Annotated in this window: 103 protein-coding genes, 1 tRNA gene and 1 riboswitch (2 of these 105 cut by a window edge); of the genes, 65 read left to right on the forward strand and 39 right to left on the reverse strand. The window is 67.0% G+C overall.

Annotated elements, in window-relative coordinates; translation table 11 throughout:
- The 3 genes from AB4Z37_RS10310 to AB4Z37_RS10320 all read left to right on the forward strand — a co-directional run.
- Positions 1-618 carry the 3' portion of an acyl-CoA dehydrogenase family protein gene (locus AB4Z37_RS10310; protein ID WP_441516633.1) on the forward strand. The gene continues 567 nt to the left of window position 1, outside the view, so 618 of the gene's 1,185 nt are visible here — the last part of the coding sequence; its start codon lies beyond the left edge, outside the window; it ends in the stop codon at positions 616-618.
- 63 nt (positions 619-681) lie between these two features.
- Positions 682-1,821, forward strand: a complete 1,140-nt coding sequence (locus AB4Z37_RS10315; RefSeq protein ID WP_441516634.1) for an acyl-CoA dehydrogenase family protein — start codon at positions 682-684, stop codon at positions 1,819-1,821.
- 247 nt (positions 1,822-2,068) lie between these two features.
- Entirely contained in the window at positions 2,069-4,186 is a 2,118-nt protein-coding gene (locus AB4Z37_RS10320) for a PAS domain S-box protein (protein ID WP_441516635.1), read from the forward strand.
- 275 nt (positions 4,187-4,461) lie between these two features.
- Here the strand turns inward: AB4Z37_RS10320 and AB4Z37_RS10325 are convergent, their stop codons facing one another.
- The 10 genes from AB4Z37_RS10325 to AB4Z37_RS10370 form a co-directional block, all read right to left on the reverse strand.
- Entirely contained in the window at positions 4,462-5,520 is a 1,059-nt protein-coding gene (locus AB4Z37_RS10325) for an amino acid ABC transporter substrate-binding protein (protein ID WP_441516636.1), read from the reverse strand.
- Between the two features lie 40 nt (positions 5,521-5,560).
- Positions 5,561-6,172, reverse strand: coding sequence for a L,D-transpeptidase (locus AB4Z37_RS10330; protein WP_441516637.1), 612 nt, complete (start codon positions 6,170-6,172; stop codon positions 5,561-5,563).
- 160 nt (positions 6,173-6,332) lie between these two features.
- Entirely contained in the window at positions 6,333-6,476 is a 144-nt protein-coding gene (locus AB4Z37_RS10335; RefSeq protein WP_441516764.1) for a DUF2474 domain-containing protein, read from the reverse strand.
- Positions 6,477-6,478: 2 nt separating this feature from the next.
- Positions 6,479-7,483 (reverse strand): cytochrome d ubiquinol oxidase subunit II, encoded by a 1,005-nt coding sequence (gene cydB / locus AB4Z37_RS10340; RefSeq protein ID WP_441516638.1) that lies wholly within the window; start codon positions 7,481-7,483, stop codon positions 6,479-6,481.
- Positions 7,483-8,895 carry a cytochrome ubiquinol oxidase subunit I gene (locus AB4Z37_RS10345; RefSeq protein WP_441516639.1) on the reverse strand — a complete coding sequence of 471 codons (1,413 nt, stop codon included), beginning with the start codon at positions 8,893-8,895 and terminating at the stop codon, positions 7,483-7,485. Before AB4Z37_RS10345 ends, cydB begins: the two co-directional genes overlap by 1 nt.
- A gap of 163 nt (positions 8,896-9,058) precedes the next feature.
- The gene (locus tag AB4Z37_RS10350) at positions 9,059-9,670 is read right to left on the reverse strand and encodes a sigma-70 family RNA polymerase sigma factor (RefSeq protein ID WP_441516640.1); all 612 of its coding nucleotides are present in this window, start codon (positions 9,668-9,670) and stop codon (positions 9,059-9,061) included.
- A 177-nt stretch (positions 9,671-9,847) separates the two neighbouring features.
- A complete protein-coding gene (locus AB4Z37_RS10355) occupies positions 9,848-10,582 on the reverse strand; it encodes a response regulator (protein WP_441516641.1) in 735 nt (244 codons plus the stop codon).
- 1 nt (position 10,583) lies between these two features.
- Positions 10,584-12,329 (reverse strand): DUF3369 domain-containing protein, encoded by a 1,746-nt coding sequence (locus tag AB4Z37_RS10360; protein ID WP_441516642.1) that lies wholly within the window; start codon positions 12,327-12,329, stop codon positions 10,584-10,586.
- The gene (locus tag AB4Z37_RS10365) at positions 12,299-14,341 is read right to left on the reverse strand and encodes a sensor histidine kinase (RefSeq protein WP_441516765.1); all 2,043 of its coding nucleotides are present in this window, start codon (positions 14,339-14,341) and stop codon (positions 12,299-12,301) included. Before AB4Z37_RS10365 ends, AB4Z37_RS10360 begins: the two co-directional genes overlap by 31 nt.
- A gap of 72 nt (positions 14,342-14,413) precedes the next feature.
- The gene (locus tag AB4Z37_RS10370; RefSeq protein WP_441516766.1) at positions 14,414-15,376 is read right to left on the reverse strand and encodes a TRAP transporter substrate-binding protein; all 963 of its coding nucleotides are present in this window, start codon (positions 15,374-15,376) and stop codon (positions 14,414-14,416) included.
- A 273-nt stretch (positions 15,377-15,649) separates the two neighbouring features.
- On the opposite strand from AB4Z37_RS10370, the gene ugpB reads away from it, so the two are divergent.
- The gene (ugpB, locus tag AB4Z37_RS10375) at positions 15,650-17,002 is read left to right on the forward strand and encodes a sn-glycerol-3-phosphate ABC transporter substrate-binding protein UgpB (RefSeq protein ID WP_441516643.1); all 1,353 of its coding nucleotides are present in this window, start codon (positions 15,650-15,652) and stop codon (positions 17,000-17,002) included.
- 13 nt (positions 17,003-17,015) lie between these two features.
- On the opposite strand, the gene AB4Z37_RS10380 is transcribed toward ugpB, so the two are convergent.
- From AB4Z37_RS10380 to exbB, 3 genes are read right to left on the reverse strand one after another with little or no spacing between them, the layout of a single operon-like run.
- Positions 17,016-17,807, reverse strand: a complete 792-nt coding sequence (locus AB4Z37_RS10380; protein ID WP_441516644.1) for a TonB family protein — start codon at positions 17,805-17,807, stop codon at positions 17,016-17,018.
- A complete protein-coding gene (gene exbD, locus AB4Z37_RS10385; RefSeq protein WP_441516645.1) occupies positions 17,804-18,241 on the reverse strand; it encodes a TonB system transport protein ExbD in 438 nt (145 codons plus the stop codon). Before exbD ends, AB4Z37_RS10380 begins: the two co-directional genes overlap by 4 nt.
- A 3-nt stretch (positions 18,242-18,244) precedes the next feature.
- On the reverse strand, positions 18,245-19,006 hold the full coding sequence (gene exbB, locus AB4Z37_RS10390) for a tonB-system energizer ExbB (protein ID WP_441516767.1): 762 nt from the start codon (positions 19,004-19,006) through the stop codon (positions 18,245-18,247).
- 511 nt (positions 19,007-19,517) lie between these two features.
- Between exbB and AB4Z37_RS10395 the strand changes: the two genes are divergently transcribed.
- Genes AB4Z37_RS10395 through AB4Z37_RS10430 form a run of 8 tightly spaced genes read left to right on the forward strand, consistent with a single transcriptional unit; the run spans position 19,518 to position 27,611 of the window.
- Positions 19,518-21,137: an ABC transporter substrate-binding protein gene (locus AB4Z37_RS10395; protein ID WP_441516646.1), complete on the forward strand. Its 1,620-nt coding sequence runs from the start codon at positions 19,518-19,520 to the stop codon at positions 21,135-21,137.
- 19 nt (positions 21,138-21,156) lie between these two features.
- A complete protein-coding gene (locus tag AB4Z37_RS10400; protein ID WP_441516647.1) occupies positions 21,157-22,170 on the forward strand; it encodes an ABC transporter permease in 1,014 nt (337 codons plus the stop codon).
- Positions 22,167-23,066 (forward strand): ABC transporter permease, encoded by a 900-nt coding sequence (locus tag AB4Z37_RS10405; RefSeq protein ID WP_441516648.1) that lies wholly within the window; start codon positions 22,167-22,169, stop codon positions 23,064-23,066. Before AB4Z37_RS10400 ends, AB4Z37_RS10405 begins: the two co-directional genes overlap by 4 nt.
- Before the next feature lie 3 nt (positions 23,067-23,069).
- Positions 23,070-24,800 (forward strand): dipeptide ABC transporter ATP-binding protein, encoded by a 1,731-nt coding sequence (locus AB4Z37_RS10410; RefSeq protein WP_441516649.1) that lies wholly within the window; start codon positions 23,070-23,072, stop codon positions 24,798-24,800.
- A 44-nt stretch (positions 24,801-24,844) separates the two neighbouring features.
- The gene (locus tag AB4Z37_RS10415) at positions 24,845-25,027 is read left to right on the forward strand and encodes a DUF4089 domain-containing protein (RefSeq protein ID WP_441516650.1); all 183 of its coding nucleotides are present in this window, start codon (positions 24,845-24,847) and stop codon (positions 25,025-25,027) included.
- Positions 25,028-25,031: 4 nt separating this feature from the next.
- On the forward strand, positions 25,032-26,438 hold the full coding sequence (locus AB4Z37_RS10420; protein WP_441516651.1) for an AtzE family amidohydrolase: 1,407 nt from the start codon (positions 25,032-25,034) through the stop codon (positions 26,436-26,438).
- Positions 26,439-26,453: 15 nt separating this feature from the next.
- The gene (gene hpxZ / locus AB4Z37_RS10425; RefSeq protein ID WP_441516652.1) at positions 26,454-26,858 is read left to right on the forward strand and encodes an oxalurate catabolism protein HpxZ; all 405 of its coding nucleotides are present in this window, start codon (positions 26,454-26,456) and stop codon (positions 26,856-26,858) included.
- 18 nt (positions 26,859-26,876) lie between these two features.
- Positions 26,877-27,611, forward strand: coding sequence for a GntR family transcriptional regulator (locus tag AB4Z37_RS10430; RefSeq protein ID WP_441516653.1), 735 nt, complete (start codon positions 26,877-26,879; stop codon positions 27,609-27,611).
- A 247-nt stretch (positions 27,612-27,858) separates the two neighbouring features.
- Here AB4Z37_RS10430 and atzF read toward each other — a convergent pair whose 3' ends face one another.
- Both atzF and AB4Z37_RS10440 read right to left on the reverse strand, forming a co-directional pair.
- A complete protein-coding gene (atzF, locus tag AB4Z37_RS10435; protein ID WP_441516654.1) occupies positions 27,859-29,670 on the reverse strand; it encodes an allophanate hydrolase in 1,812 nt (603 codons plus the stop codon).
- 18 nt (positions 29,671-29,688) lie between these two features.
- Entirely contained in the window at positions 29,689-30,393 is a 705-nt protein-coding gene (locus tag AB4Z37_RS10440; protein ID WP_441516655.1) for a cysteine hydrolase family protein, read from the reverse strand.
- 364 nt (positions 30,394-30,757) lie between these two features.
- Between AB4Z37_RS10440 and AB4Z37_RS10445 the strand changes: the two genes are divergently transcribed.
- The 9 genes from AB4Z37_RS10445 (at position 30,758) to AB4Z37_RS10485 (ending at position 40,579) form a co-directional block, all read left to right on the forward strand.
- Positions 30,758-32,614, forward strand: a complete 1,857-nt coding sequence (locus AB4Z37_RS10445) for a feruloyl-CoA synthase (RefSeq protein WP_441516656.1) — start codon at positions 30,758-30,760, stop codon at positions 32,612-32,614.
- A gap of 201 nt (positions 32,615-32,815) precedes the next feature.
- Positions 32,816-34,045: an aminotransferase class I/II-fold pyridoxal phosphate-dependent enzyme gene (locus AB4Z37_RS10450; protein WP_441516657.1), complete on the forward strand. Its 1,230-nt coding sequence runs from the start codon at positions 32,816-32,818 to the stop codon at positions 34,043-34,045.
- 281 nt (positions 34,046-34,326) lie between these two features.
- Entirely contained in the window at positions 34,327-35,535 is a 1,209-nt protein-coding gene (locus AB4Z37_RS10455; RefSeq protein ID WP_441516658.1) for an ABC transporter substrate-binding protein, read from the forward strand.
- 145 nt (positions 35,536-35,680) lie between these two features.
- Positions 35,681-36,553, forward strand: a complete 873-nt coding sequence (locus AB4Z37_RS10460) for a branched-chain amino acid ABC transporter permease (RefSeq protein ID WP_441516659.1) — start codon at positions 35,681-35,683, stop codon at positions 36,551-36,553.
- A gap of 1 nt (position 36,554) precedes the next feature.
- On the forward strand, positions 36,555-37,577 hold the full coding sequence (locus AB4Z37_RS10465; RefSeq protein WP_441516660.1) for a branched-chain amino acid ABC transporter permease: 1,023 nt from the start codon (positions 36,555-36,557) through the stop codon (positions 37,575-37,577).
- Between the two features lie 7 nt (positions 37,578-37,584).
- Complete coding sequence (locus tag AB4Z37_RS10470) at positions 37,585-38,352, forward strand: ABC transporter ATP-binding protein (RefSeq protein ID WP_441516768.1); 768 nt, start codon at positions 37,585-37,587, stop codon at positions 38,350-38,352.
- A complete protein-coding gene (locus tag AB4Z37_RS10475; protein WP_441516661.1) occupies positions 38,349-39,059 on the forward strand; it encodes an ABC transporter ATP-binding protein in 711 nt (236 codons plus the stop codon). Before AB4Z37_RS10470 ends, AB4Z37_RS10475 begins: the two co-directional genes overlap by 4 nt.
- Positions 39,060-39,197: 138 nt before the next feature.
- Positions 39,198-40,277: an NAD(P)H-dependent flavin oxidoreductase gene (locus AB4Z37_RS10480; RefSeq protein WP_441516662.1), complete on the forward strand. Its 1,080-nt coding sequence runs from the start codon at positions 39,198-39,200 to the stop codon at positions 40,275-40,277.
- Positions 40,278-40,348: 71 nt separating this feature from the next.
- Positions 40,349-40,579, forward strand: coding sequence for a hypothetical protein (locus AB4Z37_RS10485; protein WP_441516663.1), 231 nt, complete (start codon positions 40,349-40,351; stop codon positions 40,577-40,579).
- Positions 40,580-40,667: 88 nt separating this feature from the next.
- On the opposite strand, the gene AB4Z37_RS10490 is transcribed toward AB4Z37_RS10485, so the two are convergent.
- Both AB4Z37_RS10490 and AB4Z37_RS10495 read right to left on the reverse strand, forming a co-directional pair.
- Complete coding sequence (locus tag AB4Z37_RS10490) at positions 40,668-41,195, reverse strand: hypothetical protein (protein WP_441516664.1); 528 nt, start codon at positions 41,193-41,195, stop codon at positions 40,668-40,670.
- A 15-nt stretch (positions 41,196-41,210) separates the two neighbouring features.
- Positions 41,211-42,134, reverse strand: coding sequence for a helix-turn-helix transcriptional regulator (locus AB4Z37_RS10495; protein ID WP_441516665.1), 924 nt, complete (start codon positions 42,132-42,134; stop codon positions 41,211-41,213).
- A gap of 243 nt (positions 42,135-42,377) precedes the next feature.
- Here AB4Z37_RS10495 and AB4Z37_RS10500 point away from each other — a divergent pair, with 243 nt between their 5' ends.
- From AB4Z37_RS10500 to boxA, 6 genes are all read left to right on the forward strand, one after another.
- Entirely contained in the window at positions 42,378-43,913 is a 1,536-nt protein-coding gene (locus AB4Z37_RS10500) for a benzoate-CoA ligase family protein (RefSeq protein ID WP_441516666.1), read from the forward strand.
- 229 nt (positions 43,914-44,142) lie between these two features.
- Positions 44,143-44,964, forward strand: a complete 822-nt coding sequence (locus tag AB4Z37_RS10505; RefSeq protein ID WP_441516667.1) for an alpha/beta fold hydrolase — start codon at positions 44,143-44,145, stop codon at positions 44,962-44,964.
- 53 nt (positions 44,965-45,017) lie between these two features.
- Entirely contained in the window at positions 45,018-45,500 is a 483-nt protein-coding gene (locus tag AB4Z37_RS10510) for a DUF309 domain-containing protein (RefSeq protein ID WP_441516668.1), read from the forward strand.
- A 119-nt stretch (positions 45,501-45,619) separates the two neighbouring features.
- Positions 45,620-47,311, forward strand: coding sequence for a 2,3-epoxybenzoyl-CoA dihydrolase (gene boxC / locus AB4Z37_RS10515; protein ID WP_441516669.1), 1,692 nt, complete (start codon positions 45,620-45,622; stop codon positions 47,309-47,311).
- Between the two features lie 46 nt (positions 47,312-47,357).
- Positions 47,358-48,809, forward strand: a complete 1,452-nt coding sequence (boxB, locus tag AB4Z37_RS10520; RefSeq protein WP_441516670.1) for a benzoyl-CoA 2,3-epoxidase subunit BoxB — start codon at positions 47,358-47,360, stop codon at positions 48,807-48,809.
- 152 nt (positions 48,810-48,961) lie between these two features.
- Positions 48,962-50,158, forward strand: a complete 1,197-nt coding sequence (gene boxA / locus AB4Z37_RS10525; protein WP_441516671.1) for a benzoyl-CoA 2,3-epoxidase subunit BoxA — start codon at positions 48,962-48,964, stop codon at positions 50,156-50,158.
- Positions 50,159-50,348: 190 nt separating this feature from the next.
- On the opposite strand, the gene AB4Z37_RS10530 is transcribed toward boxA, so the two are convergent.
- Together AB4Z37_RS10530 and AB4Z37_RS10535 are read right to left on the reverse strand one after the other, a co-directional pair.
- Positions 50,349-51,155, reverse strand: a complete 807-nt coding sequence (locus tag AB4Z37_RS10530) for an SDR family oxidoreductase (protein WP_441516672.1) — start codon at positions 51,153-51,155, stop codon at positions 50,349-50,351.
- Positions 51,156-51,254: 99 nt separating this feature from the next.
- Complete coding sequence (locus tag AB4Z37_RS10535) at positions 51,255-52,310, reverse strand: polysaccharide deacetylase family protein (protein ID WP_441516673.1); 1,056 nt, start codon at positions 52,308-52,310, stop codon at positions 51,255-51,257.
- Between the two features lie 288 nt (positions 52,311-52,598).
- Between AB4Z37_RS10535 and AB4Z37_RS10540 the strand changes: the two genes are divergently transcribed.
- The 10 genes from AB4Z37_RS10540 to phoB all read left to right on the forward strand — a co-directional run bounded on the left by AB4Z37_RS10540 (position 52,599) and on the right by phoB (position 62,507).
- Positions 52,599-53,996, forward strand: coding sequence for an OmpA family protein (locus AB4Z37_RS10540; protein WP_441516674.1), 1,398 nt, complete (start codon positions 52,599-52,601; stop codon positions 53,994-53,996).
- 3 nt (positions 53,997-53,999) lie between these two features.
- Complete coding sequence (locus AB4Z37_RS10545; RefSeq protein ID WP_441516675.1) at positions 54,000-54,296, forward strand: hypothetical protein; 297 nt, start codon at positions 54,000-54,002, stop codon at positions 54,294-54,296.
- A gap of 314 nt (positions 54,297-54,610) precedes the next feature.
- Positions 54,611-55,666, forward strand: coding sequence for a lysylphosphatidylglycerol synthase domain-containing protein (locus AB4Z37_RS10550; protein ID WP_441516676.1), 1,056 nt, complete (start codon positions 54,611-54,613; stop codon positions 55,664-55,666).
- Positions 55,667-55,742: 76 nt separating this feature from the next.
- Entirely contained in the window at positions 55,743-57,011 is a 1,269-nt protein-coding gene (locus AB4Z37_RS10555; RefSeq protein ID WP_441516769.1) for an ATP-binding protein, read from the forward strand.
- A gap of 139 nt (positions 57,012-57,150) precedes the next feature.
- Positions 57,151-58,197 carry a phosphate ABC transporter substrate-binding protein PstS gene (gene pstS / locus AB4Z37_RS10560; protein ID WP_441516677.1) on the forward strand — a complete coding sequence of 349 codons (1,047 nt, stop codon included), beginning with the start codon at positions 57,151-57,153 and terminating at the stop codon, positions 58,195-58,197.
- 159 nt (positions 58,198-58,356) lie between these two features.
- A complete protein-coding gene (pstC, locus tag AB4Z37_RS10565) occupies positions 58,357-59,352 on the forward strand; it encodes a phosphate ABC transporter permease subunit PstC (RefSeq protein WP_441516770.1) in 996 nt (331 codons plus the stop codon).
- Positions 59,352-60,233, forward strand: coding sequence for a phosphate ABC transporter permease PstA (pstA, locus tag AB4Z37_RS10570; protein WP_441516678.1), 882 nt, complete (start codon positions 59,352-59,354; stop codon positions 60,231-60,233). The genes pstC and pstA overlap by 1 nt, the downstream gene beginning before the upstream one ends.
- Before the next feature lie 32 nt (positions 60,234-60,265).
- Complete coding sequence (pstB, locus tag AB4Z37_RS10575; RefSeq protein WP_441516771.1) at positions 60,266-61,042, forward strand: phosphate ABC transporter ATP-binding protein PstB; 777 nt, start codon at positions 60,266-60,268, stop codon at positions 61,040-61,042.
- A 25-nt stretch (positions 61,043-61,067) separates the two neighbouring features.
- Positions 61,068-61,784 (forward strand): phosphate signaling complex protein PhoU, encoded by a 717-nt coding sequence (gene phoU / locus AB4Z37_RS10580; protein WP_441516679.1) that lies wholly within the window; start codon positions 61,068-61,070, stop codon positions 61,782-61,784.
- 21 nt (positions 61,785-61,805) lie between these two features.
- Entirely contained in the window at positions 61,806-62,507 is a 702-nt protein-coding gene (gene phoB, locus AB4Z37_RS10585) for a phosphate regulon transcriptional regulator PhoB (RefSeq protein ID WP_441516680.1), read from the forward strand.
- Positions 62,508-62,636: 129 nt separating this feature from the next.
- Here phoB and AB4Z37_RS10590 read toward each other — a convergent pair whose 3' ends face one another.
- Positions 62,637-63,140 carry a GcrA family cell cycle regulator gene (locus AB4Z37_RS10590; protein ID WP_441516681.1) on the reverse strand — a complete coding sequence of 168 codons (504 nt, stop codon included), beginning with the start codon at positions 63,138-63,140 and terminating at the stop codon, positions 62,637-62,639.
- A gap of 465 nt (positions 63,141-63,605) precedes the next feature.
- Between AB4Z37_RS10590 and AB4Z37_RS10595 the strand changes: the two genes are divergently transcribed.
- The 3 genes from AB4Z37_RS10595 (at position 63,606) to AB4Z37_RS10605 (ending at position 66,917) form a co-directional block, all read left to right on the forward strand.
- Positions 63,606-64,808, forward strand: coding sequence for an aspartate aminotransferase family protein (locus AB4Z37_RS10595; RefSeq protein WP_441516682.1), 1,203 nt, complete (start codon positions 63,606-63,608; stop codon positions 64,806-64,808).
- Positions 64,808-65,746, forward strand: coding sequence for an ornithine carbamoyltransferase (argF, locus tag AB4Z37_RS10600; protein ID WP_441516683.1), 939 nt, complete (start codon positions 64,808-64,810; stop codon positions 65,744-65,746). The genes AB4Z37_RS10595 and argF overlap by 1 nt, the downstream gene beginning before the upstream one ends.
- Before the next feature lie 196 nt (positions 65,747-65,942).
- On the forward strand, positions 65,943-66,917 hold the full coding sequence (locus tag AB4Z37_RS10605; RefSeq protein ID WP_441516684.1) for an Hsp33 family molecular chaperone: 975 nt from the start codon (positions 65,943-65,945) through the stop codon (positions 66,915-66,917).
- Positions 66,918-66,919: 2 nt separating this feature from the next.
- On the opposite strand, the gene apaG is transcribed toward AB4Z37_RS10605, so the two are convergent.
- On the reverse strand, positions 66,920-67,312 hold the full coding sequence (gene apaG / locus AB4Z37_RS10610; protein WP_441516685.1) for a Co2+/Mg2+ efflux protein ApaG: 393 nt from the start codon (positions 67,310-67,312) through the stop codon (positions 66,920-66,922).
- A 243-nt stretch (positions 67,313-67,555) separates the two neighbouring features.
- Here apaG and AB4Z37_RS10615 point away from each other — a divergent pair, with 243 nt between their 5' ends.
- Genes AB4Z37_RS10615 through AB4Z37_RS10625 form a run of 3 tightly spaced genes read left to right on the forward strand, consistent with a single transcriptional unit; the run spans position 67,556 to position 70,709 of the window.
- Positions 67,556-68,881 (forward strand): OpgC family protein, encoded by a 1,326-nt coding sequence (locus AB4Z37_RS10615; RefSeq protein ID WP_441516686.1) that lies wholly within the window; start codon positions 67,556-67,558, stop codon positions 68,879-68,881.
- A 17-nt stretch (positions 68,882-68,898) separates the two neighbouring features.
- Positions 68,899-69,771 (forward strand): SGNH/GDSL hydrolase family protein, encoded by an 873-nt coding sequence (locus AB4Z37_RS10620; RefSeq protein ID WP_441516687.1) that lies wholly within the window; start codon positions 68,899-68,901, stop codon positions 69,769-69,771.
- Positions 69,771-70,709, forward strand: coding sequence for an SGNH/GDSL hydrolase family protein (locus tag AB4Z37_RS10625; RefSeq protein ID WP_441516688.1), 939 nt, complete (start codon positions 69,771-69,773; stop codon positions 70,707-70,709). Before AB4Z37_RS10620 ends, AB4Z37_RS10625 begins: the two co-directional genes overlap by 1 nt.
- A gap of 227 nt (positions 70,710-70,936) precedes the next feature.
- Here AB4Z37_RS10625 and AB4Z37_RS10630 read toward each other — a convergent pair whose 3' ends face one another.
- On the reverse strand, positions 70,937-72,154 hold the full coding sequence (locus tag AB4Z37_RS10630) for an O-succinylhomoserine sulfhydrylase (protein ID WP_441516689.1): 1,218 nt from the start codon (positions 72,152-72,154) through the stop codon (positions 70,937-70,939).
- Between the two features lie 68 nt (positions 72,155-72,222).
- A riboswitch (SAM riboswitch) is annotated at positions 72,223-72,302 on the reverse strand.
- 157 nt (positions 72,303-72,459) lie between these two features.
- On the opposite strand from AB4Z37_RS10630, the gene AB4Z37_RS10635 reads away from it, so the two are divergent.
- On the forward strand, positions 72,460-73,569 hold the full coding sequence (locus tag AB4Z37_RS10635; RefSeq protein ID WP_441516690.1) for a 2'-deoxycytidine 5'-triphosphate deaminase: 1,110 nt from the start codon (positions 72,460-72,462) through the stop codon (positions 73,567-73,569).
- Between the two features lie 51 nt (positions 73,570-73,620).
- Here the strand turns inward: AB4Z37_RS10635 and AB4Z37_RS10640 are convergent, their stop codons facing one another.
- Positions 73,621-74,556, reverse strand: coding sequence for a LysR family transcriptional regulator (locus AB4Z37_RS10640; RefSeq protein WP_441516691.1), 936 nt, complete (start codon positions 74,554-74,556; stop codon positions 73,621-73,623).
- Positions 74,557-74,649: 93 nt separating this feature from the next.
- Between AB4Z37_RS10640 and AB4Z37_RS10645 the strand changes: the two genes are divergently transcribed.
- The 3 genes from AB4Z37_RS10645 to AB4Z37_RS10655 all read left to right on the forward strand — a co-directional run bounded on the left by AB4Z37_RS10645 (position 74,650) and on the right by AB4Z37_RS10655 (position 77,546).
- Entirely contained in the window at positions 74,650-75,825 is a 1,176-nt protein-coding gene (locus AB4Z37_RS10645; protein ID WP_441516692.1) for a muconate/chloromuconate family cycloisomerase, read from the forward strand.
- A 3-nt stretch (positions 75,826-75,828) separates the two neighbouring features.
- Positions 75,829-76,119 carry a muconolactone Delta-isomerase gene (gene catC, locus AB4Z37_RS10650; protein WP_441516693.1) on the forward strand — a complete coding sequence of 97 codons (291 nt, stop codon included), beginning with the start codon at positions 75,829-75,831 and terminating at the stop codon, positions 76,117-76,119.
- Between the two features lie 68 nt (positions 76,120-76,187).
- Positions 76,188-77,546 (forward strand): MFS transporter, encoded by a 1,359-nt coding sequence (locus AB4Z37_RS10655; protein WP_441516694.1) that lies wholly within the window; start codon positions 76,188-76,190, stop codon positions 77,544-77,546.
- 156 nt (positions 77,547-77,702) lie between these two features.
- On the opposite strand, the gene AB4Z37_RS10660 is transcribed toward AB4Z37_RS10655, so the two are convergent.
- The gene (locus AB4Z37_RS10660; protein ID WP_441516695.1) at positions 77,703-78,917 is read right to left on the reverse strand and encodes an EAL domain-containing protein; all 1,215 of its coding nucleotides are present in this window, start codon (positions 78,915-78,917) and stop codon (positions 77,703-77,705) included.
- Positions 78,918-79,206: 289 nt separating this feature from the next.
- Between AB4Z37_RS10660 and AB4Z37_RS10665 the strand changes: the two genes are divergently transcribed.
- Positions 79,207-79,281: transfer RNA gene (locus AB4Z37_RS10665), tRNA-Gly, on the forward strand.
- Positions 79,282-79,378: 97 nt separating this feature from the next.
- Here the strand turns inward: AB4Z37_RS10665 and AB4Z37_RS10670 are convergent.
- The 5 genes from AB4Z37_RS10670 to AB4Z37_RS10690 form a co-directional block, all read right to left on the reverse strand.
- Positions 79,379-80,416: a branched-chain amino acid ABC transporter permease gene (locus AB4Z37_RS10670; protein ID WP_441516696.1), complete on the reverse strand. Its 1,038-nt coding sequence runs from the start codon at positions 80,414-80,416 to the stop codon at positions 79,379-79,381.
- A gap of 10 nt (positions 80,417-80,426) precedes the next feature.
- Positions 80,427-81,293: a branched-chain amino acid ABC transporter permease gene (locus AB4Z37_RS10675; protein WP_441516697.1), complete on the reverse strand. Its 867-nt coding sequence runs from the start codon at positions 81,291-81,293 to the stop codon at positions 80,427-80,429.
- Positions 81,294-81,298: 5 nt separating this feature from the next.
- On the reverse strand, positions 81,299-82,006 hold the full coding sequence (locus tag AB4Z37_RS10680; protein WP_441516698.1) for an ABC transporter ATP-binding protein: 708 nt from the start codon (positions 82,004-82,006) through the stop codon (positions 81,299-81,301).
- A 10-nt stretch (positions 82,007-82,016) separates the two neighbouring features.
- Positions 82,017-82,724 carry an ABC transporter ATP-binding protein gene (locus AB4Z37_RS10685; RefSeq protein ID WP_441516699.1) on the reverse strand — a complete coding sequence of 236 codons (708 nt, stop codon included), beginning with the start codon at positions 82,722-82,724 and terminating at the stop codon, positions 82,017-82,019.
- Between the two features lie 178 nt (positions 82,725-82,902).
- Positions 82,903-84,195 carry an ABC transporter substrate-binding protein gene (locus AB4Z37_RS10690; protein WP_441516700.1) on the reverse strand — a complete coding sequence of 431 codons (1,293 nt, stop codon included), beginning with the start codon at positions 84,193-84,195 and terminating at the stop codon, positions 82,903-82,905.
- A gap of 616 nt (positions 84,196-84,811) precedes the next feature.
- On the opposite strand from AB4Z37_RS10690, the gene AB4Z37_RS10695 reads away from it, so the two are divergent.
- From AB4Z37_RS10695 to AB4Z37_RS10705, 3 genes are all read left to right on the forward strand, one after another.
- Positions 84,812-85,750 carry an ABC transporter ATP-binding protein gene (locus tag AB4Z37_RS10695; RefSeq protein ID WP_441516701.1) on the forward strand — a complete coding sequence of 313 codons (939 nt, stop codon included), beginning with the start codon at positions 84,812-84,814 and terminating at the stop codon, positions 85,748-85,750.
- A 52-nt stretch (positions 85,751-85,802) separates the two neighbouring features.
- On the forward strand, positions 85,803-86,564 hold the full coding sequence (locus AB4Z37_RS10700) for an ABC transporter permease (protein WP_441516702.1): 762 nt from the start codon (positions 85,803-85,805) through the stop codon (positions 86,562-86,564).
- A gap of 276 nt (positions 86,565-86,840) precedes the next feature.
- A complete protein-coding gene (locus AB4Z37_RS10705; RefSeq protein ID WP_441516703.1) occupies positions 86,841-88,013 on the forward strand; it encodes an NADH:flavin oxidoreductase/NADH oxidase in 1,173 nt (390 codons plus the stop codon).
- Here AB4Z37_RS10705 and AB4Z37_RS10710 read toward each other — a convergent pair.
- From AB4Z37_RS10710 to AB4Z37_RS10725, 4 genes are all read right to left on the reverse strand, one after another.
- On the reverse strand, positions 88,010-89,302 hold the full coding sequence (locus tag AB4Z37_RS10710) for an MFS transporter (protein WP_441516704.1): 1,293 nt from the start codon (positions 89,300-89,302) through the stop codon (positions 88,010-88,012). The genes AB4Z37_RS10705 and AB4Z37_RS10710 overlap by 4 nt on opposite strands.
- 121 nt (positions 89,303-89,423) lie before the next feature.
- Positions 89,424-91,082, reverse strand: coding sequence for an FAD-binding dehydrogenase (locus AB4Z37_RS10715; protein WP_441516705.1), 1,659 nt, complete (start codon positions 91,080-91,082; stop codon positions 89,424-89,426).
- A 104-nt stretch (positions 91,083-91,186) separates the two neighbouring features.
- Positions 91,187-92,836: an alkaline phosphatase D family protein gene (locus AB4Z37_RS10720; protein ID WP_441516706.1), complete on the reverse strand. Its 1,650-nt coding sequence runs from the start codon at positions 92,834-92,836 to the stop codon at positions 91,187-91,189.
- A gap of 317 nt (positions 92,837-93,153) precedes the next feature.
- On the reverse strand, positions 93,154-93,840 hold the full coding sequence (locus AB4Z37_RS10725) for a Crp/Fnr family transcriptional regulator (protein ID WP_441516707.1): 687 nt from the start codon (positions 93,838-93,840) through the stop codon (positions 93,154-93,156).
- 316 nt (positions 93,841-94,156) lie between these two features.
- Between AB4Z37_RS10725 and AB4Z37_RS10730 the strand changes: the two genes are divergently transcribed.
- The 5 genes from AB4Z37_RS10730 to AB4Z37_RS10750 all read left to right on the forward strand — a co-directional run bounded on the left by AB4Z37_RS10730 (position 94,157) and on the right by AB4Z37_RS10750 (position 98,349).
- The gene (locus AB4Z37_RS10730) at positions 94,157-94,627 is read left to right on the forward strand and encodes a hypothetical protein (protein ID WP_441516708.1); all 471 of its coding nucleotides are present in this window, start codon (positions 94,157-94,159) and stop codon (positions 94,625-94,627) included.
- 104 nt (positions 94,628-94,731) lie between these two features.
- Positions 94,732-94,911 (forward strand): hypothetical protein, encoded by a 180-nt coding sequence (locus AB4Z37_RS10735; RefSeq protein WP_441516709.1) that lies wholly within the window; start codon positions 94,732-94,734, stop codon positions 94,909-94,911.
- A gap of 18 nt (positions 94,912-94,929) precedes the next feature.
- The gene (locus AB4Z37_RS10740; RefSeq protein ID WP_441516710.1) at positions 94,930-95,523 is read left to right on the forward strand and encodes an SCO family protein; all 594 of its coding nucleotides are present in this window, start codon (positions 94,930-94,932) and stop codon (positions 95,521-95,523) included.
- 74 nt (positions 95,524-95,597) lie between these two features.
- Positions 95,598-96,596 carry a transporter substrate-binding domain-containing protein gene (locus AB4Z37_RS10745; protein WP_441516772.1) on the forward strand — a complete coding sequence of 333 codons (999 nt, stop codon included), beginning with the start codon at positions 95,598-95,600 and terminating at the stop codon, positions 96,594-96,596.
- A 115-nt stretch (positions 96,597-96,711) separates the two neighbouring features.
- Complete coding sequence (locus tag AB4Z37_RS10750; RefSeq protein ID WP_441516711.1) at positions 96,712-98,349, forward strand: lysine--tRNA ligase; 1,638 nt, start codon at positions 96,712-96,714, stop codon at positions 98,347-98,349.
- Positions 98,350-98,523: 174 nt separating this feature from the next.
- Here AB4Z37_RS10750 and AB4Z37_RS10755 read toward each other — a convergent pair whose 3' ends face one another.
- Positions 98,524-100,440: a glycosyltransferase family 4 protein gene (locus AB4Z37_RS10755; protein ID WP_441516712.1), complete on the reverse strand. Its 1,917-nt coding sequence runs from the start codon at positions 100,438-100,440 to the stop codon at positions 98,524-98,526.
- A gap of 197 nt (positions 100,441-100,637) precedes the next feature.
- On the opposite strand from AB4Z37_RS10755, the gene AB4Z37_RS10760 reads away from it, so the two are divergent.
- Positions 100,638-101,276 (forward strand): acetyltransferase, encoded by a 639-nt coding sequence (locus tag AB4Z37_RS10760; RefSeq protein ID WP_441516713.1) that lies wholly within the window; start codon positions 100,638-100,640, stop codon positions 101,274-101,276.
- Positions 101,273-102,424, forward strand: a complete 1,152-nt coding sequence (locus AB4Z37_RS10765) for a DegT/DnrJ/EryC1/StrS family aminotransferase (protein WP_441516714.1) — start codon at positions 101,273-101,275, stop codon at positions 102,422-102,424. The genes AB4Z37_RS10760 and AB4Z37_RS10765 overlap by 4 nt, the downstream gene beginning before the upstream one ends.
- A 72-nt stretch (positions 102,425-102,496) precedes the next feature.
- Here AB4Z37_RS10765 and AB4Z37_RS10770 read toward each other — a convergent pair whose 3' ends face one another.
- On the reverse strand, positions 102,497-103,126 hold the full coding sequence (locus AB4Z37_RS10770) for a S24 family peptidase (protein ID WP_441516715.1): 630 nt from the start codon (positions 103,124-103,126) through the stop codon (positions 102,497-102,499).
- A 380-nt stretch (positions 103,127-103,506) separates the two neighbouring features.
- On the opposite strand from AB4Z37_RS10770, the gene AB4Z37_RS10775 reads away from it, so the two are divergent.
- Together AB4Z37_RS10775 and AB4Z37_RS10780 are read left to right on the forward strand one after the other, a co-directional pair.
- Positions 103,507-103,851 carry a DUF952 domain-containing protein gene (locus tag AB4Z37_RS10775; RefSeq protein WP_441516716.1) on the forward strand — a complete coding sequence of 115 codons (345 nt, stop codon included), beginning with the start codon at positions 103,507-103,509 and terminating at the stop codon, positions 103,849-103,851.
- Positions 103,848-104,939, forward strand: a complete 1,092-nt coding sequence (locus AB4Z37_RS10780) for a quinone-dependent dihydroorotate dehydrogenase (RefSeq protein ID WP_441516717.1) — start codon at positions 103,848-103,850, stop codon at positions 104,937-104,939. The genes AB4Z37_RS10775 and AB4Z37_RS10780 overlap by 4 nt, the downstream gene beginning before the upstream one ends.
- Here the strand turns inward: AB4Z37_RS10780 and AB4Z37_RS10785 are convergent.
- Together AB4Z37_RS10785 and AB4Z37_RS10790 are read right to left on the reverse strand one after the other, a co-directional pair.
- Entirely contained in the window at positions 104,914-106,290 is a 1,377-nt protein-coding gene (locus AB4Z37_RS10785; RefSeq protein ID WP_441516718.1) for an MATE family efflux transporter, read from the reverse strand. The genes AB4Z37_RS10780 and AB4Z37_RS10785 overlap by 26 nt on opposite strands.
- Positions 106,291-106,376: 86 nt before the next feature.
- A complete protein-coding gene (locus tag AB4Z37_RS10790) occupies positions 106,377-106,697 on the reverse strand; it encodes a DUF6460 domain-containing protein (RefSeq protein WP_441516773.1) in 321 nt (106 codons plus the stop codon).
- A 268-nt stretch (positions 106,698-106,965) separates the two neighbouring features.
- Between AB4Z37_RS10790 and ltnD the strand changes: the two genes are divergently transcribed.
- Genes ltnD through otnC form a run of 4 tightly spaced genes read left to right on the forward strand, consistent with a single transcriptional unit; the run spans position 106,966 to position 110,640 of the window.
- Entirely contained in the window at positions 106,966-107,895 is a 930-nt protein-coding gene (gene ltnD, locus AB4Z37_RS10795) for an L-threonate dehydrogenase (RefSeq protein ID WP_441516719.1), read from the forward strand.
- A 32-nt stretch (positions 107,896-107,927) separates the two neighbouring features.
- Positions 107,928-108,701, forward strand: coding sequence for a 2-oxo-tetronate isomerase (gene otnI / locus AB4Z37_RS10800; RefSeq protein ID WP_441516720.1), 774 nt, complete (start codon positions 107,928-107,930; stop codon positions 108,699-108,701).
- A 3-nt stretch (positions 108,702-108,704) separates the two neighbouring features.
- A complete protein-coding gene (otnK, locus tag AB4Z37_RS10805; protein ID WP_441516721.1) occupies positions 108,705-109,973 on the forward strand; it encodes a 3-oxo-tetronate kinase in 1,269 nt (422 codons plus the stop codon).
- Positions 109,974-110,001: 28 nt separating this feature from the next.
- Entirely contained in the window at positions 110,002-110,640 is a 639-nt protein-coding gene (gene otnC / locus AB4Z37_RS10810; protein WP_441516722.1) for a 3-oxo-tetronate 4-phosphate decarboxylase, read from the forward strand.
- A 36-nt stretch (positions 110,641-110,676) separates the two neighbouring features.
- Here the strand turns inward: otnC and AB4Z37_RS10815 are convergent, their stop codons facing one another.
- Together AB4Z37_RS10815 and AB4Z37_RS10820 are read right to left on the reverse strand one after the other, a co-directional pair.
- Positions 110,677-110,940: a hypothetical protein gene (locus AB4Z37_RS10815; RefSeq protein WP_441516723.1), complete on the reverse strand. Its 264-nt coding sequence runs from the start codon at positions 110,938-110,940 to the stop codon at positions 110,677-110,679.
- Positions 110,941-111,009: 69 nt separating this feature from the next.
- On the reverse strand, positions 111,010-111,555 hold the full coding sequence (locus tag AB4Z37_RS10820) for a hypothetical protein (protein ID WP_441516724.1): 546 nt from the start codon (positions 111,553-111,555) through the stop codon (positions 111,010-111,012).
- Between the two features lie 254 nt (positions 111,556-111,809).
- Here AB4Z37_RS10820 and AB4Z37_RS10825 point away from each other — a divergent pair, with 254 nt between their 5' ends.
- Positions 111,810-111,827 carry the 5' end (the start) of a hypothetical protein gene (locus AB4Z37_RS10825; protein ID WP_441516725.1) on the forward strand. 183 nt of this gene lie beyond the right edge of the window, so the window shows 18 of its 201 coding nt (coding positions 1-18); it begins with the start codon at positions 111,810-111,812; its stop codon lies off the right edge, out of view.

Consider the following 111,827-nt stretch of genomic DNA (forward strand, 5'->3'; position numbering starts at 1 on the left):
ATCAGCTTCATCCTGTTCGACATGCGCTCAGCGGGCGTGTCGACCAAGCCGATCCTGCTGATCTCCGGCAAGTCGCCGTTCTGCGAGACCTTCTTCGACAATGTGCGGGTGCCGCAGGCCAATGTGCTCGGCACCATCAACCGCGGCTGGGATGTCGCGAAATACCTGCTGCAGCACGAGCGTGCCATGATCAGCGGCATGGGCGAGCGCGGTGGCGGCCGGCCGCTCGGCCAGGTGGCGGCGGATTCGCTCGGCGCCGACGACCAGGGCCGCCTGGAGGACGCGGTGCTGCGCGGCCAGATCGCGACCTTCGAGATCGACGAGGCGGCGCTCGCCTGCGCCGCCGAGCGTGCGGTCGATCTCGCCAAGGCCGGGCAGGCGCATCCGGCGTTCTCGTCGGCGATGAAATACTACGGCACCGAGCTCAACAAACGCCGCCATGAGCTGCTGATGGCCGCCGGCGGCAGCGACGCACTGGAGTGGGAGAGCGAGCGCTCCCAGGACGGCGCCAAGGCGCGGGCGTGGCTGCGCACCAAGGCCAACTCGATCGAGGGCGGCACCAGCGAGGTGATGCTCGGCATCGTCGCCAAGCGCATCCTCGACCTGCCGGGGGCGTGAGGCGGTTCGCCGTCCTCATGCCGTCGTCCTTCAGCTGACCTCTTTCAACACGGAATTCCTGCCATGGCCCTCGTCCTCAACGAAGAACAAACCATGCTGCGTGACAGCGCGCGCGGTCTGATCGGTGAAAATGCACCAGTGTCCCATCTCCGCCAGCTGCGCGACAGCCGCGACGCGGTCGGCTTCTCGCGCGACCTCTGGCGCACCTTTGCCGAGATGGGCTTTTCCGGCCTGCTGGTGCCGGAGGAGTTCGGCGGCTCCGGGCTCGGCTGTGTCGAGGCCGGCATCATCATGGAGGAGATCGGGCGCACGCTGGCGCCGTCGCCGTTCCTGTCGACCGCGGTGCTCGCGGCATCGGCGCTCAAGCGCGCCGGCTCGGCGGCGCAAAAGTCCGAACATCTCGGCCGCATCGCCCGGGGCGAACTCGTTGCCTCGCTCGCGGTCGATGAAGGCGTCAAGCATCGTCCGCGGCACACCGCGCTGCAGGCGACGCGCTCGGGCAACGGTTTCCGCCTCAACGGCGCCAAGGGTTTCGTGGTCGACGGCCATGTCGCCGATCTTCTGATCGTCGCGGGGCGCACGGCGGGTGCGCCGGGCGAGGCCGGTGGCCTGACGCTGTTCCTGGTCGATCCCAAGAGCAAGGGCATCGCGGTCGAGCGCACGGTGATGGTGGACGCGCACAACGCCGCGCGCATCACGTTCGATAATGTCGATGTCACGGCGGACGGGGTGCTCGGCGAGGTCGATCAGGGCGGCACGCTGCTCGAGGGCGTGCTCAATGTCGGCCGCGGCGCGGTGGCGTCGGAGATGCTGGGAGCGGCCGAGGAGGCGTTCGGCCGCACGGTCGGGTATCTCAAGGAGCGCAAACAGTTCGGCAAGCTGATCGGCGAGTTCCAGGCGCTGCAGCACCGTGCGGCGCATCTTTACTGCGAGATCGAGCTCACCCGTGCCACCGTGCTCAAGGCGCTGCAATTGCTGGACGCTGATGTCGACACCGCCGCGGCCGCGGTCGCGGTCGCCAAGGCCAAGGCTGGAACCACCGGCACGCTGGCCGTGCAGGAGGCGGTCCAGATGCATGGCGGCATGGGCATGACCGACCAGTTCGACATCGGATTTTTTATGAAGCGGATGCGCGTTTGTCAGGAACTTTTTGGCGATTCAAACTTTCATGCTGATCAGTTGGCGCGCCTGAAGCGATACTGACCAGTATTAATGCGCGCCGAAGCGGCGGGGACTTCGGTAACGTGTTGAATTGGCGTGAATTTATTTGCCGGGGCGGCGTTGCGTCGCTCCGGGGGACGCGACAGGCGATGGAGCGCGGATTGTCCCGCGCCGACGCTCCTTCGACGAAAGTCGCAGACGTCTTCTCGTTTTCATTCCTAAATACCCTTCCGGGCCTTTCATCGGGCCTGCCGATGTCAGGATCCTGCATTCCCAGATCTCCAACATCATGACGGGCATCATGAACCCGGCGGAGCAGTCGCTGCGCTTCAACCAGGACCTGTTCCCCATCGGCGGTGGCCGCATGGGCGCGGCGATTCGGACCTTTGCGTGGTCCAAGACCCCGCTCGGCGCCGTCGCGCTGTGGCCGCAGAGCCTGCGGACCGCGGTCGACATCGTGGTGCACTCGCCGGTGCCGATGTGCCTGCTGTGGGGCCGGACCGGCGTGATGCTCTACAACGATGCCTACATTCCGGTCGCTGGCAGCCGCCATCCCGTAATTCTCGGCCGCTCGGTGTTCGAGACGTGGCCCGAGGTCGCCGACTTCAACCGGCGGGTGATGGATGCGGGCTTCGAAGGGCGGGCGATCTCGTTTCGCGACCAGCATCTCGTGCTCCATCGCAACGGCCGGCCGGAAGATGTCTGGCTCAATCTCGACTACAACCCGGTGCGCGACGAGGATGGCCGGCCGTTCGGCGTGCTCGCGGTCGTCGGCGACACCACGCGCCAGGTGCAGGCGACGCGTGACCTGCGCTCGCGCGAGGAAGAGCTGGCCCGGCGCAACTCCAAGCTGACGCTCAAGGTCGAGGCGCGGACCCGCGAACGCGATCATCTCTGGAACGTGTCGCAGGATCTGATGCTCGTGGCCGATCAGAGCGGCATCTGCCTCAGCGTCAATCCGGCCTGGACCGCGACGCTCGGCTGGCTGGAACGCGAACTGGTTGGCCACGGGCCGGAATGGCTGGAGCACCCCGATGACGGCGTGCGGACCCGTGCGGAGCTGGCGCGGCTGGTCGATATCGGCGTGACGCCGCGGTTCGAGAACCGGCTGCGCCACAAGGATGGATCCTATCGCTGGATCTCCTGGACCGCGGTGCGTGACCAGGGATTGATCTATGCCGTCGGCCGCGACGTCACCGCGGAGAAGCAGGCGCAGGAGGCGCTGCAAGCCACCGAAAATCAGCTGCGGCAGTCGCAGAAGATGGAAGCCGTGGGGCAGCTCACCGGCGGCATCGCCCATGACTTCAACAACCTGCTCACCGGCATCATCGGCGGCCTCGACATCGTCAAGCGGCGGCTCGCCGTCGGCCGCAATGGCGACGTCGGCCGCTTCATCGACGCCGCGGTAGCCTCGGCCAATCGCGCCGCCGGATTGACCAATCGCCTGCTGGCGTTCTCGCGGCGCCAGACGCTCGATCTCAAGCCGCTCGATCTCGGGCGGCTGCTCGGCGCGCTGCAGGATCAGCTGACGCGCACCATGGGCGAGCGTATCGCGATCAATCTCCGGATCGCCGACGATCTGTGGATCGCCGAGGGCGACGCCAACCAGATCGAGACGGCGCTGTTCAACCTCGCCATCAACGCACGCGACGCCATGCCGGAAGGCGGCCTGCTGACGGTCGAGATGGCGAATGTCACCGTCGATCCGCTCGCCGCGCGGCCGGAGGGCGGGCTGGCGCCCGGCGACTATGTCGTGATGCGGGTCCGTGATACCGGCGTCGGCATGACGCCGGACGTGGTGACGCGCGCGTTCGATCCGTTCTTCACCACCAAGCCGATGGGGCAGGGCACCGGCCTCGGCCTGTCGATGGTCTATGGCTACGCCAAGCAGGCGCGCGGCCATGTCCAGCTCGACAGCACCGAGGGCGAGGGCACGACGGTGGCGCTCTATGTGCCGCGCTACAGTGGCGACGGGCCGATCATCGTGCCGGCGGATGTCGATGTGCCATTGCCGGTGCAGGAGACCGTGCTGGTGGTCGAGGACGATCCGGCGGTGCGGCTGATGGTGATCGAGGCGCTGCGCGAACTCGGCTACACCACCATCGAGGCCGCCGACGACAGGGCGGCGCTGCCGGTGCTGGAGTCGGAGCAGCAGATCGATCTGCTGGTCACCGATGTCGGTTTGCCCGGCCTCAATGGCCGTCAGATCGCGGATTTCGCCCGCCTGCAGCGCAAGAACCTGCGCGTGCTGTTCATCACCGGCTATGCCGAGGATGCCACGATGCGCGACGGTTTCCTCGAGCCCGGCATGGAAATCCTGGCGAAGCCGTTCTCGATGGACGTTCTCACCAGCCGGCTGAAGCGGATGGCGTCAGCTGTCGTCGCGCCGTCGCCGACCCGTCACTAAACTGCTGTTCAGGCCGTCGTCCTTCGAGGGCCATGCTTCGCACCGCGAGTCGCGTTTGCCCGACTTGCGGCTTTCAAAGAACGCCCGGCTGAAGCCGGGGCGATGCATCTCTGGATGACGGATTATGGCTACGGCGGGTAGCCCGGGTGAGCACCGCGACACCCGGGGTCTTAATCACCCGGCCCCGGATTCGCTTATCCGGGCTGCAGGGCCGCAACAACTCGCCCCACCGAAAGCTTCACAAGCTGTCAGGGTAACGTCATCGCGCTTCTACGCTAGCGGATCGGCGGCGCGTACTGGATGCCGCCGGCGTTCCAGAGCTGGTTGAGGCCGCGCGGAATGCCGAGCTTGGAGCCGACGCCGAGGTTGCGGTCGTAGACCTCGCCATAATTGCCGACCAGGCGGATGATCCGCGCCGCCCAGTCGTTGGTCAGGCCGATCTGCTCGCCGGAATTGCCGTCGGTACCGACCAGCCGCTTGACGTCGGGCTTGGCCGACTGCAGCGCCTGGTCGATGTTCTTCGAGGCGACGCCGAGCTCCTCGGCGTTCAGCATCGCGAAGTGGGTCCACTTGACGATCTCGAGCCAGCCGTCGTCGCCCTGGCGCACCACCGGGCCGAGCGGCTCCTTGGAAATGACGTCGGGCAGAATGACATGATCGGCAGGCTTGGCGAAGTTCGCGCGTTCCGAATGCAGCTGCGACACGTCACTGGTGAACACGTCGCACTGGCCGCTCTCATAGGCCTTCACCAGGTCGGCCAGCACCGTGAACTTCACCTCTTCGTATTTGAGGTTGTTGGCGCGGAAATAGTCGGCGAGGTTGGTCTGGGTGGTGGTGCCGGCCTGCACGCAGATCTTGGCGCCGCCGAGGTCGAGCGCCGATTCGACGCTGCGGGTGGTCTTGTGCAGCATGAAGCCCTGGCCGTCGTAATAGGTGACGCCGGTGAAGTTCAGGCCGAATTCGGTCTCGCGCGACATGGTCCAGGTCGAGTTGCGCGACAGCACGTCGATCTTGCCGGCCTTCAGTTCGTTGAAGCGCTCGCTGGCGTTGAGCGGCACGAACTTCACCTTGCTGGTGTCGTTGAAGATCGCCGCGGCCAGCGCCCGGCAGAAGTCGACGTCGAAGCCGCTCCAGCTGCCCTTGTCATCGCTGATCGAGAAGCCGGTGAGACCGGTGCTGACGCCGCAGACCAGCTGGCCGCGATCCTTGATGGTGTTCAGCGTCTGCGCCTGCGCGCCGGCCGCGCCGGCGAGGACGGCCGCCGCCGCGAGGCATCCGGACGCCAGAGTCGCCAGCAGGGATGATTTGAAAAGGACCGGTTTGGAACGGATCATGGCACTCTCTCGTCGAAACGGCTGATGATGAAATGAAAGGTTACAGCTCCGGCCGTTGCCGGACCACGACCTTGGTGCCGACCGGCACGCGGTCGAACAGGTCGGAGACGTCGGCGTTGACCAGACGGAAGCAGCCTGATGACACGGCGCTGCCGATGGTCTGCGGCTGGTTGGTGCCGTGAATGCGATAGACCGTCTCGCCGAGATAGAGCGCGCGCGCGCCCATCGGGTTGCCCGGGCCGCCGGCCATGAAGCGCGGCAGGTAGGGCTGGCGCTGGATCATCTCCGCCGGCGGCGTCCAGTCCGGCCACTCCGCCTTGCGCGAGATGCGCAGCAGTCCCTGCCACTGGAAGCCTTCGCGGCCGACGCCGATGCCATAGCGCAGCGCACGGCCGTTGCCCTGCACCAGGTACAGGTAGCGCTCCGAGGTCTGGATGATGATGGTGCCCGGCGGCTCGGTGGTGCGGTAGAGCACGAGCTGGCGCTGGTACTGCGGCGGCAGTCCCTCATCGGAGGGAATATAGCCGGGCTGATCGTCGATGTTCATGTCCTGGGTCTGCGAGAAGCTGTGCGACGAGGGAAGCAGCAGCGCGAGGCCGGCGAGCTGGAGACACAGGAGCAGGCGGGCCAGGGCGGTTGTCGTCTTGGACATTCAGGCCTCTCGGAATGAATGGAGCAGAGCTGGTGAAGCGCCATCAAAGCCCACGCGCCGCGGGCTGGCAAGCGGCCGCGGTGGCCGCGCGTGATGACTGTCAGCGCGTGATCGCATGGCGTTCATAAAAGATTCATGAAGGCGGGCGGGCCGATGCCCGTCAATGCGGCGCAAGCCACAAGCGCAGGACAAAGGCGACGGCCGCGACGGTCCCCACGCCCGACAGCCACAGCGCGGCGAACCACAGCAGACGGCGGCTGAGCGGCATGGCCTCCGGCATGCGGCGCGGGGGCGGCCTGTCCATCATCAGTGGTAGCCGGTGCCGGGTTCCACCTTGCCGCGGAACACCCAGTAGGCGAAGGCCGTGTAAGCCAGGATGATCGGCACCATGATCGCCACGCCGACCAGCATCAGGCTCTGGCTGTTCGGCGGCGCCGCCGCCTGCCAGATGGTGATGCTCTGCGGCACCACGTAGGGGTACATGCTGACGCCGAGGCCCGCGTAGCACAGTGCGAACAGGACGAGTGACAGGAAGAAGGGCCGCAGGTCCTGGCGGCGCTCGAGGCTGCGCACCAGCACCACCGTGACGGCGGCGACGGCGAGCGGAACCGGTGCGGTGAGAACGATGTTGGGCCAGGCGAACCAGCGCCGCCAGTACTCGGCTTCGAGGAACGGGGTCGCCGCGCTGACCAGCACAATGGCGAGCAGGGTTGCGATCAGGAAGCGCCAGCTCAGCGTATAGGCCCGTTCTCGCAGTTCGCCGGTGGTCTTCATGATCAGCCAGGTCGCGCCGAGCAGGCCGTAGCCGGCGACGAGGGCGATGCCGGTGAGGACGCTGAACGGCGTCAGCCAGTCCCACCAGCCGCCGCCATAGACGCGGCCCGTGACCTTGACGCCCTGCAGGACGGCGCCGAGCGCGATACCCTGGGCGAGGGTCGCCAGCAGCGAGCCGCCGGCGAAGGCGATGTCCCAGAGATTGCGCTCGCGCGTGGTGCGCCAGCGGAATTCGAACGCGACGCCACGGAACACGAGGCCCAGCAGCATGGCGATGATCGGCGTGTAGAGCGCCGGCATCAGCACCGCATAGGCCAGCGGAAACGCGGCGAACAGCCCGCCGCCACCGAGCACCAGCCAGGTCTCGTTGCCGTCCCACACCGGCGCGACCGAGTTCATCATCACGTCGCGGTCCTGCTTGGCCGGAAACAGCGGAAACAGCAGGCCGAGCCCGAGATCGAAGCCGTCCATCACCACATAGGCGAACACCGCAAAGGCGATGATGAAGGCCCAGATGACAGTGAGATCGATCGGCATCAGCGCGGCTCCCGGTGCGACGTGGCGGCGGCGACGGCGGGGGTGAGGCCGGCCGCGCGGGCCGGCATGTCGGCGCTCGGACCCTCCTCGCCATGATGCGGCGGGGCGGCCATCAGCCGCAGGATGTAGACGGCGCCGGCGGCGAACACGGTGAAGTAGACGACGACGAACGCGATCAGCGAGGAGCCGACCGCCGGTGCGGCCAGCGGCGACACCGCATCGATGGTACGCAATAGTCCGTAGACCACGAACGGCTGGCGGCCGACCTCGGTGGTCACCCAGCCCGCCAGCACCGCGATGAAGCCGGCCGGCCCCATCAGCAGTGCCAGCCAGTGCAGCGCCCGCCACTGAAACAGCGTGCCGCGCCAGCGCGCGATCAGGCTGAGCAGGCCAAGGCCCAGCATCAGGAAGCCGATGCCGACCATGATGCGGAACGACCAGAACACCACCGGCACAAAGGGCCAGTTCTCCCGTGGCACGGTGTCGAGGCCGGCGAGCGCTGCATCCGGCGCATGCTTGAGGATCAGCGACGACGCCTTCGGGATCTCCAGCGCGTAATCCACCGTCGCGCGCTGCTGGCTCGGCCAGCCGAACAGGATCAGCGGCGCGCCGTGCGGATGGCTCTGGAAGTGGCCTTCCATCGCCATCACCTTGGCGGGCTGATGGGCGAGCGTATTGAGGCCGTGCTGGTCGCCGGCGAAGATCTGGATCGGCGCCACCAGCGCCGCCATCCACATCGCCATCGAGAACATCACCCGTGGGCCGTCCCTGACACTGTCGCGCAGCAGGTGGAAGGCGCCGACCGCGCCGACCACGAACGCGGTGGTGAGGTAGGCGGCGAGCACCATGTGCACCAGGCGATAGGGGAACGAGGGATTGAAGATCACCTGCCACCAGTCGGCGGCGATGAACTGGCCGTCGGCGTTGACGGCGTGGCCGGTGGGAGTCTGCATCCAGGAGTTGGCGGACAGGATCCAGAACGCCGAGATCAACGTGCCGATCGCCACCATCAGGGTGGCGACGAAATGCAGCGTGCGCCCGACCCGCTTCAGCCCGAACAGCATCACGCCGAGAAAGCCGGCCTCGAGGAAGAACGCGGTCAGCACCTCATAGGCCATCAGCGGGCCGATCACCGGACCGGTCTTGTCGGAGAAGGTCGCCCAGTTGGTGCCAAACTGGTACGACATCACGACGCCGGACACCACGCCCATGCCGAAGGCGACGGCGAAGATCTTCAGCCAGTAGTGGAACAGGTTGATGAAGACTTCCCGGCCGGTCCACAGCCACAGCGCCTCCAGCACCGCGAGATAGCTCGCAAGCCCGATCGAGAACGCTGGAAAGATGATGTGGAAGGAGACGGTGAATGCGAACTGCGCCCGGGCGAGCACGACGGCATCCAGTCCTTCAAGCATGGCGACAACCCGTCACAATGAATGCGCTGGAGATGTACCACGGCGCCGGCGTGATGGGTATAGGACGGGATGTCCACCCGGAGCGGGGCGATGGATGCGCACGCCAACGTGACTGGAACCGGCGCGGTTCGCCGACCGGGGTGTTGCGACGCCGCGCGGCCGTTCAGGCCGCGAGGCTGTTGATGCCCTCGCGCCGCAGCAGGTCGGCCAGCGCCTTGCGGGCATAGAACATGCGGGTCTTCACGGTGGCCTGCGGAATGCCGATGATGGCGCCGGCTTCTTCCACCGACTTCTCATGATAGTAGACGAGGTCGATGACCTCGCGGTGCGCGGCCGACAGCTTGCTCATGCAGGCGCGCAGCACGGCGCTGGTGCGGGCGCGATCGAACGCGGCTTCCGGATCGTCGTTGCCGTCGGCGATCTGCAGCACCTCGTCCTGGTCGATGTCCTCGAAGCGGCGCTGGCGCAGCGCGGTCAGCGCCTTGAAGCGGGCGATCGACAGGATCCAGGTCGAGACCTGCGAGCGCTGCTCGAACTGGCCGGCGGTGCGCCATACGTCGAGAAACACCTGGCTGACGAGATCCTCGGCGATCGAAGCATCGCGCACGATGCGCAGGATGAAACGGTAGGTTCGCAGGTGGTGGCGGGCGTAGAGGATGTGCATCGCGCTCTTTTCGCCGCTGGCGATGCTCTCGATCAGCATCTCGTCCGAGGTGGCCTGCGCGGCGAGAATCCCCCTGCCGGCTGCGCTGGTGATGGCGATTGCGGTCTGCATGATCGGCTCCCTCTCGCGCTTCGGTGCGCGTCGTTGGGAACATTGATAGGGGGGCGCCGTTTCACGCCGTTTCCTTGCCAAGGGGAAAATGGTTTCGTGCCCCGGCCTTTTTGTTTCGTCGTCGCCGCCGCGACGAAACAATCGCGGAAAAACATCAATGATTTCAATGAGAGTTGTTCAGGCCTTGTCGTCGGCCGGGGAAAACACATAGCCGCCGCCCCGGATGGTGCGGATCACGCTCGGGCGGGTCGGATCGGGCTCGATCTTGCGCCGGATCCGCATGATGCGCAGGTCCACGGCGCGGTCGAACGCCTCGCTGTCGCGGGCATTGGCGAGCTCCAGCAGCCGCTCGCGGGACAGCACCCGCTTGGGGTTGGCCGCGAACACCTTGAGCAATCCGAACTCCGAGGCGGTCAGCGGGTGCTCGTTGCCGTCGTCGTCGCGCAGCGCCTGGGCGTCGAGGTCGAGCCATTTGGTTCCGAACCGGACCAGCGCGTCCTTGGCCCTGGCCGTTTCCGCAGGGGCCGCGGCGGCCTTGGCCGGCGTGCTCCGCCTCAGCACCGAGCGGATGCGCGCCATCAGTTCGCGCAGCTCGCAGGGTTTTGCCAGATAGTCGTCGGCGCCGAGCTCGAGGCCGACGACGCGGTCGATCGGGCTCGCGGTCGCGGTCAGCATGATCACGGGCACGTCGCTGCGGCTCTTGAGGTCGCGGATGATCGACAAGCCGTCCTCTTCCGGCATGTTGAGGTCGAGCACCACGAGATCGGGCATGCCGGTCGCGATGGCGCCGCGCAGGCTCTTGCCGCCGTCGCACAGCGTCACGCCGAAGCCATGCATCTTCAGGTAGTCGCCGACCATTTCGCGCGCCGGCGCTTCATCGTCGACAATGATGATGTGGGGGGGCTGGCTCATGTCAGTTCGACTTCACGCAGGGCAGGAGGATGGAGAAGGTCGAGCCCTGGCCGGGGCCCGCGCTGTGCGCGGCGACGGAGCCGCCATGCATATCGACGATGCGCTTGACGATGGAGAGGCCGAGGCCGGTCGAGCTTTCGCCGGCGGTGGGCTTGGCCGACAGCCGCTGGAAGCGGCCGAACAGCCGCGCGATGTCCTCCGGTGACAGCCCGGCGCCCTCGTCGTTGACGCGGATGGCGAGCGCGTCGCGGTCCTGATCGACCGCGAGCGCGATCCGTCCGCCGATCGGCGAATACTTGATGGCGTTGCTGACGAGATTGTCGATCGCCTCGCGCATGCGGTCGGAATCGCACATCGCCATCTGGTTGGCCGGCGCCGACACCGTCAGGGTCTGCTGCTTGTTGAGCGCGAGCGGCTGGTTGGCCTCGGCGACCTCGGCGACGAGGTGGGCGATGTCGACCGGCTCGCGGCGGATGGTGATGTCGAAGGCGTCGGCCATGGCGTCGGAGATCAGGTGATCGACCATCACGGTGAGGCGGCGGGTGGCATCGCGGATGTGATCGACCTGGGCAGCGATGTGCTCCTTGGCGGAGTCCACCCCCAGCAACTCGCTCAGCATCTCGGTGCGACCGAGGATGACGCCGAGCGGGTTCTTGAGGTCGTGGGCGACCGTGCCCAGCACCTCGTTCTTGAAGGCGTTGGCGCGCTGCAGCCGCAACCACTGCGACGACAGCCGCCGGTTGGCGGTCATCAGCGCCCGCGTCCGTTCGCTGACGCGGTCCTCGAGCTGGGAATTGGCGTCCTGCAGCTGCTGATAGAGGATGACGTTGTCGAAGGCGATTGACAGCCGGCTGCCGAAGATCTCGACCAGCGAGCGGTCGGTGTCGGACAATTCCTTGGCCGACTCCAGCAGCACCACCACCTCGCGGCCGCTGCCGGTGCGGACATAGAGCACGGTGCGGTGGTCGGCGAAGTCGTGCTTGCGGCGCTGGAACGCGGCCTCCACCATCCGCCGCAGCTCGACGTCGAGCGGCTGCGGCTCGCCGTGGCCGGTGAAGCGGCTGTAGCAGCCAGAGCCCGCCAGCACCGAAAAGGATTCGCCGACGTCGCTGCCGTCGCGCAGCACCAGGATGCCGGCACAGTCGACATTGAGCAGCGAGGCGATCTGGGTGAGGACGCCTTCGGCGAGGCGCTGCATCGAGCGGAAATCGAACAGCGTCGAGGCGGCGTCGATGATGATTTCCAGGCCGCGGCGGGTCTGCACCATGCGCTCGAGCTGCTGGTAGCTGCGCAGCGCCGCCGTCAGCGAGGTGAACAGCTTGTCGGCGGTCAGCTCGGTCTTGGCCTTGTAGTCGTTGATGTCGTAGTCGACGATGACACGGCGCTCCGGCGCCTGGCCGGGCTGGCCGGTGCGCAGGATGATGCGCACCGTTTCGTTCTGCAGGTCGCTGCGGATGAATTCCACGAGATCGAGGCCGGCGGAGTCTGTCTCCATGATGACGTCGAGCAGCACCGCGGCGATGTCGCCGTGGGCCTTCATCAGCTCGCGGCCCTCGGCCGCCGAGTAGGCGGACAGGATTTCGAGCCCCTGGCCGTTGAGGCTGTAATCGCTGAGCGCGAAGCGCGTGCCCTCGTGCACCGCATGATCGTCGTCGATCACTGCGATCTTCCACCGGCGGCCGGTGTCGGCCACCGGCGGATGGTCGGAATCGTCGATCAGATGGAGGACATCGTCCTGGTCGGCCATTGCCTGGTCCCGCGTTCCGTTGTGCTGGTGATGGGTCCCGAGCCGTTTGCGGCGTTTCTCGGGAGGATGATGCGAAAGGTCGTGCCGTGTCCCGTCTTGGACTCGAGGCGGATGCGGCCGCCGAGCTGCTGGATCACGAGGTTGTAGACGATGTGCAGGCCAAGGCCGGTGCCGCCCTCGCTGCGCCGCGTGGTGAAGAACGGATCGAAAGCCTGGCGCTGCACCTCGGTGGTCATGCCGATGCCGTCATCGGCAAAGGTCAGCTCGACATCGTCGGCGCCGCGCGGCGCCGCGGTGATGCGGATGGTGCCCGCGCGGCCATCGGGGAAGGCGTGGTTGGCCGCATTGAGGAACAGGTTGGTGAGCACCTGGCCGTAGGAGCCGGGGTAGCTGTTCAGGGCGAGATTGTCCGGCACCTCGATGACGACGGTGATCGGCGCCTTCTTCAGCACCGGCCGCAGGCTGGCGATGATCTGGTCGGTGGCCTCGCGCAGGTCGAACTCGCGCTGCTCGGCATGGGAGCGGTCGACCGCGACCTGCTTGAACGACTGGATCAGCTCGCCGGCGCGCTGCAGGTTGCCGACCAGTTGCTGGGCGGCGTCGCGCGACTGACGGACGAATTCGTCGAGCTGCGAGCGCCGCAGCGGCGTGTTGGCGGCGAGGTCATCGGCGAACGCCTCGCTGCGCCGGGCGAAGCTGGAGGCGACGGTAAGGCTGATGCCGATCGGGTTGTTGACCTCGTGCGCCACGCCGGCGACGAGGCCGCCGAGCGCGGCAAGGCGCTCGGCGTCGATCAGGTTCTGCTGGGTCGCGCTGAGTTCAGCGAGGGCGCTTTCGGCGCGCTCCTTGGCGGCGCGCAACTCCTCCTCGGCGGCGCGCTTGGCGATGGCGTTCTCTCTGAACACCTCGACCGAGCGGGCCATGGCGCCGACTTCGTCGGTCGCCTTCGTGCCCTGCACCTCGCGGTCGAGGTCGCCCGAGGTGATGGCCTGCATCGATGTCATGATCTGCTGCAGCGGCAGGCGGATGCTGAGCGCGATGATGATGCCGGCGACGATGATCAGCGCGAGGAACAACAGCGAGATCGACAGTACCTTGCGCGAGATGTCGGCCAGCGTCTTGTCGAATTTTTCCTGAGCCAGCTGCTCGCGCTGGCGCATCTTCACCGACAGGCCGTCGATCGCGGCAATGGTTTCGGCCTGGCTGGCGTCGATCGAGTTGCGCAACAGCGCGGTGCGCGTGGCGAACTGGTCGCTCAGCTTGCCGAGGCCCTCGCGCAGCGCCTCGGTGCGCTGCTTCAGCCGCTGCAGCGCGATGCGCTGCAGGTCGTTCTCGGCAAGATCGCTCATCACCGGGATGGTGCGCTCGATGGTCTCGGTGTTGCGGCGCGCCTCCTCGACCGACTCGGAGGCGAGCGACAGATAGTAGGCATTGGCGGCGACCAGCATCGCGGTGAAGGCTTCGCGCGATTTGCCGAGCGCCGGCCAGATCAGCGCCTCGCGCCGGCCGGTCGCGCCCTCGATGATCGAGTACAGCCCGGCCATGTCGCGGGCCGGCGTCAGCACCTGCTCCTCATAAGTCTTGGCGATGGTCGCCTGCACCGAGCGCAGCTCGCCGAAACCGTCGAGGAAGGATTCGGTCACCCGCTCGAGTTCGGCCACCGAGCCCGACAGCATCGGGTCGGTGGAGGCGCGGCTCTTCAGCGTGCCGAGCACCGCCTCGCGCAGCAGCAGGATCTCCGCGAACAGGTCCGGGCTCGGCTGGTTGATGTAGCGATGGATCAGGTTCTGCAGCCGGCCGGTCTCGCTCTCCAGCAGAGCCAGCACCTTGTCGGATTTGCGCACCTGCCGCACGTCGTCCCAGGCCGAATCCAGCACCTTGGCGCCGCTCCAGATCAGGCCGGCGAGCACCAGCACGACGGCGGAGTTGAGCGCGGCGATCGACAGGATGCGCCAGCGGATCGGGACCGCGCGGACCAGGTCGACGATGCCGAAGCGGCTGCGCGCGGCCAGCGTGTCCGTGTCGCTGGCCGGCTGTACCGCTTTGGGGATCGAGGGGGCGGTCGGCAACGTCGGACCCTCTGGCTACTGCACCTTGCGAATGCGCTGGATGAGATTGGCCATCGCCGGGTCGTTCAGGGCCAGCTGGTGGATGCCGGCCATCGCCGCCTCGAACGGCGCGCGGTCGAACTCGGTGATGATGGAGACGCCGGCGGCCTCGGCCTGCTGGCGCGATTTGTCCTCGAGCTCCTTCCACTTCTTCCGCATGAAGATGCTGGCCTCCCGGGCCGCCTGGCGGAACATGGCCTGGCCATCCGGGCTCAGGCTGTCCCAGGCCTTCTTCGACATCACCAGCACCTCCGGGCTCATGGTGTGCTCGGTCAGCGTATAGTAGCCGGCATATTTATAGTGGTCGGTGGTGACATAAGACGGCCAGTTGTTCTCTGCGCCATCGATCAGCTTGGTGGCGAGGCCGGTGCGGACCTGCCCATAGGGCAGCTCGACCGGTTCGGCGCCCAGCGCCTTGATCATGCTGACCATCAGCGGCGATTGCTGCACGCGGATCCGCAGTCCCTTCATGTCGGCAAGCGTGCGCACCGGCCGTACGCTGTTGTAGATCGAGCGCGCCCCGGAATCGAAGAAGGCGAKGCCGATGAAGCCATAGGGCTCGAAGCTCGCCAGAATCTCCTGGCCGATCGGGCCGTCCAGCACCTTGTTGAGGTGATCGACCGAGCGGAACAGAAACGGCAGCGCCAGCACGTTGACGGCAGGAACGAAACTGCCGATCGGTGCCACGTTTGTCCGGTTGAGGTCGATGGCGCCGACGCGGGTCTGTTCGATGGTCTCCTTCTCCTCGCCGAGCTGGTTGGAGTGGAAGACCCGGATCACATAGTCGCCATGGCTGCGCTCGGCGACGAGCTGGCCCATGTAGCGCAGCGCCTGGACGGTCGGATAGTCCTCGGCCTGGGTATCGGCGGCGCGGAATTCCCGGGCTCCGGCCGGTCCGGTCAGCACTGCGGCGGCGGCCGTCAACAGCAGCGCGGCCAGCGACTTGCGGAGGGATCGGAGCAGCGACAACGCATCACCTCTGGTGCAATATCAATTTCGAGAAAGACTGTTAGTGTCCTGATCGCTTCGCAGGTTCGTGCAAAGCTTGTTGGAAATGCTACGAACTTGCGAGGTGGGACACTAGCTGATCTTAGCAGAAAGCGTCCGGAACTGGCTATCTGGCGCTCCCGGGGGGCGGGAGACGGCGGTCTGATGGCATAAATGCCCTGCCGAGGGGTAAATGTCCTGTGACCGGCCGGTGTTCTGGCGGCAATGGGCGGAGGCGCGGCAGTGAGGATCAGAACGGGGCGCAACGGACTGCTGGGGCTCTTGGCCTCGCTCGTCCTGTGGGCCGTACTGACGCAGGGCCCGGCCCGCGCCGCCACCGATATCGTCTGGTGGCACGCCATGCAGGGTGAACTCGGCCGCCAGATCGACAAGCTCGCCGACGATTTTAATCGAACCCAGTCGGACTACCGGATCGTTCCGGTGTTCAAGGGCAGCTACACCGAGACCGTCACCGCGGCGATCTTCGCATTCCGTTCGCGCACCCAGCCTGCGATCGTGCAGGTCAACGAGATCGCCACCGCGACCATGATGGCGGCCAAGGGCGCGACCTACCCGGTGTACGAGCTGATGCGGGACGAGGCCGAGCCGTTCTTTCCCATGGCCTATCTGCCCGCGGTCGCCAGCTACTACACCGATCTCGACGGCAACATGCTGTCGTTTCCGTTCAATGCCTCGACGCCGATCCTGTATTACAACAAGGACCTGTTCCGTGCGGCCGGGTTGGACCCGAACGTGCCGCCCAAGACCTGGCCGGAACTCGGCGCGACCGCACAGCGCCTGCGCGCCGCCGGCGTGGCCTGTGGCTTCACCACCCATTGGCCGTCCTGGGTCAATGTCGAGAATTTTTCAGCGCTACACAACATTGCGATTGCCACCCGCGCCAACGGCATGGGCGGCCTCGACGCCGTACTCACCTTCAACAACCTGCTGATGGTTCACCACATCGCACAGCTCGCGGAGTGGCAGAAGACCAAGGTCTATGACTACAGCGGCCGCGGCACCACGGCGGAGCCGCGCTTCCAGCGCGGCGAGTGCGGCATCTTCCTGGGGTCGTCGGCGACACGCGCCGACATTGTCGCCAACGCCAGGTTCGAGGTCGGCTACGGCATGCTGCCCTACTGGCCGGATGTGCCGGGCGCGCCGCAGAACTCGATCATCGGCGGCGCTACGCTGTGGGTGCTGAAGGACCGGCCGCGCGCGGAATACAAGGGCGTGGCGCGATTCTTCACCTATCTGTCACGGCCCGAGGTGCAGGCCGCCTGGCACCAGCACACCGGCTACCTGCCGATCACCCGCGCCGCCTACGATTTGACCCGCAATCAGGGCTTCTACGAACGCAACCCCGGCACCGCGATCTCGATCGAGCAGATCACGCTGAAGCCGCCGACGCAGAATTCCAGGGGGCTGCGGCTGGGCTCGTTCGTGCTGATCCGCGATGTCATCGAGGAAGAGCTCGAGCAGGCGTTCGCCGGCAAGAAGAGCGCGCAGAGTGCGCTCGACAACGCGGTGGAGCGCGGCAACAAGCTGCTGCGCCAGTTCGAGCGCGCCAATCCCTGAGGCGCGCCGGCGCTCAGTGCAGCTCGTAGGAGAACGGCACGTTGAAGGTCATCGAGCTGTCCCGCATCTCCGGCGGGAAGGCGGGCAACGGCTCGGCCCGACGGATCAGCGCCATGGTATCGGCGTCCAGCGCCGGATGACCGGACGAGCGGCTGATCCGGCTGCTGAGCACGCGGCCGCTGCGGGTCATGGTGAAGCTCAGCGTTGCGACGCCGGTCTCGCCCTTGGCGCGGGAGACGGTTGAATACTGCTTGAAGCGCTGCAGGTGCGCGGCGAGCATCGATCGGTAGGACGCAGCGGCCGCCGCCGCGGCGGCGCCGGTCGCAGCGGCGTTCTGCACCGGGGCGATACGCTCAGCGCGCGGCGGGGCGGTGGTGCGTGGCGCCGGCGGGCTTTCGCTGCGTTTCTTCACGTCAGGCCGCGGCCTGGCCTTCGGCTTCACCGGTTCGGGGGTCGGCTTCGCCTTCTGTTCCGGCGGTGCGGCGACCACGGCTTGAGGCTGCTGCGGCGTCGGTGCGATCAGGTCGGGAGCCGGCTCGGGCGCGGTCTCCTGCGCGGGCGCGTCCGCCTGCTGCATGGTCGGTCCGGGCGCAAGATCCTGCTCCTGCGGCTGCGGCGCAGCCGACACCGGCGCCATGTCGATCAGCACGGCGGGAATGGTCGCGCCCGGCGACGGTTGGCTCGCCTGCCAGCCGACGATCGCGGCGAAGGCGCCGGCATGCGCCGCAACCACCACCAGTGCCGCCGGCGCCCAGCGGAGCAGCTCCCGGCGGGGCGAGGAGGTGTCGAGCGCGAACGCGGTCATCGCGGGCCATCCCGGCCGTCGAGCCCGACCAGCGCGATCTTCAGGTAGCCGCAATCGCGCAGCAGGTTCATCACCGTCATCAGGTCGCCGTAGCTGACCGCCTTGTCGGCGCGCAGGAAGATGCGCTCGTCCTTCCTGCCGGCGGTCGCGGCATCGAGCGCGCCGGACAGACCCTCGCGCGGTGTCGCGGTTTCGCCGACCGCGAGCGTCAGATCGGGCTTCACGGTCACGAACACCGGCTTGTCCGGGCGCGGCTGCTGTTCGGCGGTCGAGGCCGGCAGGTCGACGCCGACATCGACGGTGGCGAGCGGCGCCGCCACCATGAAGATGATCAGCAGCACCAGGATGACGTCGATGAAGGGCGTGACGTTGATGTCGTGGGTTTCCACCAGTTCGTCATCGCCGGCACGCCGGCCGCCCAGCCTCACGCCCATGATCTACTCCGCGGCGCGGGCGATGTGAGGCAGGCGGCGGCTCTGGTCGCGGCTCAGCAGCAGCAGCACCTGCGCGGAAGCGTCGCCCAGCAGCGCACGGTAAGTCGCCGTGACGCGGGCGAGGTGATTGTAGATCACGACCGCCGGAATTGCCGCGATCAGGCCCATCGCGGTGGCGAGCAGCGCTTCGGCAATGCCCGGCGCCACCACCGCGAGGTTGGTGGTGTTGGCTTCCGAGATGCCGATGAACGAGTTCATGATGCCCCACACCGTGCCGAACAGCCCGACGAACGGCGCGGTGGCGCCGATGGTGGCGAGCACGCCGGTGCCGCGGTTGATCTGGCGGACCATGGCGTTCTCGACGCGCTCAAGCCGCAATGCGACGCGCTCCTTGAGGCCGTCGTCGAAGATGTTGCCCGACAGCGCGCTCTCGCGTGCGGCGGACTGGACGATCCGGGCCACCGCATCCTCGCCGTCGCCGCAGGCGCGCGCGGCATCCGGCAGCGTGGTATCGGTGTCGAGCGCGACAAGGCGCAGCTTCGCGCGACGGCTGGCGCGCATCAGCTCCAGCGTCTTGACCAGCCAGACGGTCCAGGTGACCAGGGAGGCGAAGGCGAGGCCGACCATGACCGCCTTCACCACGATATCGGCGTTGAGGAACATACCCCAGGGCGACAGGTCGCGCGGCAGCAGGCCGGTGGCCGTTGCTGCGCTCGCCTGCGTCGTGGCGAGTGCGACGAGCGCGCCTGCGAGGCTCGCCGGCATGGTGCGGCCGGTGGTCCGGCGCGAGCGGATGGCCGCATTGGCGCGGCAGGGCTGGTCCTGGTGCGTCATGATGGGGATTGGTCCGAGACCTCGTGATCGTCTCAAGGTGGTGGGCCGGCGAACTCTGCGCTGCGCAGATCACGCGTCGCCGGATGGATCGCGATGGCCGCGGCCGTCGCTGGCGTGATCCCCTTGTAGTCGCAGCGCCGTTGTCGCGGCAATTCACCGAGGCCTGATGAGTGGTTCGATTTGACCTATTCTTATTCTAAAGCCTTGAGCCGCTTGGCTTCTGCTGCGTGATCGGGGCACCGCGGATGATTTTGAAGGCGGAAGCGGTGTCTGCCGATATTTTAGGCATTTGCCGCGCGCTGTATGCAACGCCTCGGACGCGGCGGTGCGCTGCGATTTTGAAATAACGGAAGTAGATCAATCGATTAAACGCGGTCCCCGCTGTCGTGCCGCCTTGGCATAGTCCTTGCGAAGTCATCTCCGTCAGCCAGCGGAGACCTCCATGAAGCGTCGTGATTTCCTGAAAACTGCCTCGGGCCTGGCCGCAGGGGCGCTGGTGTCCGGGCCCGCGGTGTGGTCGAGCGCGCAGGCGCAGAGCCGTCAGGAGACGCTGCTGGTGGTGTCCGAGAGCGGGCCCAACAACCTCGACATCCATGGTGTCGGCACCAACGTGCCCGGCTACGAGGTGTCGTGGAATTGCTACGACCGGCTGATCAGCCACGAGATGAAGAGCGGTCCGGGCGGTGTGCCCTATTACGACCGCGACAAGTTCAAGCCCGAGCTCGCCGAGGACATGACCGTTGGCGACATGTCGGTGACCTTCAAGCTGAAGAAGAATGCGACCTTCCATGACGGCACGCCGGTGACGGCGAAGGACGTCAAGTGGTCGCTCGACCGTGCCGTCAGCGTCGGCGGCTTTCCCACCTTCCAGATGAGCGCGGGCTCGCTGACCAAGCCGGAGCAGTTCGTCGTGGTCGACGACCGCACCGTGCGCGTCGACTTCCTGACGCGGGACAAGCTCACCATCCCCGATCTCGCTGTCATCGTGCCCTGCGTGGTCAACTCGGAGCTGGTGAAGAAGAACGCCACCGAGAAGGATCCCTGGGGCCTCGAATTCACCAAGCAGCAGACCGCCGGCTCCGGCGCCTACCGCGTGACCAAGTGGACGGCCGGCACCGAAGTGGTGATGGAGCGCAACGACAACTGGGTCGGCGGCCCGCTGCCGAAGATCAAGCGCGTGATCTGGCGCATGGTGCCGCAGGCCGGCAACCGCCGCGCGCTGCTGGAGCGCGGCGACGCCGACATCTCCTATGAGCTGCCCTATCGCGACTTCGCCGAGCTCAAGCAGGCCGGCAAGCTCGAAATCGTGTCGCTGCCATTCAGCAACGGCATCCAGTACATCGGCATGAATGTCACGAGACCGCCGTTCGACAATCCCAAGGTGCGCCAGGCGCTGGCCTGTGCCATGCCGTACCAGAAGATCGTCGACGCAGTGCTGTTCGGCCTCGCCAATCCGATGTTCGGCGCAGCCGCCGACAAGCCGACCGAGGTCGCCTGGCCGCAGCCGACCAAATACGTCACCGACATCGCGAAAGCGCGGGCGCTGCTGGCGGAGGCGGGCTATCCCAACGGCTTCGAGACCACGCTGTCATTCGACCTCGGCTTTGCCGTGGTCAACGAGCCGCTGTGCGTGCTGGTGCAGGAGAGCCTCGCGCAGATCGGCATCAAGACGACGATCAACAAGATCCCCGGCGCCAACTGGCGCACCGAGCTCAACAAGAAGGAGATGCCGCTTTACACCAACGTGTTCTCGGGCTGGCTCGATTACCCCGAGTACTTCTTCTATTGGTGCTATCACGGCAACAATTCCGTCTTCAACACCATGAGCTACAAGTCGCCGCAGATGGACAAGCTCATCGATGGCGCCCGCGCCGCCGCGGCCGTCGGCGACACCGCGGCCTATGACGCCGATGTCAAAGGCTTCGTCGATCTCGCCTTCACCGACATGCCGCGCATTCCGCTCTATCAGCCCTATGTCAACGTCGCGATGCAGAAGAACATCTCCGGCTACCAGTACTGGTTCCACCGCCGGCTCGACTACCGCACACTCGTGAAGGCGTAAGGACAGGCGAGGCAGCACCATGCTCGGCCTGATCGGCAAGCGGTTGATGTTCGCGATCCCCAGCCTGATCGGCGTCGTGATCGTGACTTTCCTGCTGACGCGAGCGCTGCCGGGTGACCCGGCGGCGTACTTCGCCGGCCCCGCCGCGACCAAGGAGGCGGTTGAGCAGATCCGCAAGAAGCTCGGCCTCGACAAGCCGCTGATCCAGCAGTTCATCGGCTACACCGCCGATCTCGCCCACGGCGACCTCGGCACCTCGCTGACCACTGGGCAGCCGGTCGCCACCGAGATCCGCAACCGCCTGCCGGCCTCCGCCGAGCTGACGCTGCTCGGCCTCGTGCTGGCGGTCGCGATCGCGCTTCCGCTCGGCATCGCCGCCGCGGCGCGGCCGGGCTCGCTGGTCGATCATGTCTGCCGCATCACCACCACGGCCGGGGTGTCGCTGCCGGTATTCTTCACCGGCCTGGTGCTGGTCTATGTCTTCTATTTCAGGCTCGGCTGGGCGCCGGCGCCGCTCGGACGGCTCGACGTCTACGCCACCGCGCCGCCGGCGGTGACGGGATTCTACATCATCGACAACCTGCTCGTGCGCGACTTCGAAGCCTTCCGCTCCGCGCTCGGCCAGCTCATCCTGCCGGCGGCGACGCTCGCGATCTTCTCGCTGGCGCCGATCGCGCGGATCACGCGGGCGGCGATGCTGGCCGTGCTGGCGTCCGATTTCGTCCGCACCGCGCGGGCGAGCGGGCTCGCGCCGCGCACGGTGATCGTCACCTACGCATTCCGCAACGCCATGCTGCCGGTCATCACCACGCTGAGCATGGTGTTCTCGTTCCTGCTCGGCGCCAATGTGCTGGTGGAGAAGGTGTTCGCCTGGCCGGGCATCGGCTCCTATGCGGTCGAGGCGCTGATCGCCTCCGACTTCGCGCCGGTGCAGGGCTTCGTGCTGACGATGGCGATCATGTACGTGCTGCTCAATCTCGTGATCGACATTCTCTACGGCGTCATCGACCCGCGTGTGAGGCTTGAGGGATGAGCGTCGCTGCCCCCGCTTCCGATATCTCCGCTTCGGCCCGCCCGTCGCGGTTCGCCGCAACATTGCAGCATGCCCGCTACGTGTTGTCGGAAAACCCGGTCACCGCTTTCGCCTTCGCGCTGCTGCTCGGCATCGTGCTGGCGGCGCTGATCGGGCCCTGGCTGGCGCCGTATGATCCGCTCGCCAGCGATACCGCGGCGGCGCTGAGGCCACCCTCGGCGGCGCACTGGTTCGGCACCGACCAGCTCGGCCGCGATATTCTCAGCCGCGTCGTGGTCGCGACCCGGCTCGACCTGTTCATCGCGGTCGCCTCGGTGGTGCTGGTGTTCCTGATGGGCGGACTCGCCGGGGTCGCCGCCGGCTATTTCGGCGGCTGGACCGACCGTATTGTAGGCCGCATCGCCGACACCATCATGGCGTTTCCACTGTTCGTGCTGGCGATGGGCATCGTCGCCGCGCTCGGCAACACCGTGCAGAACATCGTCATCGCCACCGCGATCGTGAACTTTCCGCTCTATGCGCGCGTTGCGCGTGCCGAGGCCAATGTTCACCGCGACGCCGGCTTCGTGCAGGCGGCGCGGTTGTCGGGCAATGGCGAGATGCGCATCCTGCTCGGCCACATCCTGCCCAACATCATGCCGATCATGATCGTGCAGATGTCGCTGACCATGGGCTATGCCATCCTCAATGCCGCCGGCCTGTCGTTCATCGGCCTTGGCGTGCGGCCGCCGACCGCCGAGTGGGGCATCATGGTCGCCGAGGGCGCCGCCTTCATGGTGTCCGGCGAATGGTGGATCGCGCTGTTTCCCGGTCTCGCGCTGATGATCGCGGTGTTCTGCTTCAACCTGCTCGGCGACGGCCTGCGCGACATCGTCGATCCGCAGCGGAGGACCTGATTCATGGCTGCGCTTCCGCTGCTCGATGTCCGCGACCTGACGGTCGAATTCGCCACCCGGCGCGGCCCGGTGCGGGCGGTGCAGAGCGTCGACATCGCGGTGGCCAAGGGCGAGACGCTCGCCATTGTCGGCGAGTCCGGCTCCGGCAAGTCGGTGACTTCCTATGCGGTGATGCGCATCCTCGACCGTGCCGGCCGCATCGCCGATGGCGCCATCCGCTTTTCCGGCATCGACATCGGTTCCGCATCGGAGGCGCAGATGCGCGACCTGCGCGGCCGCGAGATCTCGATGATCTTCCAGAACCCGCGCGCCGCGCTCAACCCGATCCGCAAGGTCGGCGAGCAGATCGAGGACGTGCTGCGCCAGCACGCCCAGGCGTCGAGTGCCGAGCGTGCCGAGAAGGCGATCGCGGCGCTGGAGCAGGTGCGCATCGCGCGGCCGCGCGAGCGCTACCATGCCTACCCCTTCGAATTGTCCGGCGGCATGTGCCAGCGCGTCGTCATCGCGCTGGCGCTGGCCTGCAACCCGCAGCTCCTGATCGCCGACGAGCCGACCACCGGCCTCGACGTCACCACCCAGAAGGCGGTGATGGACCTGATCGTCGATCTGACGCGCCAGCGCGGCCTCTCGACCATCCTCATCACCCATGACCTCGGCCTCGCCGCCGCCTATTGCGACCGTGTGGTGGTGATGGAGAAGGGGCGGGTGGTGGAGACGGCGGTCGCCGCCGACGTGTTCGCCCGGCCGGCCCATCCCTACACCCGCAAGCTGATGCGGGCGACGCCGCGGCTCGGTGTCGGCCTGCGCGATCTCCTGCCTGAGGACGAAACCTTGCCGGCTGCCGCGGCGACCGTGGCGGCGAGCGGGCCTGTGGTGGTGACGCCGCCCCTGCTGCTGGTCGACAAGCTGGTCAAGGACTATCCACGCCAGGGCGCCTCGGCCTCGCTCGGCCGGCTGTTCGGCAAGCGGCCGCCGGTCGAGCCGGACCGCTTCCGCGCGGTCGACGGCATCAGCTTCACGGTCGGACGTGGCGAGAGCGTCGGCCTTGTCGGCGAATCCGGCTGCGGCAAGTCGACGACCTCGATGATGGTGATGCGGCTGCTCGACCAGACCTCCGGACGCATCGCCTTCGATGGTGAGGAGATCGGCAACCTGCTGCCGAAGGCGTTTGCGCGCTCAGCGTTGCGCCGCCGCATCCAGATGGTGTTCCAGGATGCGACCGACAGCCTCAATCCGCGCTTCTCCGCGGCGCGCGCCATCGCCGATCCGATCCTGCGGATGGGGGAGCCGATGAGCCGCGATGCTCTGCGGGGGCGCTGCGAGGAACTGGCAACCCAGGTCGGTCTGCCGGTGGCGCTGCTCGACCGCTTTCCACACCAGCTCTCCGGCGGCCAGAAGGCGCGTGTCGGCATCGCCCGCGCGATCGCGCTCAAGCCGGACTTGATCATTCTCGACGAGCCGACCGCCGCGCTCGACGTCTCGGTGCAGGCGGTGGTGCTCAACCTGCTGCAGGACCTCAAGCAGTCACTCGGCATGAGCTACCTGTTCGTCTCCCATGACCTCAATGTGGTGCGGCTGTTGTGCGATCGTGTCATAGTCATGCGTGCGGGGCGGATCGTGGAGCAGGGGCCGGCCGAGGCGGTGCTGGCGGCGCCGCAGGCCGACTACACCCGCGAGCTGCTGGCGGCGATCCCACATCCGCCGGCGGCCGAACCGATGATGGTGGTGCAATGACGGTGATGCAATGACGGTAGTGCAATGACAGTGGCAGGTGCCTCATGACGCCCGATCAGCTCGACGCCTACATCGCGGCGGCATCCGCCGCGCTCGACCTTCCCGTCGCCGAGGAGTGGAAACCTGCGGTGCGCGCCAACCTCGCGGTGACCCTGCGCTTCGCACGGCTCGTCGACGACATGCCGCTGCCTGACGAGGCCGAGCCGGCCGATTTGTTCAGGGCCTGACGCCGTGACCGACAGCAATCTCAGGAATGGCTGGGCGTCGGCCGGCGAGATCGCCGCCGCCGTCGCAGCCGGCCGGCTCACCGCGCGCCAGGCGATCGAGACTGCGCTGGGGCGCATCGCTGCGCATAACGGCGTGCTCAATGCCTTCACCGATGTGGTCGCCGAGCGTGCGCTCGCCCGCGCCGATGCGGTCGATGCCGCGCTCGCCCGCGGCGAGGCCGCAGGTCCACTCGCCGGGGTGCCGTTCGCGGTGAAGAACCTGTTCGACGTGCAGGCGCTGCCGACCCGCGCCGGCTCGAAAATCAACCGCGATCGCGTCCCGGCGCCGCGCGATGCCACGCTGATCGAGCGGCTGGAGGCGGCCGGCGCGGTGCTCGTCGGCGCGCTCAACATGGGCGAATACGCCTATGACTTCACCGGCGAGAACATCCATGACGGCCCCTCACGCAACCCACATGATCCGACACGGATGACCGGCGGCTCGTCCGGCGGCTCCGGCGGCGCAGTGGCCGGCGGCCTCGTGCCGCTGTCGCTGGGCTCGGACACCAATGGCTCGATCCGGGTGCCGTCGTCGTTCTGCGGCCTGTTCGGCCTGAAGCCGACCTACGGCCGGCTGTCGCGGGCGCGCTCGTTCCCGTTCGTGTCGAGCTTCGACCATCTCGGCCCGCTGACGCGCAGCACGCGCGACCTCGCGCTGGCGTATGATGCGATGCAGGGAGCGGATGCGGACGATCCGGCGTGCGCCGCCACGTCCGTCGAGCCGGTCACGGCACAACTTGCCCGCGGCCTGGATGGGCTGCGGATCGCGGTCGCCGGCGGTCATTTCCGCACCGCGCTGTTTCCGGAGGCGATCGAGGCGGTGGCGCGGGTGACGCGGGCGCTCGGCGTCACGCGCGAGGTCGAACTGCCGGAAGCGGCGCGTGCCCGTGCGGCGGCGTATGTGATTTCCACGGTCGAGGGCGCGTCGCTGCATCTCGACCGGCTGCGCCACCGGCCTGCGGATTTCGATCCCGCGGTGCGTGACCGCCTGATCGCCGGCGCCTTGGTGCCGGGGCCGTTCGTCGAGCGGGCGCAGAAATTTCGCCGCTGGTACCGCGACCAGGTGCTGGCGCTGTTCCGTGACGTCGACGTCATCATCGCGCCGGCGACGCCCTGCGTCGCGCCGCAGCTCGGCCAGGTCAACTTCGTCCTCGACGGCGTCGAGTTGCCGGTGCGCGCCAATATCGGCATCCACACCCAGCCGATCTCGTTCATCGGCCTGCCGGTGGTGGCGGTGCCCTTGCCGCTGTCGCCGCTGCCGATCGGGGTGCAGATCATCGCCGCGCCGTGGCGGGAAGACATCGCGCTACGCGTCGCCCATGCGCTCGAACAACAGGGCGTGGCGGTGGCGCCGCGACCCGCACAATTCTAGGAGAGGAATGCGTTCATGGACGTTGATCTGCCTGACGTGGTCGCCGAGGTGAAGGCGGCGTTCGCGCGTTACGAGGCCGCGCTGGTGTCGAACGACGTCGCGACCCTCGACGCGCTGTTCCGCGACGATCCGCGCACGCTGCGCTACGGAATCGGCGAAAACCTCTACGGTTATGCCGCGATCAGGGCATTCCGCGCCGGCCGTTCGCCGGCGGGGCTTGCGCGCGACCTCAGCCGCACCGTGATCACCACCTATGGCCGCGACATGGCGGTCGCCTCCACGCTGTTTCACCGCACCTCCGCGCCGGATAGGGTCGGGCGGCAGATGCAGACCTGGGTGCGCTTCGCTGACGGCTGGCACATCGTCGCCGCCCATGTCAGCGTGATCGACCGGCCACTGCACGAGCAGGCCAAGGACTGATTAAGGACTGATTGCGGCATGGCGTTCGACGACATCATGGTGGGGGCGCGCGCGGGTGTTGGCGCAAGCGGCGGCGATGCGGCGCGCGGTGAACGTGTGGTGCCAGGCATCGGCAAGGTGACGTTGGCGGAGGAGCTGCGGCTGCAGCTCGCCGACGACATCGTGCGCGGCGCACTGCTGCCGGGCGCGGCGCTCGACGAGAGCGATCTGGCGCGGCGCTTCAAGGTGTCGCGCACGCCGGTGCGCGAAGCGCTGCGGCAGCTGGTCGCGAGCGGCCTCGTCGAATCGCGCGCCCACCGTGGCGCGGTGGTGGCGCGGCCGGGCGTCGAGCGGCTCAACAGCATGTTCGAGGCGATGGCGGAGCTCGAGGCGCTGTGCGCCGGGCTCGCGGCGGAGCGGATGTCACCGGCCGAGCGCCACGGGCTCGAGGCGCTGCACGAGCAGTTGCGACTGCTGAGCTACGCCGGCGATCCGCAACGCTTCCATCATGTCAACGAGCAGTTTCACAACGCGATCTATGCCGGATCGCGCAACACCTACATCGCCGAGATGACGCTGGCGACGCGGGTGCGGGTGCAGCCGTTCCGCCGCGCCCAGTTCCGCAACCTCGGCCGGTTGGCAAAGTCCCAGGCCGAGCACGATCGCGTCTTGGTCGCGATCATGCGCGGCGACCGTACCGGCGCCGCGGCGGCGATGCGCGAGCATATCGACCTCGTGCGCGGCGAGTATGAGATCTACGCGGATTCGGTGTGAGGCAGGCGCTTGCCGTTAGCCGCGGTGGCAAGCGCGATCACAGATCGCGGCTGACGGTTTAGCTTCGACGTCTCGACACCCACTGCGTCGTTGCCGGACTTGATCCGGCAATCCAGCTTGCTCACCGCACAACGCAAGCTTTTGAAGCTGGATCACCGGGTTTCGGCGCTTACGCGCCGGCCCGGTGATGACGCCGGAGTGCAGAGCAGGCGCTTTCCGCCTGGTCTCATCCTCTTGGGTTGGCCTCTCACCCCGATGCGGTCGCCTGCGCCGTTGTGAACGCGCGCCAGCCGCCGTAGTGCGAGATGTCGCGGGCGCCGCTGAGCGCAGCGGGCTCGACCAGGAAGCCCTTCACCAGGCGGCCGTCGGCGAGGCGGATCGAGCCGATGCCGAGCGGCGGCGGGATCGCCGCGACGAAGGTGCCGAACGCCGCCGCCGACATCATGTAGATCTCCAGAGCGATGGCCGCGCCGCCGCCGGCCTCGACTCGGAGCAGGCCGGGTTTCGGCGGCGTCGTGCCGGCAAGGGCATAGAGCTTGTAGTCCGGCGCGGTCGCGGTCGTCTCCGCGAGCGTGGCGCCGAGTGCGGTGAGCTCGCCGTTCAGTGGCATGCCGGAGAGATGGGCGCCGACGACTGCAATGGCGATGCCGTCCTGACGGGCCGTGTGCGCCCGCAGCGGCGGCTGCGGCAGCGCGTTGGCGCCGACGGCGAGTTGAGTGTCGGCATGGAAGACGCGGGCGATCGCCGCGAGCGCGGCGTCATGGCCGGCGGGGGCGAGCAGCGTCACGCCGAACGGAATGCTGTCGTCGCGCATCGCGGCGGGCACGGCGATGCCGCAGAGGTCGAGCAGGTTGACGAAGTTGGTGTAGGTGCCGAGCCGGCTGTTGAGCGTGATCGGATCGGCCAGCACCTGCGCGGTGGTGTAGGCGGTCGGTGCGGTCGGCAGCAGCAGTGCGTCGATGCCGGCGAAGGTGGTGCGGGCGACGGCGCGCAGCGCCTCGAGGCGGTAGAATGCGGCGAACGCGTCCGCAGCCGTGGGGCGGGCGCCCGCCAGCGTGATCTCGCGCGTCACCGGGTGGATGGCGTCGGGATCCGAGGCCAGCAGGTCGCGAATGACAAGGTAGCGTTCGGCGACCCAGGGACCTTCGTAGAGCAGGCGGGCGGTCTCATAGAATGGCTCGAGGTCGATCTCGACCGTCGTCGCGCCGAGTCGCACCAGGCGTTCGTGGGCTGCCTGATAGCCCGCCTCCGATGCCCGATCGCCAAAGAACACCAGTTGTTCTGTGCGCGGCACGCCGATTCGCAGGCCCTTGGGCAGGCCGCCGACGGCGCCGAGAGGGTGGTTACGGGAAAACGGATCGGCGGCATCAGGGCCGGCCATCACGGAGAGCGCGGTCACCGCGTCGTCGGTGGTGAGTGCGAAGATCGAGACGCAATCGAGGGTGCGGCAGGCCGGCACCACGCCGGCGGTCGAGATCATGCCGACGCTGGGCTTGAGGCCGACGATGTTGTTGAGCATCGCCGGCACGCGGCCGGAGCCGGCGGTGTCGGTGCCGAGCGCGAGCGGCACGAGGCCGGCGGCGACCGCGACCGCCGAGCCGGAGCTCGAGCCGCCGGGCACGAGGTCGGCATGGACCGGGTTTTTCGGAATGCCGTAGGGCGAGCGCACGCCGACGAGGCCGGTCGCGAACTGGTCGAGGTTGGTCTTGCCGATGACGATCGCGCCGGCGGCGCGCAGCTTCGCCACCGCGGTGGCGTCACGCGTCGGCGTATAGGCGAACGCCGGGCAGGCGGCGGTCGTCGGCAGGCCGGCGACGTCGATATTGTCTTTGATGGCGACCGGCACGCCATAGAGCGGCAGTGTCGCGGCGTCCCGCGTGGCGAGCGCGCGGGCCTCCGCGACCGCCTCCGCCTCGTCGCGCAGGCTGATGAACACAGCGGGATCGCCATGGCCGCGGATGCGGGCGAAGGTGCGCGCCACGGTGTCGGCGGGCGTCGTGGTTCCGGAGCGGTGGGCGGCAACGATCTGGTCGATGGTCTCGATCACGTGGAAGTCCATGATCATCGCAAGGGAACGTCAGGTGCGGACGGGCTGCGGTGCGCCCATCGCGGCGAGCGCGGCTGCCGAGCTGCTGACCCAGCCGAAGATGCCGCCCTGCGCCTTGATCATCTGCAGGCCGGCCTCGTGAAATGCAGGGAAGTAGGAGGCGCAGCAGTCGGCGAGCACGATGCAGCGATAGCCGCGGTCGTTGGCCTCGCGCACGGTGGTGTTGACGCAGACCTCGGTGGTGACGCCGCCGACCAGCAGCGTGTCGATGCCGCGCCGGGTGAGCACCTCGCCGAGCGGCGTGGCGTAGAACGCGCCCTTGCCCGGCTTGTCGATCACGATCTCGCCGGCGGCAGGCGCGAGCGCCGGCACGATGTCGTGGCCGGCCTCGCCGCGAATGAGGATGCGACCCATCGGGCCGGGGTCACCGATGCGCAGCCGTGGAGCGCCGCGCGCCACCTTGGCTGGTGGTGCGTCGGACAGGTCAGGCAGGTGGCCCTCGCGGGTGTGCACCACGGAGAGGCCAGCCTTGCGGGCCGCCGCGAGCAGCGCCGCGCAGGGGGCGACCGCGCTCTGCAGCCGCGACACGTCGTTGCCGAGCGTCTCGCCGAAGCCGCCGGGTTCGAGGAAGTCGCGCTGCATGTCGATGAGCAGGAGGGCGGTCGTCGCCCATCGCACATCGATGGGCTCCGGCTCGGCGGCCAGCCGGCTTGTCGTCGGCAGTGTCTGCGTCACGGGCGGCTCCTGCGTGGCACGGTCGGCGCTGGCGCCGGCGAATGTCGCGTCATCGTGCGAAGCAAGCGGTGTGCCATTGTGTACAACGCTGCCGGCTGCGTTGATGACGCTGATTTTGAAGGAAAAACAGATTGTTAGGTCTGGGGCGCCGGTCGCTCCGGCTGCTGCGGATCAGGTCGGTTGCCCGTTTTAGCGGCAGAGCGGATGTAGTCTCAGGAATAATATTGCATCAATTTAAAGCATTATATTGCATAAATGGACTGATCTCGCGTAAGCAAGACGCAAGCGCCGCCGGGCCCTCAAGTCCGTATCAGCGATGGCGCGCCAAGAGAATTCTAGGGGTGGAATTGAAGGGGAGGGACGCATGGCTGCCGCCGACGCAACCCCGCGCCTGCAAGGCGCCGATCTGTTTGCCGCGCCGCAGACACGGCTCGAACGCCGCGCCGACGGCAGCATCCTCCTGACCTCGCCGGTGCCGCTCGCGCCGGCGGCGCGCTGCGTCGGCGACTGGCTGGAGGACTGGGCGCGGCGGCGGCCGGACCGCGTCTTCCTTGCCGAGCGCGCCGATCCGGCACAGCCCTGGTGCACGCTGAGCTATGGCGATGCGTTGCGGCAGGTGCAGGCGATCGCCTCCTGGATCCTGGCGCAGCGGCTGTCGGCCGAACGGCCGCTCGCCATCCTCTCCGACAACAGCATCGCGCATGCGCTGTTCGCGCTGGCGGCGATGCATGTCGGGGTGCCGGCGGCGGCGATCTCGCCGGCCTATTCGCTGGTGTCGAAAGACTTCGACAAGCTCAAGGACATGATCCGCCTGCTCGACCCCGGCGCGATCTATGTCGCCGATACCGCAGCCTTCGCGCCGGCGCTCGCCGCCATCGCGCCGCTGCACACCGCGGTCGTGGTGGCCGGCGCACCGCGCGATGCGATGGGCGTGCGGGCCTTTGCCGATGTCGCGGCGACGCCGCCGAGCGGCGACGTGGCGCGGGCGTTCGCGCAGATCGGGCCCGACACCATCGCCAAATTCCTGTTCACCTCGGGCTCGACCGGCGCGCCCAAGGCGGTAATCAACACCCAGCGCATGCTGACCACCAGCCAGGCGGCCAAAGCCCAGCTCTGGCCGTTCCTCAACGACGTCGATCTCGTGCTGCTGGACTGGTTGCCCTGGAGCCACACCTTCGGCGCCAACCACAACTTCAACATGGCGCTGCGCAACGGCGGCACGCTCTACATCGACGGCGGCAAGCCGCTGCCCAACCTGTTCGCCACCTCGCTCGCCAACCTGCGCAGCGTGATCCCGACGGTGTATTTCAACGTGCCGCGCGGTTTCGACATGCTGATCGCGGCGCTGCGCGACGACGAGGCGCTGCGCCGCCGCTTCTTCGGCGAGGTCAGGGCGGTGTTCTACGCCGGCGCGGCGCTGCCACAGAATCTCTGGGAAGCGCTGGAGGCGCTGTCGATCGCGACCGTTGGCCATGCGGTGCCGATGGTGTCCGCCTGGGGTTCGACAGAGACCTCGCCGCTCGCCACCGACTGCCATTTCCAGGCGGCGCGCTCCGGCAACATCGGCGTGCCGATCCCGGGTACGCAGATCAAGCTGGTGCCGTCGGGCGACAAGCTCGAGGTGCGGGTGCGCGGTCCCAACGTCACGCCCGGCTACTGGAAAGCGCCGGACATCACCGCGCAGGCGTTCGATGAAGAGCGCTTCTATCGCATCGGCGACGCGGTGCGGCTCGCCGATCCGGACCGTCCGGAACGTGGCTTGTTCTTCGACGGTCGCGTGAGCGAGGACTTCAAGCTGACCTCGGGCACCTGGGTCAATGTCGGTACGCTGCGCCTCGCCGGCATCGCGGCGCTGGCGCCGCTCGCGCAGGATATCGTGGTGTGCGGCCATGGCCGCGACGACGTGCGCTTCCTGGTCTTCCCCAATATTGCGGCCTGCCGGGCGCTGACCGGCCTCGGCGACGCCAGCACCGTGGCCGACGTCCTGGCGCATGACGCGGTGTGTGCGGCGGTGAGGCAGGGCCTGTCGGCCCTGAAGGCGCAGGGCGGCGGCTCCTCGACCTTCGCAACCCACGCCCTGCTGCTGCACGAGCCGCCCTCGGTCGACGGCGGGGAGATCACCGACAAGGGTTACATCAACCAGCGTGCCGTGCTGAGCCGGCGCGCCGACCGGGTGCAACGCCTGGTCGAGGACGGCGGACCGGACTGCATCAGCCTGTAGGCTGCGGCGGTGTCGCCGACCGGATGTTCATTACATTAACCTTACGGCGCGCCCGCCGCGCCGGGTGCTGGAATGCGCCTTCGGATTGCTCTCGGGCGCCCCTGCGACATTCACCGCTTGTCAACGGCATGATCGCTGTGATCAATAGGCGCCATTCGACTCCCGGGGGCGACAGGGGCGAGCGTGCGAGAATTCTCAGAGATGGCCGAGTGGCTCGGCCGCCAGAATCTGTTTGACGACGAATGCGTCGAGTCCCTGCCAGATCCGGCGTTTCGGGCCGAGGGCAGGCACCTCGTCTCCTTCAGCACCAACAACTACCTGTCGATCGCATCGAGCCCGCGCATGGTAGCTGCTGCCCGGCGGGGGCTGGAGCGCTATGGCGTCGGCAACTGCGAGTCGCGGCTGCTCGGCGGCAACCTCGCCGTCTATGACGAGCTCGAGCGCAAGCTCGCGGCCTGCAAGAGCAAGGACGCGGCCGTGCTGTTCGCCACCGGCTATCTGACGAATATCGGTGTGCTCTCGACTATTCCACAAACGTCGAAATACGCGCGCATCTACGGGTTTTCCGGCGTGCGCGAATACACCTACGCTTATTTCTGCGATGAGCTGAATCACGTCAGCATCCGCGAGGGCGTGCGGATGTCCGGGGCGGCGCGGGCGACCTACCGCCATCTCGACCTCAATCATCTCGAGATGCTGCTCAAGAAGTCCACCGCAACCACCAAGATCATCGTCACCGACGGGGTGTTCAGCCAGGACGGCGACATCGCGCCGCTGCCCGATCTGCTGCAACTGGCCGAACGCTACGACGCCACGCTGTATGTCGACGATGCCCATGGCACCGGCGTGCTCGGCGAGCATGGTGGCGGCATCGCCGAGCATTTCGGCGTCAGCAGCGAGCGCCTGATCTACATGGGCACGCTGAGCAAGGCCTATGGCGGCATCGGCGGGTTCATCGCCACGGAGACGTCGATCGCGAAGGCGCTTCGTCTTGCCTGTTCGGCCTACGGCTTCACCTCGACATTGCCGCCGGACCAGGCCGTCGCGCTCTGTGAAGCCATCGACATGGTGGTCGACGAGCCCGAGCGTCGCGCCCGGTTGTGGGACAACCAGCGCTACTTCGTCGAGCGGATGTCCGAGCTGTCCTATCCGCTGGTGTCGACGGAAACCCCGATCGTGCCGATCCTGGTCGGCCACGAAGATGCGGCGTCCGCCCTGGCGCAGGCGCTCGCGGCGTCGAACATCTATGTCGACGCCGTGCGCTTTCCGGCCGTGCCGCTGCGCAAGGCGCGCCTGCGGGTTCAGCTCAACGCCGGGCATACCCACGGGGACATCGACCGGCTGGTCGATGCCCTGCGCGCCCATGAGCATCATCTGGAAGCCATGCTGGCGGCTCCCGTGCGGGCGACCGAGGACGTCGCCAATCCCTGACACAGGTCCGCACTGTCGCGGCCTCCGTGATGACCCGGACGATGTCCGCGGCCTGCGGCGTCTTGTCGCGCCGCGGTCATCGATGCTGCGTCGTGCACGGGCAAGATTTGTTTACCTGAATTATATTTCTTGATTTTGATAACTTCCGCGAATTATGATGCATCCTCACAATCATAAGAAGATGCGGCACCGCCTTTGACGGAGCCGGCGCGCGGACGTTGCTCCGCGGACCGCCGGGCCGTCGGTGCCAGCACAATCAAAAAACCGAGGGAGTAACGCTGATGTCCGATCGTAAAACGCTGCTGCGTGTGACCCGTCGCGGCTTGCTGTCCGGAGCTGCGGGGGCGGCGACGCTTGCGGTGGCACCGCGCCTGATGACCCCGGCCATTGCCCAGGCGGCGCCGTTCAAGGTCGGCCTGATGCTGCCTTACACCGGCACATTCGCGAAGCTCGGCCAGTTCATCGACGATGGCTTCCGTCTCTATGTCGAGCAGAAGGGCGGCAAGCTCGGCGGCCGCGAGATCAGCTTCGTGCAGATTGACGACGAGTCCAAGCCGGAAGCTGCGACCGACAACGTCAATCGCCTGATCGGCCGCGACAAGGTCGACCTGGTCGTCGGCACCGTGCACTCGGGCGTCGCAATGGCCATGGTCAAGGTCGCGCGCGACACCAACACGCTGCTGATCATTCCCAATGCCGGCGCCAACGATGCCACCGGCCCGGCCTGCGCGCCCAACATCTTCCGCTCGTCGTTCTCGAACTGGCAGACCACCTACCCAGCCGGCAAGGTGATGGTCGATGCCGGCCTCAAGAATGTCGTTACCATCACCTGGCGCTATACCGCCGGGCAGGAGATGATCGGCGCGTTCGCCGAGAACTTCACCAAGAACGGCGGCAAGATCGTCGAGCAGCTGACGCTGCCGTTCCCGGAGGTCGAATTCCAGGCACTGATCACCCAGATCGCGTCGCTGAAGCCCGACGCGGTGTTCAGCTTCTTCGCCGGCGGCGGTGCGGTGAAGTTCGTCAAGGACTATGCGGCGGCGGGCCTCAACAAGACCATCCCGCTGTATGGCGCCGGCTTTCTCACCGACGGCACGCTGGAGGCGCAGGGCGCGGCCGCGAACGGCATCCGCACCACGCTGCATTACGCCGACAACCTCGACAATCCCGCCAACATCGCCTTTCTCAAGGCGTTCAAGGCCAAGACGAGTAAGGACGGCGACATCTATGCGGTGCAGGGCTATGACGCCGCGGCCATGCTCGACGTCGGGCTCACCGCGGTGAAGGGCGATGCGTCCGCGCGCGACACGCTGGTCAAGGCGATCGCGGCAGCCAAGATCGATTCGCCGCGCGGGCCGCTGAGCTTCAACAAGGCGCACAACCCGGTCCAGAACATCTACCTGCGCGAAGTCCGCAACGGCCGCAACGAGCTGGTATCGATCGCCCAGGCCGATGTCGACGACCCGGCGCGCGGCTGCAAGCTGACGTGAGGCGCCGATAACTCAACACGGTGCGATGGCTCTGGGAGTCCGGGCGTCTCGCCACCCACCGCCGTCATGCCCGGATCAAGTCCGGCAATGACGCAGTCGGTGGAGATGCGTTTCCGCGCTCGATAGCGCTTACAGGATCGTCCTGATGGATCTCGTCACCTTCGGCGTGCAGCTGCTCAATGCCCTGCAATACGGCATGGTGCTGTTCCTGGTTGCGAGCGGGCTGACGCTGGTGTTCGGCATCCTCGGTGTGATCAACCTCGCGCATGGCGCGTTCTACATGCTGGGCGCTTATCTCGCGTACTGGATCGCGGCCTACAGCGGCAGCTTTTGGCTGGCGCTGGTCGGCGGCGTCGCCATCGCCTTTGTCGTGGGCCTCGTGCTGGAAGCGGTGTTCGTGCGACGGCTGTACGGCCGCGATCACCTCGCGCAGGTGCTGCTGAGCTTCGGCCTCATCCTGATGCTGGACGAGGTGCGGCTGATCCTGTTCGGCAAGGATGTGCATGCGGTGGCGCCGCCGCCGATCCTCGCCGGCGCCATTCATCTCACCGACAACCTGTCCTATCCGGTCTATCGCCTCGCGATCTGCGGCTTCTGCCTGCTGGTGGCGGCCGCCATCTTCGTGGTGATCCGCTACACCAGGATTGGCATGGTGGTGCGGGCAGGCGCCGAGAACCGCGAGATGGCGCGCGTGCTCGGCATCCCCTTCGACACGGTGAACCGCTATGTGTTCGCGGTCGGCATCGCGCTCGCTGCGCTTGGCGGCATCGTGGTGTCGCCGATCTCGACGGTGTTTCCCGGCATGGGCGATGGCATGCTGATCCTGTCGTTCGTCGTGGTGGTGCTGGGCGGCATCGGCTCGGTCGCGGGGGCGGCGGTCGGCGCGCTGCTGATCGGCCTCACCGACACCTTCGGCAAGGTGTTCTTCCCCGGCATTTCCAGCATCATGATCTACCTGCTGATGGCGGCGGTGCTGCTGTGGCGGCCGAACGGCATCCTCGGGCGGCGGGAGGTCTGAGATGGATCGCGCGCTGCGCTTCATCGTCATCGCCGTCCTGCTGCTCGCGGCGGTGGCGCTGCCCTTCATGGTGCCGACTTACTATGTGCAGTTCGCCAGCAAGGTGATGATCATGGGCCTGCTGGCGCTGGCGCTGAACCTCGTGGTCGGCCATGGCGGCATGGTCAGCCTGTGCCATGCGGCGTTCTTTGGCGTTGCCGGCTACATGCTGGCGCTGGCGACGCCGAAATACGATCCGGCGTCGCTGTGGCTGACGCTGCCGCTCGCGGTCGGCGCGTCGGCGCTGGTCGCGCTGGTGATCGGCGCGCTGGCGCTGCGCACCCGCGGCGTCTACTTCATCATGGTGACGCTCGCCTTCGGCGAGATGCTGTTCTACCTGTTCCACGACACCAGCTTCGCCGGCGGCTCCGACGGCGCCTATGTCAACACCAAGCCGGAGATCGCGATCGCCGGCCAGGTACTGCTCGACCTGGAGAAGCCGATCACCTTCTATCTCGTGGTGCTCGGCGTGCTGCTCGCGGCGCTGGCGCTCCTCGACATGCTGGTCGGCTCGCCGTTCGGCCGGGCGCTGGCGGCAGCGCGTGACAACGAGCGGCGGGCGCGCTCGCTCGGCTTCCCGGTGTTCCGGGTGCGCCTGATCGCATTCGTGATCTCCGGCGCGCTCGCCGGCGTCGCCGGCTATTTCGCCGCGGCGCAGTTCGGTTTCGTCGCGCCGCAGATGCTGGGCTGGCACCAGTCGGCGACCGTGCTGGTGATGGTGCTGCTCGGCGGCTTGCATTCGGTGGCGGGGCCGCTGCTCGGCGCGCTGGTGCTGATGGGCCTCGAGGAGGTGCTCAAGGCGGTCACGGTCTACTGGAAACTGGTCGAAGGGCTGATCGTGGTGATCATCGTGCTGGCGCTGCCGAACGGCGTGCGCCAGTTGCTGACCCTGACCTTCGGGCCGCCCGTGGAAGTGACGCCGCCGGTGCGTGCTGACGTGCCGGCTAAGCCCAAGGCTCCAGCGACGGAGGCCGGCCATGGCTGAAGGTCGAATGGCCGAGCCTGTCGCGGCCGCCGCGCTCAGCGCGCGCGGGGTGTGGAAACGGTTCGGCGGACTGAGTGCCGTCGCCGACGTTTCGCTCGATGTCCATGCCGGCGAGATCCATGCGGTGATCGGGCCGAACGGCGCCGGCAAGTCGACACTGATCAACCTGTTGTCGGGCGACCTCTCGCTCAGTGCCGGCACCATCGCGCTCGGCGGCGCCGAGATCGGCCGCCTGCCGCCGGACCGCCGGGCGCGTGCCGGGCTCGGGCGCTCTTATCAGAAGACCACCATTTTTGCGGATTTCACCGTGCACGAGAATGTGCGCCTCGCCGCCCAGGCGCAAGCGGCACAGCCGCTGCGGATGCGCGGCGGCACCAGGGCGGATCCGGTGGTCAACGATCGCGTCGCCGATGCGCTCGCCCGCACCGAGCTTGCGGCGCGCGCGGATGTGGTGGCGCGGCTGCTCAGCCATGGCGAGCAGCGCCAGCTCGAGATCGCGATGGTGCTGGCGACCGATCCCAGCGTCATCCTGCTCGACGAGCCGCTGGCCGGCATGGGCCAGTCGGAGGCGCGCCGCGTGGTCGACCTGATCGCGTCGCTGAGGAGCGGCCGCGCGGTGCTGATCGTCGAGCACGACATGGACGCGGTGTTCGAGCTCGCCGACCGTCTCACGGTCATGGCCGACGGACGCGTGATCGCCAGCGGCCGGCCGGCGGACGTGCGCAAGGATGCCGCGGTGCGCGCCGCCTATCTCGGCGAGGAGGATGACGCATGACGGCGCTCCTGACCATCGAGCGGCTGGAGGCATTTTACGGCGCGAGCCAGATCCTGCACGGCATCGATCTGTCGGTCGCGCGCGGCGAGCAGGTCGCGTTGATCGGCCGCAATGGCATGGGCAAGACTACGCTGTTGCGCACGCTGATGGGCCTCGTCGCCGACTGCCGCGGCCGCATCGCGGTCGCCGGCCGCGACATTCGCGGTCTCGCCCCGGAGCGCATCGCGCGCGCCGGCGTAGCGCTGGTGCCGGAGGGGCGCGGCGTGTTCGGCTCGCTGTCGGTGGTCGAGAACCTGGTGATGGCGGCACGGCCCGCGGTCGACGGCCGGCGCCACTGGACGCTGGAGCGGATCTTTTCACTGTTTCCCCGCCTTGCCGAGCGGCGTGACCATGGCGGCCACCAGCTCTCCGGCGGCGAGCAGCAGATGCTGACCATCGGCCGCGCGCTGATGACCAATCCCGACCTCGTGCTGATCGACGAGGCAACCGAGGGTCTCGCGCCGCTGGTGGCGCGCGAGATCTGGCGCACGCTTGGCGTGATCCGCGACGAGGGCGTCGCGACGGTGGTGGTCGACAAGGATTTCCGCAGCCTGGCGCGGATCGTCGACCGCGCGGTGCTGCTGTCGAAGGGCCGCGTGGTGTTCGACGGCGCGCCGGCGGAGCTTGCCGCGCAGCGCGGCTTGCTGGAGCATCATCTCGGCGTGTGAGCGCGCGCTATCGGGGTGGCGAGCGATCGGTGGTCGCGATAACCGTCATCTGTTCAATTCATGCCCCGGCCATCCGCCAGGGGTGTATCGTGGACCACGCGCCGGCGACCGGTGCGTGCCAGCAGATAGGCGATAGTCATGACCGCTCTCCATCACGCCCGTGCCCGGGCTGAAGCCTTCGCCCATTCCCTCGGTCTGCGTGTGCCGATCCTGCTCGGGCCGATGGCCGGCGCCTGTCCGCCGTCGCTGTCGATCGCGGTCGGCAATGCCGGAGGTCTCGGCAGTGCCGGCGTGTTGCTGATGAAGCCTGAGGCGATCAAGGCGTGGGCGGCGGAGGTGCGCAGCGGCACCAACGGTGCCTTTAATCTCAACCTCTGGATTCCCGATCCGGCGCCGCGCCGCGATGCTGCGGCCGAAGCAGCCGTGCGCGAGTTCCTGAAGGGCTTTGGCCCGGAGGTGAAGCCGGAGGCTGCGGATGCGACGCCGCCGGATTTCGCTGCGCAGTGCGAGGCGATGCTGGAGGCGGCACCCGCCTTCATCTCCTCGGTGATGGGGCTCTATCCGCCGGAGTTCGTCGCGCGAATGAAGGCCAAGGGCATCAAGTGGATCGCCAACATCTCCTCGGTGACCGAGGCGAAGGCGGCGGAAGCGGCCGGCGCCGATATCATCGCGGCGCAGGGCATGGAGGCCGGCGGCCATCGTGGCGCGTTCGATGCGGCCACCGCCGAGGCCAACATGATCGGCCTGTTCTCGCTGCTGCCGGCGGTGGTCGATGCGGTCAAGCTGCCGGTGGTCGCGACCGGCGGCATTGGCGATGCCCGGGGTGTCGCGGCCGCGCTGCTGCTCGGAGCGTCTGCCGTGCAGATCGGCTCCGGCTTTCTGCGGTGTCCGGAGGCGAAGATTGCGCCCGCGTGGGCCGATGCGCTCGGCCGCACCCTGCCGGAGCAGACCAGGATCTCGCGGGTGTTCTCCGGCCGGCCCGGCCGCTCCATCGCCACCGCCTATGTCCAGGCCGCCACCGCGCCGGGGGCACCCAGCCCTGCGCCCTATCCGGTGCAGCGCGGGTTGACCCAGGCGATGCGCGATGCCGCGGTGAAGGCTGACAACATCGACGGCATCCAGGCCTGGGCCGGGCAGTCGAGTGCGATGGCCCGGGCCGTGCCAGCCGCCGAAGTGGTCCGTGACCTCTGGGAGGGCGCCAGCGCCCTGCTGGGCTGAACGTCCTCAAATCCGCCACAGCACGGGCGCACGGCAGGCATCAGCCTCTGTCCTTCATGGAACGATCCGCCATGCGCCTGCTGCTCGGAACTGTCATCTGTATCGCGCTCGCCACGTGTGCCGGTGCGACGGAACAGGGCGGCAGCAGCGCCGCGCCGGCCTCGCTGTCGGAAGCCTATTCACAGACCCAGGCGGCTGGCGTGCCGAATGCCCATGTTCGCACGGCGCCCACGCCGTCGTCCGGCTCCGACCGGCCCTGGACCGGCATGCATGTCGGGGTCGATGTCGGCGCCGCGAAGTAAGCAATCACCGGGACGAGCCCGGCCACGACGGAGAAGGATGGAAAGCACGATCGTTCAATTTGGCTTGATGTCTTTTTCAGCCAGACAATCAGGATGACGGACAACAACCTCGATCCGTCTCAATCCTGCTCGGGTCGTCGACGATCCTGATCGCTGCGTCATCGGCACCCCGGATGTCCTGTGCCAGCGGCGCCGGCCACTGCACCACCAGCGTGCCGATCAGGTCTTCGAGACCGCTCTCTTCGCGCACGTCATAGAACACCGGCGCATCGGCATGGGCGATGAAGCTGTGCAGCAGATGCGCGGCATCATAGTCGTAGACGATGTCGCCGGGCGCGATGCCGGGGCGGCGCATGGCGAAGCGGCGATACGCCGTCAGCCGCGCCTTGCCGTCAGGCAGCGCCATGAACGACAGCACGCAGCGGTCGTGGGCGATGCGCGGGCCGTCCTGCATGCGGTCGTACATGTGCAAGACGCCGGCGCGATCGAGATCGGCGATCGAACGGAAGTCGTCGCAGGCGTGCTCGGGATGCAGGTCGTTGCGGATGGCGGTGACGGTGGTGGCGTCGACGCCGCGGTCGCGCAGGAGATCGGCCAGGGTGCAGGCCGGTGTCATCGCGCCGCTGTCATCTCACGACGCCGCGCGTGCGAAGTCGTGGCTGTCCTGCGCCAGCACCGGCGTGACCGCGTCGACGAGGCGCGTCGCGGCGTCCTTGACGCTGAGGCCCGCGGTGTCGACGCAGGCGGCGGCGCGGGCGTAGAGCGGCTCGCGGCTGAGCAGGATGGTGCGCAACTCCTGCATCGCCGAGCGATCGTCGGCCATCGGCCGGAGGTCGCCCTGGCGCCGCACGCGGGCCATATGCTCCTCGGGCTCGGCCTTCAGCCAGATCGTGTAGTACGACGACAGGATGAGGTCGAAGGTCAGCGGCTCGGAGACGATGCCGCCGCCGGTGGCGAGCACGATCGGCGCCTTGCGCGCCAGCAGCTGGCCGAGCGCGGCCTGCTCCATGCGGCGGAAGCCTTCCTGGCCGTAGAGCGCGATGATCTCGGCGACGGACAGGCCGTTCTGCCGCTCGATCTCCTTGTTGAGCTCGACGAAGTTCCAGCCGATCCGCTCTGCCAAGAGCTTGCCGAGCGTCGACTTGCCGGCGCCGCGCAGCCCGATCAAGGCGATGCCGGCGAAGGCCACCTTGCGCTGCGCCAGTGGCGCGGCGCTCTGGCCGGACAGCACATCCTTGGCATGGGCGACCTGCTGCGGCGTCGCCTTGCGGATCAGGTCGCGGATCACCGGCCAGTCCGGTGAGGTTTCGCCGGACGGGATCAGGTCCTCGAGCGGCGTCGCCATCGCCTGCGCCACCCGGCGCAGCAGCACGATCGACACATTGCCTTTGCCGCTTTCCAGCTGGGCGATGTAGCGTTCGGAAATGCCGGAGACGCGGGCCAGCACCTTGCGCGACATGCCGCGCAGCCCGCGCATGGTGCGAACGCGCTGGCCAAGCTCCTGGAGAAAGCCGTCTTCCTGGTCGTCCTGCCGGGTGTCGGGGTGGTCGGTCATGGCCGGACGGTCAGTCTCCAGAGCCGGGATTCGATGAGGTTGCGAACCTGAAACATAGTGCCGCGCAAGATTGACAGCAAGCGTGTGAAGTGTATTTATATGAATTATAATTCAAAAAACGCAGGGAGGGTGCGCTGTGGCCATCGGCGGCGAGATCACGCGGACGACTACGCGAAATATAATTCATAGTTCGCCGAGATATGCACAGGCCTGCCATGGCGCGCGCGGAGGAGAGCGCCAGCGATGAGCGACAGCTACAACGCGGTGACCTACCTGCTCGACCGTAACGTCGCCGAGGGCCGCGGCGCCAAGGTGGTGTTCACCGATCCCACGTCCGAGATCACCTATGCCGGCCTGCAGACCCAGACCCGGCGGCTCGCCAATGTGCTGAAGCGCCTCGGCGTGCGCCGCGAGGAGCGGGTGGCGATGATCATGCTGGACACGATCGACTTTCCCGTCGTGTTCCTGGGCGCGATCCGCGCTGGCGTCGTGCCGGTGCCGCTGAATACGCTGCTCACGTCAGCGCAATATGCCTACGTGCTGGCCGACTGCCGGGCGCGGGTGCTGTTCATCTCCGAGGCGCTGCTGCCGGTGGTGGCCGGCATCCTGCCGCAACTGCCCGATCTCGCGCATGTCGTGGTGTCCGGCGCCGATGCGCATGGCCATCAGCGCCTCGCCGACCTGCTGGCGCAGGAAAGCGATCAGTTCGAGACGGTGGCGACCCATCGCGACGAGCCGGCGTTCTGGCTCTACTCCTCGGGCTCGACCGGCATGCCCAAGGGCGTGCGCCATCTCCACGGCAACCTGCAGGCCACGGCAGAGACCTATGCGCAGCAGGTGCTCGGCATCCGCGAGAGCGATGTCGGGCTGTCGGCGGCGAAGCTGTTCTTTGCCTACGGGCTCGGCAATGCGTTGACCTTCCCGATGTCGGTGGGTGCGTCCACCATCCTCAATCCAGAGCGGCCGACGCCGGCGGTGATGTTCGACCTCATTCGCCGCCATGACCCCAGCATCTTCTTCGGCGTGCCGACGCTGTTTGCGGCGATGCTGAACGACGACGCCAACAAGACCGCGCCACGCACCGCGCGGTTGCGGGTCTGCACCTCCGCCGGCGAGGCGCTGCCGGAGCAGGTCGGACAGAACTGGACCGAGCGCTTCGGCGTCGAGATCCTCGACGGGGTCGGCTCGACCGAGCTGCTGCACATCTTTCTGTCCAACGCGCCAGGCGACGTGAAATACGGCACCTCGGGCCGGCCGGTGCCGGGCTATGCGGTGCGTCTGGTCAATGACGCCGGCCAGGAGGTCGCCGACGGCGAGGTAGGCGAGCTCGTCGTCAACGCGCCATCCGCCGGCGAAGGCTACTGGAACCAGCGCAGCAAGAGCCGCCAGACCTTCGAGGGCAACTGGACGCGCACCGGCGACAAGTATGTCCGCGACGGCGAGGGTCGCTACACCTACTGCGGCCGTGCCGACGACATGTTCAAGGTCTCGGGCATCTGGGTGTCGCCGTTCGAGGTCGAGAGCGCGCTGATCTCCCACCCCTCGGTGCTGGAGGCAGCGGTGGTGCCGGCGTCCGACGGGGAAGGGCTGCTGAAGCCGAAGGCGTTCGTGGTGCTGAAGGCCGGCGCCGGCACGGACGGCCTGCACGAGGCGCTGAAGGAGCACGTCAAGCAGAAGATCGGCCCGTGGAAGTATCCGCGCTGGATCGAGGTGGTGGAGAACCTGCCCAAGACCGCGACCGGCAAGATCCAGCGGTTCAAGCTGCGTGAGGAGACCTGAATAGATTCATGAATGCATGGCGCCGTCACTCCTCATGGTGAGGAGCGGCCAACGGCTGCGTCTCGAACCATGAGGCCTGTGTCTGGGCGGCGCGGGCCTCCATCCTTCGAGACGGTTGCGGAGCCTGTCATCGGGCCGCGCTTCGCGCGGATCCGTTGGCAGCCTCCTCAGGATGAGGAGGGATGGCGCGCAATGGAATGTGAAGCAAGACAATGGAACGGAGACCATCATGACCGTGCTGCAGCCATCGGGACGCCTGACCATCGGAGCGAGCGAGCTCGAATACCGCATGGTCGGGCCGGCGCCCGACGTCGCGCCGACGCTGGTGCTGCTGCACGAAGGGCTCGGCTCCGTCGGGCTGTGGGGCGATTTTCCTGATCGCCTTGCGGCGGCGACTGGCGTCGGGGTGTTCGTTTATTCGCGCGCCGGCTACGGCGCGTCGAGCCCGGTGGCGCTGCCGCGGCCGCTCGACTACATGCACCGCGAGGCGCTCGACGTGCTGCCGAAGGTGCTCGATGCCATCGGCTTCCGCCGCGGGCTGCTGGTCGGCCATTCCGACGGCGCATCGATCGCGGCGATCTACGCCGGCAGTGTGCAGGATCACCGCGTGCGCGGGCTCGGCCTGATCGCGCCGCATTTCATCGTCGAGGCCATCTCGGTGGCGTCGATCGCTGAAATCAAGACCGACTATGAGCAGACTGAGCTGCGCGCCAAGCTGGCGCGCTGGCACAGCGATGTTGATAACGCGTTCTATGGCTGGAACGGCGCCTGGCTCGATCCGGCGTTCCGCGCCTGGGACATCTCCGAGGTGCTGGCCTATGTCCGTGTGCCGATCCTGATCGTGCAGGGCGCGGGCGACCACTACGGCACGCTGCGCCAGATCGAGATCGCACAGGAGGAGTGCTACTGCCCGGTCGACGTCGAGATCATTCCCGGCGCCGCGCACAGTCCGCATCGCGAGGCCGCCGAGGTGACGCTCAGTGCGGTCGCCGGGTTCGTCGACCGCATCCTGCAGGTGCATGGCGAGGGTGCGCGCGAGCGCGTGGCGTAGGTTCGCCAGACACGAGGACAACGATCATCGGAACGACCGACCAGGCCTCGGACATGTTCGCGCTGCCGCGCTGGGCCCATGTGCCTGGCGTCGGCGCGGCCGCGGATCGCGACGCGCTCGATCCGGTCAAGGCGCATGTGCCGGCATCGTTCATTCGCCATGTGCCGGCCACGCACCCGGCGCTGTGCCATGGCTTGCGGCTCAACGATGCCTGCTACTTTTGGGAAGCCCACGAGATCCTCGAGGCGGTGTGGCGGGCGGCGCCGAAGGGCGGGCGCGATCGCGTCGCGCTGCGCGCCTGCATCCAGGTCGCCAACGCCAACCTCAAGGCGAAAATGGGCCGGCTCGCCGCCGCCCGCCGCTTGTTCGCCGATGCCGGGGCGGAGTTCGCTGAGCTTGCGGTGCGGGAGGGCGGTGCCACGGATGCCGGCAGTTTTGCAGCGACGTGTCCGGTGACCGTCCTGGTCGGCGACCTGCGGCGCGCCGGTCTTGCCGGGGCGCCTGACCTGGTCCGGCTGGTCCGGGCATCAATATGAATAAAAATGCATGTTTTGAGTGCTTGGCGCTGGACGAGCGGCATAATATGCATTATTATGCATAATAACCCTCAAGAGGGTTCACGCAAACACCACACGACAACAGGGTAGGTTGGCTCATGGCAGGTGAGGACAGCAAACTCGCCAATGGCGCGACGTTCATCGATTTTCAGACCGATCCGTCGCGCTACCGGCACTGGAAGCTCGACGTCGCCGGCGATGTCGCCACGCTGACCATGGATGTCGACGAGAACGGCGGTCTGTTCGAAGGCTACCTGCTCAAGCTCAATTCCTACGACCTCGGCGTCGACATCGAGCTCGCCGACGCCGTACAGCGGCTGCGCTTCGAGCACCCTGAAGTGAAGGCGGTGGTGCTGCGCTCGGGCAAGAACCGGGTGTTCTGCGCCGGCGCCAACATCCGCATGCTCGCTGGATCGACCCACGCCCACAAGGTCAATTTCTGCAAGTTCACCAACGAGACCCGTAACGGCATCGAGGATTCCAGCGCCAACTCCGGCCAGCGCTTCATCTGCGTGGTCAACGGCACCGCCGCGGGCGGCGGTTATGAGCTGGCGCTCGCCGCCGATCATATCGTGCTCGCCGACGACGGCTCGGCCGCCGTGGCGCTGCCCGAGGTGCCGCTGCTGGCGGTGCTGCCGGGCACCGGCGGCCTCACCCGCGTGGTCGACAAGCGTAAAGTGCGCCGCGACCATGCCGACTATTTCTGCACCATCGAGGAAGGCGTGAAGGGCCGCCGCGCGGTGCAGTGGCGTCTCGTCGACGAGCTCGCGCCCAATTCCCGACTCGAAGCCAAGGTCGCCGAGCGCGCCCGTGCCTTCGCCGAGGCCTCGCCGCGGGCCGGCGCGGGCCAGAAAGGTATTGCGCTGACGCCGCTCAAGCGGGTCATCGGCGACGATGGCGTCCACTATGGCTTCGTCGATGTCGAGATCAACCGTGCGGCGCGCATCGCAACCATCACCATCAAGGCGCCGGACGAGGCACCGCCTGCCGACATCGCAGGTCTCGTCGCGCGCGGCGCGGACCTGTGGTCGCTGCAGGCGGCGCGCGAACTCGACGACGCCATCCTGCACCTGCGTATCAACGAGCTCGGGCTCGCCATGCTGGTGTTCAAGTCCCACGGCGACAGCGCCAAGGTGCTGGCCTATGACGCGCTGCTCGAGGCGCACAAGGATCACTGGCTGGTCAACGAGATCCGCCATTACTGGAAGCGCGTGCTCAAGCGCGTCGACGTCACCTCGCGCACGCTGGTGGCGCTGGTCGAGCCGGGATCGTGCTTCGCCGGCACGCTCGCCGAGCTCGTGTTCGCCGCCGACCGCTCCTACATGCTGATCGGTGAGAAGCAGGGCGACAACCGTCCGCCGGCGACTCTCGTGCTGTCGTCGGCCAACTTCGGGCCCTATCCGATGAGCCATGGCCTGACACGCCTGGAGGCGCGCCTGCAGGCCGATCCCGCCGATCTCGAGGCAGCGAAGGCGCGGATCGGCGACACGCTCGATGCGCAGACCGCCGAGGAGCTTGGGCTCGTCACCTTCGCGCTCGACGACATCGACTGGGACGATGAGGTGCGCGTGTTCCTGGAGGAGCGCGCCAGCTTCTCGCCCGACAGCCTCACCGGCATGGAGGCGAACCTGCGCTTCGTCGGGCCGGAGACCATGGAGTCCAAGATCTTCGCGCGCCTCACCGCGTGGCAGAACTGGATCTTCCAGCGGCCGAACGCGGTCGGCCCGGACGGCGCGCTGCGCCGCTACGGCACTGGCGAGCGCGCGCAGTTCGACATGACGCGGGTGTGAGACAGGGCAGCGGACGCGCGTCCACAAGAACAAAGCATAGCGGGAGTTGGCCATGAACGTGATGAACGTCGACTACACCACCAAAATTCCGAACAACGTCAATCTCGCCGAGGACCGCCAGGTGCTGAAGGCGCTGGAAGGCTGGCACCCCGGTTATCTCGACTGGTGGAACGACATGGGTCCGGAGGGTTTCCAGGAAGCGCTGGTCTACCTGCGCACCGCGGTCAGCGTCGATCCCAAGGGCTGGGCCAAGTTCGACTACGTGCGCATGCCGGATTATCGCTGGGGTGTGCTGCTGGCGCCGCAGGACGAGGCACGCCTCGTGAACTTCGGCCAGCACAAGGGCGAGAAGGCGTGGCAGGAAGTGCCCGGCGAATACCGCGCCATGCTGCGCCGCCTGGTCGTGATCCAGGGCGACACCGAGCCGGCCTCGGTCGAGCAGCAGCGCCATCTCGGCAAGACTGCGCCGTCGCTCTACGACATGCGCAACCTGTTCCAGGTCAATGTCGAGGAAGGCCGCCATCTCTGGGCGATGGTCTACCTGCTGCAGAAGTATTTCGGCCGTGACGGCCGCGAGGAGGCGGACGACCTGCTGCGCCGCCGCTCGGGCGATGCCGACGCGCCGCGCATGCTCGGCGCCTTCAACGAGGCGACGCCGGACTGGCTGTCGTTCTTCATGTTCACCTTCTTCACCGACCGCGACGGCAAGATGCAGCTCGAGAGCCTGGCGCAATCCGGCTTCGATCCGCTGTCGCGCACCTGCCGCTTCATGCTGACCGAGGAGGCGCACCACATGTTTGTCGGCGAGACCGGCGTCGGCCGCGTCCTGCAGCGCACCTGCGAGGCGATGAAGGCGGCGGGCATCGAGGATCCCAACGCTATCGACAAGGTGCGCGCGCTTGGCGTCATCGACCTGCCGACCATGCAGAAGAAAATGAACCTGCATTACTCGCTGTCGCTCGACCTGTTCGGCTCCGAGGTCTCGACCAACGCCGCGAACTTCTACAACGCCGGTCTCAAGGGCCGCTTCCAGGAGACCAAGATCGAGGACGACCACCGCCTCACCAGCGATATCTATCCGGTGCTCAAGCTGGTCAACGGCGAGATCAAGCTGGTCGACGAGCCGGCGCTGACCGCGCTCAACATGCGCCTGCGCGACGACTACACCGCCGACTGTGCCAAGGGCGTCGAGCGCTGGAACAAGATCATCGAGAAGGCCGGCGTCGACTTCCGACTGGAGCTGCCGCACACCGCGTTCCACCGTCAGATCGGCGAGTTCGCCAATGTCCAGGCGACGCCCAAGGGCATCATCGTCAGCGATGCGGAGTGGGCGCGTCTGCGCAACGACTACCTGCCGTCGAGCGCGGACGGCGACTTCATTGCGTCGCTGATGACGCCGGTGGTGGAGGCGGGCCAGTTCGCCAACTGGATCGCGCCGCCCAAGGTCGGCATCGACAACAAGCCCGGCGACTTCGAGTATGTGAAGATCGCGGCGTAACATCTTCCGGGGTGCAGAACCTCATGGTGAGGAGCCCGGCACTGCCGGGCGTCTCGAACCATGAGGCCTCATCCTTCGAGACGCGGCCTTGCGGCCGCTCCTCAGGATGAGGGGAAGCTTACTTCTCCTTTTCTATTTTGGGCAGCAAAGCCATGCACGTCGAAGGTCTTCTCAAGCAGCATGTGATCGACCCGGAGATCTGCATCCGGTGCAACACCTGCGAGGAGACGTGCCCGGTCGACGCGGTGACCCATGACGACAACAACTATGTCGTCAATGCGGACATCTGCAACTACTGCATGGACTGCATCTCGCCATGTCCGACCGGCGCCATCGACAACTGGCGCGTGGTGACGAAAGCCTACTCGCTCGAGGACCAGTTCTCGTGGGGCGAGCTGCCGCTGCAGGAGGACCTCGGCACCGCCGACGCCGGCGGCGCCATCGAGGCACTGGAGGACGATGTCGGCGCGCTGCTCGAAGAGGCGCGCAAGGGCCTCGGCGGCAAGCCGATCGCGCCAGCGTCCGCGAGCAAGCCGACCGTCAACCTCTACAACCGCGGCAAGCCGGCGAAGGCGACGATCACCGGCAACTTCCGTCTCACCGATGCGGGCGCGGATTCCGACGTCCGTCACCTCATTCTCGACTTCGGCGACCAGCCGTTTCCGGTGCTGGAGGGCCAGAGCATCGGCATCATCCCGCCGGGCACCGATGCCGACGGCAAGCCGCATGCGGCGCGGCTCTATTCCATCGCCAGTTCCCGCGACGGCGAGAAACCGAACGCCAATAACCTCGCGCTCACCGTCAAGCGCGAGCCGGGCGGCGTCTGCTCCAACTTCCTGTGCGACCTGCCGCGCGGCGCCAAGGTCGAGGTCACCGGCCCGTTCGGTGCGACCTTCCTGATTCCGAACGATCCGGCGTCGAACATCGTGATGATCTGCACCGGCACCGGTTCGGCGCCGTTCCGCGCCTTCACCGAGCGGCGCCGCCGCGCCATGCCGCAGGCGCCAGGACACCTCCTGCTGTTCTTCGGCGCGCGGCGTCCGGAGGAGCTGCCGTATTTCGGCCCGCTGCAGAAGGTGCCGGAAAAATTGCTGACGCGGCACTTCTGCTATTCACGGGTGCCCGGCGAGCCGCGCACCTATGTACAGGACCGCATTCGCAGCGAGGGCGGCCGCGTCGCCACGCTGCTCGGCGACGCTAACACTCATGTCTATATCTGCGGCCTCAAGGGCATGGAAAGCGGCGTCGATGAAGCCTTCGCCGACATCTGCCGCCACGCCGGCGTCGACTGGGCCGGCCTCAAGATCGCCATGCGCGAGAGCGGCCGCTATCACGTCGAGACGTATTGAGGCGTTCGTCGTCGCTCTGAAGATGCAAGCCCCTCATGGTGAGGAGGCGCGCTCGCGCCGTCTCGAACCATGAGGCCGAGGCGCGCTACGCGGCCTCATCCTTCGAGACGCGGCCAAGAGGCCGCTCCTCAGGATGAGGGGAAACGCCGAGGCGAAGTGAAGCGGTTTCCCCGTCGCAACGGCTTCCGCCTCAATCCCAGCCCGAGCCCTTGATGCCGGGGTTGGCGTAGACGATGCCGCCGTCGACGGCGATGGTGGCGCCGACCACATAGTCGCCAGCGCGCGAGGCGAGGTAGATCGCGGTGCCCGCCATGTCCTCGTCGGTGCCGATGCGTCCCGCCGGCACGCGCTCGGCGACGACGTCGGCGTTGTCGCGCGCGGCCTTGTTCATGTCGGAGCTGAAAGGCCCCGGCGCGATCGCCGACACCACGACATGGTCCTTGATCAGCTTCGCCGCCATGCGGCGGGTGAGGTGGATGAGGCCGGACTTGCTGGCGGCGTAGGAATAGGTCTCCAACGGATTGACGAAGATGCCGTCGATCGAGGCGATGTTGATCACCTTGGCCGGGCGCTCGGCGCTCGCGGCGGCGCGCAGCGGTGCGGCCAGCGCCTTGGTGAGGAAGAACGGCGTCTTGACGTTGAGGTTCATCACCTTGTCCCAGCCGCTCTCGGGAAACTCGTCGAAATCGGCGCCCCACGCGGCGCCGGCGTTGTTGACGAGGATATCGAGCTTCGGCTCGCGCTTTTTGACCTCGCCAGCGAGCAGGTCGACGCCCGCGGTGGTCGAGATGTCGATCGGCAGCGCGATGCACTCGCCGCCATAAGCCGCCGTCAGCTCCTTCGCCGTCTCCTCGCACGGGCCGGCCTTGCGCGCGGTGATGTAGACGCGCGACGCGCCCTGGGCGAGAAAGCCCGCCGCGATCATCTTGCCGATGCCGCGCGAGCCGCCGGTGACGACGGCAACACGGCCCTTGAGTGAGAACAGGTCTGCGAACATGGCTTCCTCCCGACGCTCCGTGGCGGCTGTAACTCCGCGCGTCAGGTTTGAGCCCCGTGCGCGGGGCGAGTCAAGGACGGCAGGGCCCCGTCCGCACGCTCAGGCGGCGTCGACGCGGCGGAAGCCGTTCCACATCGCGGTGGCGGCGCCCGAGGTCAGCACCGCGAGGAAGCGGCGGTCCTGGTAATTGCCGTTGAGCGAAATACGCGGCAGGGCGGTCGGATGGGTGGCGTTCTCGGCGAACAGCACGCCTGGGCGGGTCGTCACCGCGGTGTCGAACCCCAGTCTGCGGGCGAGCGCGAACTCGCGCGTGGTCGCAGCGCCGCGATCGCCGTAGGGATAGGCGAAGTGCCGCGCCGGTCGCTGCAGCTCGCTCTCGATCCGGGCGCGGCTGTCGGCCATCTCGCGTGCGGCGCCGGTCTCGGTCTCGCGCGCCAGGTTGCAGTGGGACAGCGTGTGGGCGCCGATGGTCACGAGCGGCTCGGCGGCGAAGGCGCGCAATTCGTCCCACGACAGGCAGAGGTCGGCGCCGCGGGCCTTCGTCGCGATGCCGTGTTGCCGGCAAAGCCGGTCGACCGCGTCGCGCACCGCCGTGTCGTCGGGCAGGCCACGCAGCCAGCCGTGCAGCTGTGCGAAGGCTTCGGTCTTGGCCAGCGGTGTGCCGCAGTCGAGCCGGATGCCGTCGCCGATCGGCGCCTCGATGGTGTCGGCCTGCGCGACCAGTTGCTCGAGCGCCAGCCACCACAGCGGGCCGCTGCCGTCGGCGAAGTCTGCCGCGGCATAGACCGTAAAAGGTGCGTCATAGTCGCGCATCACGGGCAGGGCGTGGTCGCGGTTGTCGCGGTAGCCGTCGTCGAAAGTGAAGCAGGCAAAGCGGCGCTCGAAGTCGCCGGCCGCAAGACGGCGGTGCATCTCGTCGAGGCCGATGATCTCGAAGCCCTGTGCACGGACATGGGTGAGCGTCGCGCGCAGGAAGTCCGGCGTGACCTCGAGGTGGCGGTTGGGCTGGAACGGATCGTCACGCGCCGGCCGCACATGGTGCAGCATCAGGATCAGGCCGACGCCGCCGAGCAGCGGCCGCAGCAGATGATGGGCGCCGGAGAAATACAGGGCGTCGAAGCCGGCGCGGATGATGCTGTTGCGGATGTTCGTCATGCGGGCGGCCGGACGTCGATCTCGAAAACGGGGAAAGCGCCAGCTGTGCCAGAAATCGTTTAAGAAAACGGTTATGCGGCGCACGTTAGGAGACCGCCGGGGACTGGCGCGGGCCACGGCAAACCGGATACGGTCCGCCGTCCGGCAAGATGCAAGCCCTTCCCCCTAGCCACCACCGCGGCCGCGGGCCCGTGTCCGCCTGGTGGTGGCGTGCTCCCTCATCATTTCTAAATTGACACTCCCGCAAGTGTTTGTTTTCACTGCGGCGACATCGGCGAAGGTAGCGGAATGCGCGGGTTCTTCAGGTGGAGTAACAAGTGGTGGCCAGGGCTCGTCCCGCTGGTCATCCTCTGGGTCGTCGCTGCCTGGAACACGACCGTTCCGCTGGAGAAGGATCTGACGGCGGAGGCGGGGGCCGCGCTCAAGGACACCATCCTGGACAAGACGCGGATCACGGCGGCCGGCCGCGATCTGACCTTCTCGGCCGAGGCGTTCTCCGAGCAGGGCCGGCGCAGCGCGCTCGCGCAGGTTGAGAGCGCGCCGGGCGTGCGTCTTGTCATCGACGAGACCCGCCTGGTGCCGGAAGCCAAGCCCTTCGTCTGGTCGGCCGAGCGGGATGTGGTGCGGGTGACGCTCGGCGGCAGCGCGCCGCTACCGGCGGTCAAGGCGCGGCTCGCCGAGGCGGCGCGTGCCGCCGCCGGCGGCGGCGAGGTCGCCGACCATATGGTGCTGTCGCGTGGTGCACCGCAGCGCTTCGATGCGGCGGCCCAGCTGCTGCTCGACCAGATTGGCAAGCTGAAGGACGGCAAGGTCATGCTGTCCGACACCAGCATCGCCCTGAGCGGCATGGCCCGGGAGCTCGGCGGCCGCGAGGCGATCGCCGCTGCCTTGAAGAACCTGCCGGAAGGCTTCACGGTGACGGAGAACGCGGTCAAGGCACCGCCCTACATCTTCCAGGTCAACAAGGATCCGGTGGCGGGCATCGTCACCTTCACCGGCTACGTCCCCGACAACGCCGTCCATGCCGCCCTGGTGGCGGCCGCGGCGCGCAAGTTCTTCGACGCCAAGGTCGTCGACAACCTCAAGGCCAGCGTCGGCGCGCCGTCGGGCTTTGCCAATGCCGCGACCCTCGCGCTCGGCGCCTTGTCGCGGCTGTCCACCGGATCGCTGGTGATCGCCGATCGCGAGGTCAAGCTGTCCGGGGATGCGCTCTACGGCATCGCCGCGGACCAGATTCGCGCCGGCCTTGCCACCGAGCTGCCGAAGGACTGGAAAGCCGCCACCGAGGTGACGGTGCGGCCGGCGGCCAGCATGGTCGACCCCTCCGTCTGCCAACAGCTGTTTGCCGACCTCTTCAAGAAGGGCAAGATCCGCTTCGAGACCGGTCGCGCCACCATCGATCCGGATTCGGCGAGCCTGCTCGACCGCCTGGTCGAGGCGGCGCTGCGCTGCCCGGCTGCCAACATCGAGATCGCTGGGCACACCGATTCCGCCGGCGATGACGCGACCAACCAGGCGCTGTCCGAGAAACGGGCGCAGGCGGTGGCGGATTACCTGGTGAAGACCGGATTGCCGAGCGAGCGCCTGACGGCGGTCGGCCACGGCAGCACCCAGCCGATCGCCCCCAACGACACCGATGAAGGCAAGGCTGAGAACCGCCGCATCGAATTCGTGGTGAAGGAGTAGCCCATGGCCTATCTCGCCGTGTTTCACTGGGGGTGGCTGGTCGGCGCCCTGCTGCTTGGGCTTGGCATGGGCTGGATCGCGGTGGTTCACCGTGGCCAGCCATTGTCCCGGGACATGATGCGGCGCATTGCCGTGATCGTGTTCGTGTTCGTCGGCGTCGTGCTGGCGCGGGCCATCCCCGGCCGTCCCGGCTACTGGTTCGATCTTGGTCTTGTCATGTTCGCACTCTATCTGGTGGGGTGTGCCGTCGGCTCCTGGCTGCGCGACCGGGTGGTCGCGCGCCATGCCGCGGCGAAATGACGCCATGAGCCGTCCCTGACCGTCGAAAGGAACGGATGACCGCACCGCGCCCGCTTCCGAACAGCTCCGAGGCCCTTCGTGACCTTTGGCGGGGCCGTTGGCTGGCGGTGGTTTCCGGCCCGAAGGCGCCGCGTGCGAGCGCGCGGCAGGGCGACCGGTGCGACATGCCGCAAAACATCCGGGACCGGCGTCGTGCGGCCTCGCGATGGAACGGCGCTTCTGCTACGACATCGGGGCCGGGGGAATTTCGGTGCGGTGGAACACGGGCAGCGATCCGGTCCGCGGCGTCGCGGAGGATGGCATTCGAGGTCTAGATGCTGGGATCAATACGCAGAACGATCGCCGTTCTGCGCGAGCGGCAAATCCTGCAAAAAATCGGCATTGTGATCAGCATCACGATCATCGCCACCGCATGCTACATTCTCTACCATTCGCTGCAGGATCTCGACTTCGACGATCTGATGGAGGCGTTGCGGGATACCGACCGCCGCGCCATTGCGCTCGCGGCGCTGTGTGTGGCCGCCGCCTACTTCACGCTGACCTTCTATGATCTGTTCGCGCTGCGCACCATCGGCCATGGCGAGGTGCCTTACCGCATCGCGGCGCTCGCCGGCTTCTCCAGCTATTCGATCGGGCACAATGTCGGCGCCAGCGTCTTCACCGGCGGTGCGGTGCGCTACCGCATCTACTCTGCCTGGGGGCTGAGCGCGATCGATGTCGCCAAGCTCTGCTTCGTGGCCGGGCTGACGTTCTGGCTCGGCAATGCGGCGGTGCTCGGCATCGGCGTGCTCTATCACCCCGAGGCGGCCGCGTCCGTGGACCAGCTGCCGCCGGTGGTCAACCGCATCATCGCGGTCGTCATCCTGCTGGTGCTGGTGGGCTATGTGGTCTGGGTCTGGCTCAAGCCGCGCCGGGTCGGCCGCGGCACCTGGACCGTGACGCTGCCCGGGGGGCCGCTGACGCTGCTGCAGATCGCCATCGGCATCATTGATCTCGGGTTCTGCGCGCTGGCGATGTTCATCCTGCTGCCGGACGAGCCCCATGTCGGCTTTGTCGTGGTCGCGGTCATCTTCGTCTCGGCCACGCTGCTCGGCTTCGCCTCGCACTCTCCGGGCGGCCTCGGCGTGTTCGACGCCGCCATGCTGATCGGCCTGTGGCAGTTCGACAAGGAGGAGCTGCTGGCCGGCATGCTGCTGTTCCGTGTCCTCTACTATCTGGTTCCCTTCGTGCTGGCTGTCACGCTCCTGACGCTTCGCGAGGTCATCGTGGGCGCGCGCAACAAGCGGGTGCAGGAAGCCCTCGCGGCGCTGGATGAAACAACCAAGCAGAGGCCGACGATCTTGCGGGACCAGGGTGATGGCGGCATCTGACCACACGGGCCGGAACCGTGACATGGGTCTTCGCGACGCAGGCCTGCCAGCATCCCGGGCCACCCCCTCTCCCTTGATGGCGCAATGGTCGGAGCGGCTGCGCCGCGCCGCGATCATCCTTGTCGCCGGCGCGCTGGCGCTCGGTGCGCTGGTGGTGTTCGGCGATGTCTCGTTCCCGCGCGCACTCGCGGTGTTCGTCTGCCTGGTCGCTGGCGCTCTGATCCCCTGGCAGCTCCATGATGCCGAGCAGGCGCGCGGCGAGGGCATCGGCACGGCTCCGGTCGAGACCCCGGTGGTGCGGGCGGTGGTCGAGGGCATGCCGGACCCCGCCGTGCTGCTCGACCGCGCCGGACGGGTGCTGCATTTCAACACCGCCGCGGGCCAGCTCGCGCCGGCGCTGCGCAAGGGCGAGCTGGCGCAGTTCGCGCTGCGCTCGCCGGAGATCATCACGGCGCTGCGCCAGGCGATTGCCTCCGCCGAGCCGAAGCGCACCACCTATCTCGACCATGTCCCGGTCGACCGCTGGATGGAGCTGATCGTTACGCCGATCGCCGTGCCGACCGCGTTCGGCGGCTCGGACTATTGCATGCTGATGACCTTCCACGACCAGACGCCGCTGCGCCGGGTCGAGGAAATGCGGGCCGACTTCGTCGCCAATGCCAGCCACGAGCTGCGCACGCCGCTCGCCGCGTTGTCCGGCTTCATCGATACGCTGCAGGGCCCGGCGCGTGAGGATGCGAAGGCGCGGGAGCGCTTCCTCGCCATCATGCATGCGCAGGCGACCCGCATGGCGCGCCTGATCGACGACCTCTTGTCGCTGTCGCGGGTCGAGCTCAGTGCCCATGTCCGTCCCGACACCTCCGTGGACATCGTCACCATCATCCGTCAGGTCGTCGACGGGCTGGAATCGCTGGCCAAGGAGCGCCAGGTGGCGATCGAGATCGACCTGCCGACGCTGCCGGTCACGATCGCCGGCGATCGCGAGGAACTGCTGCGGCTGTTCGAGAACCTGATCGAGAACGCCCTGAAATACGGCGCGTCCGGCGGCCGTGTCATCGTGTCGCTGGTCATGGCGAACTCCACGGACGGTACCCCCGAGGTGCGGGTGATGGTGCGCGATTTCGGTCCGGGCATCGCCCCGGAGCACCTGCCGCGCCTCACCGAGCGCTTCTACCGGGTCGATGTCGGCGATAGCCGCAACCAGGGTGGCACCGGCCTTGGATTATCGCTGGTGAAACACATTCTTAACCGTCATCGCGGCCGGCTGCTGATCGAAAGCGTGCTCAAGAAGGGTGCCACCTTCACCGCCTGTTTTCCCCAGACAAAAACCACTCAGAATACGTAAACGCCCGACTTTTCAAAGCTTTGTGCGTGTCACATGAGTGTCATTAAACTCTCATAAAACCTCCAACGCCGGCTCCTAAGAAGCCGCCGTGGGCCTGATCCAGTCGATCGATGCCCCGCTCAAACGATGGAGAGATCCCGTGAATTTCATCAAAGCGATCGTCGCTGCCGGCGTTGTTGCCGTCTCGACGCTGCCGGCCCTTGCCGTGGACATTTCCGGCGCGGGCGCGACCTTCCCGTATCCGATCTACGCGAAGTGGGCGGACTCCTATAAGAAGGAGACCGGCAACGGCTTGAACTATCAGTCCATCGGCTCGGGCGGCGGCATCAAGCAGATCCAGGCCAAGACCGTCACCTTCGGCGCCACCGACATGCCGCTCAAGGGCGAAGAGCTCGAGAAGCACGGCCTCGTCCAGTTCCCGACCGTCATGGGCGGTGTGGTTCCGGTCGTGAACCTCGACGGCGTCGCCGCCGGTGAGCTGGTGCTCGACGGTGCGACCCTCGCCAAGATCTTCCAGGGCGAAGTGAAGACCTGGGACGACGCGGCGATCAAGAAGCTGAACCCGTCGGCCAAGCTGCCGTCGCAGGCGATCGTCGTCGTGCACCGTTCGGACGGATCGGGCACCACCTTCGTGTTCACCGACTATCTCTCCAAGGTGAGCGCGGACTGGAAGGGCAAGGTCGGCGCCAACACCGCCGTCGAGTGGCCGACCGGCCTCGGCGCCAAGGGCAACGAAGGCGTCGCCAACAACGTCGCGCAGACCAAGGGTGCGATCGGCTACGTCGAGTATGCCTACGCCAAGCAGAACAAGCTGACCTTCACCAAGCTGATCAACGCCGCCGGCAAGACCGTCGCTCCGACCGTTGAGGCCTTCACCGCGTCCGCGGCGAACGCCAACTGGGAAGGCACCCCGGGCTTCGGCGTGATCCTGACCAACGAGAAGGGCGACGCGTCGTGGCCGATCTCGAGCGCGACCTTCATCCTGATCCACAAGCAGCCGCAGGACGCCGCTGCTGCGACCGAAGCGCTGAAGTTCTTCGCCTGGGCCTATGCCAAGGGCGGCGCCGCGGCTCAGGAGCTCGACTACGTGCCGATGCCGGCCAATGTCGTCAAGGCGATCCAGAAGGTCTGGGCCGCCGACATCAAGGACGGTTCCGGCAAGGCACTGTTCACCGCCTCGAACTGAGGTTGCAGCGGTGGGGAAGCTCTCGCTTCCCCACCGTTTCTCTTTCTCCCCTCGTTGTGATGAAATTCTCGTTCCTGCCGTGAGCGGCGGGGAGCCGGCATCCCTCCCGCGATCGATGTTGCCAGGAGGGCTGCCATGACATTCGCCAGGAGGCGAGCCGTGGTGGATATGGCGTTAGATGGTCAGAGCGCGAGCGCGAAGCAGGACGTGAAGGAGCGCGCACAGGCGCTCGACCGGCTGCGGTTCAGCGACGACCTGTTCCGGAATCTGACACGCAGCGCCGCGGTGTTCGTGCTGGCCCTGCTGGGCGGCGTCATCATCGCGCTGATCGTTGGCGCTGCGCCGGCGCTGCGCGAGTTCGGTCTCAGCTTCGTCGTGTCCGAGAGCTGGAATCCGGTCACCGAGAAGTTCGGCGCGCTGGCCCCGATCTACGGCACCCTCGTCACGTCGTTCGTGGCGATGCTGATCGCGGTGCCGTTCGGCCTGCTGATCGCCATGTTCCTCACCGAGCTGTGTCCGAAATGGCTGCGGCGGCCGATCGGTATCGCCATCGAGCTGCTCGCCGGCATCCCCAGCATCATCTACGGCATCTGGGGCCTGTTCGTGCTGGCGCCGTTTCTGCAGCAGCACGTCCAGCCGGGACTGATCTCCACTTTCGCCAATGTTCCCGGCCTGTCGTCGCTGTTCGCCGGCCCGCCCTACGGCATCGGCGTGCTCACTGCGAGCCTGATCCTCGCGATCATGGTGCTGCCGTTCATCACGTCGATTTCGCGCGACGTGTTCGAGGCGGTGCCGCCGGTGCTGAAGGAAGCCGCCTACGGCCTCGGCTGCAGCACCTGGGAGGTGATGCGCTATGTCGTGCTGCCCTACACCCGTGTCGGCGTCATCGGCGGCGTCATGCTCGGGCTCGGCCGCGCGCTCGGCGAGACCATGGCGGTGACCTTCGTGATCGGCAACGCCCACAAGATCGCGACTTCGCTGCTGGCGCCGGGCACCACCATCTCGGCGACCATCGCCAACGAGTTCACCGAGGCGGTGGGCGATCTCTACACCTCGTCGCTGATCGCGCTCGGCCTCATCCTGTTCGTGATCACTTTCATCGTGCTGGCGATTGCGCGCTACCTGCTGCTGCGCATCGAGCGGAGGATCGGCTGATGGATGCCTCGCTCTACAATACCCGCCGCCGCCGCAACACGATCGCGGTCGTGGCCTCGATCGGTGCGACCGGTATCGGTCTCGTATGGCTGGCGCTGATTCTCGGCGCCCTGTTCTGGAAGGGGTTCAGCGGCCTGTCGCTGAACGTCTTCACCGAAATGACGCCGCCTCCCGGCTCCGACGGCGGCCTGCTCAACGCCATCATCGGCAGCTTGATCGTGACCGTGCTCGCGGTGGTGATCGGTACGCCGATCGGCATTCTCGCTGGCACCTACATGGCCGAGTACGGCCGCCACGACAAGCTGACCAGCATCGTGCGCTTCATCAACGACATCCTGCTGAGTGCGCCGTCGATCGTGGTCGGCCTGTTCATCTATGAGGTCATGGTGCGCCCGATGGGGCACTTCTCCGGCATCGCCGGCGCCATCGCGCTCGCGGTCATCGTCATCCCGGTGGTGGTGCGCACCACCGAGGACATGCTGCTGCTGGTGCCCAACACCATGCGCGAGGCGGCGGCGTCGATCGGCCTGCCGCGGTCGCTGATGATCCAGCGCATCGCCTACCGTGCGGCCCGCTCGGGGATCGTCACCGGCATCCTGCTCGCGGTCGCCCGCGTCAGCGGCGAGACCGCGCCATTGCTGTTCACCGCGCTCAACCACCAGTTCCTCAGCACGGTGTCGCTGCCGCTGTTCCCCGGGATTTCCGTCATCAACCTCAATGCACCGACGCCCAGCCTTCCGGTCGTCATCTTCCAGTTCGCGCTCAGCCCCTACGCGGACTGGCAGAAGCTGGCTTGGACCGGTGCGCTCATCATCACGCTTTCAGTGCTTGCGCTCAGCATCACCGCCCGTGCGCTTGCCGGATCGAGGAAAACTCAATGACCCTGGCAACCGTGACCCCGTCAGCCACGTCCATGCCGTTCGATACGTCATCGCTCAAGGACAAGATCGCGATCCGCGACCTCGATTTCTTCTATGGCGAGGCACGCGCGCTCAAGAACATCACCATGTCTCTCTACGAGAACAAGGTGACGGCGTTCATCGGTCCGTCGGGCTGCGGCAAGTCGACCCTGCTGCGCATCCTCAACCGCATGTACGACCTCTACCCGAACCAGCGGGCGGGCGGCCAGGTCAATTTCGACGGCGCCAACATCCTGGAGCCGGGCCTCGACATCAATCTGCTGCGGGCGCGGATCGGCATGGTCTTCCAGAAGCCGACCCCGTTCCCCATGTCGATCTACGAGAACATCGCGTTCGGCATCCGGCTCTACGAAAAACTGTCCAAGAGCGAGCTGGACAACCGGGTCGAGCAGTCGCTGCGGCGCGCCGCGCTGTGGGACGAGGTCAAGAACAAGCTCAACGCCAACGGCCTCAGCCTGTCGGGCGGCCAGCAGCAGCGCCTGTGCATCGCGCGCACGGTCGCGGTGCGGCCGGAGGTCATCCTGTTCGACGAGCCGTGCTCGGCGCTGGACCCGATCTCGACCGCCAAGATCGAGGAGCTGATCGACGAGCTGAAGGACGATTACACGATCGTGATCGTGACCCATAACATGCAGCAGGCCGCCCGCGTCTCCGACTTCACGGCCTTCATGTATCTCGGCGAGTTGATCGAGTTCGGGCCGACGACCAAGATCTTCACCACGCCGTCGGATCGCCGGACCCAGGATTACATCACCGGCCGGTTCGGCTGAGGCGCCTCGTGCGCGGGAGAATATGATGGCCTTCGAACATACAGCCAAAGCCTTCGACCAGGACCTGCAGGAGCTCACCCGCATGGTTGCGGAGATGGGCGGTCTCGCCGAGCGGCAGATCGTGGAATCCGTCGACGCGCTGATCCGCCGTGACATCGCGCTGGGGCAGCGCGTGGTCAACGCCGACAACGAGCTCGACAAGCTGCAGCGCACCATCGAGGAGCGCGCCGTGCTCACCATCGCGCGGCGCCAGCCGATGGCGGTGGACCTGCGCGAAATCGTCGGCGCGATGCGGGTCGCCACCGACCTCGAGCGCATCGGCGACCTCGCCAAGAATATCGGCAAGCGCGTCAGCGCGCTCGACAGCGACTTCCATCCGCTCAAGCTGATCCGCGGCCTCGAGCACATGGCGAGCCTGGTGCAGTCGCAGATCAAGTCGGTGCTCGATGCCTATGCGGCGCACGACCTGCCGGCGGCGATGGCGGTGTGGAAGGGCGACGAGGAGGTCGACGCGATCTGCACCTCGCTGTTCCGCGAGCTGCTCACCTACATGATGGAAGATCCCCGCAACATCAGCTTCTGCATCCACCTGATGTTCTGCGCCAAGAACATCGAACGCATGGGCGACCATGCCACCAACATTGCGGAGACCGTGTTCTACATGGTCGAAGGGCAGCAGATGCAGGATCCGCGCCCCAAGGGCGACATGACTGCGTTCGCCACCGCAACCCCCGGCAACTGATCGAGACGCTAAGGAACCGATATGGGTGCACGCATTCTGGTTGTTGAAGATGAAGAAGCGCTCACGACGCTGCTGCGCTACAATCTCGACGCTGAGGGCTATGACGTGGAAACCGTGGCGCGCGGCGACGAGGCCGACACACGGCTCAAGGAGCGCATTCCGGACCTGATCGTCCTGGACTGGATGCTGCCCGGCCTGTCCGGCATCGAGCTGTGCCGCCGCCTGCGGACCCGCCCCGAGACCAAGCAGCTGCCGATCATCATGCTCACCGCCCGCGGCGAGGAGAGCGAGCGGGTGCGTGGTCTTGCCACCGGCGCCGACGACTACATCGTCAAGCCGTTCTCGGTGCCCGAGCTGCTGGCGCGGGTGAAGGGCCTGCTGCGCCGGGCGAGCCCGGAACGGCTCGCCACCGTGCTGACCTATGGCGACATCGAGCTCGACCGCGACAAGCGCCGTGTCGCGCGCTCGGGCCAGCCGATCGACCTCGGCCCGACCGAATACCGCCTGCTCGAGTTCTTCCTCGAGCATCCCGGCCGTGTGTTCAGCCGCGAGCAGCTGCTCGATGGCGTCTGGGGTCGTGACATCTACATCGACGAGCGCACCGTCGACGTCCATATCGGCCGCCTGCGCAAGCTCCTCAACTTCGGCAGGGATCAGGATCCGATCCGCACCGTGCGCGGCGCTGGCTACGCGCTCGACGACCGCTTCGCCAAGGCGGAGTAGCCGAGAGGCCGACGTTTCTCTCCACAACGACAAACGGCGCCGCATCCCTGATGCGGCGCCGTTTTGCTTGTCGCTGGCTTGCCGGGAAGGCCGGCGCGGCGGCCGCGCCGGATTTTCAGCGCATGTCGCTTATTTGCCGGTCGGGCGGCGATCGCGACGGCGATCGCTGGCCGGTTGATAGGCCACGCGCGAGTGATGCGCGCAGTAGGGCAGGCCGGTCAGGGCCTTGCCGCCGCAGAAGAAGAAGTCGTTGCTGCCGGGATCGCCGACCGGCCAGTGGCAGGTGGCTTCGGTCAGCTCCAGCAGCGACAGCCGCTGGCTCATCGGCACAACGTTGTCATAGGTGACCGGATCGGGCTCGACCTCGAAGGCGTGGGCGAGCGCGGTGTTGCCGCGGGACATCGGCCGCGAAATCCGCATCATGTGCTGGGCGGGACGCGCCTTGCGCTGGCGCGGGGCCGCCGAGGACGGGCTCTTGGCGCGGCCCGACAGGCCGAGCCGGTGGACCTTTCCGATGACGGCGTTGCGGGTGATGTTGCCGAGTTCCGCCGCGATCTGGCTGGCAGACAGGCCGGCTTCCCAGAGTTTCTTCAACTGCTCCACGCGATCGTCGGTCCAACCCATTACCGTCATCGCAGTCTATCCCTTCGTGTCGCGCCACCACGGACGAGCCTGCTGGCGACGGCTGTGTCTCAAAAAATCCCTGCTGGCAGAATCCTTTAGCCCTCGCCGGATGCATGGGTCGCAACCGAGCGTGTACGCCGCCACAAGGGACCGAAAAGGATCAGATCTACCGCACGAGATGTCGTATCCGACCGTCAAAAGGCTACAATATGCCGTGACTCACGCGCAAGAGTCGGGCAGGACGCGTCCACATGTTCTACGTTGGAAACGCGAAAAACCGCTTTTTCCGCGGCTTTTAGGAATCATTGCCGAGTTGACAGCCGGGGGGGCGCCAATAGAATGTTGCCGCGTGCTGCCCGCGAGGCGGCACGTTTTGTTTCTGGAACCAGCACATCAGGCAGGGCATCGTCCGGTCTCACGGGTTTCGCACCGTGATCTGTCGATATTTCCCGCCGAACATTCTGTCGGGTCATCATGAGCACCAACGCGTCGTCCCATCTCATGCCGGTCTTTGCGCGGGCTGATCTCGCCTTCGATCGCGGCGAGGGTGTGTGGCTGCATGGCGCCGATGGTGAGCGCTATCTCGATTTCACCAGCGGCGTGGCTGTCAACGCGCTGGGACATGCGCATCCGCATCTCGTCGCTGCCTTGCAGGAGCAGGCGACCAAGCTGTGGCACATGTCGAACCTGTTCAGGAGCCCGGATGGCGAGAAGGTGGCGGCGCGGCTGTGCGCCGCGAGCTTCGCCGACGTGGCGTTCTTCTGCAATTCCGGCGCCGAAGCGATGGAAGCCGTCATCAAGGTGGTGCGCAAGCACCATGCGGCGAAAGGCCACCCGGAGCGCTACCGCATCATCACCTTCGAAGGTGCTTTCCATGGCCGCACGCTGGCGACGCTCGCCGCCGGCGGCCAGGAGAAATATCTCGAAGGCTTTGGCCCGCGCGTCGAAGGTTTCGACCAGGTCCCCCATGGTGATGTCGAGGCGGTGCGCAAGGCGATCGGTCCACACACCGCGGGCATTCTGATCGAGCCGGTGCAGGGCGAGGGCGGCGTGCGCAGCGCGCCGCAGTCCTTCTTCAAGGCGTTGCGGCAGCTGTGTGACGAGCATGGCCTGCTGCTGGCGTTCGACGAAGTGCAGACCGGCATGGGGCGCACCGGCGAATTGTTCGCCTATCAGTGGACCGGCGTCACGCCGGACGTGATGGCACTCGCGAAGGCGCTCGGCGGCGGCTTTCCGATCGGCGCCTGCCTCGCCACCGCCGATGCGGCCTCCGGCATGACGCCGGGCACGCACGGCTCGACCTTCGGCGGCAATCCGCTGGCGATCGCGGCCGCCGGCGCGGTGCTCGACGTGATGCAGGCACCCGGCTTCTTCGATCATGTCAAACGGATGTCGCTGCTGCTCAAGCAGAAGCTGGCGTCGGTGGTCGATCGTTATCCCGCGATCCTCAGCGATGTGCGCGGCGAGGGCCTTCTGGTCGGCGTCAAGGCGGTGATCCCGAGCGGCGAGCTCGTCGCGGCGCTGCGCGGCGAAAAGCTGCTCACGGTCGGCGCCGGCGACAACGTCGTGCGCTTTCTGCCGCCGCTGATCGCCACCGAAGCCGAGATCGGCGAGGGCGTGGCCCGCCTCGAGCGCGCCTGCGCGTCTCTCGACGCCTCGCAGCGGAAGGCCGTGTGATGAGCAAGCGGCCCCGTCATTTCCTCGATCTCACCGAGCTCCCGACAACGGAGCTGCGGGCGATGCTCGACGCCAGCGTGGCGATCAAGGCCCGTCTGAAGGCCGCCAAGGCCAGCAACCAGGCCTGGGACCAGCCGCTCAAGGGCAAGACCCTGGCGATGATCTTCGAGAAACCGTCGACGCGCACGCGCGTGTCGTTCGACGTCGGCATGCGCCAGCTCGGCGGCGAGCCGATCATGCTCACCGGCCAGGAGATGCAGCTCGGCCGCGGCGAGACCATCGCCGATACCGCGCGCGTGCTGTCGCGCTTCGTCGACGCCATCATGATCCGCATCCTCAGCCACGACGCGCTGCTGGAGCTCGCGGCCCACGCCACCGTGCCGGTGATCAACGGCCTGACGCGGCGCTCGCATCCCTGCCAGGTGATGGCCGACGTGATGACCTTCGAGGAGCATCGTGGGCCGATCACCGGCCGCACCGTGGCCTGGACCGGCGACGACAACAACGTGCTGATGTCGTGGGCGCATGCCGCCGAGCGCTTCAAGTTCAACCTGCACATCGCCACCCCGCCGGAGCTGTCGCCGAAAAAGGGGTTCCGCGACTGGATCAAGGCGACCAGCGCGCCGATCGTGCTGAGCAGCAATCCCGAGGACATGGTCAGGGGCGCCGACTGCATCGTCACCGACACCTGGGTGTCGATGGGCGACAAGGACGGCGAGCATCGCCACAACCTGCTGCGGCCCTATCAGGTCAACGCCAAGCTGATGTCGCTGGCCAAGCCCGATGCGCTGTTCATGCACTGCCTGCCGGCCCATCGCGGCGACGAGGTCACCGACGAGGTGATCGACGGCCCGCAGTCGGTAGTGTTCGACGAGGCGGAAAACCGCCTGCATGCGCAGAAGGGCATCCTGGCCTGGTGCTTCGACGCGGTCGCGTGAGGCCCGGCGCGGATCTCGGGTTCCCGCGACGGTTGGCGTAACCGCCCGGCATCCCTATATGGGCCCTGTCCGGTCAGGGGTGGCCCGGCGGCCGCGCTGTGCGCCGCCCGGACAGGATGGCCGGCCGCCGCTCGACGGCAACGGGTTTCAGCACAACACGGGTTTCCAGCACAACAAAGAGTTGGCTCAACGGGACATGGCAGACCAAGGCAACGTTCGTGCGCCGTCAGCGACTCCGGTCGATGATGCGGTGCTCCCCTTCGAAGTGGCGGCGCTCGACCTGCGCGGCCGCCTCTCCAAGCTCGGGCCGGCGCTCGACGAGATCATCACCAAGCACGCCTATCCGGCCCCGGTCGGCAAGCTGCTAGGCGAGGCCATCGTGCTGACCACGCTGCTCGGCTCGTCCCTGAAATTCGACGGCAGGTTCCTGCTGCAGACCCAGACCGACGGGCCGGTGTCGATGATCATCGTCGATTTCGTGCTGCCGAACCGGCTGCGCGCCTATGCCCGTTTCGACAAGGACCGCCTTGGCGAAGGGAGCGACGCCGGCACGCTGCTCGGCCGCGGCCACATGGCGCTGACCATCGATCAGGGCGGGGACATGAAGCGCTACCAGGGGCTGGTCGCGCTCGATGGCGGCACGCTGGAAGATGCCGCGCATGAGTATTTCCTGCGCTCGGAGCAGATCCCGACCCGTGTCAAGCTTGCGGTCGGCGAGGAGCTGCGTGGTGATGGCGACGGCCCACGGCATCGCTGGCGGGGTGGCGGCATGCTGATCCAGTTTCTGCCCAAGGCCCCGGAACGGATCCGCCAGGCCGACCTGCATCCGGGCGATGCGCCGGAGGGGATCGAGCCCCACGCGGTGCAGCCGGATGACGCCTGGCTCGAGGGGCAATCCCTGGTCGGCACCATCGAGGATGTCGAGCTGATCGATCCCGACCTTTCCGCCGAGCGCCTTGCCTACCGTCTGTTCCACGAGCGCGGCGTCCGGGTGTTTCCGGTTCAGGAAGTCAACGCGCAGTGCTCGTGCTCGCGCGACGCCGTCGCGGCGATGCTCCAGCGCTTCGACCAGAAGGACCGCGCGGAGATGGTGCAGGACGGCAAGGTTGTGGTGACCTGCGAATTCTGCAGCTCGGTGTACGATTTCACGCCGGCGGAGGCCGGCGTCTAGCATCAGTTGATGGTGCGCTTGAGGTTGGGGCTGTCGAGCGAGAACAGCGGGATGTCGATCTCGAAGCGGTCGCCGCTGTCGCTGACCATCTGGTAGCGTCCGGTCATGAAGCCGGACGGGGTCGGCAGTGGCACGCCGCTGGTGTACTCGAACCGTTCGCCCGGCCCCAGCACCGGCTGCTCGCCGACCACGCCTTCGCCGCGAACCTCCTGCTGGCGGCCGGTGCCGTCGGTGATGACCCAGTGCCGTGTCTTGAGCTGGACCGTCTCGGGGCCCGCGTTGACGATGACGATCGTGTAGGACCAGAAATACTGGTTCTTCTCAACCGACGACCGCTCCGGCATGAAGTTCGGCTGCACGGTGACGACGATCTGGCGGGTGACGGCGCGGTACATGATGGCAGGTCCGAATAGCGGGTCTGAATAGCAGGTTCGTACAACAGGTCCGATCTCGAGCGCGACACCGGCGCGCTGAGGCCAGCGTGCTCCTTTTTTGCCGCACTGTCAGCCTAGCATTTTCATGCCGGGTCGGATCGTTTGCGCGGCCTGATCTGACCTTTTACACTCCGCGGGGATGGTGCTCGCTGCTTCGGAAGGATCCGGGGCGCGCGGCCACCCGCCGGCTCGATGCGGATACGAATGACTGCTACTGCCCACACTGCCGGTCCCGCCAAGGACGTCCCGCAGGATACGCCCCTGGCCGCGCTGCGGGAGCCGGCCTGTGACGCGGGCGGCGGCGCGACGGAGGGCCATCCGGCCGCGCTCGCGGCTGCACGGCCGTCGAAGGCGGCCAAACAAATCCCGGCGCATGCCGGCGGCGAGCGGGAGCTGCGCCTCGATCTGTTTCGCGGCATCGCGCTGTGGCTGATCTTCATCGATCACCTGCCGCCGAACATCCTGACCTGGTTCACCATCCGCAACTACGGCTTCAGCGACGCCACCGAGATCTTCATCTTCATCTCCGGCTATACCGCAGCCTTCGTCTACGGCCGCGCCATGCAGGACCGCGGGTTCGTGGTCGCCAGCGCCCGCATCTTCAAGCGGGTGTGGCAGATCTATGTCGCGCATGTCTTCCTGTTCACGATCTACCTCGCCGAGATCTCTTATGTGGCGACCAGTTTCGAGAACCCGCTCTACGCGGAGGAAATGGGCATTCTCGACTTCCTCAAGCAGCCCGACGTCACCATTCTGCAGGCGCTGCTGCTCAAGTTCCGGCCCGTCAACATGGACGTGCTGCCGCTCTACATCGTTCTGATGGTCTTCCTGCCACCGATCCTGTGGCTGATGCAGCGCAAGGCCGATGTGGCGCTGGGGCTGTCGGTGCTGCTCTATGCCGTGACCTGGGAGTATGATCTTGCCTTGCCGGCCTACCCCAACGGCGTCTGGTTCTTCAATCCGTTCGCCTGGCAGCTGCTTTTCGTTTTCGGCGCCTGGTGCGCGCTCGGCGGTGCCAAGCGCATGGCGCGCATCCTGTCGTCACGCATCACCCTTGGAATTTCGCTCGCATATCTTATCTTTGCGTTCTGCGTGACGCTGACCTGGTACATGCCGCAGCTCAGCCGCTTCATGCCGCGGCTGCTCGAACAGTGGATGTACCCGATCAACAAGACCGATCTGGACGTGCTGCGGTTCGCACACTTTCTCGCCCTCGCCGCGATCACGGTGCGCTTCCTGCACAAGGACTGGCCCGGATTGAAGTCGAGGTGGCTGCGCCCGCTGGTGCTGTGCGGCCAGCACTCGCTCGAGATTTTCTGTCTCGGCGTCTTCCTGGCCTTCGCCGGGCATTTCGTGCTGGCGGAGGTTGCCGGCGGCGCCTGGATGCATTTCGCCGTCAGCGTTGCCGGCATCGTGGTGATGTCGGCCGCGGCCTGGGTTTTTTCGTGGTACAAGCATGTCGCCGACAAGAGCGGGTCACGCGCGAAGATCGCGGATGAAAACGCCGACCTGGCAGGAGGGGAGTTGTGAGGATCAGCTCCAGGATCATGTCCACCGTGCTGCTGGCCGGGCTGATGGCCGGCGAGGCGGTCTGTGTTTCGATGGCCCGGGCGGAGGAGCCTCAGGCGCCTGCCGCCGTGGCGCCCGCGCCTGAGACGAAGGTGCCCGACACCAAGGCCGCAGAGCCTGGCGCGGCGCAGCCGGACCAGGACAAGGCCAAGGGGATTGCGGCGTGTGAGGTTCCTGAATACCTCCAGTCGAGCGAAAGCAAGCTCGACCGCGTGGCGGACGCGGTGACGGGTCCGCGCCGGCTCGATGTTCTGGTGGTCGGCAGCCGGTCCTCGATGCTGTCCGGGCCGGACGGGATGGGAACCTCCTATCCGGCGCGGCTCGAGGCGACGCTGCGCGAGCGTCTGCCGGGGGTCGCGGTCAGCGTCGCCACCGAACTGCAGGTCAAGCGGACGGCGGCGGAAGTCGCCGAAGGGCTCGAGAAACTGGCGAAAGAGCGCAAGCCGACCCTGGTGATCTGGCAGACAGGAACCGTGGATGCGGTCCGTTCCATCGATCCGGACGATTTCCGCGCTGCAATAGACGAGGGCGTCACCGGGCTCCAGAACGCGGGAACCGATGTCTTGCTGATGAATTTGCAGTACAGTCCCCGGATGGAAACGATGATCACCGTGGCGCCGTATCTCGACAACATGCGGGTCGGCGCCCAGGAGCACAATGTGCCGCTGTTCGACCGGTTCGCCCTGATGCGTTACTGGAACGAGAACGGCTTGTTCGACCTGTTCAACCCTCACCATGGCTTCGGGCTCGCCAAGCGGGTGCATGACTGCCTCGGCCAGGCGCTCGCCACGTTTGTGATCGAAACGGCCCATATCGGCCCCGCGGCCCCCGCCGATAAGGTTCAGCACTGATGACGTTGTCCTGGACAGTCCGGAGCGCCTGTTGCGCCGCCATCGGCGCGATGCTGCTCGCGGGCGCGCCAGGCGGCGCGCGGGCATCGGATGCGTCCGCCGGCAACGAGGTCGCGGCCGCGCGGCCGGAGACGCCGCCTGCGGCCCCCAGGGGCGTGACCGGCAAGGCGATCGATGCGGTGAGGTCGGTGGCCAGGAGCGCCGGCGACGTCTTCAGCCGCGTGCCGTGCGCAACGCCCAAGGATGTGAAGCTCGAGGCCACGCTGCCGCATGTGGCGCGCAAGATCGCGTCCGGCGAGCATGTCACCATCATCGCGTTCGGCTCGTCGTCGACCGCGAGCTATGGCGCGAGCTCCCCGGCCTTCCAGTATCCCAACCGTCTCGCCGAGCAGCTGCGGCGGCGTTACCCGAAGGCCGATATCACGGTGATGAACCAGGGCATCGGCGGCGAGGATACGCCGGAGATGATGGCCCGGCTGAAGAGCAGCGTGATCGAGCAGAAGCCGGACCTCGTGATCTGGCAGCTCGGCACCAACACCGTGGTGAAGGGCGGCGACATCGACGCCACGCGGGGCCTGCTCGAGGACGGCATTCATCAGTTGCAGGCGATTGGCGCCGACATTGTGCTGGTCGATCCGCAATACGTGCCGGCGACCACCGCGAAGGAGGCCGATGCCACCAAGATGGTAGGGATCATCGGCCGCGCTGCGCGGGCGATGAAGGTCGGCCTGTTCCCGCGCTTCGCGGTGATGAAGGAATGGCACAACGACCAGAAGCTGCCGTTCGACGACTTCGTCATCAAGGACGGCCTGCACATGAACGACTGGGGCTACGCCTGCTTCGCGCAGCTGCTCGGCGACTCGATCATCCGCTCGGTGGATCAGGTCCAGGCCGGCGCCGAGGTGCCGTCCAACGTGCTGACCTTCCGTCCGATGTAGGGCGAAGGCCGTGCCCGGTGGGCGAGGGGCTGAACTTGATGGCGCCATCGGCTGTGCGTCATACGATGCGCTTCCATCTTTTCTGCGTCATCACCGGGCCGGCGCATTGGCGCCGTGACCCGGTGTCCATCTTGAAGACCTCGCCGTGATCGAAGCGCCGCAAGCTGGTTGCGCGGGGCAAGCCCCGCGCATGACGCAGCGCGCCTAGCGACGCGTTCAGGCGTGCGTCACGCCTGCTCCAGTGCCGCGAGCAGGTCCTCGATGAGGTCGTCGCGGTGCTCGAGGCCGGCGGAGAAGCGGATGAAGCCTTCGGAGATGCCGAGCTCGGCACGGGCCTCCGGCGTCAGGCGCTGGTGGGTCGTGGTCGCCGGATGGGTGACGATGCTCTTGGCGTCGCCGAGGTTGTTGCTGATGCGCGCGAGCTTGAGCGCGTTGAGCGTGCGGAACGCCGCCGGCTTGCCGCCCTTGACCTCGAAGCCGATCAGCGTCGATCCGCCGCGCATCTGCTTCCTCACCACCGCGGCCTGCGGGTGGTCGTTGCGCCCGGGATAGATCAGGCGCGAGATCTTGGGATGCTCAGCGAGCACGTCGGCGATCGCCGCGGCGCTGTCGGTCTGTTGACGAACGCGGATGGCGAGCGTCTCCAGGCCCTTCAGCAGCACCCAGGCATTGAACGGCGACATCGCCGGGCCGGTCTGGCGCAGGAACGTATGGATGTTGTCCTGGATGAACTGCTCCGACGACAGGATCACGCCGCCGAGGCAGCGGCCCTGGCCGTCGATGTGCTTGGTCGCCGAATACACCACGACGTCGGCGCCGAGCTGCAGCGGGCTCTGCCAGATCGGGGTCGCGAACACGTTGTCGACCACGAGGCGCGCGCCGCCATTGTGCGCGATCTCAGCGACCGCGGCGATGTCGACGACGTCGAGGGTCGGGTTGGTCGGGCTTTCCAGGAAGCAGGTGCGGGTGTTGGGGCGCATCGCCTTCTGCCACTGGTCGAGGTCCATGCCGTCGACCAGCGTCGACTGGATGCCGTAGCGCGGCAGCAGGTCCTCCACCACATAGCGGCAGGAGCCGAACAGCGCCTTGGCGGCGACCACATGGTCGCCGGCGCGCAGCGGGGCGAGGATCGCGGTGGTCACCGCCGCCATGCCGGTGGCGGTGGCGCGGGCGGCCTCGGCGCCCTCGAGCTCGGCCATGCGCTGCTCGAACATCGCGACCGTCGGGTTCGAGAAGCGGGAATACAGGAAGCCGGGGTCGTCGCCGGTGAAGCGCGCTTCGCACTGCTCGGCGGTGTCGTAGATGAAGCCCTGGGTCAGGAACAGCGCTTCGGAGGTCTCGCCATATTGCGAGCGCAGCGTGCCGCCGTGCACCAGGCGGGTCTCGGGGCGGTATTTGGCGGTCGGGGAGGGGCTCTTCGCAGGACCCTTGGGGGCTTCGGACATCGTGACTCCAGACTGACCGATCGCAATCGGCCATAAAAAACCGGCCTGAACATCGAGTTCGGCCGGGATCACTGGTGTCCCCGGCCTGTTTAGCGATTTATTTAACGTGGCTGCAAGCCGGCCGGCTCAAATGACCACGGGATAGATCCGCGTCATAATCCCGGGGGGCCTTTCCGTCAAGTCACCGTTCCTCTACCCGATAAAAGACCCTGACTTGTCGGCCCGGGACTGATATCCGGTTAGTTTACCGCGCGAGGGGCGCAAATGGCCTGCCTCGCCGGAAGGTGCTCCAGGGGACGTCGACCGTGACCTATTCGCTGCCGCCCGATGCCAGGGGAATTCTGCCGGATCGCATGATCGCGGCGATGGCGGATGATGGCGTCATCCTGCCCGAATATCCGTTCGTCGAGAGCCAGATCCAGCCGGCGAGCCTCGACCTGCGGCTCGGCAGCACCGCCTTCCGCGTTCGTGCCAGCTTCCTGCCGGGGCCGCGCTCAACCGTTGCAGAACGTATCGACGGGCTGAAGCTGCACGAGATCGACCTGACCGATGATGCGGTGCTGGAGACCAACTGCGTCTATATCGTGCCGCTGCTGGAGAGCCTGGCGCTGCCGGCGTCGATTTCCGCGACGGCCAACCCGAAGAGTTCGACCGGACGGCTCGATGTCTTCACCCGTGTGATCGCCGACGGCACCCGCCGCTTCGATACCATCGATGCCGGCTACCACGGCCCGCTCTACGCCGAGATCAGCCCGAAAACGTTCCCCGTGCTGGTGCGCGAAGGCTCGCGCCTGTCGCAGATCCGTTTCCGCACCGGCGATGCGCAACTCGATGCCGCGGCGCTGCAGGCGCTGCACGCGCGCGAGCAACTGGTCGATCAGGAAGACGCCGATCTCTCCAATGGGCTTGCGCTCAGCATCGACCTGTCGGGCGAGGGCTCGAACGGTTTTGTCGGCTACCGCGCCAAGCGCCACACCGGCGTGGTCGATATCGATCGCCGCGGCGGTTATGCGGTCGACGATTTCTGGGAGCCGATCCGGGCGCGCAATGACGGCAGCCTGATCCTCGATCCCGGCGAGTTCTATATTCTGGCGTCGAAAGAGGCGGTGCAGGTGCCGCCGGATTTCGCCGCCGAGATGGTGCCGTTCGATCCGCTGGTCGGCGAATTCCGCGTCCACTATGCCGGCTTCTTCGACCCCGGCTTCGGCCATGCCGGCGCCGGCGGGCAGGGCTCGCGCGCGGTGCTGGAGGTGCGCTCGCGCGAGGTGCCGTTCATCCTCGAGCACGGCCAGGTGGTCGGCCGGCTGGTGTACGAGAAGATGCTGTCGCGGCCCGGCGCGTTGTACGGCCAGCGCATCAGCTCGAACTATCAGGGCCAGGGCCTGAAGCTGTCGAAGCACTTCCGCGCGCCCTGAGCGCGCGTGCGCCTGCGTTGCCGCGGCGGGGCAGGTTCATGGCAGCGGCGATCAGCTGCGCCGCCGAGGTTTGGCCTGAACACCGGCAGTCTCGACACCGCGGGCCGCATCGTAGACGGCGCGGATGAGGTCGAGGATCTCGCGCACCTCCGGTGAGCTGTCGCTGGTGCGAAAGCTCATGATCAGCGGCGAGGTGATCGCATCTTCCGCGAGCGGACGATAGACCACGTCATCCCGGCGCAGATGATGGACCGAGTGGGGCACGAGAGTAATGCCCACGCCGGCCGCGACCAGGCCGAGAGCGGTCTGCAGTTCGCGCACCTCCTGGATGACTTGCGCCTCCACGCTGCGATCGCGGAAGAACGACAGGATCTGGTCGGCGTAGCTCGGCCGCGGCGACCTCGGATACAGCACCAGCGGCTCAGTGGCGATATCGCCGAAGTGCAGCGCATCGCGCTCGCGCAGCGCATGGTCCGGCGACAGCGCCACCAGCAGGCTTTCCTCGACGATCACCTCGCGCCGGATCGCCGGATCGTCGAAGCGCAGACGGCCGAACCCGACATCGATGCGTCCCTCCTTGAGCGCGGCGATCTGCTCCACCGTGTTCATTTCGACGAGCGCGACCTCGAGCTGGGCATGGGCCGCGCGGAAGCCGCGCACCACGTCGGGCAAGCCGCCGTAGAGTGCCGAGCCGACAAAGCCGATGACGAGCTGGCGTCGTCCCGTTTCACCGAAGCGGCGGGTCGTGATGCGCAGCTCGTCGGCCCGTTCCAGGATCTGCAGGGCATGTTCATGGAAGAAGCGCCCCGCGGGGGTGAGGCGCAGCGGCCGGCTGCCGCGCTCGAACAGCGCAACGCCGAGTTCCTCCTCCAGGTCGCGCATCTGCCGGCTCAGGGGCGGCTGGGCGATGCGCAGCTTCTCGGCCGCCCGGGTGAAGCTCCGTTCGCCGGCAATGGCGGTGAAATAACGCAGGTGACGCAGTTCCAATTGATACCTTTTAGGTATGGAAGGGGACCGACACGGTCTTTGACCTGCTGGTCATGGCGTGGGACCACCATAGCTAGCAGGAGAAACGCCTTCATGAGCACCAGCGTGGCAGCCCGCATCGACCAGGTCGAGACCTTTTTGGTCGATGTGCCCACCATCCGCCCGCATCGCCTGTCGATGCACACGATGAACAGCCAGACCCTGGTCCTGGTGCTGATCCGGTGCTCCGACGGAACGGTCGGAATTGGCGAGGGCACGACCATCGGCGGCCTCAGCTATGGCGAGGAGAGCCCTGAAGGCATCAAGCTGACCATCGACAGCTACATCGCGCCGGCCATTGTCGGCCAGGACGCCTCCCGCGTCGCGGCGGTCATGGCCAGCGTGAAGCAGCGGGTGAAGGGCAACCGCTTCGCCAAATGCGCGGTGGAGACGGCGCTGCTCGATGCCCTTGGCAAGCGCCTGGGACTGCCGGTGTCGGAACTGCTCGGCGGCCGCCGTCACGACACGCTGCCGGTGGCCTGGACGCTGGCCAGCGGCGACACGGCGCGCGACATTGAAGAGGCCGAGCAGATGCTGGCCAGCCGGCGCCACAACATCTTCAAGCTCAAGATCGGCCTGCGCCCCTGGGACGCCGATGTCGCCCATGTCGCTGCCATCGCCCGGGCGGTCGGAGACCGCGCCAGCGTGCGCGTCGACGTCAACCAGGCCTGGAGCGAGGCCGTCGCGCGGCGCGCCATTCCCGCCCTTGAGGCTGCCGGCGTGGACCTCGTCGAGCAGCCGCTGTCCCGCGACCATCGCGGCGCCCAGGCGCGCCTCGCCGGCCGCTTCACCGTTGCCATCATGGCCGATGAGGCCTTGCATGGCCTGACGGACGCCTTCGATATCGCGGCTGAGGGCACTGCCGACGTGTTCGCCCTGAAGATCGCCCAGGCAGGCGGCCTGTTCGACGCCGCGAAGATGGCGGCGGTCGCGGAAGCCGCGGGGATCGGCCTGTACGGCGGCACGATGCTGGAAGGCGGCGTCGGCACCGCGGCCTCGGCCCAGGTGTTCTCGGCGCTGCCGCAGCTCGCCTGGGGCACTGAATTGTTCGGGCCGCTGCTGCTGACCGAGGAGATTTTGGCGACGCCGTTGCGTTACGGCGACTTCGCGCTGCAGGTGCCGTCAAAGCCCGGCATCGGCGTCGATCTCGACATGGACCGCGTCGCCTTCTTCAGCCGCGATGGGCGCGCATCGCGCAGCCATCCCGTCCGGGCCACCGTTGGAGCCTGAGCCATGCTGTTCCAGGTCGAAATGAATGTCGAGATCCCGCATGGGCTCGATCCCGACATGATCGCGCAGTTGAAGGAAACCGAGCGGCTGCGGGCGCAGGAGCTGCAGCGCAGCGGCCAATGGCGCCATCTCTGGCGCGTCGCCGGCCGCTACGCCAATGTCAGCATTTTCGACGTGGAGAGCAACGAGGCGCTGCATGGCATCCTGTCGACCTTGCCGCTCTTCCCCTTCATGCGTGTAAGCGTGACGCCGTTGTGCCGGCATCCCTCGTCCATCCATTCCGACGACCGCTGAATGTGCGGCACGGATCTTGATCAATAAAAACAAGCACTGACCAAAAGCCCCGGGACGGAAACCACATCATGACCAATCACAACATCGCCGAGCCGCTCAAGACGCATCAGGCGTCCGTCCTGGACAACGGTCACCAGGACCGCGCGGGCGTTTCGGTCGAAAAAGCGACCATGCGCAAGGTCATCTGGCGCATCGTTCCAATCCTCACCCTGTCGTACTTTCTGGCCTATCTCGACCGCATCAACATCGGCTTCGCCGCGCTCGACATGAACAAGAGCCTCGGCCTGTCCGGCACCGTGTACGGCTGGGCGGCCGGCGTGTTCTTCATCGCCTACATCATCTTCGAGATCCCGAGCAATCTCATCATGGAGCGCGTCGGCGCGCGGCTGTGGATCGCCCGCATCATGATCACCTGGGGGCTCATCGCCGCGGCGACCGCCTTCGTCGTGGGGCCGGCGTCGCTGGTCGCCATGCGCTTCCTGCTGGGTGTCGCCGAAGCCGGCTTCTTTCCGGGCGCGCTGCTCTATCTGACGTACTGGTGCCCGGCGGCGTATCGCGCCAAGGTCATCGCCGCTTTCTCGGTGTCGATCCCGCTCGCCGGCTTCGTCGGCTCGCCGCTGTCGGGGGCGCTGCTCGGCATGGATGGCCATCTCGGCCTGCACGGCTGGCAGTGGCTGTTCATCGTCGAAGGACTGCCTGCCGCGATCCTCGGTTTCGTCGTTCTCGCCTTCCTGCCCAGCAAGCCGGAGGCCGCGGCGTGGCTGACCGATGAGGAGAAGCGCTGGCTGCAGCAGACGCTGGCCAGCGAAGCGCTGAGCCATGGCGACGCCTCCCATGGCAACGTCTGGCGCACGCTGGCCAATCCGCGGGTGCTGGCGCTGGGCCTCGCCTCGGCCGGCAGCCTCGCCACGGGGTATGGCCTCGCCTTCTGGCAGCCGCAGATGGTGAAGTCGTTCGGCCTCACCAACTTCCAGACCGGCCTCGTCAATGCCATTCCGTTTGCCTTCGCCGCGGTCGGCATGTTCGTTTGGGCGCGCCGCTCCGACAACCGCCGCGAGCGGGTGTGGCATACGGTGACGCCGCTGGTCGTCTCTGCGCTCGCGCTGGCGTCGTGCATCTACCTCAACCAGCTGAGCCCGGTCGTTGTCGCGCTGTGCTTCGCCCTGCTCGGCGGATATGGCGTGAAGGGGCCGTTCTGGGCGCTGGTGTCGGAGTGGACGTCACCGTCGGAGAAGGCCGCGGCGATCGCGATGATCAATTCGCTCGCCAACGTGTCCGGCTTTGTCGCGCCGTTCCTGCTCGGCTTCATCAAAGACCAGACCGGCAGCTTCGCGCTGGGATTGATTCCGATGATCGTCCTGGCGGTCATCGGCGCGGCGACCATTCTGCTCCTGAAGCGGCGCATCGCCGCAGTGCCGGCGCACTAGAGCGCGTTCGCTTTTGATGGAATCGCGAATGCGCTCTAGTTATTTGTTTTGACGCGTTTTCTTCACGCGAACCGGTGCCCACTTCGCTCGAAAACGCAATAGGCGAGGGGGCTCCGCGACCAGCGGCGTGAACGCGCTGCGCGCCGGCAGCCGCGCTCACGCGCTCGCCACCGCCAGCGGGCGTCCGAGCGTGGCGCGCGCGAACTTGCGCGCCGCCGCCGGCCGGCCGAACAGGAAACCCTGCGCAAGGTCGAAGCCCATCTCATGCACCGCGACGAGATCGGCGCGAGTCTCGACGCCTTCGGCCACCGTCCGCGCGCCATAGCCGTTGGCGAGCTCGACGATGCGGCGGCACACCGAGCGCTTCAGCCGATCGTCGGCGCAGCCGGTGATGAGCGCGCGGTCGACCTTGATCTCGGTGAACGGGAAACGCTCGATCCCCATCAGCTCCGGCCAGTTGGTGCCGATGTCGTCGATCGACAGCGCGATGTTGTGGAAGCGGACGCGCCGCGCGACATCGATCAGCCGGTCGAGGTTGCGGACCGTGTCCGAGCCGTTGATCTCGATCATCAGGCCGCTGAAGGCGGGATGGCGCGGCATCTGCAGGCAGAGATGCTCGACGGCGGCCGGATCGGCGAGGAACGATGCCGGCAGGTTGATGGAGAGATCGATCGGGCCGCTCTGGCCGAAGAAGTACTGCCAGTCGTCGAGCGCGCGGCCGATCACGAATTGCGACAGCTCGCGGAAATGCGGATCGCCGTCCGCCGGGATGAAGTAGGCCGGCGGCACCACGCCCCAGGACGGATGGCGCATGCGCACCAGCGCCTCGGCGCCGCGCGAGACGAGGGTGCGTGCATCGACCTTGTGCTGGTACCACAGCTCCAGCCAGCCCGACTTGAGCGCCTCCGCCACGTCCACGGGTGCGCTGGGCGGGGCGTCGGCCGGCACCAGCGCGGCGATGGCCGCGCGCAGGCGGTCGGGCCCGAACGGCGTCGCCAGTGTCGGCAACATGACAAGGCCGAGTTCCGCACCGAGTTGCTGGATCGCCGCGACCACCGGCGAGCCGGAGGGGCCGATGGGCAGCACGTGGCCGTCGAAGGCCTTGTCGGCAAGCGTGGTCAGGACGCGGCTCGCCGCGTCGCCGCCGGCGGACAGGCCGAGCATCACGAGGTCGATGTGCTGCTGGTCGAGCCGCGCACCGAGGTCATGGGCATCGCGGGCGTCCGAGGTCAAGAGCCCCAGTTCCTCCAGCGTGTCGGCGAGGAAGGTCCGGATGTGCTGCTTGCTGTCGACGATGCACACGCTGGACGAGATCCTGCGCCGGCCGAACGTGACGAACTTAGGAGGTCGTTCCGAGTGCTGGCTCTGCATTCCCCACCGCGCGAATCGCTTGTTTGCTGGCGAATCCTTCGTAGCGGCCGCTCGGTGCGCGAATGGGGAATTGTCGCGGCCGTTCACTGTTATGCTTCGCTAAGGTTACCCTCTCCAATGCGATTTAAATGCCGATCAAATTGTCGGAAACGCCGTGCGGCGCGCGGGCGCAGGGCTGCAAACTGGCCGCCGGCCGCGCCAACCACACCATTTTCGATTCATTTTATTGGGTTTTGGACCAATCTTGATCTTGCCCGAGGTCAGATCGGGCGGCTATGGTCCGGCCGACGCGGGCGTAGTTCAGTGGTAGAACGACAGCTTCCCAAGCTGTATGTCGTGAGTTCGATTCTCATCGCCCGCTCCATCCCCCGCCTGTCCTGAACATCAGATCGAGGTCCGGATTTTCGGACACGTCGTGCCGCGAGCATCCGGCGCGGGCTGTGCTCGCGCCGCTGCCAGTCTCACACGGCCGGCTGGGACGCGGCCTTGGCTTCCGTGCGCGGCAGGCTGGGCGGGGCATGGGATACCGGGATCAGGTCGCCCGGCAGCAGGCGCCGCAGCAGGCCCCACAGCCCGCGCGGCTCGATCAGGATGACGCCGATCGACAGCGTGCCGAGCAGGATGAAGTGCCACACGCCGATCTCCGCGAGGTACTCGCGCAGCAGGAAGAACACGATCGTGCCGATGATCGGTCCCTCGAAGCTGCCGACGCCGCCGATCACCACGATGAAGATGATGTAGACCGTCCACTCGGTGATGCTGAACGATGCCGGCGGCGCGACACGCAGCTTCTGCAGCGTGATCAGCGCGCCGGCGAGGCCGAGGAACGGCGCGGCCCACAGGAAGCACAGCACCCGCGACCAGGTCAGGTTGACGCCGATGGAGCCGGCGCCTTCCTCGTTGTCGCGCATCGCGGTGAGGCCGAGGCCGATCGAGGAGCGCATCAGGAGATAGCTGGAGACGAATGCCAGTGCCACGAGGCCGAGCGCCAGCCAGTAGATGTTGGTGTAGCGGGTGGCGATGCTGCTGCCGAACTGCCTGACGGCGGCGACGGGCAGGCTGACGCCGGAGCCGCCGCCGAACGCCGACAGCTTGCCGGCGGCGAGCATCAAGGTTTCCGCCACCACCCAGCTGCCGACCGCGAGATAGGCGGCGCGCAGGCGGAAGATCACCACCATGATCGGCACGGCGAAGGCGAGCGCAACAAGGCCGGCCATCAGCACCGACACGTAGGGATTGAAGCTGCCGAACACCAGGAAGCCGAAGAACGCGTAGGCGCCGATGCCGACGAAGGCGTGCTGGCCGACGGAGACGATGTCGGCGTAGCCGGCGAGCAGGTTCCACATCATCGCCAGCACCAGCAGCAGCATGAATTCGGTGGCGAGTTGCATCTGGCGCGGATCGAGGATGAACGGGCCGGCAGCGAGGAACAGCGCGCCGAGCAGCAGCAGCGCCCGGCCGGCGAGGATGGAATGGGAGTTGGCGAGAAAGCGCGTCACGCTGCCGACCTCAATATTTCGGGAACAGGCCCTGCGGCCGGGCCAGGAAGATCACCAGGAAGACGATGTGGCCGGCGAGCACCTGCCAGGCGGCGTCGAACTGGGCGCCGACCGCCTGGGCAATGCCGATCACGATGCCGCCGACCAGTGTGCCCCACAGGCTGCCGAGGCCGCCGAGCACCACCGCCTCGAAGGCGATCAGCAGCCGGCTCGGGCCGGAGGTCGGGTCGAAGTTGGTCCACACCGCCATGAAGCCGGCCGAGATCGCCATCGTGACCCCGACGACACCCATCGCCACCGCATAGATCCGGGCGGACGGCAGGCCGACGAGGTTGGCGGTCGACACGCTGTCGGACACCGCGCGGATGCGCGCGCCGATCCGGCTGCGGTAGAGCAGCAGGTCGAGCCCCCAGATCATCGCGATCGCGGAGAGGAAGATGATCAGCGGCAGAACGCCGATGTTGATGTTGTTGCCGAGATGCAGCGTCGCGGTCTCGATGGCGCCGCCAGACACCTTGCGGATGTCGGCGCCGTAGACGCCCTGCAGGCTGTTCTGGACGATGATCGACAGCCCGAAGGTGACGAGGATGATCGACAGCACGTCCTTGCCGAGCACGCGCTGCAGCAGCAGGCGCTGCAGCAGATAGCCGCCGGCGAAGGTGAGCGGCAGGATGATGGCGATCGCGACCAGCGTCGGCAGTCCCAGGCCCTGGGTCAGCGACCACAGGATGAAGGAGATGAGCACGATGAGGTCGCCGTGCGCGATGTTGACGAAGCGCATGACGCCGACCGACAGCGACAGTCCCATGGCGAACAGCGCATACAGCCCGCCCACCAGGATGCCCTGCACGATCTGATTGAGCCAGATTCCGAGCATGGTCTCTACAGTCCGAAATAGTGTTTGACGACGGTGTCGTGGGACGTCTCGGCCGGGCGGCCGCTGAGGTTCACCTTGCCTTCGAGCAGGCAATAGAAGCGGTCGGCGACCGCGAGCGAGCGGGTGATGTCCTGCTCGACCACGAGGATGCCGATGCCGCGTGCCTTGATCGCCGGGATGATCTCGTAGAGGTCCTTGATCACGGTGGGCGCGAGACCGAGGCTGATCTCGTCGCACAACAGCAGCTTGGGATTGGCGAGCAGCGCGCGGCCGACCGCGACCATCTGCTGCTGGCCGCCGGACAGTTCGCCCGCGAGCTGCCGCCGCTTGTCCTTGAGGATCGGGAAGAAGCGGTAGATGTCGTCGAAGCCGATCTCGCCGCGGCGCCCGACCTCCCAGCCGATGTGGAGGTTCTCTTCCACCGTCAGCGACGGAAACAGCCGCCGCCCCTCGGGCACCAGCGCGACGCCCCCCGCGACGATGTCGGCGGTGGAGCGCCCGGCGAGGTCCGAGCCCTCGAAGCGGATCGCGCCCTCGATGCGGTCGGCCTGGCCGACGATCGCCTTCAGCAGCGACGACTTGCCGGCGCCATTGGCGCCGATGATCGACACGATCTCGCCGGCGCCGACGGAAATCGTGGCGCCGACCAGCGCGCGGAACTGGCCGTAGTAGACCGACAGATTTTCCACTGCCAGCAAGGTATCCCGTGACATTCCCTGGTCCTCAAACGCCAAGATAGACTTCCTTGACGCGCCCGTCCGCGAGCACCTGGTCCGGGGGCCCGCTGCTGATGATGTTGCCGCCGTGCAGCACGGTCAGCCGTGTGGCGATGCGGCGCAGCGCATGCAGCACGTGCTCGATCCAGATGATGGTGGCGCCCTGGCTGTGCGCGGTGCGGATGATGTCGAGCAGCGAGTCGCATTCGGCGTCGGTCAGGCCGCCGGCGATCTCGTCGAGCAGCAGCAGGCGCGGGCTCTGCGCCAGCGCTTTCGCAAGCTCCAGCCGCTTGAGGTCGAGCAGCGACAACTGGCCCGCAGGGATGCGCAGGCGATGCGCCAGCCCGGTGAATTCGATCACCTCCTGGGCCTTGTCCTTGGCCGCGCGGATGCCGAGGCTACCGCCATGCACCGCGGCAACCATGACGTTCTCGAACGTGCTCATGTGGGTGAAGGGCTTCGGCACCTGGTAGGTGCGGCCGATGCCGAGCCGGCAGCGGTCCCAGACCTTGACGCGGGTGATGTCGCGGTCGTTGAGATGCACGGTGCCGCTGCTCGGCGCCTGCACCCCGGCGATGATATTGAACAGCGTGGTCTTGCCCGCGCCATTGGGGCCGATCACGCCCAGCACCTCGCCCGCCCTGACATCCATGTCGAGATTGTCGATCACGGACAGGGCGCCGAAACGTTTCGAGAGGCCGGCAAGTTTCAGCATGGTCGCTCTTTGTCAGTCCTGCGGTCCGCATGCGGACCGTCTGCGATACATGATGGCGCCGCGATGGTCGCACAGCCTGAAAGCTACGCGCGCGGCGTCCGGTCGGTCAATGATGCGGGAATGTCCAGCTCATGCGAGCACAGGCTGCGCCGGCCGGGACGGCCGGCGCAGCCAAGGCTCAGCTGTACTTGATCACGCGCGGGTCGCCGCCGACGGGAACGTCCTTGGCGGTCGAGTTGTCGACGATGACCATCTCGTAGGGATACTTCTTGCCCTTCTCCCACTGGCCGATCACCAGCGGCGTCAGCGCGCAGTTCGGGAACGGGCCCTTGTTGAAGTTGATCGGGCCGACGATCGACTTGTAGTCGGTGGTCTTGATCGCGTCGCGGATCGACTCCGGCTTGTCGAGGTTCTGGGTGCGCTTGAGCACGTCGAAGATCACCTCGAACAGTGCGTGGCGGAAGCCGAGCGGCAGCGACCACTGGCGGTTGCTGACCTTCTCGTACTCGTCGGCGAGCTGGAGCGAGCTCTGGCCGTTGAGGCCGGAGACGTAGGGGTGGAATTTCGACCACCACACCTCGGTGGTCAGCCCCAGCGCGCGGTCGCCGAGCGGGGTGATCGCCGGCGGGAATTCCAGCGCCTTGCCCATGTAGACGACCTTGGGCTGGAAGCCCTGCTGCGCCGCGCCATTCCAGAAGGTGGTGAACTCCGGCGGCGGCACGACGCCGGTGACGATCTCGACCCCCGCCGACTTGAACGCCGCGATCTGCGAGTTGTAGTTGCTGGCCGGCATGTCGAAGCGGCCGGGATCGATGACGCTGAAGCCGTTCTTGATCAGGAACGGCGGGTTGCCGTGCTCCTTGTCGGACTGCGCGATGCCGTCGCCGTCGTTCGGCCACAGCGCGCCGACCTTCTTGTTGGTGTCGAGGCGCTTGAAGTATGGCACCAGCGATTCGATCAGCTGCTGGCCGGCGAAGAAGAAGTGGTAGGTCCACTCGAAGCCCTTCTTCGGGTCGCCCTTGCGGCCGAAGAAGTAGGGTTCCAGCGGCGCGTCGTTGGTGATGCAGGGAATGCCGTTGGCTTCGCACTGATCCGACACCGGATTGACCGTCTCGGGGGTCGCGAACGCGGCCACGAGGTCGACCTTGTCCTTCAGGATCAGTTCCTGGGTCACTTCCGCGGCGCGGTTGGGGCTCGACTGGCTGTCCTTGACCACGATCTCGTAGGAATGCTCGGTGCCGTTGACCTTGATCTTGCCGCCGAGCGTCTTCTTGATCTGGTCGAGCGTGAACGGCACATGCTCGGTGAAGAAGGCCAGCGGGCCGGTGGCCGGCATGACCAGGCCGATCTTGATGGTCTTCGGCGCCGCAAAAGCCACGCGCGGCAGACCGCCGACCGTAGCGAACGCAGCGCCGGCGCCTGCGGCCTTGAGGACCGACCGGCGATTCAGGTGGTTGGTATCCTTTGGCATCGATGTGTGCTCCCCTCGTTGCAATTCCGCCGCGCCCGGCCGCTCGTCGTTGTTGTGATTGTGGACGGTGCCGCCGAGACGCCCGCAGGCCGCGACGGAGGTCGCGACCCGCAGCAGTCTTCTAGCTTGCATCGACGACGAGGAAAGGGCTGAATTCGTGGGCCCGGGCGCCGCGACAATTTGCCGGCTGACAGCGCTGAAACGCTGGAAACCACGGTATTTTAGGGCTTCCCGCGTTGTGGGTGCAGGCGCGCGCGGTGCCAGGCCGCGTTGTCCGCGGCGCCAAGTTCGCTGGCAATCAATCCAAAGTTCGTTTTGAGAAGGGCTTGCGGGCAGGCGGAATGCCGCACGCGCGGCATGTCGTTGCGTCCTGTCCGCAAAGCCCCGCCGTGATGGTTCAGCAGGGCGAACCACGGCCGCCGCGCGCCACGATGCGGCAGTGCCCGCGCCGCGGTCGCGCAACTGACGCCACGATGACGCGGAGGTGACGGCACTCACCAGAAAATTCAACGAAAACAAATGGCTATTTCGATCGCGGGGACCACGAAAGCCCTTGCCGCCGCCCCGATAGCGGTTATATCTGCCGCCCGTCCCCCTGTGAGCACGCCGCGCCCCGATGCAGCCCATCATCTCCGTCTCGAACCTGTCGAAAGTCTACGGATCGGGCTTCCAGGCGCTGAAGAGCATCAACCTCGATATCCGTCCGGGCGAGATCTTCGCGCTGCTCGGCCCCAACGGCGCCGGCAAGACCACGCTGATCAGCATCATCTGCGGCATCGTCAATCCGTCGTCCGGGACGGTCCGGGTCGGCGGCCATGACATCATCTCCGACTATCGTGCCGCTCGTTCGCTGATCGGGCTGGTGCCGCAGGAACTGACCACCGACGCGTTCGAGACGGTGTGGGCGACCGTCAGCTTCAGCCGCGGCCTGTTCGGCAAGCCGGCGGATCCTGCGCATATCGAGCGCGTGCTGAAGGCGCTGTCGCTGTGGGACAAGAAGGACAACATGATCATGACGCTGTCCGGCGGCATGAAGCGGCGCGTCCTGATCGCCAAGGCGCTGTCGCACCAGCCGTCCGTGCTGTTCCTGGACGAGCCGACCGCCGGCGTCGACGTCGAGCTGCGCAAGGGCATGTGGGACGTCGTGCGCTACCTCAGGGACAACGGCGTCACCATCATTCTCACCACGCACTATATCGAAGAAGCCGAGCAGATGGCCGACCGCATCGGCGTCATCAGCAAGGGCGAATTGATCCTCGTCGAGGATAAGGCCGAGCTGATGCGCGAGCTCGGCCAGAAGCAACTGACGCTGCACCTGCAGTCGCCGCTCGAGGCCATCCCGGCGGCGCTCGCGCCTTACGGCCTGACGATCGGGGCCGATGGCCATGAGGTGATCTACACCTACGACACCCAGGCCGAGCGCACCGGCATCACCTCGCTGCTCAGCGACCTGCGGCAGGCCGGCGTGAGCTTCCGCGACCTGCAGACCAGGGAAAGTTCCCTGGAAGACATTTTCGTCGGATTGCTGGCGCGGTCCAACGCCCGCGGCCGCTGATGTTGCGGCGGCCTGACGACTTGACATCCATCGCTTGCGAGAGGAAGAGCCGATGAACCTCCACGGCGTTCTGGCGATCTACCGGTTCGAGATGGCGCGCACCAAGCGCACCGTGTTCCAGAGCATCGTCTCCCCGGTGCTGTCGACCTCGCTGTACTTCATCGTGTTCGGCGCGGCGATCGGTTCGCGCATCAGCGAGATTGACGGCGTCAGCTATGGCGAGTTCATCGTTCCCGGCCTGATCATGCTGATGCTGCTGACGCAGAGCGTCTCCAACGCCTCGTTCGGCATCTATTTCCCGAAATTCACCGGCACGATCTACGAGCTGCTGTCGGCGCCGATCTCCTATCTCGAGGTGGTGGTCGGCTATGTCGGCGCGGCCGCCTCCAAGTCGATCATCCTCGGCCTGATCGTGCTGGTCACTGCGGCGCTGTTCGTCGACCTGCGCATCGACCATCCGGTGTGGATGTTCGCCTTCCTGGTGCTGACCGCGGTGTCGTTCAGCCTGCTCGGCTTCATCATCGGCATCTGGGCGCAGGGCTTCGAGCAGCTGCAGGTCATTCCGCTGCTGGTGGTGACGCCGCTGACCTTCCTCGGCGGCACGTTCTATTCGGTCAATGTGCTGCCGCCGACGTGGCAGAAGATCACCCTGTTCAACCCGCTGGTCTACCTGATCAGTGGCTTTCGCTGGAGCTTCTACAGCATCGCCGACGTCCATGTCGCGATCAGTGCCGCGGTGGCGATCGGCTTTCTGCTGCTCTGCCTCGTCGCGATCTGGTGGATCTTCCGGACAGGCTATCGCCTCAAGAGCTGATCGCGCCGCTGCAGGGAGGCTGTGCGCAAACGCCGCTTGCCTGCCGACGCGATCCTGACATGCTAGTGTGGTGGATCTGACATTCGCTTCAGCATCGCCGCGAGTCCTCCAAGCGAATGTCAGATCCAAAACCACACTAGAATCTGATATTTGCTAGTGTCCCTATGGTTCTAACATTCGCAAGAGAGCCAGCCGCAAAGTGCTGCGAATGTTAGAACCGGGACACTAGCCGTGCCAGTCTGGTCCTCCCGTCCCATCCTCGTCAGAGAAGCCTGCATGTCCCAGCCCCGCCTGTTCACGCCGATCACGCTGCGCGGCGTCACCGCCAGGAACCGCCTGATCATCTCGCCGATGTGCCAGTACTCGGCGGAGGGCGGCATGGCGAGCGACTGGCATCTCGTGCATCTCGGCAAGTTCGCCCAGGGCGGCGCCGGCATCGTGATGACGGAGGCGGCCGCGGTGGTCGCCGAGGGCCGCATCACCCATGGCGACCTCGGCATCTGGACCGATGCCCAGGTCGCGCCGCTGGCGCGCATCGCGACCTTCCTCCGCAACAACGGCGCGGTGCCGGCGATTCAATTGGCCCATGCCGGCCGCAAGGCCAGCATGCAGCGCCCCTGGTATGGCAACGCGGCGCTGACAGCGGACGATCATGCACGCGGCGACACGCCCTGGCCGATCGTCGCGCCGAGCCCGATCCCGATGGACGAGGGCTGGCTGATGCCGCACGAGCTCGGCATCGAGGAGCTCGCGGCGCTGCGCGACCATTGGCGTGCGGCCACTCTGCGCGCGGCGGCGGCCGGGTTCGAGGTGCTGGAGGTGCACTGCGCTCACGGCTACCTGCTGCATGAATTCCTGTCGCCGCTGTCGAACAGGCGCACCGACGGCTACGGCGGCGATCTCGCCGGGCGGATGCGCTTTCCGCTGGAGATCATTGCCGCGGTGCGCGACGTCTGGCCCGACAACCGCCCGCTGTTCGTGCGCATCTCGGCGGTGGACGGCATCGACGGCGGCTGGACGCTGGAAGACTCCGTGGCGTTCGCGCGCGAGGCCAAGGCGCGCGGCGTCGACGTCATCGACTGCTCGTCGGGCGGGCTGATGGGCTCGGCCACCGCGGCGCGGCTGCCGCGCGGCTATGGCTTCCAGGTGCCATTCGCGGCCGAGATCCGCAAGCAGGCCGGCATCGCCACCATGGCGGTCGGCCTGATCCTGCATCCGCAGCAGGCCGAGGACATTCTCGCCGAGGGCCATGCCGACATCGTCGCTGTCGGCCGCGAGGCGCTGTTCGATCCGAACTGGCCGCTGCATGCGGAGCTTGCGCTGTCCGGACGCAGCGAAGGCGTGTTCGATGCCTGGCCCAGGCAGTACGGCTGGTGGCTCGAGCGGCGCGAGCCGGGTCTGCGCCGGCTCGACGGGCCGGCGCTGCCGTTCCGAACCGCGCGTGGTTAGCCAGTCGCGGCGGTGACCACGCGGCTGGATTCGCCGCGGCGGTAGACCATCAGCGTGGCGGCAAGGCCGCAGACCGCGGCGAAGCTCATCCACAATGCGGGCGCCGCCTTGTTGCCGGTCATCTCGATCAGCGCGGTGGAGACCGCCGGCGTGAAGCCGCCGAACAGCGCGGTGGCGAGGCTGTAGGCCAGCGAGAAGCCGACGGTGCGCACGCTGGCCGGCACGATCTCGGTCAACGCCACCACCATGGCGCCGTTGTAGCTGCCGTAAAGGAACGACAGCCACAGCTCGACCATCAGCATGCGCTCGAACGACGGCGCGCTGGTCAGCCAGCTCATCGCCGGATAGGCGGTGAGGATGGTGAGGACGGTGAAGGTGAGCAGGATCGGGCGGCGGCCGATGCGGTCGGACAGCGCCCCCATCACCGGCAGCCAGATCAGGTTGGAGACGCCGACGCAGAAGGTGACGATCAGCGAATCCACCTCCGACAGCTTCAGCACGCTCTTGCCGAAGGTCGGGGTGTAGACGGTGATGAGATAGAACGACACCGTGGTCATCACCACCATCAGCATGCCGGCGATCACAATCTGCCAGTTCTCGATGATCGAGCGGAAAATCTCGCTCGATGTCGGGCGGTGCTTGCGCGCCAGGAACGCCTCGGTCTCCTGCAGCGAGCGGCGGATCACGAAGATGAACGGCACGATCAGCGAGCCGATGAAGAATGGGATGCGCCAGCCCCAGTCGGACACCTCGGCGGGTGTCAGCGCCTTGTTGAGGGTGTAGCCGATCAGCGCGGCGACAATGATCGCCACCTGCTGGCTGCCGGACTGCCAGCTGACATAGAAGCCCTTCTGGTTCGGCGGCGCCATTTCCGAAAGGTAGACCGACACGCCGCCGAGCTCGACGCCGGCGGAGAAGCCCTGCAGCAGCCGGCCGATCAGCACCAGCACCGGCGCGAGCAGGCCGATGGTCGCGTAGGACGGCACGAAGGCGATCAGGATGGTGCCCATCGCCATGATGGCGAGAGTGACGATCAGGCCCTTGCGCCGGCCGACCTGGTCGACATAGGCGCCGAGGAAGATCGCGCCCAGCGGCCGCATCAGGAAGCCGGCGCCGAAGGTGCCGAAGGTCAGCAGCAGCGAAGCGAATTCATTGCTGGCCGGGAAGAACGCCTTGGCGATGTGCGTGGCATAGAAGCCGAACAGGAAGAAATCGAACATTTCAAGAAAGTTGCCGCTGGTCACACGTAGGACCGTGGCAAGCTTCGAAGACGTCGGTGCCGTCGCCATGGACTGAACTCTCCCCCGAGGTTGGCTTTTGGCCGGGCACTGTGGGCGGTTTTGCCACACCCCGCAAGGGACTAGGCTTGTGCGGTGTGGGCCCCCGGTGGGTGGGAACCACGGCCTCGCGTCAGGCCACCGCCTTTGCTGCGGCGCGGCCCGCGGTGCGGCCGGAGAACAGGCAGCCGCCGAGGAACGTGCCTTCCAGCGCACGATAGCCGTGCATGCCGCCGCCGCCGAAGCCGGCGGCCTCGCCGACCGCGTAGAGCCCGGGAATGATCTGGCGATCACTGCCGAACACACGGGCGTCGAGATCGGTCTCGAAGCCGCCGAGCGTCTTGCGGGTCAGGATGTTCAGCCGCACCGCGATCAGCGGGCCATGTGCGGGATCGAGGATGCGGTGGGGCTTGGCGGTGCGGATCAGTTTGTCGCCGAGGTAGCGGCGGGCATTGTGGATGCCCATCACCTGGGTGTCCTTGACGTAGGGGTTGTCGAGCTCGCGGTCGCGCGCCTCGATCTGGCGGCGGATGTCGCCCGCCGCCAGCAGGTCGCTGCCGGCGAGCGCGTTCATGCCGGCGACCAACTCCTCCAGCGTGTCGCGAACGATGAAATCGGCGCCGTGGCGCTTGAATGCTTCCACCGGTCCCGGCGCCCCCTTGTTGGTGGCGCGCTTCAGCGTCATGCGCCAGCTCTTCGAGGTGAGGTCGGGATTCTGCTCCGATCCCGACAGCGCGAACTCCTTCTTGATGATGCTCTGGGTCAGGATGAACCAGGAATAGTCGTTGCCGCTCGCCATGATGTAGGCGAGCTGGCCGAGCGTGTCGTAGCCGGGATAGAGCGGCGAGGGCAGGCGCTGGCCGCGGGCGTCGAACCACATCGACGATGGTCCCGGCAGGATGCGGATGCCGTGGTTCGGCCAGATCGGATCCCAGTTGTGCAGGCCTTCGACGTAGTGCCACATCCGGTCGCGGTTGATCAGCCGCCCGCCGGCGGCCTCCGTGATGCCGATCATGCGGCCATCGACATGGGCGGGCACGCCCGCGACCATGCGCTGCGGCGGGGCGCCGAGCCGCGACGGCCAGTTTTGCCGCACGAGGTCGTGGTTGCCGCCGATGCCGCCGCTTGCCACGATCACCGCCTGCGCCGACAGCGCAAACTCGCCGATCACCGTGCGCGACGAGGTTTCGCCGCGTTTGACCTCAGTCGGCTCCAGCACCGCGCCGCTGACGCCGGTGGCCGCACCATTGGTGAGGGTCAGCGCGTCGACGCGGTGGCGGAAGCGGAAGGTGATGCGACCGCTCCGTTCCGCCTCGCGGGCGCGCCGTTCGAACGGCTCGACGATACCGGGCCCGGTGCCCCAGCTGATGTGGAAGCGCGGCACCGAGTTGCCGTGGCCCAGGGCGTCGTAGCCGCCGCGCTCGGCCCAGCCGACCACCGGGAAGATGCGGTGGCCCATGGCGCGCAGCCAGTCGCGCTTCTCGGTGGCGGCGAACTGCACATAGGCCTGCGCCCAGCGCCGCGGCCAGTCGTCCTCGTCGCGGTCGAAGCCGGCGGTGCCCTGCCAGTCCTGCCAGGCGAGTTCGAAGCTGTCCCTGATCTTGAGACGGCGCTGCTCGGGGCTGTCGACCAGGAAGAGGCCGCCGAGCGACCAGAACGCCTGGCCGCCAAGGCTCTGCGGCCCTTCCTGCTCCACCACGATGACGCGCTTGCCGGCGTCGGCGAGCTCCGTCGCCGCCACGAGACCCGCAAGGCCTGCGCCCACGACAATGACATCCGCCGTGTCAGCCATTGGTTTCCCACCCCTTCAACATTGCTTGCACGCCGTCGTCGCGCAGACCGGCTTTCCAGCCACGATGCCGGTTTTCCGTCCGTCCGCGCAAGGGCACATTCGCCTCATGCCCTGCGCGGCACCTCGTAGACCAGCGCCGGCGCCATGGTGTCGATGTCCTCGACGGGCTGGGGCGGGCGCCACAGGAACATGGTGAAGGTCATCTTGTCCGGGGTGACGTCGATGATGGTGAAGCCGTTCTTCTCGGTGGGCTTCAGTGCCTGCTCCATGCCGATGAGCTGGGAGGGCATCGATTCGATGCCGCGGTACGCCGAGGGAAAGCCGAGATCACCCGTTCCCAGAGTGCCTGCCATGACCGCATGGACCGGATGGGCCAGCGACAGGTCTCCCGAGCGGGTCATCTGTCCTGCGGCGCTGGCGTGGAAGTCGCCCTGCACGATCACGCCCGCGCGCCGTGTCTGGGCGGCGAGGGCGGCGATGAGCCGCTGATGCTGCGCGAACCAGCCGCGTTGCCATCCCGCCTTCTCCTCATAGAGGACGAGACGGCCGGAAGCGTCGAGCACGTCCGGATACCAGTCGCCGAGCTTGCCGGAGGAGTAGGCGAACGGCAGTGACGGCACATGCATGAAATGCGTGGTGTCCTCGGCGCGGGTGCGTGCCACCAGCCAGTCCTCGGTCCATTGCGGAAGGATCTTCGCGTGCGACCCCTTGTAGTCCACATACCTCCGGCAGTCGTACAGCACGGCCTCGAGCAGCTTGCCGTAGCGCAACGTGCCGAACGTGATGTTGGTGCCGGCCGGCGCCTGCGCCTTGTCGCCCCCGGGCAACCAGGCTGGACGGTTCGCGTCGGGCAGGAACTCGGGATAGTACAGCTGCTGGGTCTGCTCGGCGCCCAGGGTGCCGTAGGTATCCGGCGGCAGGGTCGCGACCTTGGTGTCGAACTCGTCGTTCTCGAAGGTGTCGTGGTCGTCGGTCAGGAAGAATGCCGGTGTCGATCGCAGTGTGGTGCCGTAGAGGCCGGGGATCTGATAGTCGCATACCCCCAGGAAGATGGCGACGTTGCGCGGGTGCAGCATCGGCACCGAGATATCCAGGGCGCCACCGAATGTCGTCCAGAGCTCCTCCTGGACCAGCTTGGCGAACGGCTTGTTGAGCGAGGTCGCGATATCCCAGTAGATGTGGTCGCCATTGGCGATGACGGCGTCCGGCCGGTATGACATGGCACGGGCGAGCAAACGCTGCCGCGCTGCCATGCCGAGAAAACCCGTCTTGTCCTTCCAGCGCCTGCCGTCGTAGCCGCCGGCGCAGGTATAGGCGACAATGCGCATGTGCTCGGGCGTCGCGTCCGGCGCCGGGAAAGTGCGCAGCGGCCACGCATCGCACAGCGGCGCGCCGCCGGCATCGATGATCTGCAGTTCATAGCGTGTCGCCGGCCGCAGGGCCGACGCGTCGAAGCGCCAGAACCTGCCCTGGCCGTGGGTCCGTTCGCCGTCGATGCGCCTGCCGTCGAGCGTCAAGTGCGGCATGCCGGTGAGCGGCGCCTTGAACGACGCCTTGATCAGGAAACGCTCGTGGCTGGCGGTGGGAATGAGATGGGCGAGCTGGCCCTGGTTCCAGCCGTCCGTGGCCGGCGCGGTCGCGACGGGCGCGGCGAGGGCCTGCGGTCCCAGCAGGCCGAGGGCCGGCACCCCGGCACACAGCGCCAGAAATTCGCGTCGTTCGAGGTCAGATGTGCTGCGTCGGTGCTGGTCCATGCTGTCCTCCTGGTCATGGCGCCCGCCGCTTGCTCCCGTCGGGGCGGCGTGCGGCTGCGCGCCCATGTCTTAAGGGCAGGCGTTGGCAAGGACTGTCAGCGATTTATCAGTTGGCCGGAGCGGTGCGAGTGGTCCAATTCTAACATTCGCATCCCGCTTCAGATGGCGCTTTTGCGAATGTTAGAATTAAGGGACCACTAGCAAGTATAAGATTCTAGTGGAGCTTTGGATTTGACATTCGCTTCCGGGACTCGCGGCTACGTGGGTAGCGAATGTCAAATCCGCTCCACTAGGATCGGGAGTTGGCCGCGCGCGAATCAGGTCTTCACCGGGCGGCCCTCTTCAGCGCGTGCGGTGTCGTGGATCTCTATCTCGCCATAGCGCAGCGAGATACGTCCGCGTTTGGCCAGGGCCTGTAATTCCTTGTTGAGCGTCGGACGGCTGATGCCCAGCATCATAGCCAGCGTATCCTGCGAGGCGCTGACACAGCTGCGCCCCTTGGCGGACAGTGTGACGTCGCCATGGGCCAGCGCGATCAGGCGTCGCATGATGCGCTCCTGTGTGCTCAGCAGCGCGCTGTCCCCCATGGTCCCGTAAGCCATCCGCAAACGTTGCGCCACCTGTCGGGCGATGGCCTGGGCAAATCCGATCCGCTGCATGAGGGCATCGAATTTCGTCGCACTAACGGTTCGCAATTCGGCGTCGGTCAGCGCGACCGCCGTATGCGCCCGCGGCCGACGGTCCAGCACCGGACCCGCACCGAACCAGTTGCCCGGTTCGACGACGGCCAGAATCACTTCCTTGCCGGCGGGGTGCAGGATCGAGAGTTTGATGCGGCCGGTGACGACGCCAAAAAACGCTCCTGATGGACTGTCGAACGGGTCGTCCTGGCAGAACAACAATGTGCCCTGCGTGAGCGCGACCGGCATCGAGGCGGCCAGCAGCGCCTCCGCGTCCGCGGCGGCGAGGCTCCTGAACCAGGGATTGTCGGCAAATGCCTGCATGGCGCGCACAAACCTTTCGCCGGCAGCATAGCGCCCCCGGTGGTCGGGCGGCCAGCCGCGCGCCGCTCGGGTCCGCCGCGGGCGGGGCGAAACTCAGCGCCGCGCGGGAACCTGCCGCAACGGAAAATACAGGATTGTATGTGCCGCTGCGTCCCGTTGTCCCAGTTCGGGATCGCGCCTTGTGCACTGCATCTTCCGCGCAACACCCGATCCGAAAATCGGCGCGCATGGATTGCGCCACTGGACAAAGCGTCGCGATCGAAAGACGTTTACGACAGATTGATTTCGATTGTTCCGGGTTGGACGGGGCGGGGGAATGAAGGTCGTTACGGGGTTGCTTGCAGCAGTGCTGCTGATGGCCGGCATCGGGGTCAGCCATGCGGTCGTCCGCATCTCCGACGATCGCGGCGGCCGCATCGGAACCTATGTCGACAAGTACCAGGGGCTACGCACCTCGGGCGAAATGGTGATCATCGACGGCCTGTGCGCCTCCGCCTGCACCATTGTGCTCGGCGCGGTGCCGCAGAACCGGATCTGCGTCACCTCGCGGGCCAATCTCGGCTTTCACGCGGCCTGGGACTATGGCTCGGACGGGCGAACCATTACCAATCCCGAAGCCACCCAGATGCTGTATTCGATGTATCCGGCGCGGATCAAACGCTGGATCTCGCACCGGGGCGGGCTGACGCCGCGCATGATCTTTCTGCGCGGGCGTGAGCTCACGACCATGTACCGCCCCTGTTACCTCGACGCCCAGGCGTCGGCCCATGAGGCGCCCGCCCGCTGACGGCACGCTGCCGCCTCCGCGGGACGTGATCAGGCGCACGGCGTTAATGCTTGCCTGCGGGCGGCGTCCGACCTATCTGGAACCTGATGCCAAGAGATCTGGCCATGGCGCGCGAAACGGCCGCGTCCGACGATCGGACGTCGGCGCGCCTGCGCACGGTGGTGCTGGCCTCGGTGCTCGGGGTGGTCGGTCTGGTGCTCGCGGCCGCGGTGGGCCTGTGGATGCATTACGGGACCACGGTGTTCTTCCAGGTGTTGGCGGCCGGCATCGCCGCCTGCTTCTGATCAGAGACGAGAATTGACATGACGGATCGGACGGCACGCCCGCTTGTTGTCGTGGCTGCATTCGCGGCGAGCCTCGCCATCGGCCTGATGGCGACGCTGTGGCTGCTGGGTGGGTTCAGCGGCGCCACGGCCCCGGCGACGATCGGTGGCCCGTTCCAGCTCAGCGACCAGAGCGGCGAGGCGGTGACCGAAAAGAACCTGCAGGGCAAGCCGACGCTGATCTTCTTCGGCTTCACCCATTGTCCGGACGTCTGCCCGACCTCGCTGTTCGAGATTTCGGAAGTGCTGCGGGCGATGGGCCCCGACGTCGACAAGGTGAACGCCTATTTCGTCTCCGTGGACCCGGAGCGCGATACCCCGGCGGCGATGAAGGACTATCTGTCGAGCTTCGATCCGCACCTGAAGGGGCTGACCGGCAGTCCGGATGCGGTGGCTAAGGTCATTGCCAGCTACCGCGTCTATGCCAAGAAGGTGCCGCTCAAGGACGGCGACTACACCATGGACCATACCGCCCTGATCTACCTGATGGATCGCAATGGCCGGTTCGTGGCCCCCTTCAACATGAAGCGGAAACCGGAAGAGGCGGCCGCCGACCTCAAGCGGTATATTTGATTGCCGAAAGCCCCGTTTGTGCGGCGATCTGCCCTCGCGATTGCAGCCGGATCGTCTATAAGCCCCTGATGCAGATGGTTCCCGCAAGGCGCCTCCCGTCCGGCCCGGTCGCCCCGGCGCGTGCTCCGCGCCGGCGCCTGGCCGTGGGGATGGCCGCGCTGCTGGCGCTGTGCGGCGTGGCGGCCCTGGCCGGGGTCGCCCGTGCCGAAACCCCGGACAAGAGCAGCCCGCCACCGCCGGCCGCGGTTCAGGCGCCGGCTGCTCCGGCACCAAGGCCCGCGGTCGCGGGACAGGGGGCCCAGGTCGCGCCACAGGCGGTTCCCAGCTTCTGGGACCCGCGCCGGCGGCCGGACCGGCCCGACCTCACCCGCCTGACGGTGATCAGGTTTCTGACCGAAACCGACTATCCGCCGTTCAATTTCACGGGGCCGGACGGCAACCCGGCCGGCTTCAATGTCGATCTCGCTCGCCTGATCTGCGAGGAGATCAAGGTCACCTGCACCATTCAGATGCGCCGCTTCGAGACGCTGGTCGATTCGCTGACCAGCAGCCGCGGCGATGCCGTCATCGCCTCGCTTGCCGCGACGCCGCAGCTCCGCGCCAAGGTCGACTTCAGCGACCCCTACTATCGTGCGCCCGCCCGTTTCGTGTCGCGGCGCGAGGCCGTGCTGGTGGAGATGCGGCCCGAATATCTCGAGGGCAAGAAGGTCGGCGCCGTCGCCGGGTCGGCGCACGAAGCCTTCCTGAAATCGCAGTTCACGGACGCGCAGATCATTGGCTATCCCAATGACGAAGCGCTGCGGCTGGCGCTGCGCAAGGGCGAGGTGGACCTGATTTTCGGCGACGCCATCTCGCTCGCGTTCTGGATCAACGGCACTGACTCCGCCGAGTGCTGCGGCTTCAGCGGCGGGCCGTTCGTCGAGAGCCGCTACTTCGGCGAGGGCATCGGCATCGCCGTGCGCAAGGGCAACGACGTGCTGCGCCAGGCCATCAATTGGGCCATGTTCCGGATCTGGGAAAAAGGCCGCTATACCGACCTGTGGCTGCGCTACTTCTCGGTCAGCCCGTTCTGAACCACCCCTATGCGGGAGCCCGCCTCCCGGAAGACGGTCCCGCAGCGGCTTCACGCCGCGCCTCTGGCCGGATATGACAGTTCCTTGCGCACCGGCGCGAACGAAAGAGGATGTAATGTCGAACGAAATCCCCGGCACCGCGAGCGAGTTGCGGGCGCTGGCCGAACAGTCCAACGCATGGCCCTTCGAGCAGGCGAAGCTGATCGTCGCCCGCCTGAAGAAAAAGCCGAAGGACGAGGTGCTGTTCGAGACCGGCTACGGGCCGTCGGGGCTGCCGCACATCGGCACGTTCGGCGAGGTGGCGCGCACCAGCATGGTGCGCCATGCGTTCCGCGTGCTCACCGAAGACAAGATCAAGACGCGCCTGCTGGCGTTCTCCGACGACATGGACGGCCTGCGCAAGGTTCCCGACAACATCCCGAACAAGGATCTGCTCGTCCCGCACCTCGGCAAGCCGCTGACCCGCGTGCCCGATCCGTTCGGCACCCATCCGAGCTTCGGCGAGCACAACAATGCGCGGCTGCGCGCCTTCCTCGATACGTTCGGTTTCGACTACGAGTTCGCGAGCTCGACGCAGTATTATACGTCGGGCCGGTTCGACGCGACGCTGCGCAAGGTGCTGGAGCGTTTCGACAAGGTGATGGCGATCATGCTGCCGTCGCTGCGCGAGGAGCGCGCGGCGAGCTACTCGCCGTTCCTGCCGATCTGCCCGCGCACCGGCGTGGTGCTGCAGGTGCCGATCGTGGCGCAGGACGTTTCGGCCGGCACCATCTCCTATGATGATCCCGAAACGAACGAGCGGGTGACGCTGCCGGTCACCGGCGGCCACTGCAAGCTGCAGTGGAAGCCGGACTGGGCGATGCGCTGGACCGCGCTCGGCGTCGACTATGAAATGGCCGGCAAGGACCTGATCGATTCCGTCAAGCTGTCCGGCAAGATCTGCAGCGCGCTCGACGGCACGCCGCCGGAAGGCTTCAACTATGAGCTGTTCCTCGACGACAAGGGGCAGAAGATCTCGAAGTCCAAGGGCAACGGCCTCACCATCGAGGAGTGGCTGCGCTATGCCTCGCCGGAATCGCTGTCGCTGTTCATGTACCGCGAGCCCAAGGCGGCGAAGCGGCTGTACTTCGACGTCATCCCGCGCAATGTCGACGACTACCAGCAGTTCCTCGATGGCTATGGCCGACAGGACGGCAAGCAGCGCCTCGCCAATCCGGTGTGGCACATCCATGGCGGCAATCCGCCGCCGGCGGACATGCCCGTCACCTTCCAGTTGCTGCTGACGCTGGTGTCGTCGTCGAATGCGGAGAACGCCGAGACGCTGTGGGGCTTCATCGGCCGCTACCGGCCGGGCGTGACGCCGCAGACCCATCCCAGGCTCGATGCCCTCGTCGGCTACGCCATCAACTACTACCGCGACTTCGTCGCGCCGACGAAGCAGTTCCGCGAACCGACGGCGGAAGAGCGCGTCGCACTCAGTGACCTGCGTGATGCGCTGTCGCAGCTTGCGGTCGATGCGCCGGCCGAGGACATCCAGAACGTGGTCTACGAGATCGGCCGCCGCGATCCGTTCCTCGATCACGCCAAGAAGGGCAAGGACGGCCGGCCCGGCGTGTCGCTCGACTGGTTCAACATGCTCTACCAGGTGCTGCTCGGCCAGGAAAAAGGCCCGCGCTTCGGCTCCTTCGTCGCGGTCTATGGCCTCAGCAATGCGGTGGCGATGATCGACGGCGCGCTGGCGCGTTCCGCCTGACAGCGGTGGCGCACCGTGGGCCGGCGACCATATCGCCGGCCGCTTGCGGAGAGTGTTTTCGAGCGAAGCATGCCCCCGGACTTGATCCGGGGGCGGGCATCGGTTCGGCTGAAGAAAATGCGTCAACGCACAGAATGAGAGCGCGTTCGCGATTCCACCAAAGGCGAAGGCTCTCTAGAGGCGAAGTGTTCTCCTCACCATGTCCTTGGCGCGCCGTCGCAACCCCCAGCCTAGCTTGCGGCGGCCGACGAAGGCGTAGAAGCGGTAGAGCCGCATCCGGGCCGCGGTCTTGAGGCCGGCGAACGGATCGACCTTCGGGGGATGGGCCATCACGATCCGCCGAGGCGTTGCCATGGTTCTGAAGGGCGCGTTTCCGAGCGCGTCCTGTGCATCTGGCGAAGCTGAGTTCCACGGCGGGGCCAGGCGGCGCAGCGTTCCTTTCATCATGTCACTGGCACGCTGCCGCAATCCCCATCCCAGTTTCAGGCGGCCGACGAAGGCGTAGAAGCGGTAGAGCCGCATCCGGGCCGCGGTCTTGAGGCCGGCGAATGGATCGGCCTTCGGGGGATCGGCCACCACGACGCGCGGAGCCACCGCCACCGACGTGAATTGTTCGTTGTGGGGTACGTCGTGCGCCGCCGGTGCGGCTGTCTCGGCCTGCGCCGTGGCGAAGCGGCGCAACGTGTATTTCAGCCGGGCGGCAAGGACGCGCAACCGCGACAGGTGCCACGGCCGCCAGCCGGCATCGAGGGCCGGCAGCAGGCGCAGGTCGACGAACCAGTACCGGCCGGCGAGATAGGCGCAGACGAAACAGCCCGCGAATGCCCGCCAAGCGCTTCGCGGCAGCCAGTAGCCGGCGCCGGCCTTGGCGGCGCGTGAGCGATACAGCGCATCGAGCGCGTCCACGGTTCTGCGGAGGGTGAATTTCTCCAGCATCAGTTGCCGGCCATTGCCGCCGAGCTGACGCGCGGTGTCGCGGTCGCGCAGCAGTGTGACGATGCCGCGCGCGAGGTCCGCCGGGTCACTCGGCGTGACCAGGACGCCGGTGCGTCCGTCGATCACGCTGTCGACCAGCCCGCCGCAGCGTGTCGCGACCATCGGGCATTCCATCAGCAGTCCCTCGATGGTGCCGCCGAGGTTTTCGCTAACCGACGCTTGCACGGCGACGTCGAGGCCCTTGAGGACGGCCGGAATGTCGGTCCGGAAGCCGGTGAACTTGATGCTGTTGCCAAGGCCGAGGCTTGCGACCAGCGCTTCCATCTTGGCGAGATAGGCGCGGCCGCCCTCTTCCCAGCCGGAGCCGATGAGCAGCAGTTTGGCGTTCGGATGCTGCGCGAGGATCGCTGGCATGGCCTGGATCAGCTCTGCCTGGCTTTTGATCGATCGTCCCTGCGCCACCGGTGGCGTCCACCGGTTCACGCCGAGCTCGGGATAGAAATACGCCACCATCCCGATCAGCGGCGTGTCGGCCGGCCAGCCATAGTCGCCGCGCAGGTCGGCGGCGACGTGGCCGGCGGGGTCGAACTTGCTGTCGTCGGGGCCATAGTAGATGACGTGCAGTCGTCGATCGGCGACGCCCATCGAGCGATACAGCGTGCGGCTGAACTCGCAGGATGGAATGAGCGCCGTTTCCATCCACTGGGTCGAGCCGTCGATCCAGCGCGGCGTATAGGCCTCGAGGTGGAACGGGCCGGCGATCATGGCCAGCCGTACGGGGACGTCGGCAAGCCAGGCGGCGAGCCGCCCGATCACCATCGAGTGAAACAGGTGCGTCTGCACGACGTCGAAGCGCTCGCGCCGCAAGATGCGGGCGAGCGCCCAGATCTTTTTTGGCAGCGCCAACAGGTCCGCGGAGTTCAGGAATTCGAAATCGCTGTCGAGCACGCGGATTCCCGCCGCCTCGAAGCGATCGACGAGCTTGCCTTTGCGCCCGTTGAGAATGACCGTGACGTCATGGCCGAAGCGGTCACGCAGGTCGCGCAGCTGCTCGAACACCCACACCGCGCCTTCGGTGGTCGCCACGATGTGGCAGACGCGAAGAGCTCCCGGCGCGTCGGTTGCTCCAGCTCGATCGTGCAACGGCGTCGTCATCGCGGCTTCGTGGCCAAAAGTTCAAACAGTGGAGAGCCCTCTGATCAACAAGCCCGCGAGGTCCGCGCCGATCGACAGATCGTGCGCTCTATCGTTTGCTGCATTGAACGCGCAAAGATATTCACTTGCAATCAACATTGCGAGCCCCTTAAGCTTCTGACGAATTTATCATCAAGGCCGCTGGCCGCGACATATTTGTGCGACGCGGCATCGAGGGCGTGTTGAAAATTGCAATCATTGGTGCCGGTGGGCACGGCAAGGTCGTTGCCGACGCGGTCAGGGCAGACGGCAAGCATGAGCTGGTCGGGTTTTTCGACGATGATGGCCAACTCATCGGCCGCAACGTCGCCGGCGCGCAAGTTCTCGATCGCATCGCTGCATGGCGCTCCTATCCCGTCGACGGCCTGATCCTCGCCATCGGAAACAACCGGATCCGACAAGACGTGATGCTCCGTCTCGTCGCGGAGAATGCGCGACTGGCCTCCGTCATCCACCCCAGCGCGATCGTGAGTGGTGCCGTTGTCGAGAACGGCACGGTCTTGATGGCAGGGGTCGTCGTGAATATTGAAGCCAACATTGGCAAAAATGTCATTCTCAATACAGGAGCAATTGTCGAGCATGACTGCGTCGTCGGTGCGCATGTCCACATTGCGCCCGGCAGTTGTCTCGCTGGCGGCGTCACGATCGGTGAAGGGGCTTTCATCGGCATGGGCAGTCGGATCCTGCCCGAGGTGCACGTTGGCGCCTGGTCCATCGTCGGCGCGGGGGCCGTTGTCGTGCGTGACGTGCCGGACGGCGCCACGGTCGTCGGAATTCCGGCACGGAGGCTGCGATGAGCCGCGACGTGCAGGACGCACTGCAGATGTCCGCCCCGGACATCAGCGATGACGACATTGCCGTCGTGGTCGACGTGCTGCGCAGCGGACGATTGAGCATCGGCCCTTATGTCGAGCGGTTCGAGAGCATGGTCGCGCGCTATGTCGGGGCTCGCCATGGTATTGCGGTTGCCAACGGCACCGCGGGCCTGCACCTGTGCATGCGGCTCGCCAACATCGAGCCCGACAGCGAGGTCATCACCTCGCCCTTTAGTTTCGTGGCGTCGTCAAACTGCATCATCTATGAGCGTGGCCGCCCGGTCTTCGTCGATATCGACGAGGAAACGCTCAACATCGATCCACGCCAGGTGGAGGCGGCCATCAGCCCGCGGACCCGGGCGCTGCTTCCCGTTCATGTCTTTGGCCGGTCGGCCGCGATGGGGCCGCTGGCGGAGGTCGCGGCCAGGCATGCCCTGACGGTCGTCGAGGACGCCTGCGAGGCTCTTGGCGCCGAGTACAGGGGGCGCAGGGTCGGTGCGCTGGGGCGTGCCGGCGTATTTGCGTTCTACCCCAATAAGCAGATCACCACCGGGGAAGGCGCCGTGATCGTCACCGACGATCCGGAATGGGCACGGCTGCTGCGCAGCATGCGCAACCATGGTCGTGGCGAAATGGGAGGCTGGCTCAGCCACGATCGGCTCGGTTTCAACTACCGCCTGGACGAGATGAGCGCCGCGCTCGGTGTTTCGCAGATGTCCCGTGTCGAGACGCTGCTCGGCCTGCGCGACGCTGTTGCGGCGCGCTACCATGACGGCTTGGGGCGGGCCCGCGGGGTGAGGACACTTGCCCCCGGCGGCGACACCACCCGGATGAGCTGGTTCGTATATGTGGTGCGTCTCGATGAAGATCTGCCGCGCGATGAGATCGCCGAGCATCTCGCCGCGATCGGCATCCCGACGCGTAACTACTTTCCCCCGATTCACCTGCAGCCGTTCTATCGCCAGCAGTATGGCGGCCGGCCCGGGCAATTTCCGGTGACAGAACGGGTCTCGGCGACGACCCTGGCGCTGCCGTTCCATGCCCGTCTCGTTGAGCAGGACATCGCGCGCGTATGCGCCGGGCTGTCGGCGGCGATCGATGCCGCCGTGCGCAGGCGGTCCGGCATTTGAGCGCGCGACGGCGCCTCGCTTGTTCGGAAAGGGGCGATGCAAGACATCGTGCGTCGCGGCGGTCCAGCCAGCCTACTGCCGCACCCAGACGATCCGCGCGATCCACGCGAGGTCGCCCGCGGCGAGGCTCAGCTCGTGCGGATGGGCGCCGAGTGACTTGAACTCAATGTTTCGTGCGGAGCGGCGGTGCAGTTCGTGGATCGCAAGGCGGCCATCGGCGGTGTTCACCACGACGCGGTCGCCGGGCCGAATCGGAGCGTCCGGCGCCACCACAACGACGTCGCCGTCGCGATAGGTGGGGCTTAGCGCATCGCCAGAAATTTCCAGCGCGAAAAGGTGCGGGTCGATCGCGCCCGATGGCAGGGGCAGTCTGCCCCAGCCATCGCCGGCGGGATGGCCGTTGCCGTCGAAGTGGCCGGCCGCGGTGGCCCTGGCGAGGCTGATCAGCGGAATGGCCGGTGTGTCGGGTTCGGTCGCGTCCATCAACCGTACGAAGGTGTCGAGGCCGGTGTCGGTGGCGCCCAGCGCCTTGGCGAGCGATTCGGTGGACGGCCAGCGGGCGCGGCCGTCGCCGGTCACCCGCTTGGACTTGTTGAAGGTGGTGGGGTCGAGGCCGGCGCGCCGGGCAAGTCCCGACGGCGACATGCCGGCGCGCGTCGCCAGCCGGTCAATGGCGGTCCAGATCTGCTCATGCGTCAGCATGGCGGCTCAGGGGTTGCGGCCCGGTCCGCTAGGGGCGGGCCTGAACGCGCAGCGACCGGGTGCGGCCGATTCTCGAGGCAGGCCACTGCGACCTTTGAAAGGTCGTCTCAACCGGACCACGCAAGCAAATGACAACAGCGCTCAGCTTCGAAGCCGCTGAAAAAGACGCGGCCGGCGTTCGCAAAGGACGAACGTCCCAGTGTGCCCGTTCGCAAGCCCGGGACATCACTGCTAGGAATGATTACCTCCAACGGTGACCGCGCGCAATGTCGCAAGGCCTCTTGCCCGCCGCCCCTGAACGTGCACAGTGCCGTCGCTACTTCGTGTCGCGATCTTCAAAATCCTGAATCAGCTCGACAATTTGCAAGAAAACGGAACGCGTGCCGACGATCTATAAAATTTGCTCCGCCTCCGCCTGGCGCGAAGCCGAGCGTCGCGGGGCCTATACGGGAAGCGCTGACGACCTGCGCGACGGCTTCATCCATTTTTCGACCGCCGCCCAGGTGGCGGAGACCGCGCGCAAGCATTTCTTCGGCCAGACCGGCCTGTTCCTGATCGCCATCGACGCCGAGGCGCTGGGTGAGGCGCTGCGCTGGGAACCGTCCCGCGGTGGCGCCTTGTTCCCTCATCTCTATGGCGAGCTGGATCTCGGGGCGGTGACGGCTGTGCACGACCTGCGCGCCCGCTCCGACGGCGGCCATGATGTGCCGGAGCTCGCGTCGTGATCCGCGCGCTCGAAGCTTTCTCGCTGCCGCTGCTGCGCTGGTTCGATCCGGAGGATGCGCATCGCCTCGCCATCCAGGGGCTGCGCCTGCTGCCGCCGCCGCGCCCGCGCATCGAGAACCCGATGCTGGCAGTGCGGGCGTTCGGCCTCAACTTCCCCAATCCGATCGGCATGGCGGCGGGCTTCGACAAGAATGCCGAGGTTCCCGATGAGCTGCTGCGGCTCGGCTTCGGCTTTGTCGAGATCGGCTCGGTGACGCCGCGGCCGCAGGCCGGCAATCCGCGGCCGCGGCTGTTCCGCCTTGTCGCCGATGAAGGCGTCATCAACCGCATGGGCTTCAACAATGACGGCGGTGAAGCCGTGCTGCGGCGCCTCGCCGCGCGCGCCAACCGCGGCGGCATTGTCGGCGTCAATGTCGGGGCCAACAAGGATACCGCGGACCGCGCCGCCGACTATGTGGCGCTGATCGAGAAGTTCGCACCGGTCGCGAGCTACTTCACGGTCAACGTCTCGTCGCCGAACACGCCGGGCCTGCGCAACCTGCAGCAGGCCGCGCAGCTCGACGATCTGCTGGCACGGGTGATCGAGGCACGCGATCGGGTGCGCAAGAACGCCGGCGAGACGCCGGTGCTGCTCAAGATCGCGCCGGATCTCTCGCTTGCCGAGCTTGACGACGTCGTGCACGTCGCGCGCTCGCGCCATGTCGACGGCATGATCGTGTCCAACACCACGCTGGCGCGGCCGCCGTCGCTGCGTAGCGCGCAAGCCTCGCAGCAGGGCGGGCTGTCGGGCCGGCCGGTATTTCGCCTGTCGACACGCATGGTGGCGGAAACCTATGTCCGGGTCGAAGGCGCATTCCCCCTGATCGGGGTGGGCGGCATCGATTCCGGGGGCGCGGCGCTGATGAAGATCCGCGCCGGCGCCAGCCTGATCCAGCTGTACTCGTCGCTGGTCTACAAGGGCCTCGGCCTTGTCGAGGAGATCAAGACCGATCTCGTATCGGTGCTGCGGCGGACCGGCCGGGAGGCGATCAGCGAGATCGTCGGTGCGGACGCCGCGACCATCACCGCGGAAGACTGGCCGGTGTAGCGTCCGGTCCGGTGAAGGTGGCGCGCAGCAGGCCTCGGTAGCGCGCCATCTGCAGCAGTCCGCGCGCCAGCAGGAACACCAGCAGCGCGCCCCACAGGCCGGCATTGCCGAACGGCTTGAGCAGCCACCAGCCGGCGAAGTAGCAGCCGAGCGACACGATCATCAGGTTGCGCATGTCGCGCGACCAGGTCGCGCCGATATAGACGCCGTCGAACGCGTAGGCCATCACGCCGCACAGCGGCGCCAATGCCGCCAGCCAGATGTAGATGCGCGCGGTCTCGCGCACCTGCGGGCTTGTGGTGATCAGGTCGATCAGCGGCCCGCCGGACGCGACGAACAGAACCGTCACGGCTGCGGCGAAAACAAATCCCCAGATCACGACGAGACGTACCGCCTGGGTGAAGCCGGCTCTGTCGCCGGCGCCGACGCTGCGGCCGCACAATTGCTCGGCGGCGTTGGCGAGGCCATCGAGGAAGAACGCGCCGATCAGCATGAAGTTGTTGAGCACCGCGTTGGCGGCGAGCGTGTTGTCGCCGGCGCGGGCGCCCTCGGCGGTGAAGAACAGGAAGGCGGCGATCAGCGCCGCGGTGCGGATCATGATGTCACGGTTGACGGCGAGCATGCGGCTGAGCTGGGCGCGATCGAGCAGCGTGCGTGCGGTGACGCTGAGGCGGCCGCCGAGCAGGCGCCAGGCGACGACGGCGCCAGCGAGGCAGCCCGCCCCCTCGGCGATGACCGCGGCGATGGCGGCCCCCGTGATGCCGGCATGAAGGCCAAGCACGAGCCAGACGGTCGCGATCATGTTGACGGCGTTGATCACGATCTGCAGCGCCAGCGCGCTGCCGGGCCGCGCCTGGCCGACCAGCCAGCCGAGCAGCACATAGTTGGCGAGCACGAACGGCGCCGACCACATCCGGATGGCGAAATAGCCCTTTGCCGCGCCGGTCACGGCCTCGCTGCCGCCGAGCAGGCCGAACACCGCGGTGGACAGCGGCACCTGTACAATGAGCAGTGCAACGCCGATAACGACGCTCATCAGCACCGCGCGCAGCAGCACCGCGCGGATCTCCGGCGCGTCGCCGGCGCCCTGCGCCTGGGCGGTGAGCGCCACCGTGCCCATCCGCAGGAAGCCGAACAGCCAGAACATGCAGTCGAACACCACCGACGCCATGGCGACGCCGCCGAGCAGGTGGGATTCGCCGAGCCGGCCGATCGCAGCGGTGGCGACCACGCCGAGGAACGGTGTGGTCAGGTTCGCCAGCATCGCAGGGCCCGCGATTGCGAACACGCGGGCGGTGGTTACGGGAGGCTGGGCCGTCGAGGTCGGGGACGACGGGGTGCGTTCATCCATCAGGAGCAATCCATCGGGGCCGTCACGGCAGCGATGCGCGGGATGAGACAGCTAACCCCGCGCACGCGCAACATGACAGGCGAGTATCAGCGCGGCTTCTGCGCGCCGAAAATCCGCGACAGCAGCCAGATCGGGATCACGATCACGGCGCCGAGCAGGAAGTAGCGCCACAGCCAGTTCACGGTATCGAAGCCCATGTCCCAGAGACGCTGGAACAGCAGGCGGATGCTGTGCAGGATGTTCCAGGGGTCGAAGCCGATCGCGGCCAGCACCACGCCGACCAGGATGGACAGCAGGATCAGGCGGAAGGCGACCGTGAGCGGCGAGCCGCCGAGAAAGCGCGACAACCCGTCGCCCGCGGGACCGCGGTACTCCGGCGCCTTGGTTTCGATCGGCTTGTTGTCCATCGACATCTCTGGTCTCCCCGGCTGCGCCGTCGTCGGGCGCGAAGGCCCACATAGTGAGGCAGGTGGGGCATGCCGGAACCTGCGTCAAGCCGGCATTGCCTCTCTGGCCCATGAATTTACTGTCATGCGCAGGCAAGGTCCACCGCAGAGGCCGCTGCGTCCATGGCGAGAGGTGTCATCGTCTGGTCTTCGCCGCCGCGCCCGGTCTAGACTGCCGGCGATCTCATACCGCCGCGTCCCAGGCGTCGGTGCAACATGCGAAGGTCCGATGCAAACGTCACACCTCCAACACCGCGCGGCCGTCGTCGGCCTCGGCTCGATGGGTTATGGCATGGCGCTGTCTCTGCGGCGCAGGGGGCTGCAGGTTGCGGGCTTCGACGTCCGGCCGGAGGTCGCCGAGCGCTTCGCGCGCGAGGCTGGCGGCAGCGCCGCGGCCACGGCGCGTGACGCGGCGAAAGACGCCGACATTGTCGTGATCGTGGTGGTCAATGCCGACCAGACCGAGACGATCCTGTTCGGCTCTGAGGGCATCGCTGCAGCGATGCGCAAGGGCGCGGTGATCGTGTCCTGCGCCACCATGGCGCCGGAGCGGGTGCGGGCGTTCGCGGCGGCGGCCACGGCTGCCGGGCTTCACTATGTCGATGCCCCGATCAGCGGCGGGGCGCAGCGTGCTGCCGAGGGAGCATTGACGGTGCTCGCCTCCGGCGCGCCGGAGGCGATGGCGAAGGCCGAGCCCGCGCTCGATGCCATGGCGGCGAAAATCTATCGCCTCGGCGACGAGCCGGGGACGGGCGCAGCGTTCAAGATGGTCAACCAGCTGCTTGCCGGCGTGCATATTGCCGCGGCGTCCGAGGCGATGGTGTTCGCGAGGCGCCTCGGCCTCGACCTCGCCAAGGTCTACGAAGTGATCACCGCGTCGGCCGGCAATTCCTGGATGTTCGAGAACCGCGTGCCCCATGTGCTCGACGGCGACTACACGCCGCGCAGCGCGGTCGACATCTTCACCAAGGACCTCGGCATCATCAACGACATGTCGCGCTCGGCGAAGTTTCCGACCCCGGTCGCATCCGCGGCGCTGCAGATGTTTTTGATGACCGCGGCCGCCGGCATGGGTCGCGACGACGACGCTTCGGTGGCGCGGCTCTATGCGCAGGTCGCCGGCCTCGATCTGCCGCTGACCAAGACTGCGCAGAGCTGAGTCCCGTAACGCTTCTGAGGACGAGATCCCCGATGCCGCGCTTTGCTGCCAACCTCACCATGATGTTCAACGAGTGGTCGTTTCTCGACCGCTTTGCCGCTGCCGCCGATGCCGGCTTCGATGCGGTCGAATTCCTGTTTCCCTATGACTTCACGCCCGACGACGTTGCCGAGCGCCTGCTGCGCCACAAGCTGACGCCGGCACTGTTCAATGGTCCGCCGGGTGACTGGGACAAGGGTGAGCGCGGCTTTGCGGCGCGGCCGGAGCGGCGCGCCGCATTCGAGGCCTCGATCGACAAGGCGCTGGTCTATGTCACGGCGACCGGCGTGAAGCGGCTCCATGTCATGGCCGGCATCGCGCCGTCGCAGGACCCGGCGGCGATGGCGGCGTATGAGAGCGCGCTGCTGTTCGCCTCCGACCGCGCGCAGCAGGCCGATATCGACATCGTCATCGAGCCGATCAACCCGCGCGACGTCCCCGGCTACTTCCTCAACAACTTCGATGTCGCCGCGAACGTCGTGCGGCGGCTGGCGCGGCCGAACGTCAAGCTGCAGTTCGACATCTACCATCGCCAGATCATCCATGGCGACGTGATCCGGGGCCTCGAGGCGATGATGCCGATCATCGGCCACATTCAGGTCGCCTCGGTGCCGGAGCGGCACGAGCCGTGCAGCGGCGAGCTCGACGACGCGCGGGTGTTCGGCGTGCTCGACCGGCTCGGCTATGCCGGTTTCGTCGGCTGCGAGTACCGGCCCGCAGGCAAGACGCTGGACGGCCTCGGCTGGTTTCCCGGCCGGCGGGGGTGAGCCATGATTCTCGGATGCATTGCCGATGACCTGACCGGCGCGACCGACCTCGCGCTGATGCTGACGCGCGAGGGGCTGCGCACGGTGCAGTCGACCGGATTGCCGCCGGACGATCTCGATGTGGCTGATGTCGATGCGGTGGTGGTGGCGCTGAAGTCGCGGACCATCCCGGCGAAGGACGCTGTCAGCCAGTCGCTGGCTGCGGCGCGCGCGCTGCAGCGGCTCGGTGCGCAGCGGCTGTTCTTCAAATATTGCTCGACTTTCGATTCGACGGACGCAGGCAATATCGGCCCCGTCGCCGACGCGTTGCTCGACCTCACCGGCGGCGGCGTCACCATCGCCTGCCCGGCGTTTCCCAGGGCGGGCCGCACCATCTATGCCGGCTATCTCTTCGTCAACGGCGTGCCGCTGAACGAAAGCCCGATGAAGGACCATCCGCTGACGCCGATGCACGACGCCAATCTCATGCGGGTGCTGCAGCGGCAGACGAAGCGGTCGGTCGGGCTGATCGGTTTCGATGTGGTGGAGCGTGGCGCTGCCGCGGTGCGTGACGCGCTGGCGGGCGGCGCCATCCATTTCATTGTCGATGCCATCGCGGACGCGCATCTGCGGGTCATTGGAGCTGCCACCGCGCACCTGCCGCTGATCACCGGCGGCTCAGGTGTGGCGATGGGCCTGCCGGCGGCGTACCGCGACGCCGGCCTGCTGGCGCAACTGACGCCGCCGCCGGAGCGGCTGGCGGCCCCCGCGGGACGCGCGGCCATCCTCGCCGGCTCGTGCTCGGCGGCGACCCGCGGTCAGGTCCAGGCGGCGATCGCTGCCGGCCTGCCGCATCTGCGCATCGATCCGCTGGAGATCGCCAGCGGCACCCAGACGGCGCAGCACGTGCTGCAGTGGATCGCGCGCCAGCCGCAGGACAAGCCGTTCCTGGTGTATTCCAGCGACGATCCGGACGCTGTGCGGCAGGTGCAGCAGCGGCTCGGCCGTGCGCAGGCCGGCACCATCGTCGAAGACCTGCTCGGCCGCGTCGCCGCCGCGCTGCCGGCGCAAGGCTTCACCCGCCTGATCGTCGCTGGTGGCGAGACCTCCGGCGCGGTGATGCAGGCGCTCGACGCCGGCGTGCTGAGCATCGGCCCGGAAATCGACCCGGGCGTGCCCTGGACACTGGCACGGCCGCGGGTGCATGCGGGCAGCGCGATGGCGTTGGCGCTGAAGTCGGGCAATTTCGGCGCGCCGGACTTCTTCCTGAAGGCGTGGGACCGGCTGGCCTGACCACGCGGTGGTATGAGAGGATCGATCGATGACCGAGAGCGCGCTGCGCGACAAGATCTGCCGGGTGGGGGAGTCGCTGTTCCGGCGCGGCCTCACCTTCGGCTCCACCGGCAACATCTCGGTGCGGCTCACTGACGGCGGCTTCCTGATGACGCCGACCAATGCCTCGCTCGGCGAGCTCGATCCGGCGCGGCTGTCGCGGCTTGATGCAGCGGGGAATCTCCTCAGCGGCGACAAGCCGACCAAGGAAGCGTTCCTGCATCGCGCGATGTACGGCCAGCGCGCCGGCGACCATGCGGTGGTGCATCTGCATTCCACCCATTCGGTCGCGGTGTCGTGCATCCATGGCATCGACCATCACGACTGCCTGCCGCCGCTGACCGCCTATTACGTCATGCGCGTCGGCCGCCTGCCGCTGGTGCCGTATTATCCGCCGGGCGACGAGAGCCTCGCGCATGCGGTGGAGAAGCTCGCCGGCGATCATCACGCGGTGCTGCTGTCGAACCACGGCCCGGTGGTGTCCGGCACCAGCCTCGACAATGCGACCTATGCCACCGAGGAGCTGGAGGAAACCGCAAAGCTGTTCCTGCTGCTGCGCGGCGAGACGACACGTCCGCTGACGCCGGAACAGGTGGACGACCTGCGTCGGCGGCATCAGCTGCGCTGAGCCGCAGGTCCGGCCTCACCAGCGTCGCCCGGCCGATCAGTTGCAGGGATGCGGGCGGTGATCCTGGCCGCGATAGGCCGCCGCGCCATTCTTGCACAGCGCGCTCAGGGGACCGTCATAGTATGCGACGGTATCGGGCAGCGGACCTGGGCCGTAATTATGGAGATAGTTCATCCCGATCAGGTCGTGGACGTGGTGAATATGGGCGTGATGGCGATGGCCGTGATGGGTCTGGTGCCGTGCCATGGCCGGCGAGGCCAGCGCCGTCAGGATCACGAACGTTGCGATGGTCTTCAGCATGGGTGACCTCTCCGCGGGACTGGCTGGTGAACGCTTTGGCGCCGGCCGGGTTCCCGTCGAGGCCTGCTGTCAGCCACAGCGGGGTGACAGATCCAGGGCCCGCAGCAAGCCGCCCACGGCATCCTGTCGGCAGGGCACCGCGTTGGCCGTTGCCTTGGACGGCTCGTCCGCGGCCTCCGTGCGGGGGCGCTGGGCCTTTGCGTGCCTGCGCTGGTGCGGTGTCTCGACAAGCCTGGCGTTGGCGTCCTGCCAGCGGTGGCGGTGCGGGCGTGTCTCGGCTGGCCGGCGGGGGGGCTCGTCCGCCGCGACGGACGGCGGTTTCGCCGGGGTCTCCGGCCTGTCCAACAGCTCGTCCATCGCGCCCGCCGGCGTTGCGGCGGGCAGGACGGCCCCCATTTGCGGGAGAGCGGCCGCGACCGCCGGCTCGTGCAAGACGGGGATCGGCAGCCTGTCCGACTTCGCGGCCCGGTCGGGCGCAAGACCTTCTTCGACTGTCGCGTGCTGCGCAGGAGGCGCCACAACCGGCATTTGCAAAGATGTCGTGGCGGCCTTGATGGCGACGATCGCGCCAAGGCCGGCGAGGCCGGACAGGGCGAACCACATGGTTCTGCTCATGACGGAGTCCCAAGGTTGTGGCGGCCATGCCGAGCGCCCTATCGCGGCCGCCGTCATGCCCTTGGAGCCGATCATCGGGACTGAATTCGGGCCCGGCGGTGGCAGGGGAGGGCGGCTTTGCGGCGCCGGCAGGGCTGCGGACCGGCATGGTTCGCGGCGCGGTGGTGTCCGGCTCGAAATCGGCTCACACTGCGGGCGTGCACACGCCGGGAATCGGCGATAATCGCCGTCGATGATGCGGAGCAAGGGGCACTATGAGAGTCTGGGTCGTC

Origin of the sequence: Bradyrhizobium sp. 2TAF24 (assembly GCF_052115025.1) — a bacterium.
Taxonomy (GTDB): domain Bacteria; phylum Pseudomonadota; class Alphaproteobacteria; order Rhizobiales; family Xanthobacteraceae; genus Bradyrhizobium_A.

What these genes read in the sequence shown, in the direction of transcription:
- AB4Z37_RS10315 (WP_441516634.1), top strand. Translation starts at nt 682, where the DNA reads ATGGCCCTCGTCCTCAACGAAGAACAAACCATGCTGCGTGACAGCGCG.
- AB4Z37_RS10320 (WP_441516635.1), top strand. Translation starts at nt 2,069, where the DNA reads ATGACGGGCATCATGAACCCGGCGGAGCAGTCGCTGCGCTTCAACCAG.
- AB4Z37_RS10325 (WP_441516636.1), bottom strand. Translation starts at nt 5,520, where the DNA reads ATGATCCGTTCCAAACCGGTCCTTTTCAAATCATCCCTGCTGGCGACT.
- AB4Z37_RS10330 (WP_441516637.1), bottom strand. Translation starts at nt 6,172, where the DNA reads ATGTCCAAGACGACAACCGCCCTGGCCCGCCTGCTCCTGTGTCTCCAG.
- AB4Z37_RS10335 (WP_441516764.1), bottom strand. Translation starts at nt 6,476, where the DNA reads ATGGACAGGCCGCCCCCGCGCCGCATGCCGGAGGCCATGCCGCTCAGC.
- cydB (WP_441516638.1), bottom strand. Translation starts at nt 7,483, where the DNA reads ATGCCGATCGATCTCACTGTCATCTGGGCCTTCATCATCGCCTTTGCG.
- AB4Z37_RS10345 (WP_441516639.1), bottom strand. Translation starts at nt 8,895, where the DNA reads ATGCTTGAAGGACTGGATGCCGTCGTGCTCGCCCGGGCGCAGTTCGCA.
- AB4Z37_RS10350 (WP_441516640.1), bottom strand. Translation starts at nt 9,670, where the DNA reads ATGCAGACCGCAATCGCCATCACCAGCGCAGCCGGCAGGGGGATTCTC.
- AB4Z37_RS10355 (WP_441516641.1), bottom strand. Translation starts at nt 10,582, where the DNA reads ATGAGCCAGCCCCCCCACATCATCATTGTCGACGATGAAGCGCCGGCG.
- AB4Z37_RS10360 (WP_441516642.1), bottom strand. Translation starts at nt 12,329, where the DNA reads ATGGCCGACCAGGACGATGTCCTCCATCTGATCGACGATTCCGACCAT.
- ugpB (WP_441516643.1), top strand. Translation starts at nt 15,650, where the DNA reads ATGGGCGGAGGCGCGGCAGTGAGGATCAGAACGGGGCGCAACGGACTG.
- AB4Z37_RS10380 (WP_441516644.1), bottom strand. Translation starts at nt 17,807, where the DNA reads ATGACCGCGTTCGCGCTCGACACCTCCTCGCCCCGCCGGGAGCTGCTC.
- exbD (WP_441516645.1), bottom strand. Translation starts at nt 18,241, where the DNA reads ATGGGCGTGAGGCTGGGCGGCCGGCGTGCCGGCGATGACGAACTGGTG.
- exbB (WP_441516767.1), bottom strand. Translation starts at nt 19,006, where the DNA reads ATGCCGGCGAGCCTCGCAGGCGCGCTCGTCGCACTCGCCACGACGCAG.
- AB4Z37_RS10395 (WP_441516646.1), top strand. Translation starts at nt 19,518, where the DNA reads ATGAAGCGTCGTGATTTCCTGAAAACTGCCTCGGGCCTGGCCGCAGGG.
- AB4Z37_RS10400 (WP_441516647.1), top strand. Translation starts at nt 21,157, where the DNA reads ATGCTCGGCCTGATCGGCAAGCGGTTGATGTTCGCGATCCCCAGCCTG.
- AB4Z37_RS10405 (WP_441516648.1), top strand. Translation starts at nt 22,167, where the DNA reads ATGAGCGTCGCTGCCCCCGCTTCCGATATCTCCGCTTCGGCCCGCCCG.
- AB4Z37_RS10410 (WP_441516649.1), top strand. Translation starts at nt 23,070, where the DNA reads ATGGCTGCGCTTCCGCTGCTCGATGTCCGCGACCTGACGGTCGAATTC.
- AB4Z37_RS10415 (WP_441516650.1), top strand. Translation starts at nt 24,845, where the DNA reads ATGACGCCCGATCAGCTCGACGCCTACATCGCGGCGGCATCCGCCGCG.
- hpxZ (WP_441516652.1), top strand. Translation starts at nt 26,454, where the DNA reads ATGGACGTTGATCTGCCTGACGTGGTCGCCGAGGTGAAGGCGGCGTTC.
- AB4Z37_RS10430 (WP_441516653.1), top strand. Translation starts at nt 26,877, where the DNA reads ATGGCGTTCGACGACATCATGGTGGGGGCGCGCGCGGGTGTTGGCGCA.
- atzF (WP_441516654.1), bottom strand. Translation starts at nt 29,670, where the DNA reads ATGGACTTCCACGTGATCGAGACCATCGACCAGATCGTTGCCGCCCAC.
- AB4Z37_RS10445 (WP_441516656.1), top strand. Translation starts at nt 30,758, where the DNA reads ATGGCTGCCGCCGACGCAACCCCGCGCCTGCAAGGCGCCGATCTGTTT.
- AB4Z37_RS10450 (WP_441516657.1), top strand. Translation starts at nt 32,816, where the DNA reads ATGGCCGAGTGGCTCGGCCGCCAGAATCTGTTTGACGACGAATGCGTC.
- AB4Z37_RS10455 (WP_441516658.1), top strand. Translation starts at nt 34,327, where the DNA reads ATGTCCGATCGTAAAACGCTGCTGCGTGTGACCCGTCGCGGCTTGCTG.
- AB4Z37_RS10460 (WP_441516659.1), top strand. Translation starts at nt 35,681, where the DNA reads ATGGATCTCGTCACCTTCGGCGTGCAGCTGCTCAATGCCCTGCAATAC.
- AB4Z37_RS10465 (WP_441516660.1), top strand. Translation starts at nt 36,555, where the DNA reads ATGGATCGCGCGCTGCGCTTCATCGTCATCGCCGTCCTGCTGCTCGCG.
- AB4Z37_RS10470 (WP_441516768.1), top strand. Translation starts at nt 37,585, where the DNA reads ATGGCCGAGCCTGTCGCGGCCGCCGCGCTCAGCGCGCGCGGGGTGTGG.
- AB4Z37_RS10475 (WP_441516661.1), top strand. Translation starts at nt 38,349, where the DNA reads ATGACGGCGCTCCTGACCATCGAGCGGCTGGAGGCATTTTACGGCGCG.
- AB4Z37_RS10480 (WP_441516662.1), top strand. Translation starts at nt 39,198, where the DNA reads ATGACCGCTCTCCATCACGCCCGTGCCCGGGCTGAAGCCTTCGCCCAT.
- AB4Z37_RS10485 (WP_441516663.1), top strand. Translation starts at nt 40,349, where the DNA reads ATGCGCCTGCTGCTCGGAACTGTCATCTGTATCGCGCTCGCCACGTGT.
- AB4Z37_RS10490 (WP_441516664.1), bottom strand. Translation starts at nt 41,195, where the DNA reads ATGACACCGGCCTGCACCCTGGCCGATCTCCTGCGCGACCGCGGCGTC.
- AB4Z37_RS10495 (WP_441516665.1), bottom strand. Translation starts at nt 42,134, where the DNA reads ATGACCGACCACCCCGACACCCGGCAGGACGACCAGGAAGACGGCTTT.
- AB4Z37_RS10500 (WP_441516666.1), top strand. Translation starts at nt 42,378, where the DNA reads ATGAGCGACAGCTACAACGCGGTGACCTACCTGCTCGACCGTAACGTC.
- AB4Z37_RS10505 (WP_441516667.1), top strand. Translation starts at nt 44,143, where the DNA reads ATGACCGTGCTGCAGCCATCGGGACGCCTGACCATCGGAGCGAGCGAG.
- AB4Z37_RS10510 (WP_441516668.1), top strand. Translation starts at nt 45,018, where the DNA reads ATGTTCGCGCTGCCGCGCTGGGCCCATGTGCCTGGCGTCGGCGCGGCC.
- boxC (WP_441516669.1), top strand. Translation starts at nt 45,620, where the DNA reads ATGGCAGGTGAGGACAGCAAACTCGCCAATGGCGCGACGTTCATCGAT.
- boxA (WP_441516671.1), top strand. Translation starts at nt 48,962, where the DNA reads ATGCACGTCGAAGGTCTTCTCAAGCAGCATGTGATCGACCCGGAGATC.
- AB4Z37_RS10530 (WP_441516672.1), bottom strand. Translation starts at nt 51,155, where the DNA reads ATGTTCGCAGACCTGTTCTCACTCAAGGGCCGTGTTGCCGTCGTCACC.
- AB4Z37_RS10535 (WP_441516673.1), bottom strand. Translation starts at nt 52,310, where the DNA reads ATGACGAACATCCGCAACAGCATCATCCGCGCCGGCTTCGACGCCCTG.
- AB4Z37_RS10540 (WP_441516674.1), top strand. Translation starts at nt 52,599, where the DNA reads ATGCGCGGGTTCTTCAGGTGGAGTAACAAGTGGTGGCCAGGGCTCGTC.
- AB4Z37_RS10545 (WP_441516675.1), top strand. Translation starts at nt 54,000, where the DNA reads ATGGCCTATCTCGCCGTGTTTCACTGGGGGTGGCTGGTCGGCGCCCTG.
- AB4Z37_RS10550 (WP_441516676.1), top strand. Translation starts at nt 54,611, where the DNA reads ATGCTGGGATCAATACGCAGAACGATCGCCGTTCTGCGCGAGCGGCAA.
- AB4Z37_RS10555 (WP_441516769.1), top strand. Translation starts at nt 55,743, where the DNA reads ATGGCGCAATGGTCGGAGCGGCTGCGCCGCGCCGCGATCATCCTTGTC.
- pstA (WP_441516678.1), top strand. Translation starts at nt 59,352, where the DNA reads ATGGATGCCTCGCTCTACAATACCCGCCGCCGCCGCAACACGATCGCG.
- pstB (WP_441516771.1), top strand. Translation starts at nt 60,266, where the DNA reads ATGCCGTTCGATACGTCATCGCTCAAGGACAAGATCGCGATCCGCGAC.
- phoU (WP_441516679.1), top strand. Translation starts at nt 61,068, where the DNA reads ATGGCCTTCGAACATACAGCCAAAGCCTTCGACCAGGACCTGCAGGAG.
- phoB (WP_441516680.1), top strand. Translation starts at nt 61,806, where the DNA reads ATGGGTGCACGCATTCTGGTTGTTGAAGATGAAGAAGCGCTCACGACG.
- AB4Z37_RS10590 (WP_441516681.1), bottom strand. Translation starts at nt 63,140, where the DNA reads ATGACGGTAATGGGTTGGACCGACGATCGCGTGGAGCAGTTGAAGAAA.
- AB4Z37_RS10595 (WP_441516682.1), top strand. Translation starts at nt 63,606, where the DNA reads ATGAGCACCAACGCGTCGTCCCATCTCATGCCGGTCTTTGCGCGGGCT.
- argF (WP_441516683.1), top strand. Translation starts at nt 64,808, where the DNA reads ATGAGCAAGCGGCCCCGTCATTTCCTCGATCTCACCGAGCTCCCGACA.
- AB4Z37_RS10605 (WP_441516684.1), top strand. Translation starts at nt 65,943, where the DNA reads ATGGCAGACCAAGGCAACGTTCGTGCGCCGTCAGCGACTCCGGTCGAT.
- apaG (WP_441516685.1), bottom strand. Translation starts at nt 67,312, where the DNA reads ATGTACCGCGCCGTCACCCGCCAGATCGTCGTCACCGTGCAGCCGAAC.
- AB4Z37_RS10615 (WP_441516686.1), top strand. Translation starts at nt 67,556, where the DNA reads ATGACTGCTACTGCCCACACTGCCGGTCCCGCCAAGGACGTCCCGCAG.
- AB4Z37_RS10620 (WP_441516687.1), top strand. Translation starts at nt 68,899, where the DNA reads ATGTCCACCGTGCTGCTGGCCGGGCTGATGGCCGGCGAGGCGGTCTGT.
- AB4Z37_RS10625 (WP_441516688.1), top strand. Translation starts at nt 69,771, where the DNA reads ATGACGTTGTCCTGGACAGTCCGGAGCGCCTGTTGCGCCGCCATCGGC.
- AB4Z37_RS10630 (WP_441516689.1), bottom strand. Translation starts at nt 72,154, where the DNA reads ATGTCCGAAGCCCCCAAGGGTCCTGCGAAGAGCCCCTCCCCGACCGCC.
- AB4Z37_RS10645 (WP_441516692.1), top strand. Translation starts at nt 74,650, where the DNA reads ATGAGCACCAGCGTGGCAGCCCGCATCGACCAGGTCGAGACCTTTTTG.
- catC (WP_441516693.1), top strand. Translation starts at nt 75,829, where the DNA reads ATGCTGTTCCAGGTCGAAATGAATGTCGAGATCCCGCATGGGCTCGAT.
- AB4Z37_RS10655 (WP_441516694.1), top strand. Translation starts at nt 76,188, where the DNA reads ATGACCAATCACAACATCGCCGAGCCGCTCAAGACGCATCAGGCGTCC.
- AB4Z37_RS10660 (WP_441516695.1), bottom strand. Translation starts at nt 78,917, where the DNA reads ATGCAGAGCCAGCACTCGGAACGACCTCCTAAGTTCGTCACGTTCGGC.
- AB4Z37_RS10675 (WP_441516697.1), bottom strand. Translation starts at nt 81,293, where the DNA reads ATGCTCGGAATCTGGCTCAATCAGATCGTGCAGGGCATCCTGGTGGGC.
- AB4Z37_RS10680 (WP_441516698.1), bottom strand. Translation starts at nt 82,006, where the DNA reads ATGTCACGGGATACCTTGCTGGCAGTGGAAAATCTGTCGGTCTACTAC.
- AB4Z37_RS10685 (WP_441516699.1), bottom strand. Translation starts at nt 82,724, where the DNA reads ATGCTGAAACTTGCCGGCCTCTCGAAACGTTTCGGCGCCCTGTCCGTG.
- AB4Z37_RS10690 (WP_441516700.1), bottom strand. Translation starts at nt 84,195, where the DNA reads ATGCCAAAGGATACCAACCACCTGAATCGCCGGTCGGTCCTCAAGGCC.
- AB4Z37_RS10695 (WP_441516701.1), top strand. Translation starts at nt 84,812, where the DNA reads ATGCAGCCCATCATCTCCGTCTCGAACCTGTCGAAAGTCTACGGATCG.
- AB4Z37_RS10700 (WP_441516702.1), top strand. Translation starts at nt 85,803, where the DNA reads ATGAACCTCCACGGCGTTCTGGCGATCTACCGGTTCGAGATGGCGCGC.
- AB4Z37_RS10705 (WP_441516703.1), top strand. Translation starts at nt 86,841, where the DNA reads ATGTCCCAGCCCCGCCTGTTCACGCCGATCACGCTGCGCGGCGTCACC.
- AB4Z37_RS10710 (WP_441516704.1), bottom strand. Translation starts at nt 89,302, where the DNA reads ATGGCGACGGCACCGACGTCTTCGAAGCTTGCCACGGTCCTACGTGTG.
- AB4Z37_RS10715 (WP_441516705.1), bottom strand. Translation starts at nt 91,082, where the DNA reads ATGGCTGACACGGCGGATGTCATTGTCGTGGGCGCAGGCCTTGCGGGT.
- AB4Z37_RS10720 (WP_441516706.1), bottom strand. Translation starts at nt 92,836, where the DNA reads ATGGACCAGCACCGACGCAGCACATCTGACCTCGAACGACGCGAATTT.
- AB4Z37_RS10725 (WP_441516707.1), bottom strand. Translation starts at nt 93,840, where the DNA reads ATGCAGGCATTTGCCGACAATCCCTGGTTCAGGAGCCTCGCCGCCGCG.
- AB4Z37_RS10730 (WP_441516708.1), top strand. Translation starts at nt 94,157, where the DNA reads ATGAAGGTCGTTACGGGGTTGCTTGCAGCAGTGCTGCTGATGGCCGGC.
- AB4Z37_RS10735 (WP_441516709.1), top strand. Translation starts at nt 94,732, where the DNA reads ATGGCGCGCGAAACGGCCGCGTCCGACGATCGGACGTCGGCGCGCCTG.
- AB4Z37_RS10740 (WP_441516710.1), top strand. Translation starts at nt 94,930, where the DNA reads ATGACGGATCGGACGGCACGCCCGCTTGTTGTCGTGGCTGCATTCGCG.
- AB4Z37_RS10745 (WP_441516772.1), top strand. Translation starts at nt 95,598, where the DNA reads ATGGTTCCCGCAAGGCGCCTCCCGTCCGGCCCGGTCGCCCCGGCGCGT.
- AB4Z37_RS10750 (WP_441516711.1), top strand. Translation starts at nt 96,712, where the DNA reads ATGTCGAACGAAATCCCCGGCACCGCGAGCGAGTTGCGGGCGCTGGCC.
- AB4Z37_RS10755 (WP_441516712.1), bottom strand. Translation starts at nt 100,440, where the DNA reads ATGACGACGCCGTTGCACGATCGAGCTGGAGCAACCGACGCGCCGGGA.
- AB4Z37_RS10765 (WP_441516714.1), top strand. Translation starts at nt 101,273, where the DNA reads ATGAGCCGCGACGTGCAGGACGCACTGCAGATGTCCGCCCCGGACATC.
- AB4Z37_RS10770 (WP_441516715.1), bottom strand. Translation starts at nt 103,126, where the DNA reads ATGCTGACGCATGAGCAGATCTGGACCGCCATTGACCGGCTGGCGACG.
- AB4Z37_RS10785 (WP_441516718.1), bottom strand. Translation starts at nt 106,290, where the DNA reads ATGGATGAACGCACCCCGTCGTCCCCGACCTCGACGGCCCAGCCTCCC.
- AB4Z37_RS10790 (WP_441516773.1), bottom strand. Translation starts at nt 106,697, where the DNA reads ATGGACAACAAGCCGATCGAAACCAAGGCGCCGGAGTACCGCGGTCCC.
- ltnD (WP_441516719.1), top strand. Translation starts at nt 106,966, where the DNA reads ATGCAAACGTCACACCTCCAACACCGCGCGGCCGTCGTCGGCCTCGGC.
- otnI (WP_441516720.1), top strand. Translation starts at nt 107,928, where the DNA reads ATGCCGCGCTTTGCTGCCAACCTCACCATGATGTTCAACGAGTGGTCG.
- otnK (WP_441516721.1), top strand. Translation starts at nt 108,705, where the DNA reads ATGATTCTCGGATGCATTGCCGATGACCTGACCGGCGCGACCGACCTC.
- otnC (WP_441516722.1), top strand. Translation starts at nt 110,002, where the DNA reads ATGACCGAGAGCGCGCTGCGCGACAAGATCTGCCGGGTGGGGGAGTCG.
- AB4Z37_RS10815 (WP_441516723.1), bottom strand. Translation starts at nt 110,940, where the DNA reads ATGCTGAAGACCATCGCAACGTTCGTGATCCTGACGGCGCTGGCCTCG.
- AB4Z37_RS10820 (WP_441516724.1), bottom strand. Translation starts at nt 111,555, where the DNA reads ATGAGCAGAACCATGTGGTTCGCCCTGTCCGGCCTCGCCGGCCTTGGC.